The sequence below is a fragment of the Hydrogenophaga pseudoflava genome, from assembly GCF_031020795.1.
Taxonomy (GTDB): domain Bacteria; phylum Pseudomonadota; class Gammaproteobacteria; order Burkholderiales; family Burkholderiaceae_C; genus Hydrogenophaga; species Hydrogenophaga pseudoflava_A.
Genome location: NZ_JAVHJP010000008.1, coordinates 57,672 through 170,627 on the forward strand (window position 1 = coordinate 57,672; position 112,956 = coordinate 170,627).

A 112,956-nucleotide genomic window follows, 5' to 3' on the forward strand; every position below is an offset into this window, starting at 1 on the left:
TGGTGCGCAGCCGCCGGTTCGACGGCCTGTTCCACGAAATCTTCAACGAGGCCGATCCGTCGGCCGTGTACGCCGAACTGCGGGCCTGGCTCGACGCGCGGATCCCCGCCTGAGGTTCAGCGGCGGCCCATCAGGCCGCCAAGCATGCCCATCAGGTCACCTGCGTCCAGACCCCCGGTGCCGCCGCGCTGACCCCCGCCGAGCAGCGCTCCGAGCGCGCCCAGTCCGTTGTCCGCCGGCACCTGTCCCTGCGGCGTGAGCTGGTCGATCAGGCCCGGGAGCAGATCGGCCATGGTGCCCGCGGCTTCCTGCTGGCTGCCGCCGAGCTGGCGGGTGATCAGGTCCATGAGCTCCGGGCCCAGGGCGCTGCCCAGCGCGTCGGGCGAGACCGGCTGGTTGGCGCCGGTGCCCACCCAGGAGGCCGCGGCGTCGCCCAGACCGGCCTGCTGCAGCCGGGCCAGCAGGCCGGAGAGTCCGCCTGCGCTGTCCATCAGGGCGCCGATGAGGCCGATCAACAGCTGCGGGTCCACGCCGCCGGGCGACCGTTGCGTGTTCTGCTGCCCGCCAAAAGCGGCGTCGGTGGCCGCACCCACCAGTGAATCCAACAGTCCCATGCTGCGCTCCTCAACAAGTCGTGTCCGGCACCTGCATGGGCCGGTTCAGGCGGGATTGTGGGCTGGGCGCCGGCGCCAGGCAAGCCAGACCAGGGCCAGCCCGGTGAGCGCCACGGGCAGCAGCGAACCAAGGTTCAGCAAGGCCCAGCCCTGAGTGGTGACGAGGGCGCCGGAGGCGAAGGAAGTGACCGCCATGGTGGCAAAAACGAAGAAGTTGATGGCGGCCTGTGCGCGGTCTTTTTCCTCAGGCCTGTAGGCTTGCAGCGACAGTGTGGTGCTGCCGGTGAACAGGAAATTCCAGCCCACGCCCAGCAGGAACAGCGCCAGCAGGAACTGGTGCAGGTCCACACCGGTGAGCGCGATGGCGATGCAGGCGGCGTTCAGCAGCACGCCCACACCCATGATGGTGAGCACGCCGAAGCGCTTGATCAGGTGGCCGGTGAAGAAGCCGGGCGCGAACATGCCGATCACGTGCCACTCCAGCACCAGGGCCGCGTCCTCGAACTCGAAGCCGCAGACCTGCATGGCCAGCGGCGTGGCCGCCATCAGCAGGTTCATCACGCCATAGCCCAGCGCCGCGCCCGCGGCCGCGACGATGAAGACGGGCTGCTTCATGATCTCCGAGAGGGGCCGGCCGGTGTCGGCGTTGGCCTTCCTGGGCGGCAGCGGCGGGAACTTCATGAAGGCCATGACCGCCATGGACAGCAGCGCCACCACCGCCAGCGCGAGGTAGGCGCCGGCGAACGGCACGTCCAGCAGGTTGCGTGTGCGGCTGGCCAGGTTGGGGCCGAGCACCGCGCCCACCAGACCACCGGCCAGCACGAGCGACACCGCCTTCTCGCGGAACTCGGGCGCCGCCAGCTCGGCCGCCGCAAAGCGGTAGAGCTGACCGTTGGCGCTGTAGTAGCCGGCCACCACGGTGGCGGCCACCAGCAACCAGAAGTTGCGGTCCATCGCCGCCCAGTAGCACAGCAGGGCCGAGCCCAGAGCCACCAGCAGGCCGATCTGGAACGAACCCTGCCGGCCGAAGGCGCTCTGCGTGCGCGCCACCAGCGGCGTGGACAGCGCGCCTCCGACCACATAGCCCATCACCGGCAGCGTGGCCATCCAGCCCAGGGGTGCCAGCGAGAGGCCGACCAGGCCGTTGATCGCGATGAAGACCACGTTGTTGGTCAGGAACAGGCCTTGCGCGGCGGCCAGGAGCCAGAGGTTCTTGTTCATAAGCCGTTGTTTATACAGTGGGCGCGGCCTTCCAGGGGGCCTGTACGATGTGGCCGCCTCCGACCGGAGGCCATTCATCAACAAGGAGGACAAGTGATTTCAGCGTGCACGCGCCGCACCGGCGCCCTGATTCTGTTGGCGTTCATGACCGTCGCCCCGTCGTTTTCCGCGATGGCCGCCGACGCCAAAGCCGAAGAAGCGCCCCGCAAGTACACCCAGGCTTATGTGACCGACATCGTGGTGAAGCTGCTCGACAGCGAGCCGGACGAGAAGCGGATCGAAGACAAGAAGACCATGGAAATGAAGCTGCCCCAGTCCACCCGCAAGAAGCTGCAGGACGAAGGCCTGACGGTCGCCGACACCGATCCAGGCCCGGTGGCCGGCGCGGTGCGGTTGAAGATCGCCATGGACTACGACCCGGGCAACCGGGCCTTGCGCTGGGTCGGTGGCATGTTTGGGGCCGGCAAGGGCACCGTGTCCGTGAAGGTCGAGGCGGTGGACGCGGTCACGGGTGGCTCGGTGGCGACCGAGGAATACAGCGACTCCAAACGCATGGGTGGCGCCGGGGGCGATTTTTATGGCTTTGCGATCGATGCGGTCGACGAGGCGCTGGAGAACCTGGCCGAAAAACTCGCCGCCATTCCCAAGCCCGTCCAGTGACGCGGGGCGCGGCGGTCGCTGCGGGCGACGGCCTCAGGCCAGCGCCTGCACCAGCGCCGCCAGGGCGGCCGTTTCGGCGCGCAGAACCCTCGGACCCAGTGTCACGGGCAGGAAGCCGGCCTGGCGAGCGAGGGCGTCCTCCTGCGCGGACAGGCCGCCTTCCGGGCCGCTGAGGAACAGCACCGGCGCGTCCGCCGGCTGTTGGCGCAGCACCTCCGCCAGCGGGCGAGTGCCTTCGGCCAGGGAGAGCACGCAGCGCAGCGGTGCGATGGCGTCGCTCTGGCGCAGCCAGGTCGCCACGTCGGCCACCGGCCGCACCGCCGGCACGCGGTTGCCGCCGCACTGCTCGCAGGCCGCCACGGCCACCGACTGCCAGTGACCCTGTTTCTTGGCCGCCCGCTCGCCACTGAGGCGCAGCACGCTGTGTGCGGTGTGCAGCGGCTGCAGGCTGGCCACGCCGAGCTCGGCGGCCTTCTCCACCAGCCAGTCCATGCGCTCGTTGGCCGGCATGCCCACCGCCAGGTGCACGCGGCGTCCCGGCTCGCGCTCGGTGTCCTCGAACGCTTCGACCTTCACCGCCACGTCGCTTCGGCCCATGCGCAGGACCGTGGCCGACCACTGGCCGCCCTCGCCGTTGAACAGCGTGATCGCATCGCCGGGCTGGTGGCGCAGCACCTGCACGTGGCGGGCCGCAGCGGGCGGCAGGTCCAGCTCGGCGCCGGCGCTCAGCGGGACGGGGCAGTGAAAGCGTGGCACGTTGGAAAGAAGGCTCAGACCCGGCCGAAGGCGAAGCCGCTGGCGACCTGCAGGCCTTCCACCTCGTCGACCAGGCGCAGCAGCGGCGCCAGTTCGCGGTAGCGGTGCGCGGTGGCGCGGATGTAGCCGATGAAACGCGGCGCATCGGCCAGGTACCTGGGCTTGCCATCGCGCAGCGTCAGGCGCGCAAAGATGCCGGCCACCTTGAGGTGGCGCTGCAGGCCCATCCATTCGACGGCGCGGTAGAAGGCACCGAAGTCGCTGTGCCAGTCCTCGAAGTCCATCAGCCCGGCCTTGCGCGCCTTTTCCCAGTAGCGCACGGTGATGTCGATGACGAAGTCTTCTTCCCAGCTCAGGAAGGCATCGCGCATCAGGCTGGCGATGTCGTAGGTGATGGGGCCGTGCACCGCGTCCTGGAAGTCCAGCACGCCCAGCTGCTGCGCGGGGGTGGCGCCGGGCCGGGCCGGGATCATCAGGTTGCGTGGCATGAAGTCGCGGTGCACGTGCACCGTGGGGGCGGCCAGATTGCGCGCCACGATGGTGTCGAAGGTTTTTTGCAGGGTGGCCGCGACGGCGCCCTCGACCTTCACCTGCCGGTGCTGCGTCAGGTACCAGTCGGGGAACAGCTGCAGCTCGCGCCGCAGCAGAGCCTCGTCGTAAGGGGGCAGCTCACCGGGCTTCGAGGCCAGTTGCCAGGCCAGCAGCGTGTCCACCGCCTGCATATAGCGCGCATGGTTGGCCTGGGGGTTGTCGGCGTCAATCTGCTCCATCATGGTCTGCGTGCCCAGGTCGGGCAGCAGCATGAAGCCCTGGGGCTCGTCCCAGGCCAGGATGTCCGGCACCAGCAGGCCGGCGGCCTTCATCAGGCCGGCCACGTGCACGAAGGGCTGGCAGTTCTCCTTGTCGGGCGGTGCATCCATGACGATGCGGCTGCCACCGCCCTCGGTGTCCACCCGCAGGTAGCGGCGAAAGCTGGCGTCGGCCGAGGCCGGACGCAGCGTCTGTGGCCGCAGGCCCTGGGACGTGGCCAGTCCTTGCAGCCAGTGGTCAAAGGCGGTCTGGCGGGCCGGGTCGGCCCAGGTGACAACGGGGGTGTTAGGGGTCATGCAAGCGGGGGGAGACGGGGGCGCCGGCGCGCTGGCAGGCCGGGCTGGAGGCATAGGATAATGGCCGGAGATTCTACAAATCCCTCTTGCCTGCGGCCACGTCCGCAGGCAGTCCGAAGCCCGGTCGACCGACAGCGACGGGGCATGTGCCACCGAAATCAGAGACGGCCGTTTCGCCACACACCGCCTTGAAACCTGATTCCTCCTCCCTGAACAGCCCCGCCCGCCCGTCGCGCCTGGCGCGACTCCCGGAACCCACCACCCTGGCGCGCGCTGTGCAGGGAGCGCTGGCCGTTCTGGCACTGGGCGGAGTCTGCACACCCTCCTGGGCCCAGAACACCGCGGCCGGGCAGGATGCGGCGGCCATCCGTCTCAAACCGGGCGATACGCTGGTCCAGCAGGTGCCGACGGAGGTCCGCAAGCAACTGCCGGTGTTCATCTGGGGTGAGAGCCTCGAGGGCGAGATGGACGGGGTGACGGTCATGCAGGGTGGCGCCGAGCTGCGGCGCCACGACACCGTGATCCGGGCCGACCGCATCGAGCACGACAAGCGCACCGGCGAGACCAAGGCCCAGGGCAACGTGCTCATCAACCGCAACGGCGACCGCTTCACCGGTCCCGACGCCGAGGTCAATGTCAACAGCCACTGGGGCCATTTCAACCAGCCCGAATACTCGCTGCTGAAGAACGAGGGCAAGGGCGACGCGCGCCGGGTCGACTTCATGGGTGACGACCGCACGCTGGTGCACGATGGCCGCTACTCGACCTGCCCGCGACCGCCCGGTTCGACCTGGATGCCCGACTGGATCGTGCGCGCCTCGTCCATCGAACTGGACCGGGTGGAGGACGTCGGCATCGCCAAGTCGGGCGTGATCGAGTTCATGGGGGTGCCCATCCTGGCGGCGCCCATCCTGAGCTTCCCGCTGTCGGACCAGCGCAAGACCGGGGCCCTGCCGCCCAGCCTGAGCATCAGCACCCAGAGCGGCGTGGAACTGTCCACGCCCTACTACTTCAACATCGCCCCCAACTACGACGCGACGGTCACGCCCACGCTGATGACCAAACGCGGTCTGGACCTTTCGGGCGAGTTCCGCTACCTGCAACCGGGCTACTCCGGCAACCTGCGCACGTCCTACATGCCGTCGGACAAGCTGCGCGACGACGACCGCTGGGCGGTGGCCTACCGGCACAACCAACAGCTGACCCGCCCGATCGGCGGGGGCAGCCCGATCGGGCTGCGGGTGAACCTCAACAAGGTCAGCGACGACAACTACTGGCGCGACTTCCCGCGCACCATCACCTCGCTGACTTCCCGCCTGCTGCACAACGAAGTGTCGATGGGCTGGGGCAAGGGGCCGTGGTCAGCGAGCGCCGGCATGTACCGGTACCAGACCCTGCAGGACGTGAACGCGCCGATCACGCCGCCCTTCGACCGGCTGCCGTCGGTGGGTTTCTCGTACGAGCAGCCGAACCAGACGCTGTTTGGTGCCCCGGGATGGGATTTGTCCTTCGCCACCAACGCCACGCGTTTCCAGCGGGCGGTGCTGAGTGCAGGTGTGCCGACCGGGCGGGAGATCGGTGGTGACCGCTCGGTGGCGGTGGCTCAGATTGCCCGGCGCTGGCAGGCACCGGGCTGGTTCGTCATCCCCAAGGCGCGGGTGCACATGGCGCGCTACAGCAACGACAACACCACCGGCTCCACGGTGTCGGCCACGCGCACCGTGCCCACGGTCAGTATCGACAGTGGGCTGGTGTTCGAGCGGCCGGCCGAGTTCTTCGGCACCAGCTACATCCAGACCCTGGAGCCGCGCGCCTTTGCGACCTGGACGCCCTTCCGCGATCAAAGCGAACTGCCCAACTACGACTCGGCCGCGCGCAGCTTCAACTACTCCAGCATGTTCGCCGAGCACGCCTTCAGTGGCAACGACCGCATCAGCGACACCCGGGCGGTGACGGTGGGCGTGAGTTCGCGTCTGCTGGCCCCCGAGACCGGCGCCGAAGTGGTTCGCCTGGGCGTCGCCCAGCGTGCCCTGCTGGCTGACCAGAACGTCACCCTGCCCCGCGGCACGCCGGTGACGGAACGGCTGAGCGACACCCTGCTGGCGGGCCGCGTGCAGTGGGACCCGCTGTGGTCGGTCGATGCCAACGTGCAATACAACACCAAGGCCAGCGAGTCGCGGCGCACCACGCTCGGCGGGCGCTACACGCCCGGCCCTTACAAGGTGCTCAGCGCGGCCTACCGCATCCAGAAGGGTGTGAGCGAGCAGCTCGATCTGGGCTGGCAGTGGCCGCTGTCCGGCCTCTGGGGTCGCACACCCGAGCCCGTGCCAGGGCGAGCCCTGGGGCCGGGCCAGTGGTACGGCGTCGGCCGCCTGAACTACAGCCTGCCCGACCGCAAGCTCATCGACGTGATCGCCGGTTTCGAGTACGACGCCGGATGCTGGCTGGGGCGCGTCGTCCTCGAGCGCCTGCAAACCAGCGCCACCACGTCGGACCGCCGCATCCTCTTCCAGCTGGAGTTCAACGGCTTCTCGAAAGTCGGTGGCAGCTCCTTGCAGAGCATCCAGGCCAATGTGCCCAAATACCAGTACCTGCGTGAAGAAGTCGTTCAGCCCAACCGTTTCCAGCAATATGACTGACTGTCCGGGAGTTCACCGCAGAGGCTTGCAGATCCTGCTGGCCGGAGGGCTGCTGCTTGGCGCCTGGCCCGCGCAAGGTCAGGCCTTGCGTCCGGTCTCGGAGCTGCAGCGCCCCGCCAGCGGTCCCTCAACCCGCACCGTGGACTACATCGTCGCGCTGGTCAACTCCGAGCCGGTGACCAACTTCGATGTCCGGCAGCGCATGCTGCGTGTCGAGCAGCAGTTGGCGGCCCAGGGCCGAACCCCGCCGCCCCGCGACGAGCTGGCCCGGCAGGTGCTGGAGCAGCTCATCGTCGAACGGGCGCTGTTGCAACAGGGCACCGAACAGGGCGTTCGTGTGGACGAAGCCACGCTGGCACAGGCCGAGCAGTCGCTGGCGGCGCAGAACCAGCTCAGCGTGGAGGCCTTCCGGCGGCGGCTGGCCGCCGAAGGCATGGACCTCAACAAGCTGCGCAGCGAGCTGCGCAACCAGGTGCTGCTGCAGCGCCTGCGCGACCGCGAGGTGGAGGCGCGTGTGCGCGTCACCGAGGCCGACATTGATCGTTTCATTGCCGAGCGGCAGGCGGCCCGGCCCGAAGGACTGGAGCTCAACCTGGGTCATGTGCTGGTGGCGGTGCCCGAAGGGGCTGGTCCCGACCAGCTGCGCGAGCTGACGGCCCGCGCCCAGGGCGTGGCCGACCGACTGCGTGGCGGTGCCGATCTCGCGGCCCAGGCGCGCGAGTATTCGGCAGCGCCCGAGGCAGCCGGCGGCGGTCTTCTGGGGCTCCGACCCCTGTCGCGCCTGCCCGAACTCTTCGTTCAAGCCACGCGCAATCTGCCGGTGGGCGGCGTCGCCGGGCCGGTGCGCAGTGCGGCCGGGCTGCACGTGCTCAAGGTCGTGGAGAAGCGCCAGGCGCCGCTGCCCGAACTGAGTGTCGTGCAGAGTCGGGCGCGCCATATCCTGCTGCGCCCCGGGGCTCAGCTGAGCCAGGACCAAGCCATCGTGCGGCTGGCCAGCTACCGGCAACAGGTTGCCGCGGGGCAGGCCAGCTTCGAGGATCTGGCCCGCCAGCACAGCCAGGATGGTTCTGCGCGCCAGGGCGGGGACCTGGGCTGGGTCTCGCCCGGCCAGTTCGTGCCCGAGTTCGAACAGGTGATGGATGCGTTGCGCCCTGGTGAGATGTCGCAACCGGTGGTGTCCCGGTTCGGCGTGCACCTGATCCGCCTGGAGGAACGCCGCCAGGCCGCGCTCAGCGAGCGAGAACAACGCGACATGGCGCGCGAACTGGTGCGCGAACAGAAGGCCGACGACGCGATCAACGCCTGGACCGAAGAGGTGCGCAGCCGCGCCTTTGTCGAGCTGCGCGAATCGCCGCAGCCTTGAGTCCCTGTCGGAACGCCCGCGCATGAAGCATGTCGCGCGAAAGCGCTTCGGTCAGCATTTCCTGAGCGACAGCGCGATCATCGACGCGATCGTCGAAGCGATCGCGCCTTCGCCCTCGGATGCCATGGTGGAGATCGGTCCGGGCCTGGCCGCGCTGACCCAGCCGCTGGTCGAGCGCCTCGGGCGCCTGACGGTGATCGAGCTGGACCGCGACCTGGCGGCGCGCCTTCGGGAGCACCGCCTGCTCGATGTGGTGGAGTCCGACGTGCTGCGCGTTGACTTCACCGCGCTGGCGGCCCGGTGGCCGGGTCGCCAGATCCGGGTGGTGGGCAACCTGCCTTACAACATCTCCAGCCCCATCCTGTTTCACCTGCTCGACCATGTCGCGGTGGTTCAGGACCAGCATTTCATGCTGCAGAAGGAGGTCATCGACCGCATGGTGGCCGCGCCCGCGACCGCCGATTACGGGCGCCTCTCGGTGATGCTGCAGTGGCGCTATGCCATGGAGAGCGTGCTGTTTGTGCCACCCGAGAGCTTCGATCCGCCGCCCCGGGTCGACAGCGCGGTGGTGCGCATGGTGCCGCTGGCGCAGCCGCCCGCGATGGATTTCAGAACCTACAGCGAACTGGTGCTGACTGCGTTCAGCCAGCGCCGCAAGATTCTGCGCAACACGCTGGGCAAGTGGCTGGAAGCGAGGGGGTTCGCGGGCGACTTCGACCTACAGCGCCGCGCCGAAGAAGTGCCGGTGGCGGAGTACGTCGCGCTTGCGCAGGCCGTTCGGCCATGAAAAAAAGCCGCTGCGGGGCAGCGGCTTTTTTCGAAGCTCCGAGGTCGATCAGGCCGCGGTCAGCCAGTACCCGGCGTTGAACGGGCTGCTCATGCGCAGCGCCATCGGACTGACGTCCAGGATCTTGTCCGTGGGCATGGGTTCTTCGTTTTCCACCTCGATCGGCTCTTCACCTTTTGGGGCGCGCGCAACGGAGAAAGAATAGAAGCAGCGGAACGGAATCTTGCGATCGCTCCAGTAGTCGGCGGCGTCGCGGAAGATGTCCAGCAACTGCTCGCGCGCTTCCTTGTCGAACTTGGCGTGTGCCGGGATGTGCTCGAGCACCACGATGAAGCCGGTCTGCGGGCCCGACTTGTGGACCAGATCGGTCATGCAGTCGTAGAGGGCGTCGAAGTTCTTGCCGAAGTGGGGCGGCAGGGTGTACTGCGCGGCGATCAGTTCGAGCACGTCCTGCTTGCTCTGGGCCTTGGCCAGGTTGGCATACAGGAAGTGGTGACCCAGCTGCTCGGCGGCGAACTGCAGATCCTTCACGCCGAACGCGCGGATCGACTGAACGATGTTGGTACGAACATTACGAAGTGGCGTGTCCATCTCCGCGTCTCTTTCTACAGTCAAAGTTGAAAACTGAAATCCATCCACATCACCGCGGGTCACTGCACGATCAGCCGGAAGCTGCTGTAGTGGTCCTCGGTGTAATAACAGGCGTCGGGTAAACGCGGCTTCTGGCCTCCGCACACGATCCTCCTGGCCCCCCGGTGCCTCAACCCCGGCGTGGGCACGGTGTATTCCCTGTAATACCCCCGCTTCTGGCCGGGCAACAGGCGCTCACGGTTGCCGAACACGCTGCCATCCTTCTCGTACCGGAACGGGCCACCCTGGCGGATCTGCTCCATGACCTCCTGTCCCTGTGGCGGCAGGCCGGTGTAGGCCACCGAAGCCACCGCGGAACCGGGAAGTACGGAGGAGGGAGTCCGGGCCTGCACCAACATGGTGCTCAGCGACGTCGCCAGAGCCGCAGAAAGGGCCAGTCCCGCGACCAGCCCGACACGGCTTTTACTTGCCCGGATCGGTTGCAGACCCATCAAAGTCCCTGTGTTCCTCAAGCCATCCACCTGCCCACGGGCGTCCGCTCAGCGCGGATTTGGGCCCGTTTGGGGGTGGGTTAACCCTGAAATACAAGCGCGTTAGTGTGCCTGATGCGTTGCAAAAAAGCAAGTTGCTGCTGCTTATTTAAGCAGATGGCACCGCATTTTCTCCGGGAATTAGTTAGTGCTTGCTATGGGATTCAAGCTTGCCGCTGCGCGTTGGCCTCGGCCACGGTGAGGGCGGTCATGTTGACGATACGGCGCACGGTGGCGCTGGCAGTAAGGATGTGCACAGGTTTGCCCACGCCCAGCAGCATCGGGCCGATGGCGATGTTGCCGCCCGCCGCGGTTTTGAGCAGGTTGTAGGCGATGTTGGCGGCGTCGATGTTGGGGCAGACCAGCAGGTTGGCGTCGCCCTGGAGGGTCGAGCGCGGCATGATCGATCTGCGTGCATCGGCGTCGAGCGCCACATCGCCGTGCATCTCGCCGTCCACCTCCAGCCATGGTGCATTCGATTGCAGGAGGGCCAGGGTCTGGCGCATCTTGACCGCGCTGGGCTGGTTGGACGAGCCGAAGTTGCTGTGCGAGAGCAGCGCGGCCTTGGGCGTGATGCCAAAACGCATCATCTTGCGCGCCGCCATCTGGGTGATTTCGGCCAGCTGTTCCGCCGTGGGGTCGTAGTTGATGTGCGTGTCCACCAGGAAGACCTGGCGACCGGGCAGCATCAGCGCGTTCATGGCGGCGTAGCAGTTGGCGCCGTCGCGCTTGCCGATCACCTGGTCGATGTAGTCCAGGTGCAGCTGGGTGTTGCCCCAGGTGCCGCAGATCATCCCGTCCACGTCGCCGCGGCGCAGCAGCATCGAGCTGATCAGCGTCAGGCGCCGGCGCATCTCGATCTTGGCCAGCTGTTCGGTGACGCCACGGCGCTCCATGAGCTGGTGGTAGGTGGTCCACAGTTCGCGGTAGCGCGCGTCCTGCTCGACGTTGACCACGTCGTAGTCCAGCCCTTCCTTCAGGCGCAGGCCGAACTTGACGATGCGTTCGGCGATGATGGCCGGACGGCCGAGCAGTGTGGGGCGGGCCAGGTTCTCGTCCACCACGATCTGGCAGGCGCGCAGCACGCGCTCCTCTTCGCCCTCGGCGTAGGCGACGCGCTTCTTGTGCGCCGTCTTGGCGGCGGCGTAGAGCGGCTTCATGATGGTGCCGGAGGCGAACACGAAGCTCTGCAGGCGCTGCTTGTAGGCGTCCATGTCCGTGACCGGGCGCAGCGCCACCCCGCTGTCCGCCGCCGCCTGCGCGACGGCCGGCGCGATCTTCATCATCAGGCGCGGGTCAAAGGGCTTGGGGATCAGGTACTCGGGGCCGAAGGCCAGCTTCTCGCCGGCATAAGCGGCGGCCACCACCTCGCTCTGCTCGGCCTGCGCCAGCTCGGCGATGGCGTGCACCGCGGCGATCTCCATCTCGTCGGTGATGGTCGATGCACCCGCGTCCAGCGCGCCGCGGAAGATGTAGGGGAAACACAGGACGTTGTTGACCTGGTTCGGGTAGTCGGTGCGGCCGGTGGCCATGATGGCGTCGTCGCGCACCGCTTTCACGTCTTCGGGCGCGATCTCGGGATTCGGGTTGGCCAGTGCAAAGATCAGCGGCCTGGCGGCCATCTTGGCGACCATGTCCTTCTTGAGCACGCCACCGGCCGACAGGCCCAGGAACACGTCGGCGCCGGCGATCACGTCGGTCAGGGTGCGCTGCTCGGTCTTCTGGGCAAACACCGCCTTGTCCGGGTCCATGAGTTCGGTGCGGCCTTCGTAGACCACCCCTGCCAGATCGGTCACCCAGATGTTCTCGCGCGGCAGTCCCAGCTTGACCAGCAGCTGGATGCAGGCCAGCGCGGCGGCGCCCGCGCCCGAGGTCACCAGCTTGACCTCCTTGATGTCCTTGCCGACCACCTTCAGGCCGTTGAGCAGGGCCGCGCCGACCACGATGGCCGTGCCGTGCTGGTCGTCGTGGAAGACGGGAATCTTCATGCGCTCGCGCAGCTTTCGCTCGACGTAGAAGCAGTCCGGTGCCTTGATGTCCTCAAGGTTGATGCCGCCGAAGGTGGGTTCGAGCGCCGCAATGATCTCGACCAGTTTGTCGGGGTCCTTCTCGTTGATCTCGATGTCGAACACGTCGATGCCCGAGAACTTCTTGAACAGTACGCCCTTGCCTTCCATCACCGGTTTGGCGGCCAGTGGGCCGATGTCGCCCAGGCCCAGCACCGCGGTGCCGTTCGTGATGACCGCCACCAGGTTGCCGCGGCTGGTGTACTTGAAGGCATTGACCGGGTCGGCCACGATCTCTTCGCAGGGCGCCGCCACGCCGGGCGAGTAGGCCAGCGCCAGGTCGCGCTGGTTGGTCAGCTGCTTGGTGGCGGCGATCGCCACTTTGCCGGGGACGGGTTTCTCGTGGTATTCGAGGGCGGCGAGGCGCAGCTCGGCGCGCTTGTTCTGGGCTTGTTCGGTGCTCATTCGGCTGTCTCCGGCGTGTTGATTCTGCAATGCGAAAAGCTATTGCGCATTCTAAATCTTGGTGATCGGCGTGACCATCGTTTTTTGCGAACGGATGGTTCGGGCGCCTGTGACATTCTGGGCCGGAATCCGGCGGGCGCAAGCTCGGTTTTCCACAGCAAAAAGCCGCCCGAAGGCGGCTTTTTGCTGTGACATCCAGAAGGTCAGGCTGGTGCCGGGGCCTTGGCCTGCAGCTGCAAGTGGGCGGTGGGCTGGGAAGGGCGGCACTGCATCCACACGGCCCGGGCGCTTGATTCGCACTGTCCGCACTGCGTGGCCACGCCCATGTCGATCTGGATGTCATCGAAACTCGCGCCGCAGCGCGCAGCCTGGGCAATGGCTTTGTCGTTCACACGGCGGCAGACACAGACGATCATGGTGGCGCAGGGATTAGAGGAAGAGTAGGCAAATGATAATTGCTCGCATTCAAACCTCAAAGTCCCCTGCGCACCGAGGGGATTGGCCACCCATCAGGTGGCCTTGGCTCAGCTCTCGTCGCCCATCTGGCTCTGCAGGTAGTTCTGGATGCCGACCTTGTCGATGAGTTCGAGCTGGGTTTCGAGGAAGTCGATGTGCTCCTCGGTGTCGTCGAGGATCTTCATCAGCAGGTCGCGGGAGACGAAGTCGCGCACCGACTCGCAGTAGGCCACGCCGTCCTTGATGGTGGCCTGAGCCGCCCGCTCCAACGCCAGGTCGCTGCCCAGCATCTCGGGCACGTTCTCGCCGATGTTGAGCTTGCCCAGATCCTGCAGGTTGGGCAGGCCGTCGAGCATGAAGATGCGGTCCATCAGCCAGTCGGCGTGCTTCATCTCGCCGATCGACTCCGAATATTCCTTCTTGGCCAGCTTGTCCAGGCCCCAGTGCTTGAGCATGCGGTAGTGCACGAAGTACTGGTTGATGGCGGTCAGCTCGTTCTTGAGTTGGGCCTGCAGATGGGCAATGGCTTGTGGGTCGCCTTTCATGGGTCCGTCCTTTCCTGTTTTGTGTGTGACCCAACATTGTGGTCGGTTCATGCGCGCTTCGTACACGCTCCACCGGAAACACTATACTTAATGCGAATCATTCTCATATAATACGGATCTTCAACCCCTGCCAGCCAGGCATGCGCCGTCTTTGCGGCCAGTGTGCAGCCAGCCCGGGAAGATATTTTTCTTCTTCAGGTCTGCCTATGCCTCCTCGTTGCGCGCTTCGATCCGCCGCCTGCCGACCCCCACTCGCTGCAATGGCTCCCGTGGTGCTGGCCGTGCTGGTGCTCTCCCCCTCCGCCGCCTTCGCCCAACTGCCTCCCGCCAGCGAGCCGCCGGCCGCCAGCCTGCCAACCGTGGTGGTCACGGGGTCGCGCAGCGAGCGGGACCCGGCCGAGGTGCCTGCGGTCATCGACGTGCTGGACCGCGAGGCGCTGGACCCCGCGGGCGTGCAGGACATCCGGGACCTGGTGCAGACGCTGCCCAATGTGTCGGTGAAGCGCGCGCCCACCCGCTTCGGCGCGGCGGTCGGCTCCACCGGCCGGGACGGCAACGCCGGCTTCAACATCCGTGGGCTGGAAGGCAACCGTGTGCTGCTGACGGTCGACGGCGTGCGCATGCCGAGGGAACTGACCAGTGGCGTGTTCGGTTCGGCTGCGTTCGGCCGCGATCACTTCGAGTTGGGTCACATTGCGCGCGTGGAAATCCAGCGCGGTGCCGGCTCGGCGCTGTACGGCTCGGACGGCCTGGCCGGTCACGTGGCCATGTTCACCGCCGAGCCACGCGATCTGGTGAAGCCGGGGCAGACCGTGCTGACGCGGCTGAGCCTGCAGGCCGACACCGAGGACGACGGGCGCCGCGTGGGTCTGATGGTCGCCGGGGCGCCCAACGAGCGGCACCAGTACCTGGCGAGCCTGCATGCCGGTGCGGCCGGTGCCCTGGACAACCAGGGCCGTAACACATCGGCCGGCAGCGCCCGCACCGCCCCCAACCCGCAGGACGACCGCTCGCTGGGCGCACTGCTCAAGTGGATCGCGACACCCGGAGGCGGCCAGAAGCACAGCTTCACCGCCGAACACGTCGACAAGCGCAGCGAGGTCGAGGCCTACAGCGGCCGAGGTGCGGCCAACGGCTTCCTGACGACCGACCTCGACGGCACCACCGACATGCGCCGCAGCCGTCTGGGCTGGGATGGCCGCTTCCACATGGACGCCCCGTGGGCCGACGAGCTGCGGGCCACCCTGGCGCTGCAGGACGCCGAATCGCGGGAACTGGCCCTGGAACAGCGCAGCAGCCTGGCCGGTGGCCCGGTGACCGGCCGCAGCCGCGACGTGACCTATGAAGAGCGCCTGCTGCAGACCACGCTGCAGGGGGAAAAGACCCTGTCATCGAAGGCGGGCGGCTGGTCGCAGCGGCTGGTCTATGGCGTGGACCTGGTGCGCAGCGAGCTCGACAACCTGGTCACCGGCACCGTGCCGCCGGTCTACGAGCGCTACCCGCTCAAGCGCTTCCCCAAGACCACGGAGAACACCGTGGGCGCCTTTGTGCAAAACGAGTTCCAGACCGAGCGCTGGACGGTGGTGCCCGCACTGCGCTACGACCATGTGAGCCTGGACGCCGAGGACGACGCGCTGTATCCCAAGCAGCCGGCGGATCTGAGCGCGTCGGCGCTGTCTCCCAAGCTCGGCGCGATCTACCGCGTGAGCGACCGCTGGGCCCTGTTCGGCAACGTCGCGGCCGGCTTTCGGGCACCCTCGGCGCTGCAGCTCAACAACTCCTTCGACAATCCGCTGGGCTATTACCAGAGCATCCCCAATCCGGACCTCAAGCCGGAGAAAAGCCGGACGCTGGAGCTGGGCGCGCGTGGCGGCCACGAGGACTTCCAGTGGGAGGCCAGTGCCTTCAGCGGCCGCTACCGCGACTTCATCGAAGAGCTGGTGCGCGTGGGCGGCACGGGCGTGCCGGGCGACCCGATCCGGTACCAGGCCGTGAACCGCGGCCAGGTGCGCCTCAGTGGGGCCGAGATCAAAGGGCGCTGGCAACTGGCGGCCGCCACCGCCTTGCGCCTGGCCCTGGGCCGCACACAAGGCAAGGACACCAGCACCGGCCGTCCGCTGAACTCGGTCAACCCGGCCGAGTTGCACGCCGCGCTGGAGCAGAAACTCGGCGCCTGGACCGTCGGCCTGGGCCTGACGCACGTGGCGGCCAAGAAGGCGAAGGACGTGGACTTCAGCGCGACCCCGGCCCAGTTCGTGCCCAAAGCAACCACCACGCTGGACCTCAAGACCAGCTGGCAGCTGAGCCCGGCCACCCGCCTCAGCGCCGCCGTGCGCAACCTGACCGACCGGACGTACTGGCAGTGGACCAACGTGCGCGGCGTGGCCGCCACGTCCCCGGTGCTGGACGCCTACACCGCCCCCGGCCGCAGCGTCTCGGTGGCGCTGGTGACCAACTTCTGACCTACCCCAAGGAGGCCCCATGGACGCCCATCACCACCCCCTCGCGCAGGACGACGCCACCGGCGACGAGGAGTACCTGCTGCCTTCCGTCGACGCGCTGATGGCCGGCACCTTTGCTCTGATGACGGGCTACGCCCAGGCCGGCGCCGAATGCCCGAACCGGGGCCTGATCGTCAAGAAGCTGGTGTCCAACCTGTTCTTCCTGGCGAACCACCCCGAGGTGGCGCCGCCCATGCGCTGCATGCTGGGCAACCTGCGCACGCGCTGGCAGATCCTGCTGGAGGAGACCGGCGCCCACGGCTCGCGCGAGCCGGTGCCGACCGCCCTGTGGCACACCGCCCCGGGGGCGCTGCAATGAACGCCGCGCCGATCATCATCCGGGAGCCCGCGATGGACGTCGGCGAGAAGGCGGAAGAGCTCCGTCAGCGATTCGCCCAGGCGCGCGCCCGTGGACTGCGCGCCCGCGAGGCCGCTGACGCGATCGGCCTGAGCGAGGGGGCTGCGGTGGCCGCGCACGTGGGTGCGCACAGCCAGCCGTTGCGTGCTGTGCCCGTGCAGCCCCGGTGGCTGGAGATCCTCCAGGCGCTCGAAACGTGCGGGCCGCTGATGGCGCTGACCCGCAACGACAGCACGGTGCACGAGAAGACCGGCGTCTACCGGAACCTCTCGTCCAGCGGCCCGGTGGGCCTGGCGTTGGGCGAGGACATCGACCTGCGGCTGTTCTTCAATCACTGGCACGCCGGCTTCGTGGTCACCGAGGTGCAGGCCAGCGGCACCGAGCAGGCCAGCCTGCAGTTCTTTGACGCCCATGGCACGGCGGTGCACAAGGTCTATCCGCGGGCCCAGACCGAGCTGAGTGCCTGGGCGCAGTTGCACCAGCGCTGGGCCGATCCGCTGCGCGCGGTGGCCTTCCGGCCCGGGCGTGCGCCGGATCCCACGTCCGACGCCGAGGACGATGCCGCGCACTGTGCGGCCGACTTCGCGCAGGCCTGGGCGCAGATGACCGACACGCACCAGTTCTTCGGCCTGCTGCGCCGGTTCGGGCTGGAGCGCCAGCAGGCCTTCGGTCTGGTCGAAGGGCGTTTCACGCAGCGTGTGGACATCGGCGCGGTGCGTCAGCTGCTGCTGGCCGCGTCCCTGGACGCCACGCCCCTGATGGTTTTCGTCGGCAGCCCGGGCTGCATCCAGATCCACACCGGCCCGGTGCGGCGGGTCGAGCCCATGGCGGTGCACGGCAAGACCTGGCTCAACGTGCTGGACCCGGGTTTCAACCTGCACCTGCGCGAAGACCTGATCGCCGGCGCGTGGATCGTGGAAAAGCCGGGCGATTGCGGCACCGTGACCTCGCTGGAGGTGTTCGATCACGAGGGGGGGCTCATGGCCATGTTCTTCGGCGCGCGCCAACCCGGTCAGCCCGAACGAGAGAACTGGCGCGCCCTGCTCGAGCCCCTGCGCCACACCGGCGAGGTGGCCGCATGAACGCGCCGACCCCCCTCAAAGCCATCGAACTCAAGGCCTTCGTGCCGGCGAAGGACTTCGCGCTGTCCAAGCGCTTCTACGCCGACCTCGGTTTCGAGCAGCGCTCGGAAGGCGGCGGTGTCGCCTACTTCCACGTGGACGGCTGCCCCTTCCTGCTGCAGGACTTTTACGAACCCGCGCTGGCGGACAACCTGGTGATGCACCTGCTGGTGCCCGACGTGCAGGCCTGGTTCGCGCATGTGCAGGCCCAGGACCTGGTCGCCCGCTACGGCGTGCGCGTCACGCCGCTGGTGGACCAGCCCTGGGGCATCACCGAGTTTGTCGTCATCGACCCCGCCGGCGTCTGCTGGCACATCGGGCAGAACACCCCTGGCTTCGCACCCGTAGGCCGCCTGGCCGACTGAACCCCATGCCACCCCGACACCACACCCATGGATTCACCGCTGTCACACCCCTGCCTTCCCGCGTCACCGCCCGCGAACGACTGGTCCGCCAGCGCGCCCAGGCGGCGGGCGCTCGTGTGCCTGGCTGGCTCGGCGCTGCTCGCCGCTGGCAGGCCTTCGTGGAGCCAGACTGCCCCTGTTGCCGGGCCCCGGACGCCGGGCGCTGAGCGCCGGCCGCGCCTGGTCACGGTCGGTGGCGGCATCACCGAGGTGGTCTATGCGCTGGGCGCGCAGGAGCTGCTGGTGGGCACCGACACCACCAGCCTGCACCCTGAGGCCGCCCAGCACACGCCCAAGGTCGGCTACATGCGCCAGCTCTCGGCCGAGGGCCTGCTGGCCCTGCGCCCCGATGCGCTGGTCGCCGGCACCGACGCCGGCCCGCCGGTGGTGCTGGACCAGATCCGCAGCGCGGGCGTGAAGGTCGAACTGGTCGAGTCGGACCACCGCTGGGACGAGGTGCGGCGCAAGGTGGCGGCCGTGGGCCGTGCTTCCGGGCGCGGGGCCGAGGCGCGGGCGCTGCAGGAGCGGCTGGACGCCCGCTGGGCCGCGGTGCAGGCCCGGGTGCGCAGGGGCCGCCAGGCCCGCCCGCCACGCGTGCTGTTCGTGCTCTCGCACACGGGCAGCCCGCTGGTTTCGGGCGAGGCCACGGCGGCCGATGCGGTGATCCGCTTCATGGGGGCCACCAATGCGCTGGGCGGCTTCAAGGGCTACCGGCCGATGACCGCCGAGGCCATGGCCCTGGCGGCGCCGGACCTGATCCTCATGACCACCCAGGGGCTGGAGGCCGTGGGCGGGGCCGAGAAGTTCTGGCAGCGGCCCGAACTGGCGCTCACGCCGGCCTACCGGCAGCGCGGAGGCGGGCGCTCGCTGCTGCACCTGGATGCGCTGGAGCTGCTGGGCTTCGGTCCAAGGCTGCCGGAGGTGGTCGAGAAGCTGCACCAGCAAGTGGTGATGTCATGAGCGCGGTGCTGCGCACCCCCGACCTGGCCCGCGCCCTGGCCGACTACACCGGCCGCCTGGGCTTCGAGTGCCTGCAACACGTGCCGGGCGCGCTCGCCCTGCTGCGCCACGGGCCGCTGCAGCTGCAGCTGTGGGCCTGCGCCGCACCGCCCGGGCGCTTCGAGCGGCTGCGGGCGTCCGACCTGCCGGCGGCGCGCTTCGCGCCCGCACAGCAGAGCGTCGTGGTGCACCGCATCGAGACCCTGTACACCAGCCTGCGGGCGGCGCTGAAGGCCGCCGGCATGGACCCGCTGGCCCGGCTGTCGGTGGGCGGGCCCATGCTGCGGCCCTGGGGCGCGCGCGAGTTCGAACTGCGCGACCTGCACGGCAACCGCATCCACTGCGTCGACTGGGGCGTCTGCGCGCACGACCCGGCGCAGCTGGCCCGCTTCGACCTGCTCGACGGTGACCTGCCGGAGGACGGCGGGTGAGCGGGGCCGCCGCCCTGCGGGCGCCGGTGCGCGACGGCGCCCTGCCGCGCCGCCTCACCGGCCCGGCGCTGCTGGCCGCGCTGGCGCTGCTGTTGCTCTTCACCCTGCTCTGGGCCGCCGGCCGTGGCGCCTACGGGTTGCCGCTGTACGAGTTGCCGGGCGTGATCGCCCGCGCGCTCACCGGCGCCGGGGACGCCATGAGCGACGGCGCCGACCTGGTGTTCTTCAACATCCGCCTGCCGCGCCTGCTGCTGGGCCTGTGCGCGGGCGCCGCGCTGGGCATGGCCGGGGCGCTGATGCAGGGCCTGTTCCGCAACCCGCTGGCCGACCCCGGCCTGATCGGCGTGAGCAGCGGCGCCGCGCTGGCCGCGGGCGTCGCCATCGTGCTGGGCGCCGCCTGGTTCCCCGACCTGCCGCGTGCCCTGGGCAGCTGGACCCTGGTGCTCACCGCCTTTGGCGGCGGGCTGGGCGTGACCGCGCTGGTCTGGCTGCTCTCGCGTGGCGAGGGCGGCGCGCGCGTGGGGCTGATGCTGCTGGCCGGCATCGCGGTCAATGCGCTGGCCGGCGCCGGCCTGGGCCTGCTGAGCTTCCTGGCCAGCGACGAGCAGTTGCGCAGCCTGCAGTTCTGGCTGCTGGGCAGCCTGGGCGGCGCGCGCTGGAGCGCGGTGCAGCTGGTGGCCGCGCTGTCGCTGCTGGCGCTGGCTCTGGGGCTGCCGCTGGCGCGCACGCTCAACGCGCTGGCGCTGGGCGAGGCGCAGGCGGTGTTGCTGGGCGTGCCGGTGGAGCGCGTCCAGCGCCGCGTGATCGTGGTCACCGCGCTGGCGGTCGGCGTGGTCACGGCCACCACCGGCATCATCGGTTTCATCGGCCTGGTGGCGCCGCACATGGTGCGCCTGGCCGCCGGCCCGGACCACCGCTGGGTGCTGCCCGGCTCGGCCCTGCTGGGCGCCAGTCTGGTGCTGGCGGCCGACGCGGTGGCCCGCACCGTGGCCGCTCCGGCCGAACTGCCGTTGGGCGTGCTCACCGCGCTGGTGGGGGTGCCTTTCTTCCTGTTGCTGCTGCGCGGTGCACCCGGGAGGCGCCTGTGAACGCCCTGCCCGGCGCGCACGATCTGGTCGCGCAGGGCCTGAGCGTGCGGGCCGGGGCGCGGTGGCTGCTCTCGGGCGTGGACCTGCGGCTGTGCCCCGGCGAGGTGGCGGCCGTGCTGGGCCCAAACGGGGCCGGCAAGTCCACGCTGCTGTCGGTGCTGGCCGGCCTGCGCCGGCCCGAGCAGGGCCGGGTCGCGCTGGGTGGGCGGGCGCTGTGCGAGGTGCCGGCCGGGCGGCTGGCGCTGGAGCGCGCGGTGCTGCCCCAGGACAGCGGCGTGGCCTTCGACTTCCGTGTGCGGGATGTGGTCGAACTCGGCCGCTACCCGCACCGCGGGGAGCCCTCGCGCGACGAGGCCGGCATCGTGCGCGCGGCCATGGCGCTCACCGATGTGGGCCACCTGGCCGAGCGTGCGCTCAACAGCCTCAGCGGCGGCGAGCGCGCGCGGGCGCAACTGGCGCGCGTGCTGGCCCAGATCTGGCACCCGCTGCCCGACGGCCGCCCGCGCTGGCTGCTGCTGGACGAGCCCACCGCGGCCCTCGATCTGCGCCACCAGCACGGGACCATGGCGACGGTGCGCCGCTGGGCGCGCGAACAGGGGGGGGGCGTGCTGGCGGTGCTGCACGACCCCAATCTGGCGCTGCGTTACGCCGACCGCGTCTGGGTGCTGGACGGCGGCCGGCTGCAGGCCGGCGGCACGCCGGCGCAGACCCTCACGCCCGCGCTGCTGCAGCGGATCTGGCGCGTGCGGGCGCGTCCGGTGGCGGACGACGACGGCCGCGTGCAGCTGCTGCTGGCGCCGGAGGGTGAACCACTCAAGGACAGGGAGGACGTGGCATGAACAACAGGCTGGTGGTGGTGCAGGGGCGCGTGCGCTCGGTGGCGCAGGACCTGGCGCTGGAACATGGGGCGCTGGTGGGGCGGCTGGGCCGGCTGCAGCAGCGCGTCACCGAACAGCTGCAGGCCGGGGCGCGCCGGCAGGCGGCGCTGGAGGCGGAGAACCTGCGCCTGCGCTGCGAGCTGGTGCGCATGCGCACGGCGGTGGCCTGGGATCTGCGGCCGACGGTGCTGCAGGCCCGCCCCGTGCCCGGCCCCCGGGCCAACCCTTCCCGCGCGGACGCCGGGCTGCGCGAGGCGCAGGCCGTGATCTGCCAGACCGGCTGCAGCGGCCATGCCCACCCCTGGCTGGAGCCGGACGGCCAGTGCCGCCGCACCGGGCAGGCCTGCGACCGCCTGGAAGGCGAGGCCGTGGCCGTCACACCGCCCCGCGCGCCCGTGCCCTGAGCCGCGCTTGACCCTGCCCGCAGTGGTCGCATCGGGGGGCGTCGGGGCGGTGCCCGGCGGACGGGCGCACGATGAGACCCCGGCCCTGCGGCCGTCCGAAGGGATCCCCATGAACCCACCCCACCCGCCCGGCCCTGCGCCGCAAGGCGGCGACTGGCGCACCGAACACGATTCCATGGGCGCGGTGCGCGTGCCCGCCCAGGCGCTCTACGGCGCGCAGACCCAGCGCGCCGTGCTCAACTTCCCGGTCAGCGGCCAGCCCATGCCCGCGGGCTTCGTGCGCGCACTGCTGCAGCTCAAAGCCGCGGCCGCGCAGGCGAACGGCGAACTCCAGGCCCTGCCGGCCGGCGAGGCCGGTGCCATCGTGCAGGCCTGCGCCACGCTGCTGGCCCAGGACGACGCGGCGCTGATGCCGCACTTCCCGGTGGATGTCTTCCAGACCGGCTCGGGCACCAGCAGCCACATGAACGCCAACGAGGTGATCGCGACGCTGGCCAGCCGCCAACTCGGCGCGCCGGTGCACCCCAACGACCAGGTGAACGCCAGCCAGAGCAGCAACGACATGGTGCCCAGCGCCATCCACGTGGCGGCGGCGCTGGCCCTGCACCAGCGGCTGCTGCCGGCGCTCGAACACCTGGTGAAGGTCACGCAGGCCAAGGCCGCACAGACCCACGCCCACGTCAAGACCGGGCGCACGCACCTCATGGACGCGACGCCGGTGCGCCTGGGCCAGGCGCTGGGGGGCTGGGCGGCGCAGCTGGAGGCCGCGGCCGGGCCCCTGCGCGCCGCGGGCACGGCGCTGCTGCAGCTGGCGCTGGGTGGCACGGCGGTGGGCACCGGCGTCAACGCCGACCCGCGCTTCGCCCCGCTGTGCTGCGCCGGGCTCGCGCGCGCCACCGGCCTGCCGTTCGCACCGGCCGCCAACCGCTTTGCGCTGATGGGCGCGCAGGACACGGCGGTGGCCACCTCGGGGGCGCTCAAGACGCTGGCGGTCGCGCTGATGAAGATCGCCAACGACCTGCGCTGGATGAACTCTGGGCCGCTGGCCGGGCTGGGCGAGATCGAGCTGGAAAGCCTGCAGCCGGGCTCGTCCATCATGCCCGGCAAGGTCAACCCGGTGATCCCCGAAGCCACGGCGATGGTGGCGGCGCAGGTGATCGGCAACGACGCCACGCTCACCGTCGCGGGGCAGTCGGGCAACTTCGAGCTCAACGTGATGCTGCCGGTGATCGCGCGCAACCTGCTGGAGAGCATCGGGCTGCTCGCGAACGTGATGCCCCTGCTGGCCGACAAGGCCATCGCCGGCTTCAAGGTCAACGAGGCGCGGCTGCAGCAGGCGCTGGCGCGCAACCCCATGCTGGTGACCGCCCTCAACCCGGTGATCGGCTACGCCCAGGCCGCCGAGATCGCCAAGCAGGCCTATCGTGAGGGTCGGCCCATCGTCGATGTGGCGGCTGAGCGCACCGGCCTGCCGCGCGAGGAACTGGAGCGGCTGCTCGACCCGGCGCGGCTGACCGGAGAGGAGGGGTAGCCCCCACGCTCTGCTGTTGCGCCTCAGGCCATCGCGCGTTCGGGCGCCTCGGCGATCCTGGCGGTGTCCTGCGTCTGGGCATGGGCCGCCTGGTGCGCCTGCGCCAAATGCTGCTCGCTGCTGCGCGACTGCGCCTCGCGCACGCTGAACTCGCTCACGGGCGCGCCCTCTTGCACCATCGCTATCCGCTCGGTTTGAGCGGCCCTGGGCTTCAGTTCGGCCGGCAGCTCGGGCGGCGGCAGGCCGCGCTCCTTGTACACCTCGCGGATCGCGCCCAGGTGGCCGATGTCGCGCCACAGCTCGTTGGCCCCCTGCTGCACGCGCCCGGCCTGGCGCTGCTGCGCCAGTGCTTTGGGCCAGCCCTGGTCGACGTTGTTGTGCGAGTCCGTGTTCGATTGCAGCGCCTCCACCGTGCGGCGGCCCTGCGCCACCTCGCCCACGTACTGCCGGTGCTTCTGCGCCAGTTGCTCGTTGCTCAGCGCGCGGTAGTTCTCCAGCGGTTCGTGGGGCAGGGCGCGCGGGTACTTCCCGTGCACCGCGTCGCTGTAGGCACCACGCACCGCATCACGGGGCTGCTTGCCGGCGTCGATGTGGCGGGCCAGGGCCTCGTTCACATCGTCCTTGTCCACCTTGGGAAAGCGCGCGTGCATCTGCTCCCAGCCCTTGTCGATGCACGCCCGACCCTCGAAGTAGCGCCCGTTGCGCTCGGCCTCTTTGCCGAAGGCGGCGCTGGCCGCATCCAGCCGGGTCTGCAGGCGCGCGCGCTCGGCTGGTTCGGTGGAGTGCTGCAGTTCCTCTTTCAGCCCATTGACCTGGCGCAGCAGGCGGCCTTCCTTCGAGACGTGGTCGTAGCCGAGCTGACCCACTTCGCGACCGAGGGTTTTGCTCCACTGCTGCAGACGAGAGTCCTCGTACAGCTTCTCGGCGCCATAGGCCGCAGCGCCCCCGGTGGCCACACCACCGACCACCGGCCCGACCGGCCCGGTGACCGGGCCGGTGAGCGCGCCGGCGGCCGCGCCGGGAATGGCGCCCACCGTGGCGGCACCACCGGTGACCACGGTCTTGACGGCCTGGTTGGCGGTCTCCTCGCCGCCGCGCACCCACTGCTCGCGGTTGGAGCGCGCGGTGGCTATGGCTGCGTCGACCTGGTTCTTGGCGTCATATGCGCCGTAGGCCGTGCCGAGCACGCCGGCGGTTTTGACGGCAGGACGAATGCCATGCCCTTTGACCGGAAGGTGCAGGCGGTTGTCGACGGTCCTGACGAATTCGTGCGGTTCGTAAAGCTGGCGGTTGGGTGTCAGGTACTGGCGCGCGCCGCCGGGTTTGCTGACCTGGCCGTCCAGCTCGCTGGTGGGTGCCACCGTGTTGACGAACACCTCGGTGGGCGCCTTCGGGGTGATGCGGTAGACGTCGTACCGGGGCGATTCGCTGGTGACCGGCAGGGCGAAGTGGTGGGAGAGGTTCCGGCCCTCCTGGATGGCGGCATCGAGGTCGGCTTCCTTGGCCCAGAACGGGGAGAAGGGAGATGGCGTCTGGCCTTTGGGGACGATCTTGACCAGGGGCTCGTCGAGCATCTCCATGCGGGGGAGTTCGCGGCCGGAGGTGATCTGTTCGATGGCGCGCTCGCGGAGCTTGTCTATGGAAGCGTCGGGTGCGGCCTCGTTGAGCCTGGTCAGATACTTGATTCCATCAGGACTCTTCAGGTACCTTTTGGCCTCCTCTTCGCTGACGCCCTGGGGCTTGAAGGTCAGCGCTTCCCTGATGGTCTTTTCGTCGTAGATCCGCTTGAGTTCGTCAGGCGTCAGATCCGGCTCACTCATGACAGAGTGCCTTTCCTGATGTTCTCAATGATGGCGTTGATGTCCTGGTCGTCCTGAGACAGTCCCCCTTCCATTTCTATCGCGAACGCCACATAGGCGCCCTCAACGTCTGGATCTTTGTAGTCTCGGTAAAGGCCCTCGCCGGAGACAGCCCATCTGCCTGGTATGTCGTGCCGATCAGAGATGGGTGCGTGGACCCTGCCTGCCTTGGCGTCCTCTATCAACGAGCGCATGCTCTCCAGCAGGCCCTGCACCCGCTCCTCGTGCGGATACTGCTGGCACACCCATTCAAGCCGCTCGGCGGCGGCCTTGAGCTTGGCGGGATCGATCTTCTGTGTCATGGCGGCTTCCCTGAAAACGGTTGTTGTGAACGACGAGGCCGGATGTTCCCACACGCTGGCGCCCACCGGCTCCACCACTTGCGGTGGGCCGCAACCCTCCTCGGGCAGCTGGGCTCACGCCCCTCAGGCCAGCGGCACCCAGTGGTTGTCGAGCTGCAGCGGCGTGGACGTGGCGCGGGCTTCGCCCTGGTCGCCGAGCACGCCAGTGGCGCCGCCCAGCCACCAGTGGCCGTCGCGGCTGGTCAGCGCGCAGGCCTCGCGGTGCGGCAGGGCGCTGCGCCAGACAGCGCGCGCGTCGAACAGCGCCAGCTGGTGGGTGCGCGGGCAGCTGACCGCGAAGCCGCCGCTGGGCCAGGCGCAGATGTCGCCGCCGTAGCCGGCCACCGGCGGCTGGCCTTCGGCCGCGCGCAGCGTGCGGCCGTCCCACACTGCGAGCACCGGGGCGCCGGCCTTGTCGGTGGCCTGCGGGTGCTCGGCCTGCAGCGCGATGCCCAGCGTGCCCGAGACCGGGTCGAAGGCCAGGTGGCGCAGGCTCAGGAACGGGTCGTCCAGGCGCCACTGGCCCAGCAGCTCGCCGCTGCCGGGGTGCAGCGCCACCAGGGACGCGTCCATGCGGCCGAGCGCGCGCTTGCTGCGCCCGGTTTCGGGCAGCGTGGGGATGCCGCCGTTGGCCACCATCAGCGTGCCGGCGGGCAGTTCGCCCACCGCCTGCGGCAGCGCCAGCAGCTGGTGCGGGTCCATGCCGTGCGTGGCCCACTCGCCGGTCTTCTCCAGCGACGCAGCGTCGCGCACCCCGATGCGGCCCATCGCGGTGTCCAGGTCGGTCTCGGTGGTCCAGAGCGAGGCGCCCCCGGGCGCGGTGACCACATGGCCGTTGAAGCGCCGGTCCCCGCCGATCCAGTGCCACTGCGTGCGGCCGCTGGCCGGGTGCCAGCGCAACAGCCAGTCACCCGGCCGCCGCGCCACCGCCAGCACCGAACCGCCGTCTTCGGCCCACAGGCCATGCGCCCGCGTCGGCACCACCAGCGAGCGCTGCACCGACCACGACGTGTCGCCAACGGACAGCAGACCGATGCGCTGCTCGTCCTGCTGTTGCCAGGCGGCGAGCAGGGTGGCGTTGGAACCCGCCGCGCGGGCAACAGGCATGAGCACCGCACCCACGCCCAGCAGACACAGCGCCCGGCGCGAAATGCCCCCTTCGAGAAACACCGCGGAACCGGCTCCGCCGGGCCGCAGGTGTGGCCCCCCTAGGGGGGTGACGCCGCAGGCGGCGCGGGGGGAGCCCCTTCCCGCGGCGCGGGGGGGATCAATCTCCGTCGGCATCGGAGAACCCGAGCGGCACGTCCAGGGCCGCCGCCACCTCCGTCTGGAACAGCGTGGTCACGCCCTTGAGCGTTTTCGACAGCGCCATCAGCTCCTTCTCGCCCGCCTTCGCGGGCAGCGCGGCGATGGCGGCGTCGGCGCGGTCCAGCGCTTGCGCCCAGCGCTGCGCCAGGGCGATGTGTCCCTTGCCCATCAGCAGCGCCTCGATGGGCACCAGACCCTGGCCCGGTTGTGGTGGCTGCGCGCGCTGCGCAGCGGTCAGGCGCGCCTGAGCCCGCAGCGCCTGCCACTGCGCGCGCCACTCCGCGGCGTTGTCGGCAGAGGCCGTGCGGGCGAACTCGGGCGCATGGCCTTTGCCGGCCGTGCGGGCCTTTTGCACCGGCTGCTCGATGTGGGCCCAGCGCAGCCGCTCCAGGCCACCGAGCCACTGGTTGATCCATTCGGCGAAGGCGCTGCGGGCGGCGTCCTCGTCGCCGGTCCAGTCGCGCGCGGCAAGCTGGTCGAAACCCGCGCGCAGCGCCACCGCTTCCGCGGAGATGCCGTCGGCCAGCAACACCAGGTAGGGACACTGGGTGGGCGAGGACGGGGCGGCCAGCAGCTGTTCCATGGCCGGAAAGCCCTTGGCCGGCGTGCCGACGGATTCCATGTCGGCCAGCGTCTGCGGCGCGCGCTCCAGCGCCTTGGCCAGCAGTGCGGGCCGTGCGGGCCAGAAGTCGATCTGCCGCTGCGAGCGGCGCTCGATCACCGGCCCCAGCGCGGGGCTGGACAGCGTCTGCCACGACAGCAGGGCCCGGCGCCACGCGTCCTTCAGCGCCGCCGTGGCGGCGGGTCCGGCACAGTGCTGGCGCGCGGCGGTGCTCAGGGCCTTGGCCTGCGCTTCAAAGTCGCGCGCCAGCGGCGGCAGGTGCTGTGCGTACAGGCCCTGCAGCGCGTGCTCGCCGCTGTAGTAGGGGAAGGCGAGCGCGCCACCGGTCTGCGCTTGCGCGCCCCCAACCAGCACGCACATGCCAGCCAAGGTGGCGAGCATCCAGCACACACCGCGGAACCGGCTTGGCCGGGCCGCTGGTGTGGTCCCCCTCCCGCCGAAGGCGAGAGAGGGGGAAGCCGCGAAGCGGCGCAGGGGGTGTGTGCTCATAGTGAGTTGACGAACGCGACCAGCGCGTCGCGGTCCTGCTTCGTGAACTTCAGCACCTGTTCTTTCGAGCGCTGCGCCTCGCCGCCATGCCACAGCACGGCTTCGAGCACGCCGTTGGCGCGACCGTCGTGCAGCAGGCGCTGGTGGCCGTTCACGTCCCGGAACAGGCCCACGCCCCACAGCGGCGGCGTCTTCCACTGCCGGCCATTGGCCAGGAAGTCGGGCCGGCCATCGGCCAGGCCTTCGCCCATGTCGTGCAGCAGCAGGTCGGTGTAGGGCCATATGCGCTGGCCGGCCACCTTGGGGCTGGTCAGGCGCGGGAACAGCGGCTCGCCAGTGACGTAGCTCGGGCGGTGGCAGGTGGCGCACTGGGCCTGGGCGAACAGCGCCTGGCCGCGCAGCACCTGCGGGTCGTCGGCCTTGCGGCGCGCGGCGGGGGCCAGGGTGGCGGCGTAGAACACCACGTCGTCCAGGGTCTTGTCGTCGATCTCGGGCACCTGGGCGCTGGCCTGCGACGAGGGCATGAGCCCGTCGTGGCCGGTGCGCTTGCCACCGCCGTGCGGAGCGGCCAGACAGTCCTTCTGCGCGGGTGTGCAGGCTTCGCGCCAGTTGACGCTGCTGGTGATGCCCATGTCGCCCAGGAAGGCGCCCGCGCTCTGGTGCGCCAGGCTGCCGGTGTTGGCCTTCCAGCCGAAGCGGCCGATGACCTCTTTCTGCGCAAAGGCGTCCCAGACGCGGTTGGGCTGGCCCTTGACGGGGCCTGGCGCTGCGGCCTGCGTGCGGGCGTTGGCGAGGATCTCGGTTTCGGGAATGGCTTCGAGCAGGCCCAGGCCTGCCATGTGCGGCGCGATGCGTGGGCTGACCATCACCTCTTTCGCCATCGGGCCGTAGCCGAGCCCGGTGAAGCGGTAGACGGGTTGGTGCAGCGTGTAGCGCGTGCCGTCGGCAAAACGGCCGTGCACCGGCGTGCTGTGGATGCGCACCGTGCCCTCGGCCTTCACGCCCTGGATGCCGGCGTTGTTGAACTGGTCGCCGTAGGTGGGCTCGGGCACCACGCCGTCGTGCGGCGCGGGCGTGCCAGGTACCGAGAGGCGGAACAGCAGCGCGACCGTGTTGTCGGGCTCGGGGCCGAGCGTCTTTTTCCAGTCGGGCGGCGCGCCGCGGCCGTCCATCACATGGCAACCGGCGCAGGAGCGCGCGATGAAGTGCGGACCCAGGCCGTCGCGCGCGGTGGTGGAGGCGGGGGCTTCGACCCAGTTGCGCTTGAAGAAGGAGTTGCCGATGGCAAAGCGCGTGCGCTCGGCATCGTCCAGGGTGGCCAGGGGGAACGAAAACGAATTCTTGCCCGTCGTGTGCACGGTGGCGGCACCGCCGGTGAATTCGCCCAGCGGGTCCGGGTCGGCGTCGGCGGCGGCGGGCCCGACGAGGACCCAGGCCGCCGCACCGATGGCGGCGGCCCCCATGGCTGGCGCGAAGCGCTTGGCTGTGGGAAGGAGGTTCATGAAGGATCAGGGCTCCACGAGTGTCAGCTTGGCGATGCCGACGGCCGACGCAGACTCCACCAGCAGCTTGGACTGCGACACCAGGCTGGCGATGGTCTTCTCGATGGCCGGGCGGCCGGCCGAGCCCTTGACGATGGCGCGGTCGAACGGTGCGGGAATCGCTTCGGCGCCCTTCACCGAGTCGGCGATCTGCGCCGTGGTCTTCTCGGCCAGGGCCGGGTTCTTCACGGCCACCAGGTCGCGCACGCCGGGGCCCTTGAGCACGCTGCCGTCACGGCGCTTGAACTCGCCGGTCCACACGTTCTGGATGCCCTTGGCGTTGGTGACCACATCGCGGTGCGTGTTGTCGGAGAAGCAGGAGTGTTCGTCTTCCTGGTCCTGCGAGTTCAGGGCCACCTCCATGCGTTCGCCCGAGAGTTCACCGCGCGAGAGCGAGCCCAGGCCGACGATGATCTTGCGCACAGACTCCTTGCCGCCCTTCTCGAACTTGGCGCGGTAGTTTTTGGCGTTCGGCTCCCAGGCCTGGGTCACGGCCGTCAGGTCGTCCACCAGCAGCTCGGTGGCCACGGTCAGGTACTGCGCGCGGCGCTCGGCATTGGCGCCCTTGCCCGCCACGTAGTCCTCGAAGGAGCGGTTGCCCGGGCCGGTTTCGCTCTGGTCCTGGCCCCAGAGCAGGAACTCGATGGCGTGCCAGCCGGCGCTGATGTTCTCCTCGCCGCCGCGCTCGTTGGCCTTGGCCAGCGCGGCCTTGGTGATCTTGAACTTGGCGTTGTTGACCATGCCGGCCTTCGGCTTGCCGGTCACGTAGTCCACATAGGCCTCGTCCAGCGGCCAGGCGTTGATCTGGCCCTCGGGGCCCTTGTCGTCGTCGATCGGGCCGCCGTAGAAGCGGAAGGCCTCGGTCTGGCCGTAGAACTCGCGGGCGTCCAGCCAGGCCTTGCGGGCCTTGTTCAGACCCTCGGCCGAGGGGGCCTTGGTGAACTCGGCGATGGCGGCCTGCAGATCCTTGGCAGCAGCCAGGGTGTCGGCGTAGCTGGCGTGCACCAGGGTGGCGTAGTGCGCGGCCACGGCCTTGTGGTCGACAGCAGCGGCCGCCGCGGCCGCAGGAGCGGTGGTCTGGGAGTGGGCGGGCAGCGAGGCGGCGGTCAGGGACGCCAGGGCCAGCACGGCGGCGGCGACGGTGTGCAGTTTCATCGGTGGTTGCTCCTGTTGATGGCAAATGAGAACGATTCTATTTTAGATGTGTTCGCCGGCGATCCTGACTGTCGAGCGGATTTGATCCAGATCAAGCTTTCAGAACCGGGCCTGCAGGCTCAGCGACACGTTGCGTGCCTCACCCACGTTGCCGGCCGACCAGCCGCCACCGGCCCAGTACTTTTTGTTGAACAGGTTGTAGACGTTGCCCAGCAGGGTGAGCGCCTGTCCGCGGACCGCGAAGTCGTAGCTGAACCCGGCGTTGACCACCGTGCGGGACGGGATCTGCAGGGTGTTGGCGTCGGTGGTGAACGAGGCGCCCGCGTAACGGACGGTGCCATGCAGCTTCAGGCCTCGCACGCCCGGCACCAGGTGCTGGACATTGGCCGCCACCTGCCAACGGGGCGCGAACGAGGGGGCGTTGCCCTGGAGGGCGGCGTTGTCGATCGAGACCTTGTCGATGGTCGCGTCCAGATAAACCGCCGAGAGCCCGACGCTCAGGGTCTTGCCCAGCGGGTAGGCGCCGCTGAGTTCCATGCCTTGGTAGACCAGCCGGCCGTCCTGTGTCAGGTGGCGTTCGCCGCCCCGCAGCGCGTCGATCTGGTTGGCGCGCTCGACGCGGAACAGCGCCACGGCGTAGTCGACGCCACCGTGCTCATGTTTGGCGCCGATCTCGTATTGCTTGGACACCGTGGCCTTGAGCAGCTCGCCGGCGTTGGCGTAGGGCGGGCTGACACGGGTGCCGGGCTCCAGCCCTTCCACATAGCTGCCATAGAGGCTGGTGTGGGCGTCGGGTTTGTGGATCAGGGCCAGGGTGGGGCTGGCGTTGCTGATCCGGTAGGCAGAGTCAACGGTCGGGTCGCCGTCGAGGTCCTTGATGCGGTAGCGCGTGAACCGCAGCCCGGCAATGGCCTGCCAGCGCTCGTTGAAATGCAGCGTGTCGCTCGCAAAGGCGTAGGTTTGGCGGGTGTCTGAACTCACCGGCAGCAGCGCGAAGTCGGGTGTGCGGGTGGACCGGAAGGTCTGCTCGCGGTAGAGGTTGCCGTCGAAGTCGTTCGACCAGTAGAACTCGCTGGCCCAGCGGTCGCGGCTGGCTTGCAGGCCGGCCCCGGCCACCAGCTCGTGCTTCATGCCTGCCGCCTGCACCGTGCCCTGCAGCACCGCCTGTGAAAACACATTGTTCAGCTGGCCGGCGAAGTTGTACATCGAGCCGGTGTAGTCGCCCGCGCGGTTGAGCAGGTTGGCAAAGGCCTTGTTGGACCGGTGGTTCTTTCGCGAGAAGCCCAGCTGGGTCTTCAGCGTCCACTGGTCGTCGATCCTCCAGTCGATGCCGGTGGACGCCAGCAGTGTCTTGGTCTGGTAGTACGCGTTGTCGACGTTGAGCTGGTCGTAGTCGTAGGTGACCGTGGGCAGCTGCCCGTCGCTGCCCACGTGGTCATAGGCTTCGAGGTACAGCTGGATGGGCTCGGCCTGGTTGCGGCTGTCTTCGTAGGCCACGGTGTTGCGCCACTGGACCGAGCCGCTCAGGGCCTGGTCGAGCGCGAGGGACGCGACCGTGCGGTCGATCCTGGCAGCGTTGTAGGCGGTGCCGTGTTCGGTGGCGGCGTTGGCCCTCAGCCCGGTGTCTTCGGAGAGCCGCCGGCTGGTGTCCAGGTGCACCGAGGCGAGGCTGGGGTTGCGGTAGCCCAGCTGCACCAGGGTTTCGTTGTCGGCCTTGGGGCGCTTGAGCAGGTAGCTCAGAGCGCCGCCCGGCTCACCGAAGCCGTACGTGAAGCCGGTCAGGCCCTTGAGGGCGGTGACGCTCTCGGTGATTTCGGTCGGGAAGTCGCCACCCCAGTACAGCAGCATCGGGATGCCGTCGATGTAGGTGTTGCGCACCGGCAGGCCTCGGATCTGTGTGCCCCACCAGTCGGTCGCGAAGGAGTTGGTCGGAGTGGAGACGGCGGCGTCCTTCGCGAAGATCTGGCCGATCGACTTGGCGCCGCGTTCGGCGATGTCGTCGCTGTCCACCGTGGCGACGGAAAACGGGGTGTCCAGCAGCTTCTTGTCGCCCAGCGCGCCGGTGCTGCTGTGCTGCGACAGGTAGCCCAGCGGGGAGGCCGGACCGAGCGCCTTGGCGGTGACCCTCACCTCGGGCAAGGCCGCGTCGGAGGTCGGGGCCTTGGGCGCAGCAGGCTGGATGCTGACCGCCGTGCCCTCCACCGTGGCGGTCAGGCCGCTGTCGGCGAGCAGGCGGTCCAGTGCCTGGCGGGCAGTGAGCGGGCCGGCGACAGCGGGTGCCGTCTTGCCCGCCACCAGCGATTGCTGCACGGCCAGCTGCGCGCCGGTCTGGCGCGCCCAGGCGTTGAGCGCCTCTCCCAGCGGCTGGGCGGGCAGGTGGATGGCGATGGGCGCGGCATCGGGCGCCAGACTGGCGCTGCCCTGCGCCCACAGGGCGCCGGAGGCGAAGACCAGGGAAAGGGCGAGGGCCAGCGGGGCGGGCCGGGGGGTGAAGCGGTGCATGGGAACTCCAACGACGGATTGAGACAGGCGGTCGTTCCGGTAGACGCACCAGCCCCGGTGTTGCCGGAGTGGACTTCCTACTTTTTTTGCGGGGCCGGTGCCGGCGGTCGTTGCGCCGGCTCCAGGTGCACGCCGGTGGGCCCGGGAACCAGCCGCAGCGGCAGCGCCGCCGTCAGCAGGCGGCGGGTGCTCGTGGCGTCGTGCGGGTCGAAGGTGCCGCTCAACCGCAGGCCGGCCACCGCGGGGTCGATCGACGCGATGCCCTGGGGTGCATGGCGCTCCAACTCGGCCAGCGCCTGCGCCAGCGGCCGGTTGTCCACGCTCAGCAGGCGTTCGCGCCAGGGCGCCGCGCCCCCGGGCGGCAGCCGCTTCACCGACCGCAGCCGGCCGGCAGTGTCAAAGACCGCCCGCTGCTCGGCCTCCAGCAGCAGCGGCTGCCACGCTGCCGCCACGCCATCACCAGCAGCCACGCGCACACGTCCGTGTTCGACCGCCACCTCCACCCCGGCGCGCCCGGGCACCTCGGGCGTGAGCCGCACCGAGAATCGCGTGCCCACCACGGTCACCTGCACCGCATCGGCGCGCACATGGAAAGGCCGTGCGCTGTCGGGCGCAACCTCGAAGAAGGCCTGGCCCTGCAGCAGCCTGACGTTGCGGTGACCGCGGTGGAAGGCCACCTCGATCTGCGTGGCGGTGTCCAGCCGCAGATGGCTGCCGTCCGGCAGGGTCAGCCGCTGCTGCTGGCCGCGCCGGGTGCTGAACGCCTGCTGGTACAGGGGCTGCGCCCGCCAGTGGGCCCAGCCGGCCCAGCCGCCGAGACAGGCCAGGCTGCCCACGGCCAGCATGGACGTGATGGCATGCCGGCGCGACGAGGCGCGGCCCGGCAGAGCCTGCGCGCAGGCGCGCATGGCGACCTCCAGGTGCGACTCCACCGTCCTCACGCTCACCCCCATGGCCTGCGCCACCTCGACGCGACTCAGGCCATCGATCTTGGCGAGGACAAAGGCTTCGCGCGCCCGCGGCGGCAGGGCGGCCAGGGTCTGTTCGAGCCGCTGCAGGCGCTGGCGGCCGTCGAGGATGACCTCGGGCTGGTGGGTGTCGGGGCCGGCGTGCTCATCGCATTCGGGGTCCACTGGGCCAAACGCCGCCGTACCACGCACGGTGCTTCGTCGGTGGTGGTCGGTCAGCAGGTTGCGCGCCGTGGTGTAGAGCAGCGCGCGTGGCTCCATCACCGGGCGGGCGCCGGCGACCGAATAGACGCGCGCAAAGCTCTCCTGCGTCAGGTCGGCCGCGAGGTCGCGGTTGCCCACCCTCCGGGTGAGGAAGTTCAGCAGTTCGCCGTGAAAGCGTTCGATCACGTCAGTGACCGGTCCCGTCCGGGGCCGCGAGCGGGCCTCGTTCGATCCTCACCACCAGCAAGTCGAGCTCCCCGAGAACCTCGCCCTGGTCCGCCAGCCAGCGGGCCAGGCGCAGCGCGACCAGGGGATCGTCCAGCGGGGTTCTGTGGCCGTGGTGCTCCAGGACCACCGGCAGGCTGGGGTCGGCCGTGGCCCGCGCCGGCAGTCGGTAGTAGAGGCGGCGCTCTTCCTTCGACGTGAAGCGCTCGATGAAGCCCGCCCGCTCCAGATCGGCCAGTGCGTGCGCGATGCTGCTGACGTTCAGGGCGTGCCCGGCCTGCATCGCGCTGCGGTACAGGTCCTCGCAGCACTGTGGCACGCCGCCCGCCTGCGCCATCAGGTTCAGCACCGTGGTGCGCCCGAGGGTGGGGCGTAAGCCCGCCTCGCGCAGGGTCTGTGGGGTGTCGGCGAAATTCATGCGGGCCGGATGGCGCGCCCGCCGAGTGCCCAGGGTGCCAGCCACCGGGGCCGGCGGCTGAGCACCATGGCCACGCCCAGCGCGCTGCCGGCCAGCAGCATGGTCCACACCAGCACCGCCATCGACGGCCGGTCGGCCGCCCCGCAGGCCAGCAATGAGAACAGCAAGGCGGCCGCGCCCAAGGCGCGCAGCCGCCGGCGCGGGCCCTGGGCATCGTCGGCATGCCGGTGCATCACCTGGCCCCAGTGCACCTCCATCGCCAGCGCGAGCCAAGCCATGCCGCTGAACGCCAGCACCGCGGCCAGCAGCAGCCAGAACGTCTCAGACATGGGCCACCTCCGCCACCGCATCGTTGCTGGCGGCGTGGCCCGGCCGCGCAAGGGGTACCGCCTGCTCGCGCCGGGCGAGTTGGCGCGCAGCCCAGCCGGCGAGGGCCGCGCTGGCCAGCAGGCTCAGGTCCACCCCGGCCACGGCCCAGTAGGTGTCGGTGAACACGGTCTTGACGAGGTGGTCGCCGGTGGTGATGGCGTTGAGCGCCACGGCGGCCACACTGAGCGCCACGATGGCCCAGCACTGCTCGCGCCAGGCCGGGTTCATGCGCGCCTGCGCCACCGGGGCGCTGCGCACCAGCGCGTGCGCCAGGGCCAGTGCCCACAGGCCGAAGAAGGCGGTCTTTTCCCAGTCGCCCTTGCCGGCCAGGTCGGGCGGCAGCAGGCGGTTGGCCACCAGCATGCCGGTGGCGGCGATCACCATGCCGGTGACCGTGGCCACGGCCAGCGCGTCGACGATGCGGCTGCCCTGCCCGCCTGTTTTGGCGTGTTGCTGCTTGCGCTTCTCGACAAAGAAGACAAAGCCGGTGGCGATGCAGACGCAGCCCAGCAGGCCGCCCAGCACATACAGCCAGCGCAGGAACCAGTGTTCGAAGTGCTGCAGGTGCAGGCCGGTGAGGAACTCGTTGATGTCGGACACGGCGCTGCGCGGCGGGTCTTCGCGGAGCAGCTCGCCGGTGCTGCCCTTGAAGTGGATGCCCTCGCCCACCAGGGCCACGCGGTCGCTGCCGGCACGGTAGACGCTGACGTAGCTGTTGGCGTCGCCCACATGGTGCACCGTGAGAAAGCCCACCTCGCCCGCCATGTCGCGCGCGGCCCAGCGGCGCTTGGCCTCGGCCACCATCGCGTCCACCGAGGCCAGCGGGGCGGGCACGCCGGCGGCGTGGTGTGGCAACCCGGTTTCCTGCGCCTCCATCACCTCGTGGCGGTCGTGCAGGCCCTTGAGCTGGAACTGCGAGACCGGCAGGAAGTAGAAGGCCGCAAAGATCACCAGGCCGGTGAAAGCGAAGAAGAAGTGGAAGGGCAGCGCGACCACGCCGCTCATGTTGTGCAGGTCCAGCGCGCTGCGCTGGGTGTGCTTCTTCGGCCGGAAGGTGAAGAACTCGCGGAAGATCTTGCGGTGGATCACCACGCCCGAGACCAGGGCAGCCAGCATCACCAGCGCCGCCAGGCCGACGAGAAAGATGCCCAGGTTCTTCCACTGCCAGTTCAGGCTGTAGTGCATGGGATAGAACCAGTCGCTGCCGATCTTGAGCTGGTCGGCGCGCACCACGGCGCCACTGCGCGGGTCGATGGTGGTCTCGCCGTGGATGTGGTTGTGGCCGTCCGGGTCCTTGGCCAGCGGCACCTTGAAGCCGATGCCCATGCGCAGCACCGGGTCGCGGTGCGTGGTGTAAGCCCAGTACTCGTCGGCCGGCAGTTCGGTGCGCGGCGTCATTGGGCCTCGCGCCGGGTCGTGCAGCGTGGCCATGTTGGCCGCGTAGTCGGCTTCGTCGGGCTCGATCTTCCCGAACGCCGGCAGCAGCACCTGGTCGAACGAGGGCATGGGCTGCGGGTCGAAGCGCGTCTGGGGAATCGCCCAGCGGTCGATCTCGCGGTCGAACACCGATAGCGAGCCGAAGAAGAACACCACGATCAGCACGAAGCCGATCACCAGGCCGAACCAGGTGTGCAGCCAGGTCATGGACTGCCGGAAGTTCTGGAACATGGGGTTTCCTTTCAGGACAGGATCGCGCGCTGGATGGCCCAGGCGGCGGTGAACAGCAGGGCCGCGCCGCCGGCCAGCACGGCCCAGACGCGGGCAATGCGGGCGGCCGCGAAGCTCCAGAGGAACAGGCCCAGGAACACCAGGAAGGCGAGCATGAGCACGCCCATCTCGGCGTCGTGGTAGTCCACGCCCAGGCCCACCAGCGCGGCCACGCCGGCCGCCGCGAAGCCCCAGGTGAAGGCGTAGGCGCCGAAGACGCCGGCGGTCACGCGGGCGGTGACCTCCGGCCAGCGCAGCGACCGGGTCCGGGCGTTCACAGCTTGTATTCCAGCGTGAGGGCCGCGGTGCGCGGGGCCCCGTAGATGGCGCCGTAGGTCACCGAGCGGATGTACTTCTTGTCCGCCAGGTTCTTGACGTTCAGGCGCAGCGTGGCCTTGTCGGTCAGCTCGTAGGCGACGAAGGCGTCGACCAGGGTGTAGGCGTCCTGCTGGGCACCGGCGACCTTGGTGATGTCCGACTGCCAGCGCAGGCCCGCGCCGACGCGCAGTTGGGGCAGCGCGGCCACGCGCGTGTCGGCGAGCAGCTTGAGCGTGCGGCGGGGCACCCACTCGTAGATGTCGTTGCCGTCCGGACCTGTCAGCTTCATCGAGGTGAAGCCGGCTGTGAGCCGGGTGTCGGTGCCGACGCGGCCGCTGGCCTCGATCTCGAAGCCGCGGGTCTTCACGTTCCTGGGCTCGTAGTAGGACCGCTGGGCCACCGGGTCGAAGCCGGCTTCGGTGGCCAGCCCGCGCTGTTCGGCGCTGAACAGCGCGAACGTGGTCAGCAGCTTGCGGCCGAGCCATTCGGCCTTGACACCGACTTCGGTGTTGACGCCCTTCATGGGCTGGAGGAAAGCGCCGTTGACGTCGCGCTGGTCCTGGGCCTGGAAGATGTCGGAATACGAGGCGTAGGCCAGCGCGTCCGGCGTCAGGTCGTAGGTCAGGCCGACGTAGGGGCTGGTCTTTTTGGTGGTTTCGTTGTCGAGGTTGGTGCCGCCGCCGTAGATGGCGGTGCCGTCGCGCTTGAGCGTGATCGCGTTGACGCCGACGATGCCCTTGAGCTGGTCGGTCAGCTGCAGCCGGCTGGCGGCGTACAGGCGGGTGATGGCCTGGTCGCCGTCGGCCGTCACGGACTTGGCGCCCCAGGCCGGTTCGGCATAGACGTCGCCCGCATACGGGAAGGCCGGCAGGACCGGGAAGGTGGCGCCCGCGTAGGCCTCGGTGAGGCTCTTCTGCTTCGAATGGCTCAGGCCGAACAGGGCGTCGTGCTGGCGGCCGAAGGCGTGGAAGCGGCCGCTGAGGCTGGCGTCCACGATGTTGCTGCTGGAGCGGCCTTCGCTGCGGTAGGGCCAGCCGTAAAGGCCGGTGTTGTCGTCGTTGAGGTAACCGGTGAAGGTGTAGGCGTAGAACAGCTTCGCGCTGTCGTCGCCTTCCGCGTGGTTGAGGGTGAGCTTGGCTTCCCAGTCGGCCGACAGCGCATGCGTGTATTCCACGAAGGCGCTCTGCGTGCGGTTGTTCCAGCGGGTCCAGTCCTGCGCTGTCGAGGCCGACACGTCGAACTCGGCCAGGGAGCCGTCGGCGTAGGGCAGGGTGAGCGAGCCCCACATGGGCGAGCGCTGTTTCGAGTCCTGGTAGGTCAGACCCAGGGCCAGGATGCCGTTGTCGCCGACCTGGCCCTCGACGATGCCCGAGACGGCGGTGCGCTGGTTGTGCAGCGCGCGCAGGTGCGAGTCCTTGTCCTCCTGCGCCACCACCAGCCGGCCGGCCCACTGGCCGTCCTTGGACAGCACCTTGTTGTAGTCCAGGGCCACACGCTTCTGGCCGTAGGAGCCCAGGGTGAACTGCGCCTCGCCGCCGTCCTTGCCGGTGGGCCGCTTGCGCACGTAATTGATGGTGCCCGAGGCGTTGCCGACGCCCGTCAGCAGGCCGTTGGCGCCGCGGATCAGTTCGATCTTCTCGAACAGGTAGGTGTCCAGCTGGCTTTCGGCGATGCCCCACGCGTTGGTCATGCCCAGGCCGTCGATCTGCGTGAGCATGATGTCAAAGCCACGCGAGCTGTAGGAGGTGCGGTTGGTCTCCCATTCGTCCACGGTGAGGCCGGTGCCGAAGCGCAGGGCGTCGTTGCTGTCGGTGGCGCCGAAGTCGCGCAGCGTCTCCTTGTCCAGGGTGCTGATCGATTGCGGGGTGTCCTTGACCTCCATGGGCAGGTTGGTCGCGCCCTTGGAGACCCGGTTTTCGCGCTTGGCCTTGATCACCACCGTGGAAAGTTCGGGCGCCTGCGCGCCGGGGGCGCTGGTGCCGGTCTCGGCGGTCTGGGCATGTGCGGGCAGGCCGGCGATGAGGCCGCTGGCGAGCAGCGCCGATGCGATGGCCAGGGGGTGGTGCTTGGGATGGGACTTCATAAGGTCGTGGGTGGGGATGGGTGAAAAGATGCAAGGGGCGGTGCGCGCCCGGACTCAGTACGTCCAGTTCAACGAGACCGAGAGGCTGCGCGGGTCGCCGTAGTAGTTCTGGTCCCACAGCAGGCTGTTGAGATGCTTCTCGTCGGTGGCGTTGCGCAGGTTGGCGGTCAGGCTCCAGTGCTTGCTGAAGCGGTAGCGCGCCATCAGGTCCAGCAGGGCGTAGGCGTCCTGCGTGGAGGTGATGCCGCCACCCTGGTCGCGCGAGATCGCGCTCTGCCACTTCAGGCTGGCGCCGAGCTCCAGGCCGGGCACGGCGTCGATGGCCACCGTGGTCGACAGGCGCAGGGTCTGGCGCGGCACGAAGGTGCGCACGTTCTGCCCGTCCTCGCCCTTGATGCGGTTCTGGGCATAGCCGGCGCTCAGCTGCCAGCCCGGGGCCACGGTGCCGGCGATCTCGGCCTCGAAGCCACGGGCGGTGGCGTCGACCCCGCGGTAGTAGGAGATGCCGTTGGCAAAACCGGCGTATTCGGCGGTGTTGTCCTGTTTCGTTCTGAAGACGGCGAGGCTGGCGTTCAGTCGCTTGTCGGTCGACTCGAACTTCAGGCCCAGTTCGCCGGTGCGGCCCTCGACCGGGTCGAGCACGGCGCCGCGGGCGTCCAGTTCGATCTGCGGATTGAAGATGCTGGCGGCGCTGCCGTAGACCGAGACGTTTGGATGGACGTCGTAGACCAGGCCGGCAAAGGGCAGGGCCTTGCTGGCGCGGTAGTTGTGGTCGACGCCGTACTGCACGCCCGCGCTGCTGGCGCGGGTGGCGTTCAGGCCGGCGATCAGCTTGAGGCTGTCTGAGAGGCTGAACTTGCCGGCGCTGTAGACCGCGCGGCGCTTGTCGATGCGATGGCCGAAGGCCGAGACGCCCTGGTCGAAGTCGGGCATCGCGAAGCTACCGTCCAGCACCTGCTGGAGGGTGAGCGCCTGGCCCAGGTCGTCGTAGCTGGAAGCCATGTCGACCTTGTTGCGGCCGGCCGAGGCGCCGAACACGGCCTCGTGCCGGCGGCCGCCGAGTTCGAACGGACCCCGGACCTGCACGTCCGCGAGGGTCTGGCGTTCCTGGTGGTCGTAGGTCGAGGGCCAGCTGAACAGCCCGGAGCCGGTCGCCCGGTCGGGCGTGCCGTAGATGTAGAGCATGGCCGTGTCCGACTGGATGCGGCGCTGGCTGAGCGTGACCTTGGCGCTCCAGCCGCTGCCCAGGTCGTGCAGCAGCTCGGCGAAGCTGCGGCCGTCGTCGGTGTCCCAGCGGGCCCAGGCGGGCGCCGAACTGGCCGAGCTGTCGTAGTCGATGGCCGAGCCGTCGCTGTAGTACAGCGGCAGCGCACCCCACATCAGGCCCTGGGGCCGGTTGTTCTGTTGCGCGTGGCCCAGGGTCAGCACGGTCGACGGGCCCAGGTCGGCCTCGATCACACCCGAGGCCACCTGCTTGCGCGCGTGGTAGCGGTCGAGGTAGGAGTCCTTGTCCTCGTCGGCCACGATCAGGCGGCCGCGCAGGCTGCCGCTGGCGTTCAGCGGGCCGGCCACATCGGCGTCGACGCGCCGCAGGTTCCACGAGCCCAGGGTCAGGCCGGCGCTGGCCTGCAGCTGCGCGGTCGGGCGCTTGCGCACGAAGTTGACCGTGGCCGAGGGGTTGCCGGTGGACGAGAGCAGGCCGTTGGCGCCGCGCAGCACTTCCACACGGTCGTAGATGGCGGTGTCCATGTCGCCGTTGAGCAGGCCGGAGGCGAAGGGCAGGCCGATGCCGTCTTCCTGGAAGTTGGTGATGTCAAAGCCCCGGGCGGAGAAGTAGGTGCGGTCGGTCTCGACCTTCTCGACCTGCACGCCGGTGACGCCGGACAGCAGGGTGCGCACTTCGTTGAGGCCGAAGGCCTGCATCTGGGCCTGCGAGGTGACGCTGATGGACTGCGGCGTCTCGCGCAGGCGCAGGTCCAGGCCGGTGGCCGAGGTGGACACCGACGCACCGAAGGCGGGCGACTGTTCGGTGGGGGCGGCGATGGCGCTCGCGCGCACCACCACCGTGTCGAGGGCGGGGGCCGTGTCGGTGGCCGCGGTCTGGGCCAGTACGGAGGGTGCCGGTCCGAACAGGACCGAACCGGCGAGCGCAATGCGGGCGGCCAGGGCGAGCGGGCGGAGCGCCGCCGGTGCAGAAGAGTGGAGAGTCATGGATCAAGAGACAGCGGATCCGTCGGAGCGACGGGGGTGTTGGCTGGCTCTTGAGCGCGCGCGCAAACAGGCGCACCAATGGCTGGCTGGTGCTAAATGATAACCATTATCAGTAACTGTTTCAAGATGAACGATCTGCCGGTGGTTCGCCCGGGGCCTGCCGCCGCCTCAGACCACGGGGCGGACCTGGACCTTGGCGAACAGCCGGCGCACGTCCTCGGGCCGCGCCAGCCCTGTGCCGGCGGTCAGCAGCGCGGCCGAGCCGGCGGCCACGCCCCAGGCGAAGGCCTGGTCCATCGGCATGCCGTGCTGCCAAGCCCAGACCAGGCCGGCCACGAAGCTGTCGCCCGCGCCCACCGCGCTGGCCACCGGCATGTCCAGCGGCGGCGCGGACCACATCGCCTCGCGCGTGACCAGCAATGCGCCCAGGTGCCCCAGAGTCAGTGCCACGATCTCGGTCTTGCCGTCCTGCACCAGCTGGCGCGCCGCGGCCTGCCACTGCTCCGGTGTCTCCAGCGTCTGCCCGCTGAGTTCGGCCAGTTCCTTGAGGTTGGGCTTGAACAGGAACACGCCCTCGGCCAAGGCCGCCGCCAGCGCCGGGCCGGACGCGTCGAGCACCAGCTTCGCTCCGCGCTGACGGCACAGACGGGCGACGCGGGCGTAGAAATCGACCGGCACGCCCGGCGGCAGGCTGCCGCTGGCCACCACCATGTCGGGGAACTCGGCCTGGCCTTCGAGGTGCTGCAGGCAAGCGGTCCACTCGGCCTCGCTCAGGTGCGGGCCGGGCATGACGAAGCGGAACTCGGCGCCCGTGCTGTGTTCGTGCACAGTGAAGCTCACGCGGGTTTCGTCGGCGATCGGCAGGAACACGCTGTCCAGCCCCTCGTCGCGCATGCGTTTCTCCAGCCACTGGCCCGGCGAGCCGCCGGTCGGGCACAGCGAGGTGCAGCGCCCGCCCAGGCGCGTGAGCACGCGCGCCACGTTGACGCCGCCGCCGCCCGCGTCGTGCAGCGTGTCGCCGCAGCGCAGCTTGTGCGTGGGCACGACGTGTTCGGTCTCGGTCGCGAGGTCGACCGAGGGGTTCATGGTCAGGCAGAGGATGCGGGGCGGGGTGTTCATGCGGCGGTTGTACCGCATGCGCCGCCCGGCGGCTTTGTCCGGCCTCAACGCATGTGCTTGGCCCGTTTGGCGAGAAAGGCCTGCGCCACGGTCATGCCGCGCCGGCCGGGCTTCACCACGATGTCCTGTCCGGCCTGCACCGAACCTGGGCGCACCACCGCCAGGTACCAGCCGCAACAGCAGGCGTCCACCATCAGGCGCCCGGCGTCGCGCAGACCGGTGACGGCGTTGAACTTTGCGCAGGGTTCGCGCGGCGCCGTCACCCGCAGCACCAGGTCACCGACCGCCCATTCGTCGCCGATCCACACCCCGTGTTCGTGCAGGCCTTCGACGCTCAGGTTCTCGCCCACGAAGCCGAACGGCAGGCGCTCGTCGAACATCGAGACGCCACGCTCGCGCCGCCAGGCCTGCCAGCGGGGCAGGTGCTCGACCGGGTAGGCGTAGACCGCCTTGTCCAGGCCGCCGTGCACCGAAAGGTCGGCCTGCTCGTCGCCGTCCAGACCCAGCGGTCCGACCGCCACCGGGCCGCCGACCGGGGTCTTGCCGATCGCCGAGAGCACGCGCCGCCCGCCCACCAACAGCGGTCGTGCGGCGCCGGTCTGGACACTGACGACGCGCACGTTCAGCCGCGCATCAGCGCTTCGATCTCGTCGGCCTTCACCGGCACGTCGCGGGTGATGAGTTCGCAGCCGGCCTCGGTGACGATGGCGTCGTCCTCGATGCGGATGCCGATGTTCCAGAACGCCTCGGGCACACCCTCGCCCGGGCGCACGTACAGGCCGGGCTCGATGGTCAGCGCCATGCCCGGGCGCAGGATGCGGCTGGGCCGGTCCTTGATCACCTCCCCCGAGAGCGGGTCCTTGCGCTCGTTCACCGTGCCCACCTCGCTCGGCTCCACATAGCTGCCGCAGTCGTGCACGTCCATGCCCAGCCAGTGGCCGGTGCGGTGCATGTAGAACGGGAAGTAGGCGCGGCTGGCGATCACGTCCTGCGCGCCGCCGACCTTGTTCCTGTCGAGCAGGCCGACGTCCAGCAGCCCCTGCGCCAGCACGGCCACGGTGGCCTCGTGCGGATCGGTGAAGCGGTTGCCGGGTTTCGTGGCGGCCACCGCCGCGTCTTGCGAGGCCAGCACCAGGTCGTAGAGCGTGCGCTGCGGGCCGGTGAAGGTGCCGTTGGCCGGGAAGGTGCGGGAGATGTCGCTGGCGTAGCCGTCGAGCTCGCAGCCGGCGTCGATCAGCACCAGCTCGCCGCTGCAAATGGGCGCGGCGTCGGCGCGGTAGTGCAGCACGCAGGCGTTGGCGCCGGCGGCGACGATGCTGCCGTAGGCCGGGTACTGCGAGCCGTGCTGGCGGAATTCGTGCAGCAGCTCGGCGTCCAGGTGGTACTCGCGCACATCCTGCCCGGCGCGCAGCATGGCGGCGCTGCGCTGCATGGCGCGGATGTGGGCGCGCGCGCTGATCTGCGCCGCGCGGCGCATCACGGCCGCCTCGTGCGCATCTTTGAACAGGCGCATCTCGTCCAGCGGGCCACACAGGTCGCGCTGCTGCTCGGGGCACAACGCACCGTAGCGCACGCGGGCCCGCACCGGCTCCAGCCAGCCGTTGATGCGGCTGTCCAGCCCCTTGTGGGTGGCGAACGGGTACCAGACCACGCTGCGGTTCTCCAGCAGTTTCGGCAGGCGCTGGTCCAGTTCGGTCGTCGGGAAGGCCGCCTGCACGCCGAGCGCGTCGGGCGCGGCGGCCGGGCCCAGGCGGATGCCGTCCCAGATCTCGCGCTCGGGGTCCTTGGGGTTGCAGAACAGCGTGGACTCGCCCTCGGCGGTCAGCACCAGCCAGGCGTTGGGCTCGGTGAAGCCGGTCAGGTAGTAGAAGTAGCTGTCGTGCCGGAACAGGAAATCGCTGTCGCGGTTGCGCTGCTGTTCGGGCGCGGTGGGCACGATGGCGATGCCACCGGGGGTCAGCTGCGCGGCCAGGCGGGCGCGGCGCTGTGCGTAGAGGGTGAAAGAGGTCTGGGCGTCCATCGCCGCATTGTGCGGCTTTTGCATGCTCGCGCGCGGCGCAGGGTCAGCGGTTCAGCTCGTCAAGGCGCTCGGGCGTGCCCACGTCGGTCCACGGGCCGGTGTACAGCTCGGCGCCGACCCGCCCGGCGTCCATCGCCTTGCGCAGCAGCGGCGCCAGCGGCTCGGCCGTGCCCTGCGGGTTGCCGGGAATGGTTTCGCTCCACGGCGCCTCGAATAGGGCGCGCCGGTACAGGCCGATGGTGCTGTAGGTGAAGCGCTCGCCGTCGGCGCTGTTGAGCGCACGGCCGACGGACGAGAGCCCGAAGTCGCCCCGGGGGTTGTGGGGCGGGTTGGGCACCAGCCAAAGGTGGGCCAGGTCGTCGCTGGCCAGGAAGCGGTCCACGCTGTCCTGGCCAAACACGAAGTCCGGCGCGTAGACGTCCCCGGCCAGCACCCAGAACACCTCGCCGAGCAGCGGCAGCGCGCGCGAGATGCCGCCGGCGGTCTCCAGCGCGTAGCCGAAATCCTGCCCTTCGTGCGAGAACCGCAGCTCGGCCCCGGGGTGCTGCTGGGGCCAGTCGGCGTAGCGCTCGGCGATCTGCTCGCCCAGCCAGGCGGTGTTGATCACCAGCCGGTCAAAGCCGCCCCGCGACAGCGCTTCCATGGCCCACTGCATCAGCGGCTTGCCGCGCAGCGGCAGCAGGGGCTTGGGGGTGGTGTCGGTGAGCGGCCGCATGCGCATGCCCCGACCGGCGGCCAGGATCATGGCGGGAATGGGCGTGTGCAGGGGAGTGGCCATGGAGGGTGTGCGTTCGGCGAACCGCCGCGCGCATTATGGTCCGCGGACCGGGGCCGATAAAATCCCCGGTTTCGGCCCGCGCCGACCTCTTCTCTCCCCCTCCCCCGCACCATGTCCGACGCCACCCCCAGCACCGCCGCCCCCGCCCCCGTCTCCACCGTGAGCGCCCAGACCCAGGCCAACGCCATCCGCGCGCTCGCCATGGACGCGGTGCAGGCCGCCAACTCCGGCCACCCCGGCGCGCCCATGGGCATGGCCGACATGGCCGTCGCGTTGTGGGGCCGCCACCTGCGCCACAACCCGACCAATCCCGCCTGGGCCAACCGCGACCGCTTCGTGCTGTCCAACGGCCACGGCTCCATGCTGATCTACGCGCTGCTGCACCTCACGGGCTACAAGCTGCCGATCGGCGAACTCAAGAACTTCCGCCAGCTGCACAGCAAGACGGCCGGCCACCCCGAAGTGGGCGTGACCCCCGGCGTGGAAACCACCACCGGCCCGCTGGGCCAGGGCATCACCAACGCGGTGGGCATGGCGCTGGCCGAGAAGCTGCTGGCGTCCGAGTTCAACCGCGAAGGCCACGCCATCGTCGACCACCACACCTACGTGTTCCTGGGCGACGGCTGCCTGATGGAAGGCATCAGCCACGAGGCCGTGGCCCTGGCCGGCGCCTGGAAGCTCAACAAGCTGGTGGCGCTGTACGACGACAACGGCATCTCCATCGACGGCCAGGTCGCGCCCTGGTTCATCGACAACACGCCCCAGCGTTTTGAAGCGTGTGGCTGGAACGTGATCCGCGCCGTCGATGGCCACGACGCCGACGCCGTGAGCGCCGCCATCGCCGCCGCCAAGAACAGCGCCGACAAGCCGACCCTGATCTGCTGCAAGACCAGCATCGGCAAGGGCAGCCCGAACCGCGCCAACACCGCCAAGGCCCACGGCGAGCCGCTGGGCGCTGAAGAGATCAAGCTGACCCGCGAAGCCCTGGGCTGGAGCCACGAGCCCTTCAAGATCCCCAAGGACGTGTACGCCGCCTGGGACGCCAAGGAGGCCGGCAAGGCCGCCGAGGCCGCCTGGAACGAGCAGTTCGCCGCCTACAAGGCCGCCTTCCCCGAGCTGGCCAAGGAATTCGTGCGCCGCATGAAGGGCGAGCTGCCCAAGTCCTTCAACCAGGTGGCCGTCAACGCCGCCGTCGAAGCCCACACCAAGGCCGAGACCGTGGCCAGCCGCAAGGCCAGCCAGATCGCGCTGGAGCATTTCACGGCGGCCCTGCCCGAGCTGCTGGGCGGCTCGGCCGACCTGACCGGCTCCAACCTGACCAACACCAAGTCCACGCCCAACCTGCGCTTTGACCTGGCAGGCAACGTTGTGAAGAACGAGGCTGGCCAGGGTGGCCGCCACATCAACTACGGCGTGCGCGAGTTCGGCATGGCCGCGATCATGAACGGCGTCGCCCTGCACGGCGGTTTCATCCCCTACGGCGGCACCTTCCTGACCTTCAGCGACTACAGCCGCAACGCCATCCGCATGGCCGCGCTGATGAAGCAGCGCGTGATCCACGTGTTCACGCACGACTCCATCGGCCTCGGTGAAGACGGCCCGACCCACCAGTCGATCGAGCACGTCGCCAGCCTGCGCCTGATCCCGGGCCTGGACGTCTGGCGCCCGGCCGACACGGCCGAAACCGCCGTGGCCTGGGCCGTGGCCCTGCAGACCGCGAATCGCCCGAGCGCCCTGTGCCTGTCGCGCCAGAACCTGCCCTACGCGCCCAAGGCCGACCTGGCCGACATCAGCAAGGGCGGCTACGTGCTGTCCGAGCCGGCCGACGTGGGCCTGAAGAAGAAGGCCCAGGCGGTCATCATCGCCACCGGCTCCGAAGTGCAGCTGGCGCTCAAGGCCCAGGAAGCCCTGGCCCGGGAACACAAGATCGCCGTGCGTGTGGTGTCCATGCCCAGCACCAGCGTGTTCGACCGCCAGAGCGCCGATTACAAGGCCGCCGTGTGCCCGAAGGGCCTGCCGCGCGTGGCCGTCGAGATGGGGTCCACCGACGGCTGGTGGAAGTACGGCGTGTCGGCCGTGGTCGGCATCGACACCTACGGCGAATCGGCCCCGGCGCCGGTGCTGTTCAAGCATTTCGGCTTCACCCCCGAGAACGTGGCCGACACGGTGCGTACCGTGCTGGCGAAGTAATCAGGTTTCGGTTTTTTTCATCCATCCACAGGAGCAGAAGACATGGCTATCAAAGTCGGTATCAACGGTTTTGGCCGCATCGGCCGCAACGTGCTGCGCAGCGCGATCCAGAACTTCCCGGACATCGAGATCGTGGCCATCAACGATCTGCTCGAGCCCGACTACCTGGCCTACATGCTGCAGTACGACAGCGTGCACGGCCGCTTCAAGGGCACCGTGTCCGTCGAGGGCAATACCCTGGTCGTCAACGGCAAGAAGATCCGCCTGACGGCCGAGAAGGACCCGGCCGCCCTGAAGTGGAACGAAGTCGGCGCCGACGTGGTGATCGAATCCACCGGCATCTTCCTGGACAAGGCCGGCGGCGAGAAGCACCTGGCCGCGGGCGCCAAGAAGGTCATCTTCTCCGCCCCGTCCAAGGACGACACCCCGATGTTCGTCTTCGGCGTGAACGACAAGACCTACGCCGGCCAGACCATCATCTCCAACGCCTCCTGCACCACCAACTGCCTGGCCCCCGTGGCCAAGGTGCTGCACGACAAGTGGGGCATCAAGCGCGGCCTGATGACGACGGTCCACGCCGCCACCGCCACGCAGAAGACCGTGGATGGCCCGTCCAACAAGGACTGGCGCGGCGGCCGCGGTATCCTGGAAAACATCATCCCGTCCTCCACCGGTGCCGCCAAGGCCGTGGGCGTGGTGATCCCCGAGCTGAACAAGAAGCTGACCGGCATGTCCTTCCGCGTGCCGACCTCCGACGTGTCGGTGGTGGACCTGACGGTGGAACTCAACAGCGAAGCCAGCTACGAAGAGATCAAGGCCGAGATGAAGGCCCAGAGCCAGGGCGCGCTCAAGGGCGTGCTGGGCTACACGGAAGACAAGGTGGTGGCCACCGACTTCCGCGGCGAGACCTGCACCTCGGTGTTCGACGCCGACGCCGGCATCGCGCTGGACAAGACCTTCGTGAAGGTCGTGAGCTGGTACGACAACGAGTGGGGTTACTCGAACAAGTGCCTGGAGATGGTCCGCGTCGTGAGCAAATAAGCTCCCCCCTGCGCCGCTCCGCGGCTTTCCCCCGGAGGGGGGCGCACCCTGTGGCCCGGCGAAGCCGGTTCCACGGGTGCCCTGGAGCTAAAAGCCGCTGTAAAAACAGCGGCTTTTTTTATTCGCAGGGCTGGAGTTTTTTGCCGGCCAGGGGCTCGCCCAGGCTGTCGACGGCCGTGCGTTGCTCGTCGGTGATCGCGGGCAGGCGCAGGGTCCAGGACACGCTCTCGGGCCGCTCGACGGCGGCGCGTGCGGTGCGCACGCCTTTGCGGGCGACGTCCTTGAGTGCCTGCTGCACCGACTCTTCGCTGGAGAACGTGCCCAGGGCCAGTCCCGGACCTGTGGAGGGCAGGTTGACTTCGCGGAACTCGATCTTGAGTTCGCGCAGCTCGCCCTTTTTCTTCTCCATCTGCTCGTCGTTGTAGCGGCCCATGTAGACGATCCAGCGGCCGGAGGACTTCGCCTCGCTGAACTGCCAGAGCCCTTCGCTCAGGCCGGTGCTGGCGAGTGCGGCGCGCAGCGCCTCGGCCTGTGGCGCCGTGAGACCGGCGGCCAGCCAGCAGGCCGTGGCGGGCGTGGCCGCGGAGGGGGCGGCCTGCGCCACGTCCTCCGGCTCGGCGCGGGGGCCATTGAGCAGCCGCAGCGTGCTCGGTTCGATCTGCGTGTGCAGCCGTTCGGGCTCGCTCTGCTGCGCGGGGGCCAAGCCGAGGCCCGCCAGGTAGCCCTGGGTCCAGGCAAAGTAGACCGCGTTGGCCAGCAGCAGCGCGATGGCGACGAGTCTCAGCATGGACGCACGCTCACTTCGGCGCTGTGCACCGTGCGAAGGCCCTCTGCGGTCCGCACGCGCAGTGCACCCTGCGCATCGACGCCATCGGCCATGCCTTCGGTGCCATCGGTCAGCCGCACCGCGCGACCGTGCAGGGCATCGCGCTCGGCGAAGCGGCTGGCAAAGGGGGCGAACCCGTCCGCGCCGAAGCGCAGCACGTCGCGCACCAGCGCGGGCGCGACCAGGGCCAAGGTTTCGCCGGCGGTCACTCCCATGCGCAGCTCGGCCAGGCCCGCGGGCGGCATGGCCGCCAGCGCGCCTGGTGCGGCGAGCGACAGAACGACCGCAGCCTCCGGGCGCGCGATGTTGATGCCGACCCCGATCACCACGGTGCGGGGCGCCGAGGCGCCGTCACCGGTACCCGCCGTCTCGACCAGGATGCCGCCGAGCTTGCGCTCCTGCAGCCAGAGGTCGTTGGGCCACTTCAGCCGCACCTCCGGGTGCAGGCTTTCGGCCAGGCTCACGCCCACCGCCAGGGAGAGCCCGGACCAGTCGGCCGGCGCCAGCGGCAGCGCCAGCGAGAAGGTGAGCGACTGGCCGGTCTTGCTGTGCCAGCCTTTGCCCATGCGCCCCCGGCCTGCGGTCTGCTCTTCCGCGGTCAGCAGCACCGGCTCCAGCAACCCGTCCCGAGCGCGGCGCATCAGCTCGCTGCTGGTCGAGTCGATGCGGGGCAGCACCTCGACGGTGAAGGTCGGCAGCTCGGTGACGACCGACTGCCAGACCGATTCGGCGTGGGCGAGCAGGTCGGTCATCCGAGTTTGGTCGCGCGGCCGCCGCGTTTGGGAGCCAGCAGGGTGCCGCGGCAGTTCTTGGCGCCGCACCAGCAGGGGTACTGCTTCTTGAGGGCCGGCGTGTAAGGCTCGTCGATCACCAGACCGTAGTCGTAGAACAGCTCTTCGCCGGCCTTGATGTTGCGCCGTGCGCGGATGAAGACCCGGCCGTCGTCGGTCTCGGCCTCGCAGTTGGGGGCGCAGCTGTGGTTGATCCAGCGCGAGGAGTTGCCGCCGTACTTGGCGTCGATGACGTGGTCCTCGTCGATGTGGAAATAGAAGGTGTGGTTGGGGTCCTTCGGGTCGTGCGGGTGGCGGCGCAGCGCCTCGTCCCAGGTGATCACCTCGCCCACATACTCGATCACGGTCTCGCCTTCGGCCAGATCGACCACGGCGTACACGCCCTTGCCATGAACGCCCGAGCGGCGGGTCTGGATGCGGCGTGCGGGGGCGGTTTTCTTCACCATCGGGAATTTTGGTAAGGTTGTTTCATGCAGGTGCGCGCGTGTGTGCGTGTGCGCCCCCGTGCGCGTGTACACGCGCGTGAAGCCCAAATTGTAGAGATGAACAAAACACTGGTCATTGCAGAGAAGCCGTCCGTGGCCCAGGACATCGTGCGCGCGCTCACCCCGGTCGCGGGCAAGTTCGACAAGCACGACGACCATTTCGAGAACGAGCAGTACGTCGTGACCTCGGCCGTCGGCCACCTGGTGGAGATCGCCGCGCCCGAGCAGTTCGACGTCAAGCGCGGCAAGTGGAGCTTTGCCCACCTGCCGGTGCTGCCGCCGTTTTTCGAGCTCAAGCCCATCGACAAGACCAAGTCGCGCCTGTCGGCGGTGGTCAAGCTGGCCAGGCGCAAGGACGTGGGCCGCCTGATCAACGCCTGCGACGCGGGCCGCGAGGGGGAGCTGATCTTCCGCCTGATCGAGCAGTACGCCGGGGGCCTCAAGGGCGGGCAGTACCAGGGCCTGGGCAAGCCGGTGCAGCGCCTGTGGTTGCAGTCCATGACGCCGGCCGCCATCCGCGACGGCTTTGAGCGCCTGCGCAGCGACGAGCAGATGCGCGGTCTGGCCGACGCGGCGCGCAGCCGTTCGGAGGCCGACTGGCTGGTCGGCATCAACGGCACGCGCGCCATGACGGCCTTCAACTCGCGCGATGGCGGGTTCTTTCTCACCACCGTCGGCCGGGTGCAGACGCCCACGCTGTCCATCGTGGTCGAACGCGAAGAACAGATCCGCGCCCACAGGAGCCGCGATTACTGGGAAATCCACGCGTCCTTCCTGGCCGAGGCCGGTGAGTACCCGGGCAAGTGGTTCGACCCGGCCTTCAAGAAGCCCACGGGCGACGACGCCGACCCCGACCTGCGCGCCGACCGCCTGTGGGACCACCGCGAGGCGCTGGCCATCGTCGAGGCGGTGCGCGGCAAGGCCGCCAGCGTCACCGAAGAGAGCAAGCCCACCACGCAGGCCAGCGGCCTGCTCTACGACCTGACCAGCCTGCAGCGCGAGGCCAACGGCCGCTTCGGCTTCTCGGCCAAGACCACCCTGCAACTGGCGCAGAGCCTGTATGAGCGCCACAAGGCCCTGACCTACCCCCGTACCGACTCGCGCCACCTGCCCGAGGACTACCTGGGCACCGTCAGGCAGACCTTCGAGATGCTCGCCGACAGCGGTATGAAGCACCTGGCGCCGCACGCACTCACCGCGCTCAACGGCAACTACATCAAGCCCAGCAAACGCATCTTCGACAACAGCAAGGTCTCGGACCACTTTGCCATCATTCCCACGCTGCAGGCGCCCAGCGGCCTGTCAGAAGCGGAGCAAAAGCTCTACGACCTGGTGGTGCGCCGCTTCCTGGCGGTGTTCTTCCCCAGCGCGGAGTTCATGGTCACCACTCGCATCAGCAAGGTGCTTAACCACCACTTCAAGACCGAAGGCAAGGTGTTGGTCAGGCCGGGCTGGATGGCCGTCTACGGCAAGGAAGCCGCTGAAGACGTCGAAGGCGCGAAGGAAGGCGACAAGGGCCAGAACCTGGTGCCGGTGCGCGAGGGCGAAACCGTGCGCACCGAGACCGTCGAGGCCAAGGGCCTGAAGACCAAGCCGCCGGCGCGCTACTCCGAAGCGACGCTGCTGGGCGCGATGGAAGGCGCCGGCAAGTTCATAGAAGACGACGAACTGCGCGAGGCGATGCAGGAAAAGGGCCTGGGCACGCCGGCCACCCGCGCGGCCATCATTGAAGGCCTGCTGAACGAAAAATACATGCTGCGCGAAGGCCGGGAAATGATTCCCACCGCCAAGGCCTTCCAGCTCATGACCCTGCTGCGCGGCCTGGCGGTGGAAGAACTCTCCAAGCCCGAGCTGACCGGCGAGTGGGAATACAAGCTGGCGCAGATGGAGCACGGCAAACTCTCGCGCGCCGCCTTCATGGCCGAGATCGCCGCCATGACCGAGCGCATGGTGAAGAAGGCCAAGGAGTACGACCGCGACACCGTGCCCGGCAACTACGCCACGCTGGATGCGCCCTGCCCCAACTGCGGCGGCGTGGTGAAGGAAAACTACCGCCGCTACGCCTGCACCGGCGCCGACGGCCACAGCGAGGGTTGCGGCTTCTCGTTCACCAAGTCGCCCGCGGGCCGCACCTTCGAAGTCGTGGAGGCCGAGGCTTTCGTGCGCGACCGGCACATCGGTCCGCTCGAAGGCTTCCGCTCCAAGGCGGGCTGGCCCTTCGTGGCCGAGATGACGCTCAAGTACAGCGAGGACGACAGGAACTGGAAGCTGGAGTTCGACTTCGGCGACGACAAGAACGCCGAAGAGACCGGCGAGCTGGTGGACTTCGCGGGTCAGGACAGCCTGGGCGCCTGCCCGGTCTGTGGTTCACCGGTGTTCGAGCACGGGGCCAACTACGTCTGCAGCAAGGCGGTGCCCACCGCCGCCCAGCCCACGCCCAGCTGCACGTTCAAGAGCGGCAAGATCATCCTGCAGCAGCCGGTGGCGCGCGATCAGATGAGCAAGCTGCTGGCCACCGGCAAGACCGACCTGCTGGACAAGTTCGTGTCCATGCGCACGCGGCGCAGCTTCAAGGCCTTCCTGGCCTGGGACAAAGAGGCCGGCAAGGTGAACTTCGAGTTCGAGCCGCGCGAGAGCAAGTACCCGCCGCGCAAGACTGCGGGCGCGGCCGCCAAGGCTGCAGCCCCCGCGAAGAAGGCTGCTGCGGCCAAGAAGGCACCGGCCGCGAAGAAAGCCGCCGCGCCCAAGGCCCCGCGCAAGACCACCGCCGCCACCGGCAAGCAGCCCAGCGCCGCGCTGGCCGCGGTGATCGGCAGCGAACCGGTCTCGCGCCCCGAGGTGGTCAAGAAGCTGTGGGACTACATCAAGGCCCATGGCCTGCAGGACGCGGCCGACAAGCGCAAGGTCAACGCCGACGCCAAGCTGCGCCCGGTGTTCGGCAAGGACCAGGTGACCATGTTCGAGATCGCCGGCATCGTCGGCCAGCACCTGGCCGACTGATTGCTCCCCTCACCACAACAACAGGAGACACACCGCATGAGCCTCAAACTCTTCTTCGCCCCCGGCGCCTGTTCTTTCGTGCCACACGCCATGCTGGAACTGGCCGGCGTGCCGTTCGAGCCGGTCATGGTCAAGCTGCACAAGGGCGAGCAGCGCAGCGCCGAGTACCTCGCGATGAACCCGCGCGGCCAGGTGCCGGTGCTGGTGGATGATGGCGAGGTCATCACGCAGATCGTGGCCATCCTGCTGCACCTGGACGCGAAGTTCCCCCAGGCCGGCATCCTGCCCGCCTCGGGTCTCGCGCGCACGCGTGCGCTGTCCACGCTGGCCTGGATGAACAACACCGTGCACCCGACGTTCACGCACGTGTTCATGCCGCAGAGGTTCACCGACGACGAGGGCGCGCAGAAGATCATCCGTGCCTTTGCGGCGAACAGCTACAAGGGGCTGCTCGGGGAAATCGAGGCCATGGCCGCGCAGGGCGCACCGTGGCTGTGTGGCGAGGTGCCTTGTGCGCTGGACGCCTATGCGCTGACCCTGCTGCGCTGGGGCGGCTACGCCGGCATCGATCCGACCACGCTGCCCGCCACCTGGGCCCTGGCCCAGCGCTTTGCAGCACTGCCGGCGGTGGCCCGCGTGATTGAGCGCGAACGCCTGCAACTCAACGTGTACCAGCCCGCCCACTGAGCGCCACCCGGCAGCGGCGGAGCGTAGGGGCTGCGGCTCATTCGTCCGGCGAACGGCGCGCGGCAAAGCGGATCGAGACCCTAAGCCCGCGCCGCGGGCTTTCGGGATGCGCATCCTCCATCATCACCACGGCGCCATGCTGCTGGGCGATCTCGTGCACGATGGCCAGACCCAGGCCTGAACCGTCGACGTTGGTGCCCAGGGCCCGGTAGAAGGGCTGCAGCACCAGTTCGCGTTCGTTCTCAGGGATGCCCGGTCCGTTGTCTTCCACCTGCAGGATCTGCACGCCGCTGAAGCGGTCGAACAGCACGCGCGCGGTCACCACCCCCCCGCGGCCGCTGTAGTTGATCGCGTTGTCGACCAGATTGCGCGTCATCTCCTGCAGCAGCGTCGGGTTGCCGTCCATGAGACAGATTTCGGGCATCTCGTCCGGTCCCTCGTAGCCCAGGTCGATGCCGTGCTCCAGCGCCCGCGGCACCGAGTCGCGCACCACGCCGGTCACCAGCTGCGCCAGGTCGATCTGTGCTGTCGGCAGGGTGCGGCCCGTGGTCTCCGCGCGGGCCAGTGCCAGCAGCTGGTTGACGGTGTGGGTGGCGCGGGTGCTGGAGTGCGCGATCTGCTGCAGCGAGCTGTGGATCTCCTGCGGGTTGGACTCCCGCTGCGCCAGTTCGGCCTGCATGCGCAGGCCGGCCAGAGGCGTTTTGAGCTGGTGGGCGGCGTCGGCCAGGAATCGCTTCTGCGTGGTGAGCGAGGCGGTCAGCCGGGCCAGCAGGTCGTTGATGGACGACACCAGCGGGGCCACCTCCTGCGGGATGAAGGACTCCTCGATCGGGCTGAGGTCGTCCGGCTTGCGGGCGCGGATCTTCTGCTCCAGATCGGACAGCGGCCGGATGCCGCGCACCAGCGCCAGCCAGACCAGCAGCACCGCCAGTGGCAGGATCACGAACTGGGGCACCATCACACCCTTGATGATTTCGGTGGCCAGCGTCGATCGCTTGCCCTTGGTTTCGGCCACCTGCATCAGCACCAGCTGGCTGGGATCGTGATGTCGTTCCAGCCAGGTGTAGGCCACTCGGACGGCATCGCCACGCACCTCGTCGTCGCGCAGCAGCACCCGGCCGGCGGCCGGTACGTCGGTGTCCGGCGGGGGCGGGAAGTCCGCCTCTCCGCTGATCACACCCAGCTGGGCATCCCGCAGCTGGTAGTACACCAGATCGCTGTCGTCGGCCTTGAGCAGGTCGCGCGCCTGCGGGGTGAGGTTGAAGCTGACCTTGTCGTCCTTGGTGATCACGAACTGCGTCAGCGCCTGCAGGTTGAACTCGAGCGCGCGGTCAAAGGGTTTGGACGCGATGCCCTGGGCCACGAACCAAGTCAGTGCCAGCGACAGCGGCCACAGCAACAGCAGCGGCGTGAGCATCCAGTCGAGGATCTCGCCGAAGAGGCTGCGCTGCTCGCGCTGGAACAGGCCGAAAGAGGTCCGGTTGCTGCCCTGCTTGTGATCGGCCATGTTGGCGTTGGCAAGCGCCCGGGCGCTCAGATTTTTTCGAGGCAGTAGCCGAGCCCCCGCACGGTCGCGATGCGGATCGGGCCTTTTTCGATCTTCTTGCGCAGCCGGTGGATGTAGACCTCGATGGCGTTGTTGCTCACCTCCTCGCCCCACTCGCACAGCCGCTCGACCAGCTGGTCCTTGCTGACCAGGCGGCCGGCGCGCTGCAGCAGCACCTCCAGCAGGCCGAGCTCGCGCGCCGAGAGTTCAACCATCTTGCCGTCGATGGTGGCCACACGGCCGGCCTGGTCGTAGACCAGCGGGCCGTGCTTGATGGTGGAGCTGGCGCCGCCCATGCCGCGGCGCGTGAGCGCGCGCACGCGCGCTTCGAGTTCCTGCAGCGAGAACGGCTTGGCCATGTAGTCGTCGGCGCCGTAGTCCAGACCCTTGACCCGTTCATCCACGCTGTCGGCCGCGGTCAGGATCAGCACCGGCAGTGCCGAGCCGCGGGAGCGCAGGCGCTTGAGCACTTCCAGGCCGTGCAGTTTGGGCAGGCCCAGGTCGAGGATCAGCAGGTCGAACTCGTTGTTGGTCATCAGGGCCGCGTCCGCCTCGCTGCCATTGGCCACATGGTCGACGGCCGCACCCGCGGCCCGCAGACTGCGCAACAGACCGTCGGCCAGGACCTGGTCGTCTTCTGCAATCAGGATGCGCATCGGTGTCTCCTTACGGGTTCTGGGGTCATTGTAGGTGGCGCGCCTCAGCGCGAAGCATACGCCTCGAGACCCAGCGCGACCACGGTTGCCACCTCGGTGCCGATCTGCGCACGGAACTCGGTTTCGGCGCGCGCCACGGCGAGCCTGAAGGCTTCCAGCCAGAGCAGACCGGTGTCGGTGAAGACGATGCGCCGCGCGCGCGCGTCCAGCGGGTCGGGCTCCCGACGCACCAGTCCCCAGGCCTCGCACTGCGTCACCAGATCGCCCATGGCCTGTTTGCTCATGCCTGCGGCGGCGGCCAGTTCGGTCAGCCGCGAACCCTTGAGGGAGAGGTGGCGCGTGATGTGGATGTGCGCGGCACCGATCTGCGCGCGCGCGGCCAGGTTGGACAGGGCCAGTGGTACATGGGCGTCGTGCGCCATCAGGAACAGCACGCGTTCGTCGAAGCGGCGCAACGCCTGACCCATGACGCGGCCCAGGTGGGTGGCCCGCCAGCGGTCGTCGGCGGCGACGGAAACGGATGGGACAGGCATGCTAAATGGTAAGGCAAACTGACCATATATTGGCTTGTGCGAGTTTTATGAGGCGATAAACTCCTGTTCAAGCATCCAGCCTGTACATAAATCCACAGACTGAAAGCCAGTACCTACTCACACCTCCAGGAGCGCCACACATGGACAACGCCGTCAACACCGAAAAAGCCAAGGCCCTGCAGGCCGCACTCGCCCAGATCGAAAAGCAGTTCGGCAAGGGCACCATCATGCGCCTGGGCGAAGGCGAGGCCATCGAGGACATCCAAGTCGTCTCCACCGGCTCGCTGGGACTGGACATCGCCCTGGGCGTCGGCGGCCTGCCGCGCGGTCGCGTGATTGAAATCTACGGCCCGGAATCGTCGGGCAAAACCACGCTCACCCTGCAGGTGATTGCCGAGATGCAGAAGCTGGGCGGCACCTGCGCCTTCGTCGACGCCGAACACGCGCTGGACATCCAGTACGCCCAGAAGCTGGGTGTGCACGTACCCGACCTGCTGATCAGCCAGCCCGACACCGGCGAACAAGCGCTCGAAATCGTCGACTCTCTGGTGCGTTCCGGCGCGGTGGATCTGGTCATCGTCGACTCGGTGGCCGCGCTCACGCCCAAGGCCGAGATCGAAGGCGAGATGGGCGATTCCCTGCCCGGCCTGCAGGCCCGCCTGATGAGCCAGGCGCTGCGCAAGCTCACCGCCACCATCAAGAAGACCAACTGCACGGTCATCTTCATCAACCAGATCCGCATGAAGATCGGCGTGATGTTCGGCAGCCCCGAAACCACCACCGGCGGCAACGCGCTCAAGTTCTATGCCTCTGTGCGCCTGGATATCCGCCGCACCGGCACCATCAAGAAGGGCGAGGACGCGATCGGCAACGAGACCAAGGTCAAGGTGGTGAAGAACAAGGTGTCGCCTCCGTTCAAGACGGCCGAGTTCGACATCCTGTTCGGCGAAGGCATCAGCCGCGAAGGTGAAATTCTCGATCTGGGCGTCTTGCACCGTGTGGTCGAGAAGTCCGGCGCCTGGTACGCCTACAACGGCGAGAAGATCGGTCAGGGCCGCGACAACGCGCGCGAGTTCCTCAAGGAGAACCCCGAGCTGCGCGTGGAAATCGAGAACAAGGTCCGCGGTGAGCTGGGTGTGCCCCTGCTGCCGGTCGATGCCGGTGCCGAAGAAGCGACCCCGGTCGCCGCCAAGGGCAAGAAGGCCAAGGCCGCCGAAGCCGAGGCCGCCGAATAAGCCTTGCGGTGGGGTTCGACAAGATCTCGCTCAAGGGCCGTGCGCTGCGGTTGCTGGCCAGTCGGGAACATTCGCGCGCGGAGTTGCAGAAGAAGCTGGCGGCCCACGAGCAGGAGCCCGGTGAACTGCAGCGTGCCCTGGACGATCTGCAGGCCAAGGGCTTCATCAGCGAGCAGCGGGTGGTCGAGTCGGTCATCCACCGGCGCGCCGCCCGGCTGGGCGCCGGGCGCGTGAAGCAGGAGCTCCAGGCCAAGGGGGTCAGCGCCGAGGCGATCGCCGAGGCGGTGGATCGGCTGAGGGGCAGCGAGACAGAGCGGGCGCGCGAAGTCTGGCGCAAGAAGTTCGGAGAGCCTGCGGCGGATCCGGCGGGTCGTGCCAGGCAGATGCGCTTTCTCGCGGCGCGCGGCTTTGGTGCCGAGGCGATCCGCCGCGTGGTGCGCGGTGCAGACGACGACTGAAACGGCTGGTGTTACAGCCCCAGCATGAGCTGCAGGTTCTGCACGGCCGCGCCGCTGGCGCCTTTGCCCAGGTTGTCTAGCCGCGCGATCACCACCGCATGGCGGTGCACCTCATTGGAGAACACGCGCAACTCGAGCTGGTTGGTGTCGTTCAGCGCGGTGGCGTCCAGCTTGCCATCGGTGGTGGCGGGCAACACGCTGACCCAGCCGCCTTGCGCTGCGCTGGACGCGTAATGGGCCACCAGCGCGTCGTGCAGATCGCTGGCCTTGGGGCGGCCGGGCAGCTCATCCAGGTGCAGCGGCAGCTGCACCAGCATGCCCTGGCGGAAGTTGCCCACGGCGGGAATGAAGATCGGGCGGCGGCTCAGACCGGTGTAGCGCTGGATCTCGGGGATGTGCTTGTGCGAAAGACCCAGCGCGTAGGCCTCGTGCAGCGGCGCGGTGCCGGCCTCGTAGGCCTCGATCATGGCGCGGCCACCGCCCGAGTAGCCGCTGACCGAGGGCAGCGACACCGGGAAGTCCCTGGGCAGCAGACCAGCGTCCACCAGAGGCCGCAGGATCGCGATGGCACCGGTGGCGTAACACCCGGGGTTGGCCACACGACCGGCCTGTTGCACGGCGGCGCGCTGTCCTGCGCTCAGTTCAGGGAAACCGTAGACCCAGCCATCGTTGCAACGGTGCGCGGTGGAGGCGTCGATGATGCGGGGCTTGCGGCCCGGCAGGCCGTCGACCATCGCGACCGATTCGATGGCTGCGTCGTCGTGCAGGCACAGGATCACCAGGTCGGCTTCCGCCATCAGGGCCCTCTTTGCTTCGGGGTCTTTGCGCCGCTCGGGAGCAATGCTCAGCAGCTCGATGGTGGGCATCTGCTGCAGCCGCTCGCGGATCTGCAGTCCGGTGGTCCCCGCTTCGCCGTCGATGAAGATTTTTGCCATGGCGTGTCCTGCTTTTGTCAGTTCGGATTCAGCGAGCCGATCCTATAATTATGCATTATGTGAGTGGCTGCTCACCGCTTTGGTGCGTCGCAACATGATACAGTCGCCGGTTGCCGTGTTCACAAGCCCGCGCACCGGCTGTGCCTTTTTTTGGCCGGATCGAACAACCCCAGTCCGAGAGAAACCTCATGAAGATTCACGAGTACCAAGGCAAGGAAATCTTGCGTCAGTTTGGTGTGCCGGTCCCCCGCGGCATCCCCGCGTTCACGGTGCAGGAAGCCGTTGAAGCCGCGCAGAAACTCGGTGGCCCGGTCTGGGTGGTCAAGGCCCAGATCCACGCCGGTGGCCGTGGCAAGGGTGGCGGCGTGAAGGTCGCCAAGAGCATCGACGACGTGAAGGCCCGTGCCAGCGAAATCCTGGGCATGCAGCTGGTCACGCACCAGACCGGCCCTGAAGGCCAGAAAGTCCGCCGCCTCTACATCGAAGACGGCGCCGACATCAAGAACGAGCTGTATGTGTCGCTCGTCACCGACCGCGCCACGCAGAAGGTCGCCCTGATCGCTTCCAGCGAAGGCGGCATGGACATCGAGGAGGTGGCGCATTCCACGCCCGAGAAGATCATCACCGAGATGATCGATCCGCTGACCGGCATCACCGAAGCGCAGTCCCGCAAGGTCGCGGCCGCCATCGGCCTGACCGGCGCTTCCGTGGACCAGGCCGTGGATCTGTTCGCCAAGATCTACAAGTGCTACATGGACACCGACGCATCGCTGGTGGAAATCAACCCGCTGAACTGCGACTCCAAGGGCAACCTGATGGCCTTGGACGCGAAGTTCAACTTCGACGCCAACGCCCTGTTCCGCCACCCCGAGATCGTGGCCTTCCGTGATCTGGACGAAGAGGATCCGGCCGAAATCGAAGCCTCCAAGTTCGACCTGGCCTACATCAGCCTGGATGGCAACATCGGTTGTCTGGTGAACGGCGCCGGCCTGGCCATGGCCACCATGGACACCATCAAGTTGTTCGGCGGTGAGCCAGCCAACTTCCTGGACGTGGGTGGCGGCGCCACCCCCGAGAAGGTCACCGAAGCCTTCAAGATCATGCTCAAGAACCCCAAGGTCGAAGGCATCCTGGTCAACATCTTCGGCGGCATCATGAAGTGCGACACCATCGCCACCGGGGTGATCACCGCCTGCAAGGCCGTGAACCTGAACGTGCCGCTGGTGGTGCGCATGAAGGGCACCAACGAAGAGCTGGGCAAGAAGATGCTGGCCGAATCGGGCCTGCCCATCATCGCTGCCGACACCATGGCCGAAGCCGCGACCAAGATCGTCGCCGCCGTCAAATAAGCCCCGGAGAAGTACATCATGTCGATCTACATCAACAAAGACACCAAGGTCATCACCCAGGGCATCACGGGCAAGACCGGCCAGTTTCACACCGAGAAGTGCCAGGAGTACGCGAACGGCAAGAACTGCTTCGTCGCTGGCGTGAACCCCAAGAAGGCGGGTGAGTCGATTTTCAACATCCCGATCTACTCGACCGTCAAGGAAGCCGCCCAGCAGACCGGCGCCACCGTGTCGGTGATCTATGTGCCGCCCGCCGGCGCGGCCGCCGCCATCTGGGAAGCCGTCGAAGCCGACCTGGACCTGGCGATCTGCATCACCGAAGGCATCCCTGTCAAGGACATGCTGGAAGTGCGCAACAAGATGAAAGCCAAGGAAGCCGCCGGTGGCAAGAAGACCCTGCTGCTGGGCCCCAACTGCCCTGGCCTGATCACGCCCGACGAAATCAAGATCGGCATCATGCCCGGCCATATCCACCGCAAGGGCCGCATCGGCGTCGTGTCCCGTTCGGGCACGCTGACCTATGAAGCCGTGGCCATGCTGACCGAAGTGGGTCTGGGCCAGTCCAGCGCCGTCGGCATCGGCGGCGACCCGATCAACGGCCTCAAGCACATCGACGTCATGAAGGCCTTCAACGACGATCCCGACACCGACGCGGTGATCATGATCGGCGAGATCGGTGGTCCCGACGAAGCCGAAGCTGCCCAGTGGTGCAAGGCCAACATGAAGAAGCCGGTCGTGGGTTTCATCGCTGGCGTCACAGCCCCTCCCGGCAAGCGCATGGGCCACGCCGGCGCGCTGATCTCCGGTGGCGCCGACACGGCCGACGCCAAGCTGGCCATCATGGAAGAGTGCGGCTTCGTGATCACGCGCAACCCGTCCGAGCTGGGCAAGCTGCTCAAGGCGCAGCTGTAACCCGCTTCAACGAGGAGAGAAAAGGCCACGCATTCGTGGCCTTTTTTGTTCCAGCGGCAGCCGATGGTTCAAAGTCAGGCGCCCGGGTTCGAAGCTGTGAAAAGACGGGTGACTGTCCTGAAAGTGTGACAAATGTCTCAGCGGGCAACGGGCGCGGAATCTGATTCAAGCTATAAAACCGATCTACATGATCTTCGAGTACTACAGCCAGACAGATCCCGGCCTGATTCGTGAAAACAACGAAGACTCGGTCGCGCTCGATCCCGCCAACCAGGTGGTCGTTCTGGCCGATGGGATGGGAGGCTACAACGCTGGCGAAGTGGCCAGCGCCATGGCCACCGGATTCATTCACGACGAGCTGGGCCGCTGGATGACCGAAGGCGGCCATGAGGCGCACGTCCGCGAACTCAAGCGGGCCATGGAGATCTGCGTCGACAACGCCAACCGGTCGATCTTCAATGCGGCCAATTCCAATCCGCTGTACGCAGGGATGGGCACGACCCTGGTCATGGGGGTGTTCCAGGGGGGCCGGGCCATGATCGGCCACGTCGGCGATTCGCGTTGCTACCGCCTGCGCGGCGGGGTGCTGCAACAGATCACGCGCGACCACTCGTTGCTCCAGGAGCAGATCGACGCAGGACTGATCTCGGTGGAGCAGGCGCAGTTCGCCACCCACAAGAACCTCGTGACGCGGGCGCTGGGTGTGGAAGACACGGTTCTGCTGGAGGTCAACGAATTCCGGGTCGAGGACGGCGACATCTACCTGTTCTGCTCCGACGGCCTGAGCGACATGGTGCCGGACGAGCGCATCGCAGCGATCCTGCTGGAGGACGCCGGGCTTGAGGCCACCGGCCGCCACCTGGTCGACTGTGCCAATGGCAACGGGGGCCGCGATAATATTTCAGTGATACTGGCCCAGGCCCGCGCCAAACCGGTCAAGAGGGGCCTGTTGTCGCGTATGCTGGGCCAGCCGTAAACAATTGGCTTAGTTATTAGGTTCCAGAGGAGTCGGCCATGCCGAAAATGATCGTTTCCATCGACGGCGTCGTCATCAAGGAAGTGCAGCTCACCAAGGATCGCACGACGCTGGGCCGTCGCCCGTACAACGACATCGTGATCGACAACCTCGCGGTCAGCGGCGAGCACGCCGTCATGCAGATGTCCGGGGCGGAAGTGTTCCTGGAAGATCTCAACAGCACCAACGGGACCTACGTCAACGGCAAGGCGATCAAGAAGCAGCAATTGCAGAACGGGGACACCGTCGAGATCGGCAAGTACAAGATCAAGTTTTTCCATGACGGCGCCTCTGATCACCAGGAAAAGACCACGGTGATCAATTCCGGCGCGGTGGTGGCGTCCGAGCCTTCGACGGTGGGAGAGGCGGCCATCCGGGTCATGTCCGGGGCGGCCGCTGGCCGCGAAGTGCCGCTGGTCAAAGTGGTGACGACGATCGGCAAGCCCGGTGTCGCCGTGGCGGCCATCACCCGGCGTCCGAACGGCTTTGTGGTGGCGCTGGTGGAAGGGGCGGTCAAGCCCACGGTGAACGGCAGGCCGCTCACCACCGAGGCCGTGAACCTCCAGAACGGCGACCTGATCGAACTCGCCGGCACCCAGATGCAGTTCGTCCAGGCCTGACGGGCCGTCTGCGGGGGACGCCGCGCGTGGCCTCCCGCTTCCCTCGCAACGTTCCATGCACGCCTTGAGCAAACACGGCCGTCGCGTGGCCGTGTCCCTGCTGCCGCTTCTGCTGGGCGTGCTGCACGTGCTGGGCCTGTTGCCCATGGGCGCCCTGCAGCGGCTCGATGACCAGCTCTACGACGCGCGGCTGCGCTGGACCATGCCAGCGTCGCTGGACGAGCGCGTGGTCGTCGTGGACATCGACGAGCGAAGCCTGGCGGAGGTGGGGCGTTGGCCCTGGCCCCGGGACCGGGTGGCCGAGCTGGTGGATGCGCTGTTCGAGCGCCACAGGATCGCCCTGCTCGGAATGGACACGGTGTTCGCTGAACCGGACGAGAGCTCCGGTCTGCCCCAGCTGGAACGGCTGGCGCGCGACGAACTGAAGCATCTGCCGGCGTTTTCCGGGGCGCTTGAACGCCTGCGCCCGGGGCTCGACCGCGACCGGCGCCTGGCCAATGCCCTGCGCGGGCGGCCCGTGGTGATGGGCTTCTACTTCAGCAATGACTCGGGGGCACGCACCGCCGGGGTCTTGCCTGCCCCCGTGCTCCGGCGCAGCGACCTGGCCGGGCGGGACCTTCCCGCCACGCAGTGGACCGGTTACGGATCCAACCTGCCCGTCCTGGCGTCTGCCGCGCCCTCGGCAGGCTTCTTCAACGCCGTGCCCGGTGAGGACGGCGTGGTGCGCTCCGTACCGCTGCTCGCCGAGCATGGCGGCGCCTACTACGAGTCCTTGTCCCTGGCCATGTTCCGGGCGGTCAATGGAATGCCGAGTGTGGAGCCGCGCTACCCGCCACAGCCGGCGTGGGGCGACCGGTACGACCTGCCCCGCAGCATCGCACTGCGCAAGGAAAGCCGCTCGCTGGAAATTCCTGTGGACGAACGACTGGCGGTGCTGGTGCCCTTCCGGGGACCGGGTGGCCCGCAGGGCGGTTCGTTCCGCTATGTCTCGGCATCCGATGTGCTGTCGGGCCGCGTGCCGCCTGGCCTGCTGCCAGGGCGCATCGTGCTGCTGGGCACCACCACCCCGGGTCTGCTGGACCTGCGCGCGACACCGGTGGGTGAGGCCTATCCCGGCGTGGAAACCCACGCGAACGTGCTGACGGCGCTGCTGGACGGACGCATGATCGCCCGCCCCGATTACGCCGCCGGCTACGAACTGGTCGTGCTGCTGCTGGCCGGACTGGTGCTCGCGTTCGGTCTGCCCCTGCTGGGGGCCGCGGCCGCCGTGGGGCTGAGCCTGGCCGTGTTCGCTGCCGTGGTGGGGCTCAACACCTGGCTGTACCTGGGCCATGGCCTGGCGTTGCCCATGGCCGGCACCCTGGTGATGGCGGCGCTCACCTTCGTGATCAACATGAGCTACGGTTATCTCGTGGAAAGCCGGGCGAAGCGCGAGCTGGCGCAGCTGTTCGGCACCTACGTGCCGCCGGAGCTGGTGGACGAGATGGTCAGGGACCCGGACAGCTACAGCATGGAGGCCAGCACGCGGGAGCTGACCGTGCTGTTCTGCGACATGCGGGGATTCACCGCAATTGCGGAAACCATGCCACCCACCGGCCTGCAGGCCCTGCTCAACACGGTGTTCAGCCGCCTCACGCGGCTCATCCGGCAGCACCGCGGCACCATCGACAAGTACATGGGTGACTGCGTGATGGCCTTCTGGGGAGCGCCCGTCGAGAGTCACAACCATGCGGCGCTGGCCGTGCAGACCGCGCTGGAGATGGCGGACGAGATCGCCGCCATCAACCGCGAACGCCAGGCGGCCCACCTTCCGGACATCGGTGTGGGCATCGGGCTGAACACCGGCGACATGTGCGTGGGCGACATGGGCTCCGACGTACGACGCAGCTACACCGTGGTCGGCGACGCCGTGAACCTCGGGGCGAGGCTGGAAGGGCTCACCCGCGTGTACGGCGTCGATGTGGTGGCCAGCGACGCCACGCGCCGGCAGGCGCCGGCCTTCGTCTGGCAGGAGTTGGACAGGGTGCGGGTCAAGGGCAAGGCGCAGGCCGTGGCGATCCACACGCCGCTGTGCGCCAAGGACCGGCTGACGCCGGAACTCTCAGACGAATTGAAAGAATGGGAGCAGGCCCTGCAAGCCTGGCGCCGTCAGGACTGGGACCGCTGTCTTGCCCATTTGGCGCAACTGCAGCGGAAGAATGCCAAAAAAGTCCTTTACCGGCTCTATGCCGAACGGGTAGTCTCCATGCGCGTCGAGCCTCCGTCTGCCGACTGGGACGGCTCCACCACTTTCGACACCAAGTAAACCGCCCGAACGGGCTTCCCATTCCTGGAACATTGATGAGGGTACGCGTACTGGGCTGCTCGGGCGCCATTTCGCAAGGCTGCCGGACGACCTCTTTCCTGCTCGACGACGATGTGCTGATCGACGCTGGGACGGGGGTGGGCGACCTCAGCCTCGACGAAATGGCGCAGGTCGACCACGTGCTGCTGACCCACTCCCACCTTGACCATGTGGCCAGCCTGCCCCTGATGCTCGATGCGGTTGCCGCACGGCGGCTGGCGGCCGGTGCTGCGCCGCTGGTGGTACACGCCCTGCCGGGCACCATCTCCGCGCTGAAGGTGCACATCTTCAACAACCTGATCTGGCCCGACTTCTCGACCATCCCCAGTGCCGAGACCCCGCTGATGCGCTTCGTGCCGATCACCGTGGGCGAGCTGCTGCGGGTGGGGGGCAAGCACATCGAGGTGCTTCCGGCGGTGCACACCGTGCCGGCCGTGGGCTATGCGGTGGACAGCCGCAGCGGCCACTGGGTGTTCAGCGGCGACACCGAGCGCAACCCGGCGTTCTGGCAGCGCGTCAACCGCATCGATGTGGCCATGCTGATCATCGAGACCGCCTTCAGCGACCGCGAACGCGAACTGGCCCAGCGCAGCCTGCACCTCGCTCCCAGTTCGCTCGCCGACGAACTCGACCAGATCGACCGCAGCCGCCGCTACCCGATCTACATCACCCACACCAAGCCGGCGGAGACCGGGCTGATCATGGAAGAGATCCGCCGCTTCGACGACGCACCCAACCGCCCGGACGACGTGCGCCACGACATCCGCTGGCTCAGCGCCGGGCAGACCTTCGAACTCTGACAATTTTTGTCCCGCGAGCGGTGGGTGACAAAAATTGTCAGTGACTGCCGGCGACAGACGACACAAATCGTCACTGGCGGCGGGCAAGGCATGAAAAAGCACGCGAAAAGCAGGGCAAATCGGGTTGGCACGCTCTCTGCTGAAGAACTCCCGTCCTCTACCCCAAACCCCTCCAAGGAGTTTTCAATGAAGCGTTCCCTGCAAAAAGGTTTCACCCTGATCGAACTGATGATCGTGGTGGCCATCATCGGTATCCTGGCTGCGATCGCCCTGCCGGCTTATCAGGATTACACGGTCCGTACCCGCATCTCTGAAGGCTTCACGCTGGCCCAGCCGGCCCGTTCGGGGTTGGCGACGGACGGTGCTGCTTCCGCAACGGACCTTGGCGCCTACACGACGACCTGGAATGATCAATCGGACGGTACCGGTGCCAATTCCAAGTTTGTGGACTCGATCCTGTTCAACCAAGAGGGTGCAGCTGCCGCGGGCGACGACGATTTCCACATCGAAATCACGTACAACGCTGACAACGTCGGTGGTATCGCCGCAACCGCGAACCTCCTGCGCTTGTACCCGCGTGTGCGCACCGGAAACGAAACCGCCGACGCGGTCAGCCTTGCAGACGCCTGGGCTGCAGGCCAGACCGGCGCGATTGACTGGGCTTGTGTCAGCGCAACCAACGCCATTGCCTCTTCCCCGGACCGTCGCATGGGCGGGGCAATCGCTGCTATCGGTGCTACAGGCGTGGCTTCCAAGTTCGCTCCCGCCGAGTGCCGCTGATCTCCAAGTCAGTTCCAAAAGAGCGCTTCGGCGCTCTTTTTTTTTGGCTACTGAAGCCGCTACCATCGGCCCGTCTGACCAATGGACCTTGATGAACATGGTGAAAACCCGTCTGCGTCGTGCGTTGGGTGCCGCTGGCTGGCATCTGCTGGCCAGTGCACTGGTGGCTGCGGTGGCCGCTGGCCTGGTATTCGGCGTCTGGTTTCCTTATCCGTATCGTGAACTGGTGGGCGGGCGGGAGCTGTTCCTGATCGTGGTGGCAGTGGACGTCGTGTGTGGGCCGCTGCTCACGCTGGTGCTGTTCAACCACCTCAAATCCCGTCGGGAACTTGCGCTGGACCTGTCGCTGGTCGCCATGATCCAGTTGGCTGCCCTGGTCTACGGTTTGCACACGGTGGTGGAGGCGCGGCCCGTGTACCTGGCCTTCGAGGTGGACCGATTCCGGGCGGTCACGATGGCCGATGTCCAACGCGACCAGCTGCGCCCCGAACGGGGTGGCCTGCATGTGATCGGTTGGTCGGGACCGCAGGTGATCGGAGTGCGCCAGCCCAAGGACAACGAGGAGATGATGCGCAGCCTGGACCTCTCGCTGGGGGGCATTGAACAGGCGGTGCGCCCCGACTGGTGGATCCCATATGAAGAGATTCGGCCTCGGTTATTGGCAAAGGCGCGCCCCGTCTCTGAGCTGCGCGAGAAGCGTCCAGACCAGAAAGCACAGATCGACATCTCCATCTCTGAGAGTGGTCTGCGGGAGGCGCAGCTGCGTTGGCTGCCGATCACGAGCTTTCAGTCCACAGGATGGGTGGCTTTCGTCGACGCCACATCCGCGGAGATCAAGTCGTTTGCGCCTGTGGACGGCTTTTAGCTCGCCACAAAACTCCCACTCTTCCCGCCATGTTTCTCCATCAGCCGCACCCCGCTGATGGTCATGCCGCGGTCCACTGCCTTGCACATGTCGTAGATCGTCAGCAGCGCCGCGCTGGCGGCGGTCAGGGCTTCCATTTCCACGCCGGTCTGACCGGTGCATTCGGCGGTTGCGCGGCACAGCACGCTGCTTGAAGCCTCGTCCACCTCGAACTCCACCGCCACCCTCGTGAGGGCGATCGGGTGGCACAGCGGGATCAGGTCGCTGGTTTTCTTGGCGCCCTGGATGCCCGCTATACGGGCAATGCCGAGCACGTCGCCTTTCTTGGCGCTGCCGCTGCGGATCAGCGCCAGCGTCTCGGGCAGCATGGTGATGCGCCCCTCCGCGATGGCCACCCGGTGGGTACTGGCCTTGGCGGACACGTCGACCATGTGGGCCTGGCCCTGGGCATCGAAATGGGTGAGCGGGCTGGCGGGCTGGGCGGGTGTGTCGGGCATGGTGGCGGTTCTTTGCGCGGTCTTTACAGAAACCTCGGGGGCTTGGCGGCATCATACGGGGATGCTTCCACCCGTTCGCTCTCCGATGTTGCCGCCATTTCGCCGCTGGTCCGTCGCCGTGCTGGTCGCGGCACTGCTACTCCCGCCCTCCGCGGTCACGCTGGCCCAGTCGGGCGTCAACCTGCCGTCGCTGGGCGATGGCGCGGGCATGTCCATCGCGGCCGAGCGGCGGCTGGGTGACAGCATCGCGCGCGACCTCTACCGCGACCCGGACTACCTGGACGATCCGGTGCTGGTCGACTATCTGCAGACGCTCTGGCAGCCCCTGCTGGGCGCCGCGCGGGCGCGGGGCGATGTGCCGCCCGAACTGTCGGACCGGCTGGCCTGGCAACTGCTGATCTCGCGTGACAAACGGGTCAATGCGTTCGCGCTGCCCGGCGGCTATCTGGGTGTGCATCTCGGGCTGGTGGCAGCGACCGAGACGTCGCCGGAGCTGGCCAGCGTGCTCGCCCACGAACTCAGCCATGTGTCGCAGCGCCACATTGCGCGCATGCTCTCCAAGCAGGACCAGGCGGCGCCCTGGCTCATGGGCGCCCTCATCCTGGGGGTGTTGGCGGCGCGGGCCAATGTGGATGTGGCCAATGCGGCCATTGCCGGCAGCCAGGCGGTGGCGATCCAGAACCAGCTCAACTTCTCGCGCGACATGGAGCGCGAGGCCGACCGGGTCGGCTTCGGCGTGCTGACCGGTGCCGGATTCGAGCCGCTGGGCTTTGTGACCATGTTCGAGAAACTCCAGCAGGCGGCCCGGCTGAATGACGACGGGTCGTTCCCCTATCTGCGCAGCCACCCGCTGACCAGCGAGCGCATGGCCGACATGCGGGCCCGGGTGCCGCTGGCCGAAGCGCCGCCGAGCGGTCCGCGCGTCGGTGCGCCGGTGGCGGGCCCGGCGGCCACGCCGCCCAAGGCCCTGCATTCATTGATGGCGGCCCGCGCCCGGGTGCTGTCGGAGAACGGCCCCGACCGCCAGCGCGCCTGGCTGCAGGCAGGTCAGGCGCCCAACGCGGCGCCCGCCGCCCAGTACGCGGCCGCCCTGTCGGCCCACCGACTGGGGCAGTCGGCGCAGGCGCTGTCCATCGCGCGCCAGGCCCGTGTGGCCGCAGCGCCCGGCACCCAGGGCACCTGGGATCTGCTGCAACTGGAAATCCTGGCCGGGCCGCATGCCCGCTCGCTCAACGACGCTTCGCTGGTGACGCTGAGGGACCAGGCGCTCGCCGGGAGCACCCGGGCCGATCTGCTGCTCGGAGCGCAGGCGGCGCTGGCGAGTCCGGGGGCGCTGGCCGGGGCGGCGGCCCGCCTGCAGGCCTGGGTGGTGGCACAGCCGAAGGATGCGCAGGCCTGGCAGACGCTCTCACGGGTGCAGGCCGCGCTGGGGCAGCGCCTGCGATCGGTGCGTTCGGAGGCCGAAGCGCGGGCGGCGCAGATGGACTATGCCGGGGCGGCCGACCGCCTGCGCGCCGCGCAGATGCTGCCGCCGGCGGAGCGCAACGCCGATCCGATGGAACTGGCCATTGTCGACGTGCGCCGGCGCGAAGTGGAGGAACTGCTGCGCGAATCAGCGCGACAGGAGTGACTTCACCGCGGCATCCACCACCAGCATGATCGCCGAGTAGATCAGCGATCCCAGCAGCGCGGCGCCGAAACCGTTGACGTGGAAACCGTCCAGCACGCTGGCCGCAGCCCAGAACAGCAAGGCGTTGATCACGAACAGGAACAGGCCCAGCGTGATCACCGTGACCGGCAGGGTCAGCAGCACAAGGATCGGCCGCAACACCATGTTGAACAGCCCGATCACGAACGCGGCGATCAGCGCCGAAGTGAAGTTCTGAACCTGCACCCCGGGGTACAGATAGGCCACCAGAAGCAAGGCGCAGGCGGCGAGCAGCCAGGTCACGATTGTTTTCATGCGGCCAGCATAGCACCGGCCATGAGAAAGGGCGGCCCCTTTCGGAAGGCCGCCCCAGGGCGCAGAGAGCTTGGCCGATCAGGCGCCGGCTTCTTCCGCCGGCTTCTGGCGCGAGGCCACGAACTTGCCGATGGCCAGCACCAGCAGGGCGCCGGCAATGTGGGCGGTCCAGTACAGGGTGTCGGAAATGACGGCCAGACCCTTTTCGTCCACGGAGCCCAGCTTGGGCATCCAGGTCCACTTGTCGGGGTTGACGAAGGCCGGGTCGGTCACCAGCATGCCGCCCGCGATCCAGCCCAGCAGCATGCCGCCGGCCACGATGATCACCGGGAAGCGGGCCATCAGCTTGATGACCAGGGTGCTGCCCCAGACGATGATGGGGATGGAGATCAACAGGCCCAACACCACCAGCAGCAGCGAGTGCTCGCCCGCGTTCTGGGCGGCGCCGGCGATGGCAATCACGTTGTCCACGCTCATCACCAGGTCGGCCACGATGATGGTCTTGATGGCGGCGAACAGCTTGTCGCTGCCCTGGATGTCGCCGTGTCCGTCTTCATCGGGTGCGATCAGCTTGATGCCGATCCAGACCAGCAGGATCGCGCCCACCAGCTTGAGGAAGGGCACGTTCAGCAGCGTCATGGCGAAAGCGATCAGGACCACGCGCAGGATGATGGCGCCCGCCGTGCCCCAGATGATGCCCTTGGTGCGCTGTGCGGGGGGCAGTTTGCGGCAGGCCAGCGCGATCACGACCGCGTTGTCGCCTCCGAGCAGGATGTCGATGATGATGATTTGTCCCAGGGCGACCCAGAACTCGGGTGAAGTCAGGAAATCCATTGGCTGCCTCGTTGTGTGGTGATGGGCCCATACAGGCCGCTTCCGGCGCAGACCGACCCTGGGCGCCAGATGGTGGACATCGGCGCGAAGGGGCAATGAGGCCTTGATCGGTCCGCAGGGACGGTCCAAAGGTCTTGCTCAGGCCGGTGGCGGGCACCGGGCTCGGATCGCCGGAAGCATGTGCTTCGTCCTGACGACGACCCGAACGGGCAGAAACGGTGCGCGGGGCGCGGTTCCCTCCCGGAGAGCTACTCCCCTTCGAGTCCGGCGATTGTAGCGGCGCGGCCTCCCGTCCGACGCTGGTCGCAGGTAAGCACTTTCCACACCGTATCATCGCCGTCCCATGGCCGGCATCCACATCACCGACATCGAGGCCGCCATCAACTACTGGCGTGAGCGCTCACCCTCGCCCGACGCAGGTGCGCCTCTGGCGCCGCCACTGCGCGCCCTGGCCGAGGTCTATGCCCTGATGGCCTACCACCGGCAGACCGAGGCGGACGAAGCGTGGCTGTCGCAGGCTGCGCGCCAGGCCTGGCTGGCCTGGTTCGACACCACGCCGGACACGCCCTGCATCGCCATCTGCTCCACCAGCCAGGGCGACGAGGTGTGCAAGGGCTGCGGCCGCAGTTTTGACGAGGTGCAGCACTGGACGGCCATGAGCCCGGCCGAAAAAAGGGGGGTCTGGCGGCGCATCACCCTGCAGGGCGACGCCTGGCGCTTCAACCGCTACGCCGAGCGGGCGATTGAAGAGAAAAAGGGTCAGGCAGGGACCGTGTAGTTCGCCTGTGTCACGTTGTCGATGCCACAGGTCAGGTCGCCGATCCAGCCGATGAACTCCTTGACCGCGTCGCCGGCCAGCGGGGCGCCGTGTTGCGGCACGATCATCTTGATCGGCAGGTCCCGCACCATGTTCGCCCACAGCCGCAGGATCTTCTGCGAGACCATGTAGCGGCGGTGGAACCCCTCCATGCGGGCCAAGTGGGGCGCCAGGCTGGTGATGGGCGTGGAGGCGTCCTTCGACGTGCCCAGCGACACGCCCAGGTCTCCGGAGAACAGGATCCGGCTGACCGGGTCCCAGAACTGGAAGTTGCCCTCCGCGTGCATGAAGTGCGCCGGCAGGGCGATGATTTCGCTGCGCCCGAGCTTGATGCGCATGCCGGGATCGGGGATGCCGACGATGCGGCCGGCGGTCTTGCCCGGCTTGCAGAAATGGGGGGCGAAGCGCTCCCACAGCTTGGAGATGTAGAGCGTGGCCTGGGTGCTGGTCATCCAGCGGTCCAGCGAGGCGATGATGTCCGGGTCGGCGTGGGAGGCCAGGATCTCGGTGAGCTTGTTCGGCGGGAAATAGCGGCCGATGGTCAGCAGCAACTCGTTGTAGGCCATGTTGCCGCCCGGATCGATGATCGCGCCCTGGTCGCCGTCGATCACCAGGAACTGGTTGGCCTGGACGGCCTCGCCGCCCTCGTCGCTGAGGTGGGCGAACATCAGGCAGACGTGCCCGTTCTGGTTGAACAGTTCAATGGCCATGGCCGGGGCTCCTCGGGCGCGCGTCCACCCTCCGTTGGGCGGCAGTTGTTAAAAAATGCAAGCGGAGGACTGTAGGGCCGTGACCCGCCAGTGCCGCTTGCGATATGTCAAACCACAACCACACTGTGCATGAAAAACCGCACAACGATGCGGCTTGCTCCGCCCGAGAAGCAAAAGGGCCGGACGACTGGCGCCCGGCCCCGGTCAGATTTATTCAAAAGAATTACGTGCGGCGTGCCAGTTCGGCGGCCTTGCCGACGTAGCTGCCCGGCGTCATGGCCAGCAGGCGGTCCTTCTCGGACTGAGGGATCTCCAGACTGCGGATCAGCGCATGCAGGGCCTCGGCCGTCACGGTCTTGCCGCGCGTGACTTCCTTGAGCTTCTCGTAGGCGCCCTGCACCCCGAAGCGGCGCATCACGGTCTGGATCGGCTCGGCCAGCACTTCCCAGGACGCGTCGAGGTCGGCGGCCAGCGCCTCTTCATTGAGTTCCAGCTTGTTCAGGCCGGTCATGAGCGAGCTGTAGGCCAGCACCGCGTAGCCCAGACCGACACCCATGTTGCGCAGCACGGTGGAGTCCGTCAGGTCGCGCTGCCAGCGGCTGACCGGCAGCTTTTCGCTCAGGTGCTTGAGCACCGCGTTGGCCAGGCCCAGGTTGCCTTCGGCGTTCTCGAAGTCGATCGGGTTCACCTTGTGCGGCATGGTGGACGAGCCGATCTCGCCGGCTTTGAGCTTCTGCTTGAAGTAGCCCAGGCTCACATACCCCCAGATGTCGCGCGCGAGGTCGATCAGGATGGTGTTGGTGCGGGCGATGGCGTCGAACAGCTCGGCCATGTAGTCGTGCGGCTCGATCTGGATCGAATATGGCTGGAAGGTCAGGCCCAGGCCCAGAGGTTCGGGCGTTTCGATGACCTTCTTGCTGAAGGCTTCCCAGTCGAAGTCGGGCCAGGCGCTCAGGTGGGCGTTGTAGTTGCCCACGGCGCCGTTCATCTTGCCCATCAGCTTGACGGCGGCAATGCGCTCGCGTGCGCCAGCCAGACGGACGACGACGTTGGCCAGTTCCTTGCCGACGGTGGTCGGGCTGGCGGTCTGGCCGTGGGTGCGGCTGAGCATGGGCACGTCGGCGAACTGGTGCGCCATCTCGCGCAGGCGTGCGATCACCTGGTCCAGTGCGGGCAGCAGCACCGCGTCGCGGCCGCCCTTGAGCTGCAGGGCATGGCTGGTGTTGTTGATGTCTTCGCTGGTGCAGGCGAAGTGCACGAACTCGGCGGCCTTCTCCAGCTCGGGGCGCGCGTCGAACTTGGACTTGATCCAGTACTCGACGGCCTTGACGTCGTGGTTGGTGGTCTTCTCGATCTCCTTGATGGCCACGGCATCGGCCTCGGAGAAGTTCTTTACCAGGCCCATCAGGTAGGTGCGGGCACCGGGCGAGAGCGGTTGGAACTCGTCGAAACCGGCGTCGGACAGGGCGATGAACCAGGCGATCTCGACCTGCACGCGGCGGTGCATGTAGCCTTGCTCGCTCATGAACGGGCGCAGCGGCGCCAGCTTGCCGGCGTAGCGGCCGTCCAGCGGCGAGAGGGCGGAAACGGGGGTGAGGGTGCCGTTGGCGGCGGAGGGGGCAGAGGTCGGGCGCATCCCCGGATTGTAGAAGGCGGGTCCGGCGCCCGGCCGATCTCCCGCCCCGGGCACGGGCCAGGGCTGCGCTCGCTAAAATGGCTTGCCCAGGGACCCCCACAACTCCATTCCTCATGAAACTCATCGGCGCCGTCACCAGCCCGTACGTCCGCAAAGTGCGCGTCGTCATGGCCGAGAAAAAGCTCGACTACCAGTTCATCCAGGAAGACGTGTGGTCGGCCGACACTTCCATCGCCACCTCCAACCCGCTGGGCAAGGTGCCCTGCCTGATCATGGAAGGCGGCGAGGCGGTGTTCGATTCGCGCGTGATCGTGGAGTACCTGGACACGCTCTCGCCGGTGGGCAAGCTGATTCCGCCGTCCGGCCGCGAGCGCGCCGAGGTCAAGACCTGGGAGGCGCTGGCCGACGGGGTGATGGACGCCGCCATCCTGGCACGGCTGGAGGCCACCTGGCCCGGCCGCAGCGAGGAGCAGCGTTGCCAGGCCTGGATCGACCGCCAGATGGCCAAGGTCGACGCCGCGCTGGTGGCCATGGCGCGTGGCCTGGGCGACAAGCCCTTCTGCTCGGGCATCCACCTGAGCCTCTCCGATCTGGCCGTGGGCTGCGCGCTGGGTTATCTCAGCTTCCGCTTCCCGCAGCTGGAGTGGCGCACCACGCACCCCAACCTGGCGCGTCTGGCCGACAAGCTGGCGCTGCGCCAGAGCTTCGCCGACACCCGCCCCAGCTGAACCAGCCCCCGGTGGTCAGCGGCTGGCCTGGCGCCTGAGCCAGCGCATCAGCGAGCCCAGCACGGGCAGCTTCTCGTACAGCTCTTCGGCCGCGTCCCAGTAGTCGCGGTGGTCGCTCACGCGGCCGTCTGCTGCCAGCCGCAGGTGCGAGCCGCCGCGCACCACCTGTTCGGTGTGGGTGTCGAAGCGGCGCATGCGGAAGCGGAATTCCCAGACCAGGAAGGCCTGGTCGCCGTCGACCAGCTGGCCGGTCACGACGAAGCGCGGCTCATGCAGCGAGGCGAACATGTGCTCGAAGATGCGGCGGATCGCGGGCAGTCCGCGCACGTCGTTGAACGGGTCCTTGAAGCGCGCGTCGGGCGTGTAGAAGCTGCCCAGCCGGTCCAGGTCCTGCGGCTGCAGGCGCGCATAAAAGTCGGCCAGCCGCTGGACGGCTTCGCGCAGGTTGGTGGTGGAGGTCATGCCGCTTTATAGACCGGTGGCGCGGTGCACCAGCGGGAAATAGGCGCGGTACGGCAGCAGGCGCAGCAGCTTCATCCAGAACGTGAAACGGCGCGGAAAGTGGACCTCGAACCGGCCGGCCGCGATGCCTTGGAGCATGGCCCGGGCCGCCTCGTCGGGCGAGATCAGCGCCGGCATCGAGAAGTCGTTCTGCGCCGTCAGCGGCGTTTTCACGAAACCGGGATGCACCACGCTCACGCCGATTCCGCGCGGCGCCAGGTCGAGGTGGAGGGTCTCGGCCAGGTGGGTCAGCGCGGCCTTGGTCGGGCCGTAGGCCAGGCCCTTGGGCAGGCCGCGGAACCCGGCGACGCTGCTGACCAGGCTGATGTGGCCCTGGCCACGGGCGGTCATGGCCGGCAGCAGGGCGTCCAGCAGGTTCAGCGCCCCGCCGTAGTTGATCGCCATGTGGCGCTGCATCTCGGCCAGGTCGAAGGCCTCGGCCCGCAGGGCGCGGTAGTGGCCGGCGCAGAACAGCAGCACATCGACCGGCCCTTCGGCCAGCACGGCACGGGCGGTCCGCGCCACGGCCCGCTCGTCGGTCACGTCCAGGGGCCAGGCCTGCACCGGGGCGGGCTGGCCCAACCGGGTGTGACGGTCCACCAGCGCCTGAAGGCCGGTCTCGCTGCGCGCGGAGGCCAGCACGGTGGCACCGAGGCCGATCAGCTGCTCCGTGGCCGCCAGGCCGATGCCGCTGGAGGCGCCGACCACCCACACCCGCAGGCCTTGCCAGACACCGATGCGCGGGTTGAACGGGCCCCACAGACTGGGGCCGCCGCGCGGCCGGGCCGCGCCGGCGGCGGATTCGACAAAGCTGCGGTGGGTGCTCATGAGGTCCGCCGAACGAAACTGAGCGTGACCTCGCCCAGGCGGATGCCGAACTTGCTCATCACCGCCTTGTTGAGCATCACGCGCTCGTCCAGCAGGTACATCCAGTCGTCGAACTGCACGTTCCAGACCCGGCCATCCACCGGCAGCGCCAGCGTGTAGCCCCAGCGGAAGGCGTTGCCCGCGGTCTGGCCCTCGGCCACGCCCACCACGTCGTCGGCGCGGCCGGTGTAGCGGCCGTTGCCCTCGTGCTTCAGGCGCCAGACGCGCTTCTGGGTGGTGCCGTCCGAGTAGGTGAAGTCCTCGTCGAGCACGCCCTCGTCGCCGTTCCAGCTGCAGCGCATCACCACGGTGAAGCGCCGCACCACCTGGCCGCTGCGGTCGGTGAACACGCCGTAGGCGTCCAGCGTGCCGTTGAAGTACCGGCGCAGGTCCAGCGCGGGTTTTTCGGTGGCGTAGTCGCCCACCTGCGGACCGGCACAGCCGGTGAGGGCGAGGGTGGCCGTTGCGGCGCCGGCGGTGAGCAGCAGTCGTCTTTTCATGGGTGGGCTTTCAGGGTGTCGGGCAGCGGCGTGCGCGGCGAGGCGGGGCGGATGACCAGGACCTGCAGCAGGCCGGCGGCCAGCAGCTTCAGGCCGCAGGGCAGCAGGCAATAGGCGACGGTGAGCGTCCACAGGGCCTGTGGATCGCGCGCGCCGGGCTGGTAGCCGAAGGCCCCCAGCAGTGGCAGGGCCAGGCCGGCGGCCAGGGCCAGGTTCAGCTTGGCGGCGAAGTTCCACCAGCCGAGGTAGGCGCCCTCGCGCTGTCCGCGTTCACCCAGCTCGTCCATCAGGCCCGTCAGCAGCGCCGAGGGCAGGGCCAGGTCGGTGCCCAGGGCCACGCCGGAGAGCGCGCAGACGATCAGGAAGGCGGGCACATCGCCCGTGCCCAGCGTGGCGGCCCAGACAAAGACCCCCACCGACAGCGCCATGCCCGCCAGCCAGCTGCGCGCCAGGCCCAGGCGCGGCACCAGCCGCACCCACAGCGGCAGCGAGAGCGCGGCGCACAGGAAGTAGGTGGCCAGGAAGGCCGGCTCGACGGAAGCCGGCGCCTCCAGCCGGTCCTGCACGAAAAAAAGAACGAGCGTGGCGGGTACGGCGCTGGCCGTGCCGTTGACCACGAACACCACCAGCAGGCGCACGAAGCGGGGCTGGCGCAGGGGGTGGGCCAGCGTGTTCTGGTGCGCCAGCCCCCCCAGCGTCAGGCCGCGTGCCGTGGGCACCACGGCGGCGCTCCAGGCCCACCAGCCCAGCGCCAGCAGCACCGCAAACGCGGCCACGGTGGCGCCCAGGCCCAGGGTGCCCGGCAGCACGGCGGCGGTGAGCACGCCCACCAGGGCCAGGCCTTCGCGCCAGGCGCTGACGCGGCTGCGTTGCGCCTCGGTGCCGCCCAGGCGCGTGCCCCAGGTCTGGTGCGCCACGCTGGCCACGCTGTAGGCGGTGTAGGTGAGGGCCATCAGCGCGCCCGCCCAGGCCAGCAGCGGCGCCACGTCGCCGCGCAGGGCCGGCGGCGGAAACAGCAGGCCCCACAGACCCAGGGCCAGCACCACCGCCGCCGCCGCGCCCGCGCCCAACACAAGGCGGTGGCTGCGGGCGAACAGCCGGTCGATCCAGCGGCCGATCCAGGGGTCCAGCAGCGCGTCGAACAGGCGCGCCGCCAGCAGCACCGCGCCCAGGGCCGCCAGCGGCACACCGAACGAACGCGCGTAGTGGTTGGGCAGCACCACGTACAGCGGCAAGGCGACGAAGGCCAGGGGCAGGCCCAGCAGCCCATAGCGCAAGCCGGCGCGCCAGGCGCCGGGCGCGGTGAAGCGCTCGGCGGGGGCGAGGGTGGTGCTGGTGTCCATGGGTGGTTCAGCGTGCGGCCCCGGCGATCAGGGCTTCGCGCAGACGCGGTTGCGAGGTGCGCGGCGAGAGCCAGATGCCGAAGAAGCGCTCGGCGAACACCGGGTCGTCGACCACGCCGCGCAGGCGGCCGTTGTAGTAGAAGTGCGCGCCCCGGCCGGGCAGGTGCACACCCATCAGCCGGTCGCCGGGCGCGACGTCCGGGAACACGCGCTCCATGGCGGCTTTCCACTCGGCGGCCTGGGTGGGCGCCAGCGGCGCGATGTCCTGCATCTCGTCGATCGAACGCTGGGCGATGTCGGCGCCCTTGAAGGCGCGCCGGTACTGCAGTTCCAGCGCCAGGCGCTGCTGCTCGAAGTCTTCGGCCCGAAACGCGGGCGTGGTGTAGAGCGTGGCGACGTAGACCTCGAAGCCCCAGTAGCGAAATAGCGATTGCCCGCGCGGCGCCTTGCCCGAGAGCGCGGCCTCGGCGGCCTCGGCCGGCGTGTTGGCCTGCACCGGGGCGGCCAGGGGAAGCCACAACGCCGCGGTGATGGCCACCATGGTGAAGGCTCGCTGTGGCAGGGGGTGTCGCACGGCCGGTCCTCCTGCGGTCAGGCGGGCTTGCGCAGGGTGAACTGCACGACGTCGGTATTGCCCTCGTCGAAGGCCGCCTCGCAGTAGGCAAGGTAGAACTCCCAGGTGCGCAGGAAGCGCTGGTCGAAGCCCTGCTGCAGCACCCGGTCCTGCTGCAGCAGGAACTGCTGGCGCCAGACCCGCAGCGTCTGCGCGTAGTCGGGGCCGAAGTGGAACTGGTCCACCACCTGGAGGCCGGCGCGTTCGGCGGCGGCGCGGAACTGCGAAGGGCTGGGCAGGCAGCCACCCGGGAAGATGTACTGCTGGATGAAGTCGGTGCCGGCGACGTAGCGCTCGAACAGGTCGTCGCGGATGGTGATGCTCTGGATGCAGGCGCGGCCACCGGGCTTGAGCAGGCGCGAGACGGCATTGAAATAGGTGTCCCAGTACTCGCGACCCACGGCCTCGACCATCTCGATCGAGCAGATCGCATCGAACGGCGCATCGCCGATGTCGCGGTAGTCCTGCAACCGCAGGTCGGCGCCCGGGTTGCGCTTCTGCGCGAACGCCAGCTGTTCGGTCGAGAGCGTCACGCCGGTCACCGCGGCGCCGAATTCGGTGAGGGCCTTTTCCGCCAGCGCGCCCCAGCCGCAACCGATCTCCAGCACGCGGTCGCCCGGCTGCACGCTGGCCATGCGCAGCGCGCGCCGCACCTTGGCGTGCTGCGCGGCCACCATGTCCATCCCGGGCTGCTCGTACAGCGCCGACGAGTAGTTCCAGGTCTCGTCCAGCCAGAGCCCGTAGAAGGCGTTGCCCAGGTCGTAGTGGGCGTGGATGTTCCTGCGGCTGTTGGTCTTGCTGTTGCGGTTGAGCAGGTGGCGCAGGCGGTAGGCCAGCCGGCCGATCCAGGAGCCGTAGACCACATCCTCCAGCGCCTCGCGGTTGGCGATCAGCAGGCGCAGCAGGTCGGACAGCTGCGGCGTGCTCCAGTCGCCGGCAATGTAGCTTTCGGCGAAACCGATGTCGCCCGACCTGAGTGCGGCACCGAACACGTTCCAGTTGGCCAGTCGCATCGAGGCCAGTGGCCCGGCGCCTCCCCCGAAGCGGTGCACCGTCCCGTCGGGCAGCTGCAGCGTGAGCGAGCCATGGCGCAGGCGCTGCAACAGCTGCAGGGTGGTGCGGGCGGCGGCCGGGGCGTGGCGGGGCAGGGACAGGCCGGCGCTTTGCGGGGCGGTGGTGCTGTTCATGTCGTCTCAGATGGCAAGGGTCAGCGGGAGGCCGGGTGGCCGGGGGTCACGAAGTCCGTCGGCGCGGCGGGCTGGCGGAAGAAGGGCGCCTGCTTGAGCCACAGGCGCAGGGCCTGCCAGTGGATGCGGGCGATCACGCCCAGCGTCATCAGCGGGTGGCCCCAGAGCGCGCGGCGGGTGCTGGCGGCGTCCAACGGCTGCAGCGTGCCGCTGACGCTGGTGCGGATCAGGGCTTCGGCGCCGGGCTCGTCGTGGAAGTCGATGCGCACCACGGTGCGGTCCTCGCCGCCGTGCTGCGTGCGCATGAAGACGAAGCGGTATTCGCCGCGCACCGGCGCAAAGGGAGAGACGTGGAAGACCTTGTCCGCCGTGACCGCCACGCCGTGGCGCGGGGCATCGAGCAGGTAGCAGTGGCGCTCGCCGAAGGTGTTGTTGACCTCGGCGAGCACGGCGCGCAGCGTGCCGTCGGCGCGGTGGCAGTACCAGAAGCTCACCGGCTTGAACACGTAGCCCAGCACGCGCGGGTAGGTGTGCAGCCAGACCTCGCCGTCCGCGTCGCCGATGCCGTGCAGGGCCAGCAGGCCGTCGAGCCAGGCCAGGCAGTCGGCCCCGCCGTCGCCGTGGTCGCGGTCGTGGAAGGCCAGCGCGGCGGCGCGGTTGCGCGTCAGCGCGCCGTTGCCGTGCGTGCGCAGGCTGCGCAGCGGCAGCATCAGGAAGAAGGTCGGGTAGGCGAAGGCGTGGGCTTTCGGACGCGAGCGCGCGTGGCGCACCTGGCCGAAACCGACCAGGGCCTGCGTGGCGCGAGCTGCGTCCGTGTTCATGCGAACACCCCGGGCAGGGCGGTGTCGCGCTGCTCGGCGGCCGAGCGCCGCGGCAGCAGGTCGTGCGCCATGATGAGTTCGCGCGCCGCGCGCAGGCCGGCCTTGAGACCGTCCTCGTGGAAGCCGTAACCCATCCACGCCCCGGCGTAGAAGGTGTCGTGCCGGCCCTGCAGTTCGACCATGGCCTTCTGGGCGCGGATCGCGGCCAGGTCGAACACCGGGTGTGCGTAGTCGTATTCACCGATCACGGTCGCCGGATCGATGGCGCGCTGCGGGTTGAGCGAGACGATCACCGGCGTCTCCACCGGCAGCGGCTGCAACTTGTTGAGCAGGTAGTGCAGGCAGACTCGCGGCTCGTCGCTGGCGCCGCCCGCCTCGTAGTTCCAGGCCGCCCAGGCCTTCTGGCGCTGCGGCAGCACCGAGGCGTCGGTGTGCAGCACCGCGCGGTTGGGCTGGTAGCGCACCGCGCCCAGCGCCTCGCGCTCCTCGGGCGTCGCGGCCTCGCCCAGGATGGCCAGCGCCTGGTCGCTGTGGCAGGCCATGACGATGGCGTCGAAGCGTTCGACCCGGCCTTCGGTCACCACGCGCACGCCTTGGTCGTCGCGCAGCACACTTTGCACGGGGCTGTTCAGGCGCCGGTCCGGGATGCGGGCGACGATCTTCTCCACATACTGCCGCGCCCCGCCGGCCACCGTGTACCACTGAGGCCGGTGGGTCACCTGGATCAGGCCGTGGTTGTGGCAGAAGCGCACCATGGTCGCGACCGGGAAGCGCAGCATCTGGTCGGTGGGGCAGCTCCAGATGCAGCCCATCATGGGCAGGAAGTACCAGTCGCGGAAAGCGGCCGAGAAGCGGTGGCGCTCGAGAAAGTCGCCCAGCGGCTCCAGCAGCGGGCTGTCGGCGCCCAGGTCGTCGCCGCGCCGCGCCAGCTTCGTGGTCAGGCGGTTGAAGCGCAGGATGTCGGCCAGCATGCGCCAGAAGCGCGGGTTGCGCAGGTTTTCGCGCTGCGCGAACACGGTGGAGAGGTCGCTGCCGCTCCACTCCAGTGCCGATCCGCGCGGCCCGGCGCCCGGCGCCTGCACGGAAAACGACATGTCGGACGGCGCGATCGGCACGTCCAGCTGGTCGAACAGTGCCAGCAGGTTGGGGTAGGTGCGTTCATTGAGAACGAGGAACCCGGTGTCGACGCCGAAGGTGGTGGGGCGGCCCTGGGTGTCCGGCAGGGTCACGTCGACCGTGTGGGTGTGGCCGCCGAAGTAGTCCCCGGCCTCGAACAGGGTGAGTTCGGCCAGGCCGGTCAGCGTATGCGCGGCGGCCAGACCGGCAATGCCGGAGCCGACGATGGCCACGCGAGGGCGGCGGATGGGTGCGCCGCCGATCGAGGCGGGTTGGTGGGCCGAGTACATGGCTCAGCCCTGGAAGGCCACCGCCCCGTGGGAGCGGCGGAGAGGGGAAGAAGAAAAGCCTGCGAAGCGCCCCGACGCGAAGGAGGGAGGGAGGGAGGAGGAGGAGAAGCGCCTCGGGATTTCATCCGCCACGACGGGCGAAAGGCTTCGCAGTGCATAAATCTGAACATCCGACGGCACCACCTTTGGTGCCATCGTGAAAGCATTGAGCGGATTCGCGGCGGAAAAGTTCCGCGGTGTGATGACCATATGCCCTCCGGTGGCTGATGTGCCGAATTGAACTGTTCGGTTTTATTGTGACTGATCAGTCACAAAACGACCGAAACATTCTTTCCGACACCCATGTCGGGCGGAGGGTTATTGCCGGAACGGACCCGCGCGGCGGCGGAGCGGGGGGGCTGCGGGCAGCCGCCGGGCCGCCCCAAGGCTGGCCCAGCCCCATAGGGGGGGGCAGCGACCCGCGCCAGCGGTGGAGCGTGGGGGCTATACCGCCTTGCCCAGCGCGTGGCGCCAGAGCGCCTGCACCGCAGCCGCCATGCCGGCGGCGGCCCCGGCCGGGATCTGCGTCGGGGCCTCGTCCAGCCGGGCACGGTGCTGGATCGCGCGCAGCTCGCGGTAGGCGTCGGCGGCTTCCTGGCCCACGCCCATGGGCAGCAGACCCACGGCTTCGGCGCGTTGCAGCAGGGCGATGTTGCCCAGGTTGCCGCGCAGTTCCGGGTGTTCACCCGAGTGCGCCAGCACCAGGTACTGCACCACGAACTCCACGTCGACCATGCCGCCGGGGCTGTGCTTGACGTCGAACTGCTCGCCGCGCACCGGGTGGGCGCCGCGCACCTTCTCGCGCATGGCGACGATCTCCTGCGCCAGCGCCGCGCGGTCGCGCCCGGCGGTGATGACGGCCTCGCGCACGGCGTCGAAACGCGGCAGCAGGTCCGGCATGCCCATCACGAATCGGGCGCGGGTCATGGCCTGATGCTCCCAGGTCCATGCCGTGTTGCTGCCGCGGCCGCGCTGGTAGTTCTCATAGGCCGTGAAGCTGGTCACCAGCAGGCCCGAGTTGCCGTTGGGGCGCAGCGCGGTGTCGATTTCGAACAGGTCGCCCTCGCCGGTTTTGACTTGCAGCCAGTTGATCAGCTTGCGCACGAAGGCGGCGTAGACCTCGCTGGCGTTCTCGTGGTCGTCCTCGTAGACGAACACGATGTCCAGGTCGCTGCCGTAGCCCAGTTCCTTGCCGCCGAGCTTGCCGTAGCCGATGATGGCCAGCGCCGGCTCCTCGCGGTGGCGGTTCTTCAGCCGCGCCCAGCACCAGCGTGCGGTCACGCGCAGCACCGCATCGGCCAGCGCGCTCAGGTCGTCGGCCACCTGCTCCACCGTCAGCACGCCCTCGATGTCGCGCGCCAGGGTGCGGAACACCTCGGCGTGGTGGGCGCGGCGCAGCAGGTTCAGCAGCTCTTCCTCGTCGTCCTCGCCGGTGCGGCGCAGCGCGTGGCGGCGGTCTTCGAGATCGGCCTCGAACTGGGCGGCGTCGAACCGCTCTTCCATGAGCTGGCGACTGGCCAGCTCGTCGATCACGCCCGGGTGCTTGAGCAGGTAGCGCGCCGGCCACTTGGCCGCGCCCAGGATGCGCAGCAGCCGTTCGTGCACCGAAGGCCGCTCCTGCAGCAGCGCCAGGTAGCTCTCGCGCCGCAGCAGCGGCTCGATCCAGTCGGCCAGGCGCAGTGCGGCCTGTTCGTTGACGCGCCCTTCGTCGAGCCAGGCGCCGGTGCGCTGCACCAGGCGCACCAGACGAAGGCGCGCGTCCTCGCGCAGCGCCAGCACCCGCGGGTGCTGGCACCACTGCGCCACCTTCGCAGCAAAGGCCTCGGGCAGGCCGGCCATCACACCCTGCAGGTCTTCCACCGCGCCGCGCGAGCCGTTCTTGTGGCAGCCCTTGCCGTTGCAGCCGCCACCCGGCGCGCCGCCGAGCAGGATGTCGAACTCGTGGGCCACGGTCTCGCGGTGGGTGTCCAGGGCGCACAGGAAGGCGCACATGTCGGGGAAGCCCAGGGTCGCGGCGATCCAGGCGAGGTCGTCGTCGCGGGTGGGGATCAGGTGGGTCTGCTGGTCGTCCAGGTACTGGATGCGGTGCTCGACCTTGCGCAGGAACTCATAGGCCGCGGCCAGCGCATCGGCCGTGGTGCGCGGCATGAGGTTGGCCTTGGCCACGCGCTGCAGCGCGTCCAGCGTGGGCCTGGTGCGCAGTTCGGGGAACTGGCCGCCGCGCACCACCTGCAGCAGCTGCACGGTGAACTCAATCTCCCGGATGCCCCCGCGCGAGAGCTTGACGTCGTTGGCGCGGCCCGGGTTGCCGGCGGCGCGCTTGGCCGCGTGGTCGCGGATCTGGCGGTGCAGGGTGCGCAGCGAGTCGAAGACGTTGTAGTCCAGGTACTTGCGGAACACGAAGGGCAGCACGGCCCCGCGCAGCGCGCTGGCGCTCTTGTCGGCGATGCAGGCGGCCGGCGCGATCACGCGGCTCTTGAGCCAGGCGAAACGCTCCCACTCGCGGCCCTGCACCAGGAAGTACTCTTCCAGCGCGCCCAGTGACACCGCGGCGGGGCCGGAGTTGCCATTGGGCCGCAGCGCCAGGTCGACCCGGAACACGCAGCCGTGCTCGGTGGTCTCGCCCACCGTGTTGTAGATGTGCTTGACCGCCTTGCCGAAGTACTCGTGGTTGCTGATGCGGTGGCGCCCTGCCGCGTTGCCGGCGGTCTCGCCGTCGGCGTCGTAGACATAGATCAGGTCGATGTCGCTGGAGACGTTGAGCTCGCGCGCACCGAGCTTGCCCATGCCGATCACCCAGAGCTGGGCGCGCTGGCCGTTTTCGGCCTGCGGTGCACCGTGCAACTCGTCCAGATCGGCGAAAGCCAGCCGGCAGGCCTGGTCCAGGGCCAGCTCGGCCAGTTCGGTCACGGCGCGGGTGATGTCTGCCAGCGACCCGCCCTGTTCGCAGTCCAGCACCACCAGGCGCTCCATCACCAGCTGGCGCAGCACGCGCAGGGCGGCGGGCATGGGCAGGCCGCGCTCGGTCAGTGTGGCCAGACAGGCGTTCATCGCCGCCTTCACCGGTGGGCCCGGCGGCAGGCAGCCGAGTTCGTTTTCGTAGCGGCGCCGCACCCGCTGCACGAAGCGGGAGTGTTCGGCCAGACGGAGGTGCAACGGGGTGTCGGCGGGGTTCACATTTGGCGACAAAGCAGAAACCGACGCTGCGGAACCGTCGAGGGGGCTGACCGTCATAATTTGCGTTGGATATGAATCAAAGCCCGGCCCCAGCCGTCCCTGCCTCAAGAACCCAGAAGACCTGGTCGGCGATCACTCGGCTGTTGCTGTGGATGGTGCTGACGGTCTGGATCCTGTTCGCACTCACCTGGGGCACCTTGCATTTTTGGATTGTGCCGCGAATCGGCGAATGGCGTCCCGACCTGGAACGCTGGGCCAGTGCGGCGGTGGGGGTACCCGTCCAGGTGGGGGCGATCCGCGCCGAATCGCAGGGCGAGGCCAGTGCCCGCGCCGGCTACCTCCTCCGTCTGGTGCCCGCGCTCGAACTCAGCGACGTGCGCCTGCTCGACCCCCAGGGCCGGGAGGCCCTGCGGCTGCCGACGGTGCGGGCGGCGGTGTCGGTCACCTCGCTCTGGCGCCTGGGCTTCGAGCAGCTGCTGATTGAGGCACCGGTGCTCGACATTCGCCGCACGCCGCAGGGGCGCCTTGAAATCGCCGGCCTGGATTTTTCGGGTCCGCAGACGGGCGACCACCGCGCCGCGGACTGGTTCTTCTCGCAGGCCGAGTTCGTGATCCGGGGCGGCACCGTGCGCTGGACCGACGAACTCAAGGGTCAGCCCACGCTGGCGCTGAGCGATCTGAGTTTCGTGGCCCGCAACCGGGTGCGCAGCCACCTGCTGCGGCTGGACGCCACGCCGCCGCCCGAATGGGGCCAGGCCTTCAGCCTGATGGCCCAGATGCGTGAGCCCCTGCTGGACCTCGGGCCGCAGCCGCCCGGTCAGGCGCCCTGGCACAACTGGAGCGGCGAGGTCTATGCCGATTTCCCGGCGGTCGACGTCTCGCGCCTGAAGGCCTATGTGGACCTGTCGGAATGGGGCGTGGAAGTGCGTGCCGGCAACGGCCGTCTGCGCGCCTGGGCCGATGTCGAGCGCGGCCAGGTGGCCGGTGCCACCGTGGACATGGGGCTGCGCGAGGTGGCGGCGCGCCTGGGTGCCCGGCTGCCCGAGCTGGCGCTGGAACGGGTCGATGGCCGGGTGGTGGCCCAGTGGGGCGCGCAGGGTTTTCAGGTCACCAGCGACGACCTGGGCTTCCGCACCCGGGACGGCCTCGACTGGCCCGCCAGCAGGCTGCGGCTGGTGCACGACAACGGCCTGTCCCGCGGGGCGAACGCCAGCGCCTCGACCGCGGTCGAGGCCGACCGCCTGGATCTGGCGGCGCTGGCGGCGCTGGCCACGCGCGTGCCCCTGCCCCAGGCCAGCCGCGACCTGCTCACCAGCCTGCGTCCGGCCGGTCGGGTCGAGGGGCTGTCGGCGCGCTGGCAGCAGGCGGTGGCGCCCGCGGCGGTCGCGGGCCAGGCGCCACCGGCCTCGACCATCACCGCCTACCAGGCCAAGGGGCGTGTCAGTGGCCTGGCACTGGCCGGCCAGCCCAGCGGCCGCATGTCGGCCTACGGGCCCTACCCCGAGCTGGGCCGACCCGGAGTGGTGGGTGCCAGCGCCGAATTCGACCTTCACCAGGACGGCGGCAAGGCGCGCGTCTCGATCACCGATGGCGCGCTCGAGCTGCCGGGCATGTTCGAGCAGCCGCAGATTCCCATGAGCAGCCTCCAGGCCGACGCCCGCTGGAGCGTCTCGGGCGAACGCATCGAGGTCTGGCTGGACAACCTGCGCCTGGCCAACGCCGACGCCGCCGGCACCGGCCGCCTGCACTGGACCACGGCCGACCCGGCGCGCAGCAGCGCCAAGTCCCGCTTCCCCGGCGTGCTCGACCTCAGCACCACCCTCACCCGCGCGGCCGCCACCCAGGTGCACCGCTACATGCCGCTGTCGGTCGGTGCCGACGCGCGCCGCTACGTGCGCGAGGCGATCCGCGGCGGCGCCTCCGACCGGGTCGACTTCCGGGTGCGTGGCGATCTCTGGGACCTGCCCTTCCACCAGGTCGGGGCCGACGGCGAGTTCCGCATCACCGCGGCGCTCAGGGGCGTGGACTTCGCCTACCTGCCACCCTACCTGCAGGAGGCCGGCGCACCGGCCTGGCCGGCCCTCAAGGGCGTGGACGGCCAGCTGGTGCTTGAGCGCGCCTCGCTGAAACTCGGTGGGCTCAGCGCCGGGGTCGAAGGCTTGCCGAAGCTGCGCCTGGGCGAGGGCGAGGTGCTGATTCCAGACCTCATGCAGGCACCGCGGGTCGAGGTCGGCGCGCGCACCCAGGGGCCGGCCGCCGAGGTGCTGCAGTTCGTGCAGGGCTCGCCGCTGGACGGCCTGCTGTCCGGCGCACTGTCCAAGGCCACCGGCACCGGCAGCACGGCGGTGGCATTCAAGCTGCAGCTGCCGCTGGAAAAGCCCGAGCAGTTCACGCTGCAGGGCAGCGTGCAGCTGGCGGGCAACGACCTGCGCATCACGCCCGATGCGCCCCTGCTGGAGCGCAGCAGCGGCAGCGTGGCCTTCACCGAGCGCGGCTTCCGGCTGGCCGATGCCCGCGCCCGCCTGTACGGCGGCGACGTGGTGCTCGAAGGCGGCCTCCAGCCCGACGCCCGCGGCGTGTCGCGCGTCGAGTTCCGCGGCCAGGGCAGCGCCACCGCCGAGGGCCTGCGCGACGGCGGGCTGGGTTTCGTCTCGCGGCTGTTCGCCAGCGCCAGCGGCAGCGCCGCCTACACCGCGCGCCTGGGCTTCCGGGGCGGGGCGCCAGAGATCAGCGTCACCAGCTCGCTGCAGGGCCTGGAGGTGAACCTGCCGGCGCCCCTGTCCAAAAAAACCGAGGACGTGCTGCCGCTGCGCTACGACAACACCGTGGTGGGGCTGGCGTCCGAGGGCGGCGACGAGGTGGCGCGTGCCGACCGGCTGGCGGTCGAGATCGGCCCAGGGGTGCAGCCCCTGCTGTCGCTGCAGTACGAGCGCGACATCACCGGCGCCGAGGCGCGGGTGCTGCGTGGCAGCCTGGGCGTGGGCCTGCAGGCCGGCGAGACCGCGCTGTTGCCGCCGCAGGGCGTGGCCGCCAACCTGCGGCTGGCGCGCATCGACGTCGACGCCTGGGAGCGGGTGTTCAGCGCCGCCAGCGGTGTCGACGTGCGCGGCACGGCCACAGGGCCCGGCGCCGCGCCGGCCCAGGCGGCCAGCCTGAGCTACCTGCCGACCGTGCTGGCGGTGCGCGCCGGCCAGGTCGATCTGGACGGCCGCCGCTTCAACAACGTGGTGCTGGGCGGCTCGCGGGAGGGCACGCAGTGGCGCGCCAACGTCGACGCCGACGAACTCAACGGCTATGTCGAGTACCGCCAGGGGGCCGGCGGCAATGCCGGCAGCGTCTACGCCCGGCTGGCGCGGCTGGACCTGGCGCCCAGCGCCGCGGCCGACGTCGAGCAGCTGCTGCAACAGCCCAGCAGCGTGCCGGCGCTGGACATCACGGTGGAGAACCTGGTGCTCTCGGGGCGCCAGCTCGGACTGGTGGACATCCAGGCCGTCAACCGCGGCACCGGGCGCCAGCGGGAATGGCGACTGAACAGGCTCAATGTGCGCGTGCCCGAGGCGCGGCTGATCGCCAGCGGCAACTGGGCCGCCACCGGGGACGAGGGCGCCGCGCGCCGCACCCGGCTGGACTTCCGGCTGGACGTGGACGACGCGGGCCGGCTGCTGACCCGCTTCGGCCGTGCGGGCGTGGTGCGTGGCGGCAGCGGCCACATCGAGGGCGAGATCGGCTGGCTCGGGTCGCCCTTCACACTGGACTACCCCAGCCTCTCGGGCGAGATGGCGGCCAGCTTCGAGAGCGGCCAGTTCCTCAAGGTTGAGCCGGGGGCGGCCAAGCTGCTGGGCGTGCTGAGCCTGCAGGCGCTGCCGCGGCGCCTGAGCCTGGACTTCCGCGACGTGTTCTCTGAGGGCTTCGCCTTCGACTTCGTGCGCGGCGACGCCAAGATCGCCCAGGGCGTGGCGACCACCAACAACCTGCAGATGAAGGGCGTCAACGCCGCCGTGCTGATGGAGGGCAGCGCCGACATCGTGCGCGAGCAGCAGGACCTCAAGGTGGTGGTGGTGCCCGACCTCAACGCCGGCACCGCCTCGCTGATCGCCACCGCCATCAACCCGGCCATCGGCCTGGGCACCTTCCTGGCGCAGTTCCTGCTGCGCGAACCGCTGCAGGCGGCCACCACCCAGCAGTTCCACATCAGCGGCGGCTGGGCCGACCCCAAGGTCGAAAAGATCGAAAAGAAGTAAAAACGCACACCGACACCAAGGAGCATCCATGAAAGTCGCCGCCATCCAGATGGTCTCGGGCATCAGCCTGGACGCCAACCTCAGCGCCGCGCGCGCCCTGCTCGACCAGGCCGCCCGCGCCGGGGCCGAGCTCGCGGTGCTGCCCGAGTACTTCTGCTTCATGGGCCAGCAGGACGCCGACAAGCTGTTGCTGGCCGAACAGACCGGCCTGGGCACGGTGCAGGATTTCCTCTCCGACGCCGCGCGCGATCTCAAGCTGTGGATCGTCGGCGGTACCCTGCCCATGGCCACCGACGACCCCGCCCACGCGGCCAACGCCTCGCTGGTCTACGACCACAAGGGCCACTGCGTCACCCGCTACGACAAGATCCACCTGTTCCGCTACGACAACGGCCGCGAGGCCTACGACGAGGCCGCGGTGCTGCGGGCCGGCGACACGCCGGTGACATTCGAGATGCAGACCCGCCACGGCGAGCACTGGCGCGTGGGCATGAGCGTCTGTTACGACCTGCGCTTCGGCGAGCTCTACCGCATGCTCGCGGCCGACCTGCTGCTGGTACCCGCCGCCTTCACCCACACCACCGGCCAGGCCCACTGGGAAGTGCTGCTGCGCGCCCGCGCGATCGAGAACCAGGCCTACGTGATCGCCAGCGCCCAGGGCGGCGTGCACGAGAACGGGCGCCGCACCTGGGGCCACAGCATGGTGATCGACCCCTGGGGCCAGGTGATGGCGATGCAGGCCGAAGGCCCGGGCGTGGTGCTGGCCGACATCGACCTCGAACGGCTGCACGCGGTGCGCGAACAGCTGCCCTCGCTGCAGCACCGCCGCCTCTGAAGCGATGAAACGACCGCCGCGGCGCTGGCTGCTGTGGGGCGCGCTGCTGCTGCTGGTGGTGGTGCTGCTGGTGGTGCTGGTGTTCCTGGCGGCGAAGTACGAAGAATCGCGCGACCAGGAGGCGCTGGAGCGCGACGCCGCCGCGCTGGCTGGCGACATCCGCAGCGGCCTGGTGCGCAACGTGCAGACCCTGCAGGCGCTGCACAGCGTGGCACCCACCGCGGCGTCCTGGCAGGACCCGGCCGCCGAGCTGCTGGACCAGCACCGCGAGCTGGTGAGGCTGGAGTGGCGCGACGCCGGCCTGCGCCTGGTGGCCGAGCGCGATTCGTCCTACGTGGCCGGCCTGTACGGCCAGATGGCGCGTGCCCAGGCGCTGCCCGACGTGCGCCAGGCCTGCGAGAGCGCTCAGCGCGTGTCCGGGCCCTCGTTCTCGCCGAGCTACTTCTGGCCGATGAGCAGCGGCCTGGGCATGGAGCTGATGGAGATGTGCCTGCCGGTGGTGCGCACCGGCGCGGCCGAGGGCTACCTGGTGGCCACCTACGCCCTGCCCGGCCTGCTGTCCGAGCTGACCAACAAGGCGCTGCTGCGCCACCGCGGTCTGGCCTTCACCGAGGTCGATGGCACGCGTCTGGCGCTGCACAGCACGGTCTCGGGCAGCCGCAGCGTGCAGGTGGCCAACGCCCTGCTCGACCTGCCGGGCCACACGCTGATGCTGCGGCTGGAGAGCCCGCGCCGGGTCGCGGGCCTGTTCCCCAACGTGCTGACCGCGGTGGTGGGCGCGCTCTCGCTGGCCCTGCTGGCGGTGCTGGTGCTGCTGGGGCGCGACATGCGGCGGCGCCAGCGCGCCGAGACCGAGGTGGCCGAGGCGCTGGCCTTCCGCAAGGCGATGGAGAACTCGCTGGTGACCGGGCTGCGCGCGCGCGACATGAACGGGCGCGTGACCTATGTGAACCCCGCGTTCTGCCAGATGGTGGGCTTCTCCGCCAGCGAGCTGATCGGGTCCGGCCTGCCCGCGCCCTGGTGGCCGCCCGAGCTGGTGGACGAGTACCAGCAGCGCCAGGCGGTGCGGCTGGCCGGCCAGGTGTTCCCGCGCGAGGGTTACGAGTCGGTGTTCCAGCGCAAGGACGGCACGCGCTTTCCGGTGCTGATCATCGAGGCGCCGCTGATCGACGCACAGGGCACGCAGACCGGTTTCATGAGCGCCATCCTCGACCTGAGCGAGCAGCGCCGCGTCGAGGAACTCAACCGTGCCTCGCAGGAGCGGCTGCAGGCCACCGCGCGCCTGGCGACCGTCGGCGAGATGGCCTCGCTGCTGAGCCACGAACTCAACCAGCCGCTGGCCGCCATCGCCAGCTATGCCAGCGGCTCGCTCAATCTGCTGGACGACGCCAGCGCCCCGCCCGATCTGCTGCGCCAGGCCATGCAGCGCGTGAGCGAACAGGCCGAGCGCGCGGGCCGCGTGATCAAGAGCGTGGCCGACTTCGTGCGGCGGCGCGAGCAGGTGCGCGAGGCGGTGTCACCGAGCGATCTGCTGGACGCCATCACGCCGCTGCTGGGCCTGCAGGCCAAGAAGCTGGACATCCGGGTCGAGACCCGCATCGCGCCGGGCTGCCCGGCGGTGCTGTGCGACCGCACCATGGTCGAGCAGGTGCTGCTGAACCTGGCGCGCAACGGCATGCAGGCCATGCCCGAGGGCGACCCGCCGCTGGCCTCGGGCCTGCGCAGCATCCAGATCCACATCGCGCCGCGCCGCACGCAGACCGCCGACGGCGAGCCGCTGCGCAAGACCTGGGTCGAGTTCGCTGTCACCGACCACGGCCGGGGCCTGAGCGACGAGGTGCGCGAGAAGCTGTTCACGCCCTTCTTCACCACCAAGGCCGAGGGCATGGGCCTGGGCCTGTCTCTGTGCCGCACCGTGATCGAGCAGCACGGCGGCGCGCTGACCCATGAGCCGGCGCAGCCACGCGGCACGGTCTTCCGCTTCACGCTCCCCGGGGTGTAGCCCCACCCTCCGCCGCCGCGCGGGTCGCTATCATCCCGCCCATGACCCAGCATCCCGACGCCAAGGTGTTCATCGTGGACGACGATGCGGGCGTGCGCGATGCGCTGGCCTGGCTGCTGCGCACGCGCCGCCTGCTCAGCGAGTGCTACGAGAGCGCCGACGCTTTCCTGGCCGAGATCGGCCACTGGTCCTCCGAACCCGCCATGCCCTGCTGCCTGCTGCTGGACGTGCGCATGCCCGGCACCAGCGGCCTGGCGCTGTTCGAGCAGTTGCTGGCGCTGCCCTGGCAGTCGGCCATGCCGGTGATCTTCCTCTCCGGCCACGCCGACGTGCCGACCGCCGTCGACGCGGTCAAGCGCGGCGCCTTCGATTTCTGCGAGAAGCCCTTTTCCGACAACGCCCTGGTCGACCGCGTCGAGCAGGCGCTGGCGCGGTCGGCGCAGGTGCAGGAAGGGCGGCGCGCCCAGCGCAGCGTGCAGCAGCGCCTGGACAGCCTGACCGAGCGCGAGCGCGACGTCATGGACCTGGTGATCGCCGGCCTGCCCAACAAGCTGGTGGCCGACCGGCTCAACATCAGCGTGCGCACGGTGGAGGTCCACCGCTCGCGCGTGTTCGACAAGATGGGCGTCAAGTCGGCCGTCGAACTGGCCAACGCGCTGCGCCAGCTGGGGGCGCGCTGAGGCTCAGTCGTCCCGCGGATCGGGCCGGTCGGCCTTGCGCTCCTCGGGCAGTTCCCCGTTTTTCCGACCCGAGAACATGGTCCACCACACGATGAAGATCAGCAGTACCAGCGCGGCGAGCGCTTCGAGCAGCAACAGGGTCATGGACAGGGGCCGTAGCGCGCTGGTTCGGTGGACGACGGCGCTGATTGTAGGCAGCCTGGCCGCCTGCACCACCGTCGAGCTGCCGCCCTCGGGGCCGACGCCGGGCGCCCGGCCCGCCGATGGCGGCCTGCCGCCCGCCATCCAGCAGCCGGGCAGCCGCTGGGTGCCGGTGCGCTGGAGCGACCTGCCCGGCTGGGGCCTGGACAGCCTGCACGAGGTCTGGGGCGCCTGGGTGCGCGGCTGCGAGAAGCCCTCGCCGGTGCAGGCACCGCTGTGCGCCGAGCTGCGGCCGCTGATCATGGCTGGCACCGCCGAGCAGCAGGCCTGGATCGAAAGCCGCTTCCAGCCCTACCGTGTGATGGAGCCCGACGGCAGCACGCCGCAGGGCCTGCTCACCGGCTACTACGAACCGGTGCTGGAGGCCTCGCGCACCACCACCTTCAGCCACCGCGTGCCGGTGTACGCGCCGCCGGTCGGTGTGCGCCTGGGCAGCAACGAGGCGCCCTGGTACACCCGGCAGGAGATCGACACCCTGCCCGCGGCGCAGGCCGCGCTCAGGGGCCGGGTCATCGCCTGGCTGTCCGACCCGATCGACGCCCTGGTGCTGCAGATCCAGGGCTCGGGCCGGCTGAACATCAAGGAAGCCGACGGCACGGTCAGGCAGGCGCGGGTGGAATTTGCGGCGCACAACGGCCACCCCTACCAGAGCGTGGGCAAGTGGCTGCTGGACAGGCGCGAGATCCGCGAGGGCAACTGGGAGGGCATCCGCGCCTGGGCCGCGCAGAACCCGGGCCGGCTCAACGAGATGCTCTGGAGCAACCCGCGCACGGTGTTCTTCCGAGAGGTGCGGCTGACCGATCTCAACGCCCGCTTCGGCCCCCCCGGTGCGCAGGGGGTGCCGCTGACGCCGGGCCGCTCGATCGCCGTCGATCCGCAGAGCATCCCCTACGGCACGCCGGTCTGGCTGGCGTCCAAGGGCGTGGTCTTCAACCAGCAGCGCCTGGTGATGGCCCAGGACACGGGCGGCGCCATCACCGGCGCCGTGCGCGCCGACCTGTTCACCGGCTGGGGCAACTGGGGCGACGCGCCCTACCAGCTGGCCTCGCGGCTCAAGCAGCCGCTGCAGATGTGGGTGCTCTGGCCGCGCTGAACAGTCGTCACGGCCACTGCGCCGTCACCTGCGTGATCACCTCGACCAGCTTGCGCACCGCCGCGTCCCAGGTGAAGCGCGTCACGAAGATGCGCCCCTCGTCCGACAGACCCTGCCACAGCGCGGGGTCGCTCTGCAGGCGCACCAGGGCCGCCTCCCAGGCCGCCGGGTCGTGCGGATCGGCGGTCAGCGCCCCCGGCCCGCAGACCTCGGGCAGGGCGCCGCAGGGTGCGATCACGGCGGGCGTGCCCAGCCGCAGGCCCTCGACCGGCGGCAGGCCGAAGCCCTCGGTCAGCGAGGGCGTGCAGACGGCCAGCGCGTGGGCCTGCAGGCTGCTCATCTCGCCCTCGCTCACGTAGCCGGCGAACACCGCGTTGGGTGGCAGGGGGTGGCCGGCGGCGGCGAAGTCGCTGGCCCGGGCGCGGCCGGTGAGCACCAGTGTCAGCCCTGCCAGTCCGGGGCGGGCAAAGGCCCGCAGCAGCAGGCCGATGTTCTTGTGCGGCTGCAGGTTGGCCAGCGACAGCGCATAGCGCCGGGGGGTCAGGCCCAGTCGGGCCAGCACGCTGTCGTCGCGCGGGAAGCGCAGCACGTGGTCGACGCCGTTGTGGACGACGTGGATGCGTTCGGCCGGTGCGATGCCCAGGGACACGAGCTCGCGCTTGGCGAACTCGGACACCGTGAGCAGGCCGCGCTGGGCGGCGCCGGCACGCCGGATGTGCAGCCGCGCCCAGGCGCTGCGCACCCGTCCATAGGAGCGCGGTGTGGTGAACACCTGGGCGTCGTGCACCATGGTCAGGCCCGCGCGCACCGTCAGCGGCGTCATGTTGCAGAAATTGACCAGCAGCCGGCCCTGCGCGGCGCCAGGCAGGCACAGCTGCTCCCAGGCGATGCCATGCAGATGGCCCGTCGCGCGGACCGGCAGGCCCGGCGCCGGCCATGTCAGCGCCGCGTCCCGCGGCACCGCGATCGAGACGTCCGGGCGCTGCGGCAATTCGCCCAGCGCGCGCGAGAGCTCGAAGGCCACGCGGTGCACGGCGGTGGGGGCGGCCGACATGAACTTGCCGTTGATGACGACCCCGGTCGGGGTTCCGGTGGTCACAGTTCGAGAATCCTGCGGGGGTCGACCTGTCCCCGCAGGATGTCCAGAATGGCCAGCCAGTTGCCGGCCGCGCGGCCCTGGCGGTCGATCCAGGGTTCGGGCCGGAGCAGCCGGGCGTGGTTGGCGATCAGGTTGCGCAGGATCATGCGCACGGCGACCCGCCGCGGCAGCGTCGCCTTGCGCAGCAGGTACACCGGGTTGCAGACCTGGCTGTAGCCCAGCCGCCGCCCGCTCTGCTCGCGGCCGCGTTTTTCGCCGCAATGCACGCCGCGGAAGGCGTCGGTGTGCACCAGCGGGCCCGGCACCCGGCCGCCGAAGTCCAGGTCTTCCAGCCAGGCGTAGAGCGGCAGGTTCTCGTCGAACCGGACCCCCGCGATGGCCGACACCCGGTAGGCCATGTTGCAGCCGTAGAGCCCATGGGTGTGCGCCAGGATGGACACCGTCTGCGGTTCCCCCGCCGCGTCGGCGGCGTCCACCAGGCGCTGCGCTTCGTCCGCGGAGATTCCGGGCCCGCCGATGCCGTCGGCCAGCACCAGGCCGTGCGCGCCGGCCACCCCGGGGTGCTGCGCCAACAGCCGTGCAACGCCGGCGATGGCGAAGCGCGAGGGCACGAAGTCGTCGTCGTAGAAAACCACGGCGTCGATGTCCGGGCGCAGCCGGTCCAGGCCGCGGTTGCGCTGCGCGCAGGAACCGCGCGGCCCGAAAAGATGCTCCACCTCGAACGGATGGTTCTGGGCGGGCGGTGCATCGGCCCGGCTTTCCAGCGAGAGGATGACCTGCGCGGGAAGCTGCGTCTGCGCGGCGAGCCGGTCCAGCAGCGCCGCCAGGCTGTCGGGGCGACCCAGGGAGGCGACGATGACGGCGACCTTCATGGCCGGCGCTCCCGGGCCAGGTGGTCGGCCAGCCGGTAGGCGAAGGCCACGATCATGAGCGTCGGGTTGGCGTGGCCGCAGGTCGGAAAGACCGAGGCCCCCGCGATGTAGAGGCCATGCACGCCGTGCACCTTGCAGTGGGCGTCCACCACGCCCCGGGCCGGATCGGCGGCCATGCGCGTGGTGCCGGCCGAGTGGCCCATGTCGATGATGTCGGCGCCGCGGGCGTCCCGCTCGGCGATCCAGTCGGCCAGCACCGGCGGCGGCAGTCCCGCCCTGGCGAACTCCCGCTGGACGATCTCGCCCAGCCGGGTCAGGGTGCGCAGCTCCAGCTCGCCGATGCGCCAGCGCGCCAGCGGCAGCGGCATGCCGAAGCGGTCCTGGCGCTGCGAGAGCGTGATGCGGTTGTCCCGGTCGGGCACCTGCTCGCAGAGGGCGTGGATGGACAGCCCGACCAGTTTGTGCGGGATGCCCCGGGTCAGGTACTCCTCGACGGCCAGCCCGGGCCGCCAGCGCAGCACCTGCTGAACCGCGAAGCGCGACCAGGCGCTGGGAAACCGCTTGCTCTGGAACGCCAGGCGGGCCATGCCCTTGGCCATGAGACCGGGCGAACGCAGCACGGCGCAGGTGTCGGCCGCGTAGTCCTTGCTCTGTCGCCGGACGATACGCCGCACCGCGCTCCAGGGGTCGTCCGGCGCACGTTCGCCCGTGGTGTAGGCGGCGCAGTTGAGCAGGCCTTCCTCTTCCTGCACACGCGCGGTGGGTGCCAGGCCGTGCATGTACATGCTCACACCCTGGTGCCCCTTGAGCCCGTAGAAGCCGAAGAGCCGGGACATGGACGCAATGGCCTGCGGGCCGAAGCTGGCGAGCCGGGCGTTCGGATGGTCCAGCAGGCAGCGCCCGACCAGGTCGTGGTCGTTGCCAAGGCCGTTCGGGTGCCGGGAGCGGGAGTTCAGCAGCAGCCGGGCGTTTTCGATCGCGCTGGCCGCCAGCACGATGGTCTGCGCCTCGATCGTCCGCCGGGCGCCGGTGGCATCGGCCACCAGCACCGCGCAGGCGCGCGTCCCCGACGCATCGCACAGCACCTCCAGCACGGTGGCACCGGTGAGCACGCGGCAGCCCGGCGGCGCGGCCTGGATGAATTCGGCGCCGGCACGCAGCACATCGGTCGGGTCCAGCGTCGAACGGGCGAACTGCCAGAAGAAGGAGTCCAGCACCGCGGGGTCGGGACGCGGCTCGGGCGGCGGGCGGCGCAGGTGCGTCCACAGCCGCCCGTCGTAGCAGTTGAGGCCCAGATTGAGGGCTTCGGCCGCCTTGTCCACATAGGGCGCCAGTTCGGCGGCGGTCACGGGCCAGCCGCTGCCGGGCACCCAGGGGCGCGCCGCGTAGTCCTGCTCGCTGAACGCGGCCGACTTGCCGGCCCAGGCCACCGTCGAGCCGCCCAGGGCGCGGCAGCGCACGCCGAAGCCTTGCCGCTCGTGGTGCCACAGCCGGGTCAGGTGGGTGTGGAAGCCCTGGCGCTTGAGCGCCTGGCGCGGCGTCCAGAGGTCGGCGTCGCCCAGGGTCTCGTTGAGTGCCTCGGTGCTTTCCTGCTCGACCAGCCCGCCGCTCTCCAGCACCAGCGAGCGCCGGCCGGCCTGCGCGAGCCCGCGGGCCACGCTCAGCCCCGCCGGGCCACCGCCGACGATCAGCACGTCGCAGGGCCCGATGGGCGCGTCGCCCAGGGCCGCGAGTTCCTCCACGTGCAAGGGGCCGGGTCGCTCAGTCATGGCGCTCCGGTCCGGGTTGGGCAAGGGCGGCCCGCAGGGTCTGTTTGTGCAGCAGCATCACCGGCGAAGGGTACTGTGCGCCCAGAGACACCCGGCAGGTGCGGGCGAGGATGTCCAGGGTGGCGCGGTAGGCGTCGATGTCGTAGGAGATGTCCCGGTGGGCCCAGCGGTGCGGGTTCATGCGCTCGTGGAACGAGCGCTTGCACAGCACCGCCTCCCAGTTCGAGAACACGTGCCGGCCGGTGTCGATCAGCCGCCCGACGCCGCGTGTGCGGGCGAAGCGGCGCGCCTCCTCGGGGTCGTCGAAGAGCACGCTCAGCGCCACCGCATGCTCCGGGCTGTGGTGCGGCGAGGGCCGGCAATGGGGCTGGCCGGCAAACAGGGCCGCGACGCCCGGGTAGCGGGCCTGCAAGGTCCTGAGCATCGGTTCCAGCCGGCCCAGCTGCGCGTCCAGCACGGCGCCGGTGAGTTCGGACACGCGGCAGTTCAGGCCGGAGAACAGGGGCTCGCTGGTCGGCTCGTGGCCGCGGATGAAGGCGCCGGGGTCGTGGAACATGCGGGCGCGCTCGAAATACCGGTCGTTGTTGGTCAGCACCGCGCCGCCCTCGCCCGCCGTGATGTTCTTGTGCTGGTTGAAGCTGAACGCCCCCAGGTCGCCGATGCCGCCCACCCGGCGGCCCTTGTACTGCACGCCCACGGCCTGGCAGGCGTCTTCGATCACCAGCAGCCGGTGCCGCCGGGCGATCGCCATGATGGCGTCCATGTCGCACACCACGTTCTGCATGTGCACCGGGACAATGGCCCTGGTGAAGGGGGTGATGTGGCGTTCGATGTCCCGCGGGTCGATGGTCAGCGACTCGTCGATGTTGACCAGCACCGGCACCGCGCCGACGGCCAGCGGCGCCAGGGCCGTGGCCACCCAGGTGTAGGCCGGCACCAGCACCTCGTCGCCGGGGCCGATGCCCGCGGCCGCCATGGCGGCGATCAGCGCGTTCGAGCCGCTGTTGACCGTGAGCACATGCCGCACGCCGATCAGCCGGGCCAGACGGTCCTCGAACCGGGCGGTGAACCCCTGCCCGCTGCGCCCGTAGCGCAGCAGCTCGCCCCGGGCCACGACCCGGCCAAGGTTCACCAGTTCCCGGATTCCGACGGCAGACATCCCGATGGTCCTTGTGGTGTGGGCGCGCAGCGGCTGGCGGCGGTCAGGCGGGCTGGCAGGAGTGGCTCCGGCACTCCCAGCGCCAGGCGTGTTCCACCAGCGTGTCCAGGGCCGCGTAGCGCGGCCGCCAGTCCAGGCGCCGCTGGGCCTGCGTGGAGTCTGCCACGAGGCGGGCCGGGTCGCCCGGGCGGCGCGGCGCGTACCGCACCTCGATGTCGCGCCCGGTCACGCGCCGCGCGGCCTCGATGACCTGGTTCACCGAGAAGCCATGGCCGTTGCCCAGGTTGTAGGCCTGGCTGCCTTCGCCGTGCAGCAGGCTCTGCAGCGCGAGCCAGTGCGCTTCGCACAGGTCGGTGATGTGCACGTAGTCGCGGATGCAGGTGCCGTCCGGCGTGTCGTAGTCCTGCCCGAACACCGAGATGTGGGGCCGCCGGCCCGAGGCCGCCTGCAGCACCAGCGGAATCAGGTGCGTCTCGGGCTCGTGCCGCTCGCCCAGCTGCCCTTCGGGGTCGGCCCCCGCGGCGTTGAAGTAGCGCAGGCACACCGAGCGCAGACCGTAGGCGCGGTCGTAGTCCTCCAGCGCCTGCTCCACCATCAGCTTGCTGCGGCCGTAGGGGTTGATCGGCTGCTTGGGGTGGTCTTCGGCGATGCGTTCGGTCTGGGGCTCGCCGAAGATGGCCGCGGTCGACGAGAAGATGAAGCGCATCACCCCCGCGTGCCGCATCGCCTCCAGCAGGTTCAGGGTGTTCACCACGTTGTTGCCGTAGTACTTGGCGGGGTCCTGCACCGACTCGCCGACCTGGATGTGCGAGGCGAAGTGCATCACCGCATCGAAACGTCCGGCCTGCAGCAGCCGGTCCAGCAGCGCGCGGTCGGCGATGTCGCCTTCGACGAAGGCGCCGTGCAGCACCGCGTCGCGGAAGCCCCCGACCAGGTTGTCGAGCGTGGTGACCTGGCAGCCCGTGAGCGCCAGCTGCTTGACCATGTGCGAGCCGATGTAGCCGGCGCCGCCGACGACGAGGATGTTCATGTGTTCTCCCTTGGATAAGACGGTTGGGGGGAGGGCCGGGCCGGCCCGATGCGCTGGAGCAAGGCCCTCAGCCGCTGCTGGCCCCAGGGTTCGGGGCCATGGGCGACCAGCAGGGCCAGCGTGGCGACGATCAGCAGGCTGGCCGCCAGCAGCGCCGCGCGGTCGTCGATGACCTGGGCCAAGGGCGGCACCAGGTACATGCCCACCACGAAGTGCCCCAGGTACAGCGGGTACGAGAGCCGGCCCAGCTGCACCAGCAGCGCACGCAGGCCGGCCCGTGTCACCGGCGGCCGGCAGGTGACGGACAGCATCAGCCAGGCCAGCATGAACAGCCACAGGCCCGCGGCCGTTGCGACGTCGCTGTCGCCGTCCGTGAGCGCCTTGAGCCGGATTTCGAGCAGGCACAACAGCACCAGCCCCACAATGAAGGCCTGCCGCGGGAGCGAGGGCGGGCTGCGGGTCGCGGCGAACAGGGCCATGCCCAGTGCGAAGAACACGCCGTGGCGCAGCAGCAGGAGCTTGTAGCCGAACCAGTCCAGCGCCGCGGCGGAGCCGGCCGCGGTGGCCACCGCGACGGTGCAGAACACCAGGAACAGGCCGCTGGCCGATCCCAGCACCACCGCCAGACGGTCCAGCGAGGCCGTGTAGCCGCCACCCTGGCGGGGGCCGCGCGCCATGGTCAGCCCCACCAGCGCGTAAAAGATGGCCTCGATCACCAGGGTCCAGACCACGCCGTCGATGTAGGGGCCCTTGGGCGAGAGCACCACGCTGCGCGACCAGTCCAGCAGCCGCTCCAGCACCGGCTCCCCGGACGCGATGCGGACCAGCAGCGCGATGGAGGCGCAGATCCAGAGCGCCGGAAAGATGCGCACCGCGCGCTTGATCAGAAAGCCCTGCCAGGAGGCGCCCAGGGTCGAGCGGGCGATGACATAGCCCGACAGCACAAAGAAGACCTGCACGCCGACCCAGCCGCTGGCGGCCCAGTCGGGCAGGAAGGCAAAGGCCGCGTCCGGGCCGGTGGCCTGGTACCCCGGCGCATACAGGCCGAACGATTTGAAGTGGAACAGCAGCACCGCGGTGGCCGCCAGGAAGCGCAGCAGGTCGATGCCGTGGACATGGCCCGCGACCTCGGGCGGCCACAGCGCCGCGGCGTGGGCCGCGGCGGGTGCGGCCGGACTTGGGCGGTGTGTCGTCATGGCCGGACCACCCGCTGCATCGGCGTGGCCAGCACCGCCCGTTTGACCCTCAGCGAGGCCCCCGGGTGGTCCGGGCGGGTGAACAGCCACACCAGACCCGTCAGCAGCAGGACCGCCACGGCCACCAGCGCCCGGCGCCAGGTCAGCAGCCGGGCCAGGGGGCCCTTCGCGGGCCGTGGCCGGGGGGTATCCCGGGCCGGCGCCTGGGCCGGGGACGGCGCGCGCGCCCGCGAGGCGTCGTAGCGCTGGCGCCGCTCCGGCGAGGACAGCACGTCGTTGGCCAGGTTGATGCGGGTGGCCGCGTCGGCCGGCCAGGCCTCGTCTGCGCGGGAGAAGTCCGGGTGGACCAGCCGCATCATCATCCGGTAGTGGTGGCGCCGGGTCTCCGGCGGGGAGGTGCCGGTCAGCCCCAGAACGGTGTAGTGGTCGGCGCCGGGGCGCAGCATCACGCTGCGCACGAAGAACCGCGCCGCCCTGCGCACGTGCAGCGCCGAAGCCGCCTCGGCCCCGAGCCCGTCCGCCGGGCGGTCCGAGGCCAGCCGCAGCACCGTGTCCAGGTGGTCGAACAGCACGGCGGGCTCGCGCCGGGCCACCGCGTAGCGGCCCGGCGCCTGCTCGTACTCGAGCAGGGCCACCAGAACGCCGGTGCGTGGCCGGGTGGCAGGAGGGGCCAGGGTGTCCGCCATGGGGTCTTTCGGTGGCTCGGGCGGTGGTGCTCAGGGCGCGGTGCGCGCCGCGGGCACCGCGCCCAGCGGGGCGGGCGCGGTGCGGCCGGTGGCCTGGCCGTAGCCGTAGTACGACTCGAAGCTCTCGTTGTTGGTGTGTTCGGTGCGGGCGTGGGTCAGCACCACTCCCATCGGGGCCAGACCGGCGTTGCGCAGGCGGCGCAGCGCGTCCTTGATGCGCTTCTTCTTGGTGCTGGCGGCCTTCACGGTGAACACGATGTGCTGGACCTGGTTGCCCAGCACGACGGCGTCGGCGATGCCCAGCAGCGGGGGGCCGTCGATGATCACCTGGCTGAAGCCCAGCGCCTGCGCTTCGTCCAGCAGCTTGCGCAGCCCTGGCCCCATCAGCAGCTCCACCGGGTCCGTGGGCGTGGGCCCGGCCAGCAGCACGCCCAGGTTCGGCACCACGGTCTTGAGGATCAGGTCCTTGGCCGCGGCCTCGCCCGCCAGCAGGGTGGACAGGCCGCGGTCGTTGGGCAGCCCCAGCGCCTTGTGGACCGACGCCAGGCGCATGTCGGCGTCGATCAGCAGCACCTGTTCTCCCAGCTGCGCGAAGTTGACGGCCAGTGCCAGGGCCGTGGTGGTCTTGCCCTCGTCCTTGCCGCAGCTGGTGATCAGCAGGTGCCGCGGCGCGCCGTCGGCGGTGGAGAACTGCAGCGTGGTGCGCATGGAGCGGTAGGCCTCCGAGAAGCTGCTGCGGGGCTCCAGATGCGCCAGCAGACCCATGGATTCGACGGACACGCCGCGCGGCCGGCGCGTCACCGGAATCCAGCCCAGCATCGGCAGGGCGAACAGCCGTTCCACCTCGTCCTCGTGCTTGACGGAGTCGTCCATCTGCTCGCGCAGGATAGCGGCCAGCACGCCCACCAGCAGGCCCAGCATCAGGCCCACGGACAGGTTGATCACCGGACGCGGCCGCACCGGCAGCAGCGAGGGCTCGGCCGGGTCCACCACCGAGATGTTGTTGGTGTTCAGGCCGCCCGTGACGCTGACTTCCCTCAGGCGCTGCAGCAGGCTGTCGTAGACCTGCCGGTTGGTGTCGAGCTCGCGCTTGAGCAGGTTCAGGTCCACGCTGCGGTCCTGCACGGTCTGCACCGCTTCGCGCGAGGCGCCCACGCGCGCGCGCAGCAGGGCCTCCTGCTTCTTGGCGGATTCGTACTGGCCCTTGATGGAGGCCAGGATGGTTTCCACTTCGGCGTCGATGCGCCGCTGCAGCTCGTCGATCTGCGACTTGGCCTGCTGCATGGCCGGAAAGTTCGGCTTGAACACCGTGAGGTTGCGGGCGTATTCGGCCTCCAGCTTGGCGCGCTGTTCCTTGTAGGCCTGGATGGCCAGGTTGTCGAGCACGCGCGGTGCGCTCTCGGGGCGCGAGCGCACCTCCTCGTACTGCGCCTCGGCCTTGATCCGGTCCTGCTCGGCCTTGGCCAGCGCGGTGGAAAAGTCGACGTAGTTCTGCGTGGTGGCGCTGGTCTGGTCGCCCAGGTCGAGGATCTCGTTGCGTTTGGCGTACTGGTTGATGACCCGTTCGCTTTCTTCGAGCTTGGCCTTGGTCTGCTGGATCTGCTCCTCCAGGAACTTGCGCGCGTAGGCCGAGGACTCCAGCTTGCGCTCCAGGTTCATCGCAATGAAGGTCTGCGCGATCTGGTTGGCGATGCGCGCGGCCAGCTCGCTGTCCTTGTTCGTGACCTGCACCTCCACCAGGCGCGAGCTGCGCAGGGGTTCGATGTTCACCGAGTCGCTGAAGGCGTTGACGGTGCCGTTGCGGCCCACGCGTTCGCTGTCCTGCACGGCGGGTTCGAACAGCTGGCCGAAGTTGCGGCCGAGGGTGGCGAGGAACTCGGGCACGACCGATGCCGCCTCGGGCTCGGCCGGTGCCGGCGGAGGCGCTGGCGTCTCGGCCTCGCCCGCCTGGTACAGGCCCATCTCCTCGATCACGCGCAGCGCCAGCGACCGGCTCTTGAGCAGCTCGATCTGGGTGCGCAGCTGCAGCTGGTCGGAGGCCGTGCCCTGGTCGAGTTCGATCTCGGTGTTGAAGCCCACCACCTTCTGGGCGCTGCGGTCGATCTGCAGCAGCGTGGTGGAGCGGTACAGCGGCGTGCTGCGCAGCGTGTAGACCGCCGCCGCGCCCAGACACAGCAGGGTGATGCCGGCGATCATCCATTTGTGTTTGGCGATGGCCCGGAAGATTTCCTTGAGGTCGATGTCGTCGTTGGCCGCGGCATCCGGCTCTTCGCGCGCCTGCTGGGCGGCTTGCAGCATGCGGGCCTGCTGCAGGGCCAGGGCCATGGAGGGCGGCGGACCTTGGGGGGGAAGGGTGTTGGGCAACATGGCAGTGGGGCTCTAAAAGCGGTGGCGGTGGGGATCGGTCGGCAGGGTGCGGTGCGGCGGGTGCATGGGGCTCACTCCTTGCTCACCGACACGCTGCGGATGCTGTAGTTGCTGTGACGGGTGGAGTCCGAGTCGAACCAGAAGTGGTAGCCGAACTTGCCCACGAACTGGGGGTCGTTGATGGACCAGCTCAGCGTGGCCCACTCGCCGTTCGCGGGCACGGTGTTCCAGCCCACGCTGCGGGTGCCGCTGCGGCTTTCGTACTTGAGGTTGAAGCCGGCGGCGTCGGGCGAGTTGCGCCGGACCACGGCGGTGATGCGCAGCGGCACGGACGTGTACGACAGGAAGTTGGGGTCCACCGTGAACGAGGTGATGGCCCGCGGCGCCGCGTCCAGCACCCGCTCGTCGCCCACGTTGCGCCACACCGGTGTCTGGACCAGGTGCAGGCCGCGTGCGTCGGCCGGATCGTCGGACGCGCTGAATGCCACGCGGGGAGCGCCGCTGTGGTCGCCGTTCCAGGGGAAGGGCTGTCCCTGGTTGGCGCTCGCCTGCTGGACCCAGTCGGTCGCCTCCCTGGGCAGCAGCACCAGGGCGGGCAGGTTGGTCAGGGCCAGCGCGGTGGTGGCCTGCACCACGCCCGACAAGGGGTAGACCACGCGGCTGCCTTCGGGGAGCGCCACCGCCTCGGTCGTGCCGGGCCGGCTCCAGGCCACCATCACCGGTCCTTGCGGGCCCTCGAAGAGGAAGCCGTGGTGCCGGTCGGCCAGCAGCAGCCAGCCGAGCACGCGCGGCTGCGGGCCGAGGTGGTCGATGAGCGTGCGCAAGGCCGTGTGGGCGGGGCGCGGCTGGCCCAGGCGGTCGAACAGGCCGAAGGGGCCGGAGTCGCCGTCCAGGGGCTCGAACCAGTGCACGCGGGCCGCCCCCTGCGCCAGGCCCATGGTGTAGACCTTGACCAGCAGGCTGGCCTGGGACGCCGCGTCGTTGCGCGCGTCCACCGGCTGCCCCACTTCGGTGAAGTAGACCGGCACCTGGGCGCGTTCGGGGTTGCGCGCCAGCAGCATCTTGCGGATGGTCGGCACGATGGCCATGAACTGGGCCTCGAAGCCCTTGTGGATCAGGCTGGCCGTCTCGTAGGGGTGCACGGTGACGAAGTCGAACTTGTCCTTGGCACCCGAGAGCAGCGCGCGGTCCATGTAGTTGAGGTTGACGCTCTGGGCCGCCAGGCCCAGCTTCACCGACGGGTCCACCTCCCGGGCCGCGTCGTGGGCCAGGGCCACCATGCGGCCATAGACCTCGGGCGGTGTGTTCCCGGTGAAGTTGGGCGGCTCGTTCCAGACCTCCCAGTCCGTGGTCAGGGGCCTGAAGCGCTGCACGCGCTCGCGCACGTACGCCTGCCAGGCCGCCGGGTCGTTCGGGTCGCGGAACTCCAGGATGCCGCTGAAGCGGATGGACCTGGGCAGGCGCTGGACCGCCAGGGCGGGGTCCAGCGTGGGATTGAAACCGCGCACCCAGCCCACGCCCATGTCGGCCACCGGGCCGATCCAGCGCTCGGGGCTGCGGGACGACGAGGCCGAGGCGGCGACGCCGAAGGGATTGGCGGTGGCGGGCATCTCCGACGTGGCGAAGGCGGTCTTCTGCCGCAGCGAGCCCGCGCCCGTGCCGCGGGACGGTCCGTCGGCGTGCAGGGCCACCACCGACCCCAGGGCCAGTGTGCCCACCGCCAGCGCCGCCACCAGGGGTTTCATGCCGGTCCTTTCTGCGCCGGGAAAGCGAGCGTGAGCGCCCACCCGGCCGAGATGCCTGCCAGGTCGGCCAGGAAGTCGGCCCAGGACGGATTGAAGGACGGCTGCCCCATCTGGTGCACCTCGATGAAGGCGCCCAGCGTGGCGGCCAGCAGGCCCGCGACGCCCCGGCCCATGCCCAGTACCCGGTGGAACAGCCACCACAGGGTCAGGAAACACAGGAAGTGGGCAGCCTTGTCCCACTGCGCGTACAGGGGCCGCAGCAGGTCCACCTGGGCGAGGTAGAACACCGCGGCCGACAGGGTGAGGGCCTGGACCGGCACGCCGGTCCAGGTTTTAGCGGGCGGCTTCTTGGAGACCATGGGCTTCTCGGGGTAGGGCGATCAGGGCGGCCAGCCGGTGCACCGACCGCAAGGACCGCTGGGCGCACGCCTGGGACGACAGGGGCGCGGGCGCCGCCGGCGGTGTCAGAAGCCGGTGGGCGATCGAGGAGGCCGACGTGCGGGACACGTCGGCCAGCGCGCCGGGGCGCTGCACCTCGTCCAGGAACGCGCCCACCTTCTTGTCCCAGGCCAGGGCCACGAAGGGCTTGTCGTAGGCCAGCGCGGCGATGATGGCGTGCAGGCGGAAGGCCACGATGGCGGTGCAGCCGGCGATGACGCGGCAGAGGTCGGCCGGGGTGTGGATCTGCTCCGACACATCGGCCAGTCCGGGGCAGGGCCGCCCGCCTTCCCTGAACGCGCGGCCCAGCCGCTGGGCGAACGCGCGGTCGTCGGGGCTGCCGTTGGTGAAGACCCGGACCTGCGCCCCCTGCGCCCCCAGATGGGTCAGGAGGTCCGTGTAGAAGCGCACCAGCGCATGGTCGCCCAGCGACGACAGGCCGTGGTACTGGAGCTCGGACGGGCTCATCACGCCCACGCCGATGCGGGCCACGCCGGCCGGCGGCGGGGGCTCCTGGGCGACCGGCGGCAGGGCGAGTGCGGCGAACACGCCGGGGTCGAGCACGGTGACGATGTCCCGTTTCGCCGGGCCGAGCGCCTGTGCCAGCAGCGCGGCGGAGCGCGCGTCCCGCACCGCGATGAAGCGCAGGTCGCAGGCGCCGAGCGCTTCGAGGAACAGCCGCCGGCCGGTGGGCGACCAGTCGTCAGACACCCCCACGCCGTAGAGGTAGACCGGCAGGCGCCGCCGCGCGGCTTCCATGAGGGCGCCGTGGATCTTCTTGGGGAAGTTCAGGTCGTGGTCGGCCAGCAGGTTGCCGCCGCCCAGCACGATGGCGTCCAGCCCGGCCATCTTGCGGCGGTAGAACGGCCGCAGGCGAAAGCGCACCAGCAGCTCCAGGTAGAGCCGAGAGGCCGCGCCCAGGGCGAAGCCGGGCAGCATGGACCGCAGCACGTTGAGCCGCTTCTTGGACCGCAGGCCCTGCGAGAAACTCTCCCGTCCCGCCAGGTCGATGAAGTGCGGTTCGATGCGGCTGGGAGACGAGGCCAGGCCGTGCCGGATGCACTCCGCGATCAGGCCGTCGCCCAGGTTGGGGCTGTAGGCCACGTTGAGGATGCCGACTTTCAGTGCGCTCATTCAGTGCACCTTCAGCAGCCGGGGCTCGGCCGTCATCGAACCGTACATGGTCAGCAGGGCGTCGGCCCAGCTGTCGGTGGTGTTGGCCACCTGCCGCCAGTGGGCGTGGCCGTTGGTGCTCATGGCGTGGACGAGCTCGTCGGAGCTGTCCAGGCGGGTCATCAGGCGGCTCAGGGCCTCGGTGTTGTCCGGCGTCACCGTCAGGCCGGCGTTCATGCGCAGCAGGTCGGGTGCCACCGCCGAGCTGGTGGAGACCACCACCGGAATGCCGCTGGCAATGGACTCGATGGCGACCAGGCCGAAGGTTTCCCGCAGCTTCGACGGCATGATGACCGCGCGCGCGTTGCGCAGGTGGGTGCCGATGTGGCGCCGGTCCTGCCAGCCGGTGAATTCGGCCTCGGGGTACTGCGCCTTCAGCGGCGCCAGCAGCGGGCCCGCGCCGATGACCTTGGCCTTCACCCCGGCGCGCCGGGCGGCGGCCAGAAAGGTGTCGACGCCCTTTTCGGGCACCAGCCGGCCGATGAACAGGAACTCGCGGTTGGATTCGGCCGCGATCCGGGTGTCGGTGAACGGCACCACCGGGTTGGGGATGGTGAACACCGCATCGTCCAGGCAGCCGCTGCGCGTGAAGTAGGGGCGCATCGCCTCGTGGGGCAGCACGATGCGGAAGCTCGAGTCCTTCAGGTTGAACCACTGGTTCTTGATCTCGTGCCGCGCCACGCGCCACAGCTTCTGGGGGTAGCTGCGCTGGTCGCAGTTGGAGAACAGGCAGCCCACCTGGCTGGGCAGCAGATCGCACTCCTTCATCTGCCGGTAGTTGATGAAGGCGCCGTTGGGGCACGCAGGGAAGTAGTCGTGCGCGTGCACCAGGGTGCGGTGGCGCACCGGGGCGAGGGCCTTGAAGATGGAGGGAGAAAAGATCTTGCTCCACCCGTGCAGGTGGTAGACGGTCTCGGGCGTGTCGTGGGTGTCGATCCAGTTGGCCAGGAAGCGCTGGGCGGCGGGGTTGTACAGGCCGTTGATCACGTTGTTCAGGGGCCGGGCCGGGTCGATCGCCGCGCCGTTCAGGCCCCGGCGCAGGACCTGGGCGTCCAGGGCGTCGTCGGCCGGCTGCTGCTCGCCGCAGAGAAAGGTGGTGTGGACGCCCATCGACGCCATGAGGTTGGCGTTGGCGATGGCCAGGGACGAGGCCCCGCCGTTGGCGGAGGAGAAGTCGTTGAGCACGACCAGGCGAAGGGGCGGCTGCGTGGTGATCATGGTCATCGTGTGGTGTGGTCGGTGCGTCGGCTCACTGGATGCCCGTGACCCGGGTGGGGTGGCAGTGACCCCGGACCAGGTCCCGCAGCGCCATGAGGTTGCCCCTGAGCCGCCCGGTGTAGTCGCGCGAGCGGTTGCCCAGCAGCGTGTTCATGCCGTTGGAGAGCATGTTGCGCACCAGGGTCCAGCCGCCCTTCTGCACGGGCAGTGTGCGCTTGCGGATGAGGTACAGGGGGTTGGCAATCTGGGAGTAGCCGAAGCGCACACCGCTGGTGCGGCCCGAGGACGCCCCCATGTGCACCCCGCGGCATTCGGGGACGTAGCGCAGCGGACCCTGGCGGCTGGCCTTGACCGAATAGTCGACGTCTTCGAGCCAGCCGTAGAAGGGCAGGGCCGGGTCGAAGCGGTCGGTGCCCGCCACGGTGCCCCGGTAGGCCATGTTGCAGCCGTAGAGATCGGGCACGTCCCGGCGGGCGCCGGACCAGGTGTGCTTCATCGGTGGCCGGCGGGCCTCGATGAAGTCCCGCGCCTGCGCTTCGGTGATCGGTTCGCCGGTGATGCCGTCGGCCAGCACGGTGCCGCCCACGCCGACCAGTTGCGGGTCGTCGAGAAACGCCGCCCGGCAGTGGGCCACCCAGTCGGTCGCGAGCCGGAAGTCGTCGTCGAAGAACACCACGAACCAGTGCCGCGGGTCTTGGTCGCGGGTCAGGGCCGCCAGCCGCTCCAGGCCGGCGTTGCGCTGTTTGGTGAGGCCGGCCTCGGAGAGCAGCACCGACACCGTGGCCGGGCTGTAGGCCGGGTGGCTGTCCAGCCCGGCCACGTCGGCGGGCTCGCTGCCGACAAACAGGATGTGCGCGACCGGGTGGCTCTGGGTCCGCAGCGAGCCGAGGATCTCCTTCGCGATGGCGGCCCTTCCTTTGGTGGCGACGATGACGTAGGCGTTCATGGCGGTTCCGGCGTGGCGGGGTGTCGGGTGAAGACGGTGGGGTGCGTTCATCGGGGGACGACGGAGAAGAGCTTCTGCAGGATGCCGTTCCTCCAGGCGAACAGCAGCAGCAGCGCCAGGGTGACCGAGTCGCCGAGGACCCGGGCGTAGGCGGCTCCGGTGGCCTGGTGGGTCTCGCCCATCAGCACCAGGGAGCCGATGCCGACGACCGAACCGATGATGACCACCACCGCCAGCGTGCGTTCCTGGTGCTGGGGAATGAACAGGTAGGCGCCCAGCACGATGATGGCGGCGTTGACCGGGAACACCACCGCCAGCAGCTTCAGCAGCTCGGCGGTGTGCTCGAACCCGGGGCCGAAGATCAGCGCGACGATGGGGGCGGCGAACCAGTGGCTCACGGCCGCACCCAGTGTGGCGATCAGCAGCAGCAGGGCGCCGACCTTGCGGGACAGCTGGTAGGCCGCTCGGTGGTCGCTCTTGAACAGGGCGGTGATCTTCGGGATGAAGATGTGGCCCATCGGCGTCATGATGCTGATGCCCGCCGCCACCAGGCGGTCGGCCGCCCCGTAGGCGCCCACCAGGTCCGCGCTGGCGTACAGGCCCAGCAGGTAGGTCAGCGCCGCGCCCACGAACATCGCGTTGCTGATGTACAGGAACAGGTAGCCCGAGGAGCGGATCAGCTGCAGGCCCGCGCGCCACTGGATGAGGCGGCCCAGGCTGAACTCGCCGCGGCACGACCAGTACGCGACCACCGAGACGATCAGCGCCGACAGCAGCATCATGAAGATCGCCAGATCGGCATCGTCCGGCGAGCGCACCAGCGCCAGGATGAGCGACAGGTTGAGCGCGAACCCGATCACTTCGAGGCGCACGGTGGTTCGGGGCCGGTGCGTGCCGGTGTAGTACCAGCCCAGGTTGAAGGCGGACACCACGCCCATGGCCATGGCCGCGTAGGCCGCCCAGCGGTTGGCCGCCAGGATCGGCGAGAGGTGGATGGCGACCAGGGTGCCGGGAATCACCAGCAGCGCGAGCCACAGCCGGGCGGTGAACTGGGCACCGAAGATCTCGTCCGGGTTGGATGCCGTCGCCACGGCGCGTGTGCCGGAGGGCGCCAGCCCCCAGCTGTTGAACAGCCACGCAAGGTTCATCAGCGACAGCGCCGACAGCACCACGGCATACCCTTCGGTGCCCAGGATCCGCCCGTAGAAGGGAATCAGCACCAGCAGGTAGAGGTAGCGCAGGGAGTAGGCCGCGTAGACGAACGCGAAGTCCAGCGACGAGCGGGTGGCGACCGGGTTCGCGCTCATCGGGCCCCCTGTGCAAGCGGTTCCATCCGCAGTTCGGCCGCGCGCGCCGGGTACTTGGCGACCAGGCCGAGCTTGAGGCCGAGGATGTAGGCCAGCGCCAGCCCGAAGTCGGCGGAAGTGCCCACCAGCAGCAGGTTGACGAAGGGCGGAATGAAGGCGAAGAACAGGCCGCGCTGGACGGCCTTCAGGCCGGGAGATCGGTAGTAGTTCCAGCGGCCCAGCAGGGCCTTGAGCAGGAAGGTCATGAACAGCAGCCCGCCCAGCACGCCGGTGTTGCTGAACAGTGCGGCGAGGAAGCTGGAGGTGCGGGTGCCGCCCACGCCCACGCCCAGACCGTGGGTGTCCTGCAGCGCCTGCAGGCTGACGGTGGTCCACAGCGTGCGCTCCTCGTACGACTGGGACTCCTTCTTGTAGACCACCATGTGGTTGAAGATGTCGGTCAGTTCGCTGAGCAGCCGGGGCTGGAACGACAGGAACAGCGCCACCAGCGAGAGCGCGCAG

Annotated in this window: 99 protein-coding genes and 2 pseudogenes (2 of these 101 running past the window's edge); 37 read left to right on the plus strand and 64 right to left on the minus strand. The window is 69.4% G+C overall.

What is annotated here, in order from left to right:
- Positions 1-113: the end of an alpha/beta hydrolase gene (locus tag RCO38_RS21430; protein ID WP_308330478.1), read on the plus strand. Its footprint begins 739 nt before the window's first position; the window shows 113 of its 852 coding nt (coding positions 740-852); its start codon lies off the left edge, out of view; its stop codon occupies positions 111-113.
- A gap of 3 nt (positions 114-116) precedes the next feature.
- Here RCO38_RS21430 and RCO38_RS21435 read toward each other — a convergent pair whose 3' ends face one another.
- Together RCO38_RS21435 and RCO38_RS21440 are read right to left on the minus strand one after the other, a co-directional pair.
- Positions 117-614, minus strand: coding sequence for a YidB family protein (locus tag RCO38_RS21435; RefSeq protein ID WP_308330479.1), 498 nt, complete (start codon positions 612-614; stop codon positions 117-119).
- Positions 615-659: 45 nt separating this feature from the next.
- Complete coding sequence (locus RCO38_RS21440; RefSeq protein ID WP_308330480.1) at positions 660-1,835, minus strand: MFS transporter; 1,176 nt, start codon at positions 1,833-1,835, stop codon at positions 660-662.
- A gap of 144 nt (positions 1,836-1,979) precedes the next feature.
- Between RCO38_RS21440 and RCO38_RS21445 the strand changes: the two genes are divergently transcribed.
- Entirely contained in the window at positions 1,980-2,495 is a 516-nt protein-coding gene (locus RCO38_RS21445; protein WP_308330481.1) for a DUF4410 domain-containing protein, read from the plus strand.
- Between the two features lie 33 nt (positions 2,496-2,528).
- On the opposite strand, the gene RCO38_RS21450 is transcribed toward RCO38_RS21445, so the two are convergent.
- Complete coding sequence (locus tag RCO38_RS21450; protein ID WP_308330482.1) at positions 2,529-3,251, minus strand: 16S rRNA (uracil(1498)-N(3))-methyltransferase; 723 nt, start codon at positions 3,249-3,251, stop codon at positions 2,529-2,531.
- A gap of 14 nt (positions 3,252-3,265) precedes the next feature.
- Complete coding sequence (locus RCO38_RS21455; protein WP_308330483.1) at positions 3,266-4,357, minus strand: aminoglycoside phosphotransferase family protein; 1,092 nt, start codon at positions 4,355-4,357, stop codon at positions 3,266-3,268.
- 188 nt (positions 4,358-4,545) lie between these two features.
- Here RCO38_RS21455 and RCO38_RS21460 point away from each other — a divergent pair, with 188 nt between their 5' ends.
- The 3 genes from RCO38_RS21460 to rsmA are packed head-to-tail and all read left to right on the plus strand — an operon-like array spanning position 4,546 to position 9,146.
- Positions 4,546-6,996, plus strand: coding sequence for an LPS-assembly protein LptD (locus RCO38_RS21460; RefSeq protein WP_308330484.1), 2,451 nt, complete (start codon positions 4,546-4,548; stop codon positions 6,994-6,996).
- Between the two features lie 25 nt (positions 6,997-7,021).
- On the plus strand, positions 7,022-8,359 hold the full coding sequence (locus RCO38_RS21465) for a peptidylprolyl isomerase (protein WP_308330485.1): 1,338 nt from the start codon (positions 7,022-7,024) through the stop codon (positions 8,357-8,359).
- Between the two features lie 22 nt (positions 8,360-8,381).
- Positions 8,382-9,146, plus strand: a complete 765-nt coding sequence (gene rsmA, locus RCO38_RS21470) for a 16S rRNA (adenine(1518)-N(6)/adenine(1519)-N(6))-dimethyltransferase RsmA (protein WP_308330486.1) — start codon at positions 8,382-8,384, stop codon at positions 9,144-9,146.
- Between the two features lie 195 nt (positions 9,147-9,341).
- Here the strand turns inward: rsmA and RCO38_RS21475 are convergent.
- The 5 genes and pseudogenes from RCO38_RS21475 to bfr all read right to left on the minus strand — a co-directional run.
- Positions 9,342-9,737 (minus strand): annotated as a pseudogene (locus tag RCO38_RS21475) (barstar family protein); the annotation flags it as partial.
- Between the two features lie 59 nt (positions 9,738-9,796).
- Positions 9,797-10,228, minus strand: coding sequence for a ribonuclease domain-containing protein (locus RCO38_RS21480; protein WP_308330487.1), 432 nt, complete (start codon positions 10,226-10,228; stop codon positions 9,797-9,799).
- A gap of 203 nt (positions 10,229-10,431) precedes the next feature.
- On the minus strand, positions 10,432-12,738 hold the full coding sequence (locus RCO38_RS21485; protein WP_308330488.1) for an NADP-dependent malic enzyme: 2,307 nt from the start codon (positions 12,736-12,738) through the stop codon (positions 10,432-10,434).
- Between the two features lie 203 nt (positions 12,739-12,941).
- The gene (locus tag RCO38_RS21490) at positions 12,942-13,154 is read right to left on the minus strand and encodes a (2Fe-2S)-binding protein (RefSeq protein ID WP_308330489.1); all 213 of its coding nucleotides are present in this window, start codon (positions 13,152-13,154) and stop codon (positions 12,942-12,944) included.
- Between the two features lie 108 nt (positions 13,155-13,262).
- Positions 13,263-13,739 (minus strand): bacterioferritin, encoded by a 477-nt coding sequence (bfr, locus tag RCO38_RS21495; RefSeq protein WP_308330490.1) that lies wholly within the window; start codon positions 13,737-13,739, stop codon positions 13,263-13,265.
- Positions 13,740-13,999: 260 nt separating this feature from the next.
- Here bfr and RCO38_RS21500 point away from each other — a divergent pair, with 260 nt between their 5' ends.
- From RCO38_RS21500 to RCO38_RS21545, 10 genes are all read left to right on the plus strand, one after another.
- Complete coding sequence (locus RCO38_RS21500) at positions 14,000-16,201, plus strand: TonB-dependent hemoglobin/transferrin/lactoferrin family receptor (protein WP_308330491.1); 2,202 nt, start codon at positions 14,000-14,002, stop codon at positions 16,199-16,201.
- Positions 16,202-16,220: 19 nt separating this feature from the next.
- Positions 16,221-16,559: a hypothetical protein gene (locus tag RCO38_RS21505; protein ID WP_308330492.1), complete on the plus strand. Its 339-nt coding sequence runs from the start codon at positions 16,221-16,223 to the stop codon at positions 16,557-16,559.
- On the plus strand, positions 16,556-17,680 hold the full coding sequence (locus RCO38_RS21510; RefSeq protein WP_308330493.1) for a hemin-degrading factor: 1,125 nt from the start codon (positions 16,556-16,558) through the stop codon (positions 17,678-17,680). Before RCO38_RS21505 ends, RCO38_RS21510 begins: the two co-directional genes overlap by 4 nt.
- Entirely contained in the window at positions 17,677-18,084 is a 408-nt protein-coding gene (locus RCO38_RS21515; protein ID WP_308330494.1) for a VOC family protein, read from the plus strand. Before RCO38_RS21510 ends, RCO38_RS21515 begins: the two co-directional genes overlap by 4 nt.
- A 27-nt stretch (positions 18,085-18,111) precedes the next feature.
- Positions 18,112-19,083: a heme/hemin ABC transporter substrate-binding protein gene (locus RCO38_RS21520; protein WP_308330495.1), complete on the plus strand. Its 972-nt coding sequence runs from the start codon at positions 18,112-18,114 to the stop codon at positions 19,081-19,083.
- On the plus strand, positions 19,080-19,553 hold the full coding sequence (locus tag RCO38_RS21525; RefSeq protein ID WP_308330496.1) for a hypothetical protein: 474 nt from the start codon (positions 19,080-19,082) through the stop codon (positions 19,551-19,553). The genes RCO38_RS21520 and RCO38_RS21525 overlap by 4 nt, the downstream gene beginning before the upstream one ends.
- Positions 19,550-20,641 (plus strand): FecCD family ABC transporter permease, encoded by a 1,092-nt coding sequence (locus RCO38_RS21530; protein ID WP_374694573.1) that lies wholly within the window; start codon positions 19,550-19,552, stop codon positions 20,639-20,641. The genes RCO38_RS21525 and RCO38_RS21530 overlap by 4 nt, the downstream gene beginning before the upstream one ends.
- Positions 20,638-21,480: a heme ABC transporter ATP-binding protein gene (locus RCO38_RS21535; protein WP_308330497.1), complete on the plus strand. Its 843-nt coding sequence runs from the start codon at positions 20,638-20,640 to the stop codon at positions 21,478-21,480. The genes RCO38_RS21530 and RCO38_RS21535 overlap by 4 nt, the downstream gene beginning before the upstream one ends.
- Positions 21,477-21,923: a hypothetical protein gene (locus RCO38_RS21540; RefSeq protein ID WP_308330498.1), complete on the plus strand. Its 447-nt coding sequence runs from the start codon at positions 21,477-21,479 to the stop codon at positions 21,921-21,923. Before RCO38_RS21535 ends, RCO38_RS21540 begins: the two co-directional genes overlap by 4 nt.
- Positions 21,924-22,032: 109 nt before the next feature.
- Entirely contained in the window at positions 22,033-23,454 is a 1,422-nt protein-coding gene (locus tag RCO38_RS21545; RefSeq protein ID WP_308330499.1) for a class II fumarate hydratase, read from the plus strand.
- Between the two features lie 23 nt (positions 23,455-23,477).
- Here the strand turns inward: RCO38_RS21545 and RCO38_RS21550 are convergent, their stop codons facing one another.
- From RCO38_RS21550 to RCO38_RS21635, 18 genes are all read right to left on the minus strand, one after another.
- Positions 23,478-25,274 (minus strand): hypothetical protein, encoded by a 1,797-nt coding sequence (locus RCO38_RS21550; protein WP_308330500.1) that lies wholly within the window; start codon positions 25,272-25,274, stop codon positions 23,478-23,480.
- The gene (locus RCO38_RS21555) at positions 25,271-25,615 is read right to left on the minus strand and encodes a hypothetical protein (RefSeq protein WP_308330501.1); all 345 of its coding nucleotides are present in this window, start codon (positions 25,613-25,615) and stop codon (positions 25,271-25,273) included. The genes RCO38_RS21550 and RCO38_RS21555 overlap by 4 nt, the downstream gene beginning before the upstream one ends.
- Before the next feature lie 123 nt (positions 25,616-25,738).
- Complete coding sequence (locus RCO38_RS21560; RefSeq protein ID WP_308330502.1) at positions 25,739-26,824, minus strand: DUF1513 domain-containing protein; 1,086 nt, start codon at positions 26,822-26,824, stop codon at positions 25,739-25,741.
- Between the two features lie 97 nt (positions 26,825-26,921).
- Entirely contained in the window at positions 26,922-27,965 is a 1,044-nt protein-coding gene (locus RCO38_RS21565; protein WP_308330503.1) for an imelysin family protein, read from the minus strand.
- Positions 27,966-28,069: 104 nt separating this feature from the next.
- On the minus strand, positions 28,070-29,575 hold the full coding sequence (locus tag RCO38_RS21570; RefSeq protein ID WP_308330504.1) for a di-heme oxidoreductase family protein: 1,506 nt from the start codon (positions 29,573-29,575) through the stop codon (positions 28,070-28,072).
- Between the two features lie 6 nt (positions 29,576-29,581).
- Complete coding sequence (locus RCO38_RS21575) at positions 29,582-30,769, minus strand: imelysin family protein (protein WP_308330505.1); 1,188 nt, start codon at positions 30,767-30,769, stop codon at positions 29,582-29,584.
- Positions 30,770-30,868: 99 nt separating this feature from the next.
- Entirely contained in the window at positions 30,869-33,271 is a 2,403-nt protein-coding gene (locus RCO38_RS21580; RefSeq protein WP_308330506.1) for a TonB-dependent siderophore receptor, read from the minus strand.
- Between the two features lie 77 nt (positions 33,272-33,348).
- On the minus strand, positions 33,349-34,629 hold the full coding sequence (locus tag RCO38_RS21585; protein ID WP_308330507.1) for a sigma-70 family RNA polymerase sigma factor: 1,281 nt from the start codon (positions 34,627-34,629) through the stop codon (positions 33,349-33,351).
- 1 nt (position 34,630) lies between these two features.
- Positions 34,631-35,086 carry a hypothetical protein gene (locus tag RCO38_RS21590; protein ID WP_308330508.1) on the minus strand — a complete coding sequence of 152 codons (456 nt, stop codon included), beginning with the start codon at positions 35,084-35,086 and terminating at the stop codon, positions 34,631-34,633.
- The gene (locus RCO38_RS21595) at positions 35,083-35,415 is read right to left on the minus strand and encodes a DUF3325 domain-containing protein (RefSeq protein ID WP_308330509.1); all 333 of its coding nucleotides are present in this window, start codon (positions 35,413-35,415) and stop codon (positions 35,083-35,085) included. The genes RCO38_RS21590 and RCO38_RS21595 overlap by 4 nt, the downstream gene beginning before the upstream one ends.
- On the minus strand, positions 35,408-37,123 hold the full coding sequence (locus RCO38_RS21600; RefSeq protein WP_308330510.1) for a PepSY-associated TM helix domain-containing protein: 1,716 nt from the start codon (positions 37,121-37,123) through the stop codon (positions 35,408-35,410). The genes RCO38_RS21595 and RCO38_RS21600 overlap by 8 nt, the downstream gene beginning before the upstream one ends.
- 11 nt (positions 37,124-37,134) lie before the next feature.
- On the minus strand, positions 37,135-37,440 hold the full coding sequence (locus RCO38_RS21605) for an iron uptake protein (RefSeq protein WP_308330511.1): 306 nt from the start codon (positions 37,438-37,440) through the stop codon (positions 37,135-37,137).
- Positions 37,437-39,563: a TonB-dependent siderophore receptor gene (locus tag RCO38_RS21610; protein ID WP_308330512.1), complete on the minus strand. Its 2,127-nt coding sequence runs from the start codon at positions 39,561-39,563 to the stop codon at positions 37,437-37,439. The genes RCO38_RS21605 and RCO38_RS21610 overlap by 4 nt, the downstream gene beginning before the upstream one ends.
- A 54-nt stretch (positions 39,564-39,617) precedes the next feature.
- Positions 39,618-41,774: a TonB-dependent siderophore receptor gene (locus tag RCO38_RS21615; protein WP_308330513.1), complete on the minus strand. Its 2,157-nt coding sequence runs from the start codon at positions 41,772-41,774 to the stop codon at positions 39,618-39,620.
- A 168-nt stretch (positions 41,775-41,942) separates the two neighbouring features.
- The gene (locus tag RCO38_RS21620; RefSeq protein ID WP_308330514.1) at positions 41,943-42,893 is read right to left on the minus strand and encodes a 1-phosphofructokinase family hexose kinase; all 951 of its coding nucleotides are present in this window, start codon (positions 42,891-42,893) and stop codon (positions 41,943-41,945) included.
- Between the two features lie 44 nt (positions 42,894-42,937).
- Positions 42,938-43,513 (minus strand): MOSC domain-containing protein, encoded by a 576-nt coding sequence (locus RCO38_RS21625; protein ID WP_308330515.1) that lies wholly within the window; start codon positions 43,511-43,513, stop codon positions 42,938-42,940.
- Positions 43,514-43,515: 2 nt separating this feature from the next.
- Entirely contained in the window at positions 43,516-44,913 is a 1,398-nt protein-coding gene (locus RCO38_RS21630; protein WP_308330516.1) for an aminopeptidase P N-terminal domain-containing protein, read from the minus strand.
- 43 nt (positions 44,914-44,956) lie between these two features.
- Positions 44,957-45,658 (minus strand): nucleotidyltransferase family protein, encoded by a 702-nt coding sequence (locus RCO38_RS21635; RefSeq protein ID WP_308330627.1) that lies wholly within the window; start codon positions 45,656-45,658, stop codon positions 44,957-44,959.
- Positions 45,659-45,802: 144 nt separating this feature from the next.
- On the opposite strand from RCO38_RS21635, the gene tkt reads away from it, so the two are divergent.
- Together tkt and gap are read left to right on the plus strand one after the other, a co-directional pair.
- Positions 45,803-47,881 carry a transketolase gene (gene tkt / locus RCO38_RS21640; protein WP_308330517.1) on the plus strand — a complete coding sequence of 693 codons (2,079 nt, stop codon included), beginning with the start codon at positions 45,803-45,805 and terminating at the stop codon, positions 47,879-47,881.
- Positions 47,882-47,923: 42 nt separating this feature from the next.
- Positions 47,924-48,922 (plus strand): type I glyceraldehyde-3-phosphate dehydrogenase, encoded by a 999-nt coding sequence (gene gap / locus RCO38_RS21645; RefSeq protein WP_308330518.1) that lies wholly within the window; start codon positions 47,924-47,926, stop codon positions 48,920-48,922.
- Between the two features lie 118 nt (positions 48,923-49,040).
- On the opposite strand, the gene RCO38_RS21650 is transcribed toward gap, so the two are convergent.
- From RCO38_RS21650 to RCO38_RS21660, 3 genes are read right to left on the minus strand one after another with little or no spacing between them, the layout of a single operon-like run.
- Positions 49,041-49,709 (minus strand): SPOR domain-containing protein, encoded by a 669-nt coding sequence (locus tag RCO38_RS21650; RefSeq protein ID WP_308330519.1) that lies wholly within the window; start codon positions 49,707-49,709, stop codon positions 49,041-49,043.
- A complete protein-coding gene (locus RCO38_RS21655) occupies positions 49,703-50,500 on the minus strand; it encodes a biotin--[acetyl-CoA-carboxylase] ligase (protein ID WP_308330520.1) in 798 nt (265 codons plus the stop codon). The genes RCO38_RS21650 and RCO38_RS21655 overlap by 7 nt, the downstream gene beginning before the upstream one ends.
- Complete coding sequence (locus RCO38_RS21660; protein ID WP_308330521.1) at positions 50,497-50,985, minus strand: SET domain-containing protein; 489 nt, start codon at positions 50,983-50,985, stop codon at positions 50,497-50,499. The genes RCO38_RS21655 and RCO38_RS21660 overlap by 4 nt, the downstream gene beginning before the upstream one ends.
- A 96-nt stretch (positions 50,986-51,081) precedes the next feature.
- Between RCO38_RS21660 and RCO38_RS21665 the strand changes: the two genes are divergently transcribed.
- Positions 51,082-54,024, plus strand: a complete 2,943-nt coding sequence (locus RCO38_RS21665) for a DNA topoisomerase III (RefSeq protein WP_308330522.1) — start codon at positions 51,082-51,084, stop codon at positions 54,022-54,024.
- A 36-nt stretch (positions 54,025-54,060) separates the two neighbouring features.
- On the plus strand, positions 54,061-54,711 hold the full coding sequence (locus RCO38_RS21670; protein ID WP_308330523.1) for a glutathione S-transferase family protein: 651 nt from the start codon (positions 54,061-54,063) through the stop codon (positions 54,709-54,711).
- A 37-nt stretch (positions 54,712-54,748) separates the two neighbouring features.
- Here RCO38_RS21670 and RCO38_RS21675 read toward each other — a convergent pair whose 3' ends face one another.
- The 3 genes from RCO38_RS21675 to RCO38_RS21685 are packed head-to-tail and all read right to left on the minus strand — an operon-like array spanning position 54,749 to position 57,446.
- The gene (locus RCO38_RS21675) at positions 54,749-56,218 is read right to left on the minus strand and encodes a sensor histidine kinase (RefSeq protein WP_308330524.1); all 1,470 of its coding nucleotides are present in this window, start codon (positions 56,216-56,218) and stop codon (positions 54,749-54,751) included.
- Positions 56,219-56,244: 26 nt separating this feature from the next.
- The gene (locus RCO38_RS21680; protein ID WP_066159418.1) at positions 56,245-56,913 is read right to left on the minus strand and encodes a response regulator; all 669 of its coding nucleotides are present in this window, start codon (positions 56,911-56,913) and stop codon (positions 56,245-56,247) included.
- A gap of 44 nt (positions 56,914-56,957) precedes the next feature.
- Complete coding sequence (locus RCO38_RS21685) at positions 56,958-57,446, minus strand: MarR family winged helix-turn-helix transcriptional regulator (RefSeq protein ID WP_308330526.1); 489 nt, start codon at positions 57,444-57,446, stop codon at positions 56,958-56,960.
- 140 nt (positions 57,447-57,586) lie between these two features.
- Between RCO38_RS21685 and recA the strand changes: the two genes are divergently transcribed.
- Together recA and recX are read left to right on the plus strand one after the other, a co-directional pair.
- Positions 57,587-58,681, plus strand: a complete 1,095-nt coding sequence (recA, locus tag RCO38_RS21690; RefSeq protein WP_308330527.1) for a recombinase RecA — start codon at positions 57,587-57,589, stop codon at positions 58,679-58,681.
- A gap of 8 nt (positions 58,682-58,689) precedes the next feature.
- Positions 58,690-59,139, plus strand: a complete 450-nt coding sequence (gene recX / locus RCO38_RS21695) for a recombination regulator RecX (protein WP_308330528.1) — start codon at positions 58,690-58,692, stop codon at positions 59,137-59,139.
- 11 nt (positions 59,140-59,150) lie between these two features.
- Here recX and argC read toward each other — a convergent pair whose 3' ends face one another.
- Entirely contained in the window at positions 59,151-60,074 is a 924-nt protein-coding gene (gene argC / locus RCO38_RS21700) for an N-acetyl-gamma-glutamyl-phosphate reductase (RefSeq protein ID WP_308330529.1), read from the minus strand.
- A 188-nt stretch (positions 60,075-60,262) separates the two neighbouring features.
- Here argC and sucC point away from each other — a divergent pair, with 188 nt between their 5' ends.
- The 8 genes and pseudogenes from sucC to tfpZ all read left to right on the plus strand — a co-directional run bounded on the left by sucC (position 60,263) and on the right by tfpZ (position 68,759).
- A complete protein-coding gene (gene sucC, locus RCO38_RS21705; RefSeq protein ID WP_308330530.1) occupies positions 60,263-61,423 on the plus strand; it encodes an ADP-forming succinate--CoA ligase subunit beta in 1,161 nt (386 codons plus the stop codon).
- Between the two features lie 18 nt (positions 61,424-61,441).
- The gene (gene sucD / locus RCO38_RS21710) at positions 61,442-62,335 is read left to right on the plus strand and encodes a succinate--CoA ligase subunit alpha (RefSeq protein WP_308330531.1); all 894 of its coding nucleotides are present in this window, start codon (positions 61,442-61,444) and stop codon (positions 62,333-62,335) included.
- Positions 62,336-62,522: 187 nt separating this feature from the next.
- Positions 62,523-63,311, plus strand: a complete 789-nt coding sequence (locus RCO38_RS21715; RefSeq protein ID WP_308330532.1) for a Stp1/IreP family PP2C-type Ser/Thr phosphatase — start codon at positions 62,523-62,525, stop codon at positions 63,309-63,311.
- Between the two features lie 38 nt (positions 63,312-63,349).
- Entirely contained in the window at positions 63,350-63,970 is a 621-nt protein-coding gene (locus RCO38_RS21720) for an FHA domain-containing protein (protein WP_308330533.1), read from the plus strand.
- A 55-nt stretch (positions 63,971-64,025) separates the two neighbouring features.
- Positions 64,026-66,275, plus strand: coding sequence for a CHASE2 domain-containing protein (locus tag RCO38_RS21725; RefSeq protein WP_308330534.1), 2,250 nt, complete (start codon positions 64,026-64,028; stop codon positions 66,273-66,275).
- A 35-nt stretch (positions 66,276-66,310) separates the two neighbouring features.
- Complete coding sequence (locus RCO38_RS21730; protein WP_308330535.1) at positions 66,311-67,114, plus strand: 3',5'-cyclic-nucleotide phosphodiesterase; 804 nt, start codon at positions 66,311-66,313, stop codon at positions 67,112-67,114.
- A 186-nt stretch (positions 67,115-67,300) separates the two neighbouring features.
- A pseudogene (locus RCO38_RS24335) lies at positions 67,301-67,409 on the plus strand (prepilin-type N-terminal cleavage/methylation domain-containing protein); the annotation flags it as partial.
- A 576-nt stretch (positions 67,410-67,985) separates the two neighbouring features.
- Positions 67,986-68,759 carry a TfpX/TfpZ family type IV pilin accessory protein gene (gene tfpZ, locus RCO38_RS21740; RefSeq protein ID WP_308330537.1) on the plus strand — a complete coding sequence of 258 codons (774 nt, stop codon included), beginning with the start codon at positions 67,986-67,988 and terminating at the stop codon, positions 68,757-68,759.
- Here tfpZ and moaC read toward each other — a convergent pair.
- Positions 68,756-69,256, minus strand: coding sequence for a cyclic pyranopterin monophosphate synthase MoaC (gene moaC / locus RCO38_RS21745; protein WP_308330538.1), 501 nt, complete (start codon positions 69,254-69,256; stop codon positions 68,756-68,758). The genes tfpZ and moaC overlap by 4 nt on opposite strands.
- A gap of 61 nt (positions 69,257-69,317) precedes the next feature.
- Here moaC and RCO38_RS21750 point away from each other — a divergent pair, with 61 nt between their 5' ends.
- Entirely contained in the window at positions 69,318-70,886 is a 1,569-nt protein-coding gene (locus tag RCO38_RS21750) for a M48 family metalloprotease (RefSeq protein ID WP_308330539.1), read from the plus strand.
- On the opposite strand, the gene RCO38_RS21755 is transcribed toward RCO38_RS21750, so the two are convergent.
- Positions 70,869-71,219 carry a phage holin family protein gene (locus tag RCO38_RS21755; RefSeq protein ID WP_308330540.1) on the minus strand — a complete coding sequence of 117 codons (351 nt, stop codon included), beginning with the start codon at positions 71,217-71,219 and terminating at the stop codon, positions 70,869-70,871. The two genes, RCO38_RS21750 and RCO38_RS21755, sit on opposite strands and share 18 nt — an antisense overlap.
- A gap of 78 nt (positions 71,220-71,297) precedes the next feature.
- Positions 71,298-72,053: a TerC family protein gene (locus RCO38_RS21760; RefSeq protein WP_308330542.1), complete on the minus strand. Its 756-nt coding sequence runs from the start codon at positions 72,051-72,053 to the stop codon at positions 71,298-71,300.
- 343 nt (positions 72,054-72,396) lie between these two features.
- On the opposite strand from RCO38_RS21760, the gene RCO38_RS21765 reads away from it, so the two are divergent.
- Positions 72,397-72,831: a DUF3717 domain-containing protein gene (locus RCO38_RS21765; RefSeq protein WP_308330543.1), complete on the plus strand. Its 435-nt coding sequence runs from the start codon at positions 72,397-72,399 to the stop codon at positions 72,829-72,831.
- Here RCO38_RS21765 and RCO38_RS21770 read toward each other — a convergent pair.
- Positions 72,813-73,580: an MBL fold metallo-hydrolase gene (locus tag RCO38_RS21770; RefSeq protein WP_308330544.1), complete on the minus strand. Its 768-nt coding sequence runs from the start codon at positions 73,578-73,580 to the stop codon at positions 72,813-72,815. The two genes, RCO38_RS21765 and RCO38_RS21770, sit on opposite strands and share 19 nt — an antisense overlap.
- Positions 73,581-73,803: 223 nt before the next feature.
- Entirely contained in the window at positions 73,804-75,216 is a 1,413-nt protein-coding gene (purB, locus tag RCO38_RS21775) for an adenylosuccinate lyase (RefSeq protein ID WP_308330545.1), read from the minus strand.
- Between the two features lie 113 nt (positions 75,217-75,329).
- Between purB and RCO38_RS21780 the strand changes: the two genes are divergently transcribed.
- Entirely contained in the window at positions 75,330-75,944 is a 615-nt protein-coding gene (locus tag RCO38_RS21780) for a glutathione S-transferase N-terminal domain-containing protein (RefSeq protein WP_308330546.1), read from the plus strand.
- Positions 75,945-75,959: 15 nt separating this feature from the next.
- On the opposite strand, the gene RCO38_RS21785 is transcribed toward RCO38_RS21780, so the two are convergent.
- The 9 genes from RCO38_RS21785 to glnE form a co-directional block, all read right to left on the minus strand.
- On the minus strand, positions 75,960-76,406 hold the full coding sequence (locus RCO38_RS21785) for a nuclear transport factor 2 family protein (RefSeq protein WP_308330547.1): 447 nt from the start codon (positions 76,404-76,406) through the stop codon (positions 75,960-75,962).
- Between the two features lie 6 nt (positions 76,407-76,412).
- Positions 76,413-77,273, minus strand: coding sequence for an SDR family NAD(P)-dependent oxidoreductase (locus tag RCO38_RS21790; RefSeq protein WP_308330548.1), 861 nt, complete (start codon positions 77,271-77,273; stop codon positions 76,413-76,415).
- Complete coding sequence (locus RCO38_RS21795) at positions 77,270-77,812, minus strand: DUF3833 domain-containing protein (RefSeq protein ID WP_308330550.1); 543 nt, start codon at positions 77,810-77,812, stop codon at positions 77,270-77,272. Before RCO38_RS21795 ends, RCO38_RS21790 begins: the two co-directional genes overlap by 4 nt.
- Complete coding sequence (locus RCO38_RS21800) at positions 77,809-79,155, minus strand: MFS transporter (RefSeq protein WP_308330551.1); 1,347 nt, start codon at positions 79,153-79,155, stop codon at positions 77,809-77,811. The genes RCO38_RS21795 and RCO38_RS21800 overlap by 4 nt, the downstream gene beginning before the upstream one ends.
- A gap of 7 nt (positions 79,156-79,162) precedes the next feature.
- A complete protein-coding gene (locus RCO38_RS21805) occupies positions 79,163-79,729 on the minus strand; it encodes a chalcone isomerase family protein (RefSeq protein ID WP_308330553.1) in 567 nt (188 codons plus the stop codon).
- 17 nt (positions 79,730-79,746) lie between these two features.
- The gene (locus RCO38_RS21810; protein ID WP_308330554.1) at positions 79,747-80,955 is read right to left on the minus strand and encodes a cyclopropane-fatty-acyl-phospholipid synthase family protein; all 1,209 of its coding nucleotides are present in this window, start codon (positions 80,953-80,955) and stop codon (positions 79,747-79,749) included.
- A gap of 20 nt (positions 80,956-80,975) precedes the next feature.
- Positions 80,976-81,776, minus strand: coding sequence for a DUF1365 domain-containing protein (locus RCO38_RS21815; RefSeq protein ID WP_308330555.1), 801 nt, complete (start codon positions 81,774-81,776; stop codon positions 80,976-80,978).
- Positions 81,773-83,182, minus strand: a complete 1,410-nt coding sequence (locus RCO38_RS21820; protein WP_308330556.1) for an NAD(P)/FAD-dependent oxidoreductase — start codon at positions 83,180-83,182, stop codon at positions 81,773-81,775. The genes RCO38_RS21815 and RCO38_RS21820 overlap by 4 nt, the downstream gene beginning before the upstream one ends.
- Before the next feature lie 483 nt (positions 83,183-83,665).
- The gene (gene glnE / locus RCO38_RS21825) at positions 83,666-86,455 is read right to left on the minus strand and encodes a bifunctional [glutamate--ammonia ligase]-adenylyl-L-tyrosine phosphorylase/[glutamate--ammonia-ligase] adenylyltransferase (RefSeq protein ID WP_308330557.1); all 2,790 of its coding nucleotides are present in this window, start codon (positions 86,453-86,455) and stop codon (positions 83,666-83,668) included.
- Positions 86,456-86,469: 14 nt separating this feature from the next.
- On the opposite strand from glnE, the gene RCO38_RS21830 reads away from it, so the two are divergent.
- From RCO38_RS21830 to RCO38_RS21845, 4 genes are read left to right on the plus strand one after another with little or no spacing between them, the layout of a single operon-like run.
- Complete coding sequence (locus RCO38_RS21830) at positions 86,470-90,639, plus strand: YhdP family protein (RefSeq protein ID WP_308330558.1); 4,170 nt, start codon at positions 86,470-86,472, stop codon at positions 90,637-90,639.
- A gap of 28 nt (positions 90,640-90,667) precedes the next feature.
- Positions 90,668-91,474 (plus strand): carbon-nitrogen hydrolase family protein, encoded by an 807-nt coding sequence (locus RCO38_RS21835; protein WP_308330559.1) that lies wholly within the window; start codon positions 90,668-90,670, stop codon positions 91,472-91,474.
- Positions 91,475-91,478: 4 nt separating this feature from the next.
- Positions 91,479-93,476 carry a two-component system sensor histidine kinase NtrB gene (locus RCO38_RS21840; RefSeq protein WP_308330560.1) on the plus strand — a complete coding sequence of 666 codons (1,998 nt, stop codon included), beginning with the start codon at positions 91,479-91,481 and terminating at the stop codon, positions 93,474-93,476.
- Positions 93,477-93,517: 41 nt separating this feature from the next.
- Positions 93,518-94,156, plus strand: a complete 639-nt coding sequence (locus tag RCO38_RS21845) for a response regulator transcription factor (RefSeq protein ID WP_308330561.1) — start codon at positions 93,518-93,520, stop codon at positions 94,154-94,156.
- A gap of 3 nt (positions 94,157-94,159) precedes the next feature.
- Here RCO38_RS21845 and RCO38_RS21850 read toward each other — a convergent pair whose 3' ends face one another.
- Positions 94,160-94,300 carry a hypothetical protein gene (locus RCO38_RS21850; protein ID WP_308330563.1) on the minus strand — a complete coding sequence of 47 codons (141 nt, stop codon included), beginning with the start codon at positions 94,298-94,300 and terminating at the stop codon, positions 94,160-94,162.
- Here RCO38_RS21850 and mltA point away from each other — a divergent pair.
- Complete coding sequence (mltA, locus tag RCO38_RS21855; RefSeq protein WP_308330565.1) at positions 94,233-95,450, plus strand: murein transglycosylase A; 1,218 nt, start codon at positions 94,233-94,235, stop codon at positions 95,448-95,450. The genes RCO38_RS21850 and mltA overlap by 68 nt on opposite strands.
- Before the next feature lie 7 nt (positions 95,451-95,457).
- On the opposite strand, the gene RCO38_RS21860 is transcribed toward mltA, so the two are convergent.
- The 15 genes from RCO38_RS21860 to RCO38_RS21930 form a co-directional block, all read right to left on the minus strand.
- Positions 95,458-96,549 carry a glycosyltransferase family 4 protein gene (locus RCO38_RS21860; protein WP_308330566.1) on the minus strand — a complete coding sequence of 364 codons (1,092 nt, stop codon included), beginning with the start codon at positions 96,547-96,549 and terminating at the stop codon, positions 95,458-95,460.
- Positions 96,546-97,421, minus strand: a complete 876-nt coding sequence (locus tag RCO38_RS21865; protein ID WP_308330568.1) for a glycosyltransferase family 2 protein — start codon at positions 97,419-97,421, stop codon at positions 96,546-96,548. The genes RCO38_RS21860 and RCO38_RS21865 overlap by 4 nt, the downstream gene beginning before the upstream one ends.
- Positions 97,418-99,190 carry a GMC family oxidoreductase gene (locus tag RCO38_RS21870; protein ID WP_308330570.1) on the minus strand — a complete coding sequence of 591 codons (1,773 nt, stop codon included), beginning with the start codon at positions 99,188-99,190 and terminating at the stop codon, positions 97,418-97,420. Before RCO38_RS21870 ends, RCO38_RS21865 begins: the two co-directional genes overlap by 4 nt.
- A complete protein-coding gene (locus RCO38_RS21875; RefSeq protein WP_308330571.1) occupies positions 99,183-100,349 on the minus strand; it encodes an aminotransferase class V-fold PLP-dependent enzyme in 1,167 nt (388 codons plus the stop codon). The genes RCO38_RS21870 and RCO38_RS21875 overlap by 8 nt, the downstream gene beginning before the upstream one ends.
- Positions 100,350-100,392: 43 nt before the next feature.
- Positions 100,393-101,379 carry a UDP-glucose 4-epimerase GalE gene (gene galE, locus RCO38_RS21880; protein ID WP_308330572.1) on the minus strand — a complete coding sequence of 329 codons (987 nt, stop codon included), beginning with the start codon at positions 101,377-101,379 and terminating at the stop codon, positions 100,393-100,395.
- Entirely contained in the window at positions 101,376-102,575 is a 1,200-nt protein-coding gene (locus RCO38_RS21885) for an acyltransferase family protein (RefSeq protein WP_308330574.1), read from the minus strand. Before RCO38_RS21885 ends, galE begins: the two co-directional genes overlap by 4 nt.
- Entirely contained in the window at positions 102,572-103,261 is a 690-nt protein-coding gene (locus RCO38_RS21890) for a J domain-containing protein (RefSeq protein ID WP_308330575.1), read from the minus strand. The genes RCO38_RS21885 and RCO38_RS21890 overlap by 4 nt, the downstream gene beginning before the upstream one ends.
- Positions 103,262-103,291: 30 nt before the next feature.
- Positions 103,292-105,586, minus strand: a complete 2,295-nt coding sequence (locus RCO38_RS21895; RefSeq protein WP_308330576.1) for a GumC family protein — start codon at positions 105,584-105,586, stop codon at positions 103,292-103,294.
- A 113-nt stretch (positions 105,587-105,699) separates the two neighbouring features.
- A complete protein-coding gene (locus RCO38_RS21900) occupies positions 105,700-107,373 on the minus strand; it encodes a hypothetical protein (RefSeq protein WP_308330577.1) in 1,674 nt (557 codons plus the stop codon).
- Positions 107,370-107,732: a VanZ family protein gene (locus RCO38_RS21905; RefSeq protein WP_308330578.1), complete on the minus strand. Its 363-nt coding sequence runs from the start codon at positions 107,730-107,732 to the stop codon at positions 107,370-107,372. The genes RCO38_RS21900 and RCO38_RS21905 overlap by 4 nt, the downstream gene beginning before the upstream one ends.
- The gene (locus tag RCO38_RS21910; RefSeq protein ID WP_308330579.1) at positions 107,707-108,945 is read right to left on the minus strand and encodes a polysaccharide pyruvyl transferase family protein; all 1,239 of its coding nucleotides are present in this window, start codon (positions 108,943-108,945) and stop codon (positions 107,707-107,709) included. Before RCO38_RS21910 ends, RCO38_RS21905 begins: the two co-directional genes overlap by 26 nt.
- Positions 108,946-110,202: a glycosyltransferase family 4 protein gene (locus RCO38_RS21915; RefSeq protein WP_308330580.1), complete on the minus strand. Its 1,257-nt coding sequence runs from the start codon at positions 110,200-110,202 to the stop codon at positions 108,946-108,948.
- 31 nt (positions 110,203-110,233) lie between these two features.
- Positions 110,234-111,148: a glycosyltransferase family 2 protein gene (locus RCO38_RS21920; RefSeq protein WP_308330581.1), complete on the minus strand. Its 915-nt coding sequence runs from the start codon at positions 111,146-111,148 to the stop codon at positions 110,234-110,236.
- A gap of 47 nt (positions 111,149-111,195) precedes the next feature.
- The gene (locus RCO38_RS21925) at positions 111,196-112,455 is read right to left on the minus strand and encodes an oligosaccharide flippase family protein (RefSeq protein WP_308330583.1); all 1,260 of its coding nucleotides are present in this window, start codon (positions 112,453-112,455) and stop codon (positions 111,196-111,198) included.
- Positions 112,452-112,956: the end of a hypothetical protein gene (locus RCO38_RS21930; protein WP_308330584.1), read on the minus strand. It continues 914 nt past the right edge of the window; only the last 505 of its 1,419 coding nucleotides appear in the window; its start codon lies off the right edge, out of view; the stop codon is at positions 112,452-112,454. Before RCO38_RS21930 ends, RCO38_RS21925 begins: the two co-directional genes overlap by 4 nt.

Coding starts and splice junctions, on each gene's coding strand:
- RCO38_RS21435 (WP_308330479.1), bottom strand. CDS start 614: ATGGGACTGTTGGATTCACTGGTGGGTGCGGCCACCGACGCCGCTTTT.
- RCO38_RS21440 (WP_308330480.1), bottom strand. CDS start 1,835: ATGAACAAGAACCTCTGGCTCCTGGCCGCCGCGCAAGGCCTGTTCCTG.
- RCO38_RS21445 (WP_308330481.1), top strand. CDS start 1,980: ATGACCGTCGCCCCGTCGTTTTCCGCGATGGCCGCCGACGCCAAAGCC.
- RCO38_RS21455 (WP_308330483.1), bottom strand. CDS start 4,357: ATGACCCCTAACACCCCCGTTGTCACCTGGGCCGACCCGGCCCGCCAG.
- rsmA (WP_308330486.1), top strand. CDS start 8,382: ATGAAGCATGTCGCGCGAAAGCGCTTCGGTCAGCATTTCCTGAGCGAC.
- RCO38_RS21480 (WP_308330487.1), bottom strand. CDS start 10,228: ATGGGTCTGCAACCGATCCGGGCAAGTAAAAGCCGTGTCGGGCTGGTC.
- RCO38_RS21485 (WP_308330488.1), bottom strand. CDS start 12,738: ATGAGCACCGAACAAGCCCAGAACAAGCGCGCCGAGCTGCGCCTCGCC.
- RCO38_RS21490 (WP_308330489.1), bottom strand. CDS start 13,154: ATGATCGTCTGTGTCTGCCGCCGTGTGAACGACAAAGCCATTGCCCAG.
- bfr (WP_308330490.1), bottom strand. CDS start 13,739: ATGAAAGGCGACCCACAAGCCATTGCCCATCTGCAGGCCCAACTCAAG.
- RCO38_RS21500 (WP_308330491.1), top strand. CDS start 14,000: ATGGCTCCCGTGGTGCTGGCCGTGCTGGTGCTCTCCCCCTCCGCCGCC.
- RCO38_RS21505 (WP_308330492.1), top strand. CDS start 16,221: ATGGACGCCCATCACCACCCCCTCGCGCAGGACGACGCCACCGGCGAC.
- RCO38_RS21510 (WP_308330493.1), top strand. CDS start 16,556: ATGAACGCCGCGCCGATCATCATCCGGGAGCCCGCGATGGACGTCGGC.
- RCO38_RS21515 (WP_308330494.1), top strand. CDS start 17,677: ATGAACGCGCCGACCCCCCTCAAAGCCATCGAACTCAAGGCCTTCGTG.
- RCO38_RS21520 (WP_308330495.1), top strand. CDS start 18,112: ATGGATTCACCGCTGTCACACCCCTGCCTTCCCGCGTCACCGCCCGCG.
- RCO38_RS21525 (WP_308330496.1), top strand. CDS start 19,080: ATGAGCGCGGTGCTGCGCACCCCCGACCTGGCCCGCGCCCTGGCCGAC.
- RCO38_RS21540 (WP_308330498.1), top strand. CDS start 21,477: ATGAACAACAGGCTGGTGGTGGTGCAGGGGCGCGTGCGCTCGGTGGCG.
- RCO38_RS21545 (WP_308330499.1), top strand. CDS start 22,033: ATGAACCCACCCCACCCGCCCGGCCCTGCGCCGCAAGGCGGCGACTGG.
- RCO38_RS21550 (WP_308330500.1), bottom strand. CDS start 25,274: ATGAGTGAGCCGGATCTGACGCCTGACGAACTCAAGCGGATCTACGAC.
- RCO38_RS21555 (WP_308330501.1), bottom strand. CDS start 25,615: ATGACACAGAAGATCGATCCCGCCAAGCTCAAGGCCGCCGCCGAGCGG.
- RCO38_RS21565 (WP_308330503.1), bottom strand. CDS start 27,965: ATGCTCGCCACCTTGGCTGGCATGTGCGTGCTGGTTGGGGGCGCGCAA.
- RCO38_RS21570 (WP_308330504.1), bottom strand. CDS start 29,575: ATGAACCTCCTTCCCACAGCCAAGCGCTTCGCGCCAGCCATGGGGGCC.
- RCO38_RS21575 (WP_308330505.1), bottom strand. CDS start 30,769: ATGAAACTGCACACCGTCGCCGCCGCCGTGCTGGCCCTGGCGTCCCTG.
- RCO38_RS21580 (WP_308330506.1), bottom strand. CDS start 33,271: ATGCACCGCTTCACCCCCCGGCCCGCCCCGCTGGCCCTCGCCCTTTCC.
- RCO38_RS21590 (WP_308330508.1), bottom strand. CDS start 35,086: ATGAATTTCGCCGACACCCCACAGACCCTGCGCGAGGCGGGCTTACGC.
- RCO38_RS21595 (WP_308330509.1), bottom strand. CDS start 35,415: ATGTCTGAGACGTTCTGGCTGCTGCTGGCCGCGGTGCTGGCGTTCAGC.
- RCO38_RS21600 (WP_308330510.1), bottom strand. CDS start 37,123: ATGTTCCAGAACTTCCGGCAGTCCATGACCTGGCTGCACACCTGGTTC.
- RCO38_RS21610 (WP_308330512.1), bottom strand. CDS start 39,563: ATGAAGTCCCATCCCAAGCACCACCCCCTGGCCATCGCATCGGCGCTG.
- RCO38_RS21615 (WP_308330513.1), bottom strand. CDS start 41,774: ATGACTCTCCACTCTTCTGCACCGGCGGCGCTCCGCCCGCTCGCCCTG.
- RCO38_RS21620 (WP_308330514.1), bottom strand. CDS start 42,893: ATGAACACCCCGCCCCGCATCCTCTGCCTGACCATGAACCCCTCGGTC.
- RCO38_RS21630 (WP_308330516.1), bottom strand. CDS start 44,913: ATGGACGCCCAGACCTCTTTCACCCTCTACGCACAGCGCCGCGCCCGC.
- RCO38_RS21635 (WP_308330627.1), bottom strand. CDS start 45,658: ATGATCCTGGCCGCCGGTCGGGGCATGCGCATGCGGCCGCTCACCGAC.
- tkt (WP_308330517.1), top strand. CDS start 45,803: ATGTCCGACGCCACCCCCAGCACCGCCGCCCCCGCCCCCGTCTCCACC.
- gap (WP_308330518.1), top strand. CDS start 47,924: ATGGCTATCAAAGTCGGTATCAACGGTTTTGGCCGCATCGGCCGCAAC.
- RCO38_RS21650 (WP_308330519.1), bottom strand. CDS start 49,709: ATGCTGAGACTCGTCGCCATCGCGCTGCTGCTGGCCAACGCGGTCTAC.
- RCO38_RS21655 (WP_308330520.1), bottom strand. CDS start 50,500: ATGACCGACCTGCTCGCCCACGCCGAATCGGTCTGGCAGTCGGTCGTC.
- RCO38_RS21660 (WP_308330521.1), bottom strand. CDS start 50,985: ATGGTGAAGAAAACCGCCCCCGCACGCCGCATCCAGACCCGCCGCTCG.
- RCO38_RS21665 (WP_308330522.1), top strand. CDS start 51,082: ATGAACAAAACACTGGTCATTGCAGAGAAGCCGTCCGTGGCCCAGGAC.
- RCO38_RS21670 (WP_308330523.1), top strand. CDS start 54,061: ATGAGCCTCAAACTCTTCTTCGCCCCCGGCGCCTGTTCTTTCGTGCCA.
- RCO38_RS21675 (WP_308330524.1), bottom strand. CDS start 56,218: ATGGCCGATCACAAGCAGGGCAGCAACCGGACCTCTTTCGGCCTGTTC.
- RCO38_RS21680 (WP_066159418.1), bottom strand. CDS start 56,913: ATGCGCATCCTGATTGCAGAAGACGACCAGGTCCTGGCCGACGGTCTG.
- RCO38_RS21685 (WP_308330526.1), bottom strand. CDS start 57,446: ATGCCTGTCCCATCCGTTTCCGTCGCCGCCGACGACCGCTGGCGGGCC.
- recA (WP_308330527.1), top strand. CDS start 57,587: ATGGACAACGCCGTCAACACCGAAAAAGCCAAGGCCCTGCAGGCCGCA.
- argC (WP_308330529.1), bottom strand. CDS start 60,074: ATGGCAAAAATCTTCATCGACGGCGAAGCGGGGACCACCGGACTGCAG.
- sucC (WP_308330530.1), top strand. CDS start 60,263: ATGAAGATTCACGAGTACCAAGGCAAGGAAATCTTGCGTCAGTTTGGT.
- sucD (WP_308330531.1), top strand. CDS start 61,442: ATGTCGATCTACATCAACAAAGACACCAAGGTCATCACCCAGGGCATC.
- RCO38_RS21715 (WP_308330532.1), top strand. CDS start 62,523: ATGATCTTCGAGTACTACAGCCAGACAGATCCCGGCCTGATTCGTGAA.
- RCO38_RS21720 (WP_308330533.1), top strand. CDS start 63,350: ATGCCGAAAATGATCGTTTCCATCGACGGCGTCGTCATCAAGGAAGTG.
- RCO38_RS21725 (WP_308330534.1), top strand. CDS start 64,026: ATGCACGCCTTGAGCAAACACGGCCGTCGCGTGGCCGTGTCCCTGCTG.
- RCO38_RS21730 (WP_308330535.1), top strand. CDS start 66,311: ATGAGGGTACGCGTACTGGGCTGCTCGGGCGCCATTTCGCAAGGCTGC.
- tfpZ (WP_308330537.1), top strand. CDS start 67,986: ATGAACATGGTGAAAACCCGTCTGCGTCGTGCGTTGGGTGCCGCTGGC.
- moaC (WP_308330538.1), bottom strand. CDS start 69,256: ATGCCCGACACACCCGCCCAGCCCGCCAGCCCGCTCACCCATTTCGAT.
- RCO38_RS21750 (WP_308330539.1), top strand. CDS start 69,318: ATGCTTCCACCCGTTCGCTCTCCGATGTTGCCGCCATTTCGCCGCTGG.
- RCO38_RS21755 (WP_308330540.1), bottom strand. CDS start 71,219: ATGAAAACAATCGTGACCTGGCTGCTCGCCGCCTGCGCCTTGCTTCTG.
- RCO38_RS21760 (WP_308330542.1), bottom strand. CDS start 72,053: ATGGATTTCCTGACTTCACCCGAGTTCTGGGTCGCCCTGGGACAAATC.
- RCO38_RS21765 (WP_308330543.1), top strand. CDS start 72,397: ATGGCCGGCATCCACATCACCGACATCGAGGCCGCCATCAACTACTGG.
- RCO38_RS21770 (WP_308330544.1), bottom strand. CDS start 73,580: ATGGCCATTGAACTGTTCAACCAGAACGGGCACGTCTGCCTGATGTTC.
- purB (WP_308330545.1), bottom strand. CDS start 75,216: ATGCGCCCGACCTCTGCCCCCTCCGCCGCCAACGGCACCCTCACCCCC.
- RCO38_RS21780 (WP_308330546.1), top strand. CDS start 75,330: ATGAAACTCATCGGCGCCGTCACCAGCCCGTACGTCCGCAAAGTGCGC.
- RCO38_RS21785 (WP_308330547.1), bottom strand. CDS start 76,406: ATGACCTCCACCACCAACCTGCGCGAAGCCGTCCAGCGGCTGGCCGAC.
- RCO38_RS21790 (WP_308330548.1), bottom strand. CDS start 77,273: ATGAGCACCCACCGCAGCTTTGTCGAATCCGCCGCCGGCGCGGCCCGG.
- RCO38_RS21795 (WP_308330550.1), bottom strand. CDS start 77,812: ATGAAAAGACGACTGCTGCTCACCGCCGGCGCCGCAACGGCCACCCTC.
- RCO38_RS21800 (WP_308330551.1), bottom strand. CDS start 79,155: ATGGACACCAGCACCACCCTCGCCCCCGCCGAGCGCTTCACCGCGCCC.
- RCO38_RS21810 (WP_308330554.1), bottom strand. CDS start 80,955: ATGAACAGCACCACCGCCCCGCAAAGCGCCGGCCTGTCCCTGCCCCGC.
- RCO38_RS21815 (WP_308330555.1), bottom strand. CDS start 81,776: ATGAACACGGACGCAGCTCGCGCCACGCAGGCCCTGGTCGGTTTCGGC.
- RCO38_RS21820 (WP_308330556.1), bottom strand. CDS start 83,182: ATGTACTCGGCCCACCAACCCGCCTCGATCGGCGGCGCACCCATCCGC.
- glnE (WP_308330557.1), bottom strand. CDS start 86,455: ATGACGGTCAGCCCCCTCGACGGTTCCGCAGCGTCGGTTTCTGCTTTG.
- RCO38_RS21830 (WP_308330558.1), top strand. CDS start 86,470: ATGAATCAAAGCCCGGCCCCAGCCGTCCCTGCCTCAAGAACCCAGAAG.
- RCO38_RS21835 (WP_308330559.1), top strand. CDS start 90,668: ATGAAAGTCGCCGCCATCCAGATGGTCTCGGGCATCAGCCTGGACGCC.
- RCO38_RS21840 (WP_308330560.1), top strand. CDS start 91,479: ATGAAACGACCGCCGCGGCGCTGGCTGCTGTGGGGCGCGCTGCTGCTG.
- RCO38_RS21845 (WP_308330561.1), top strand. CDS start 93,518: ATGACCCAGCATCCCGACGCCAAGGTGTTCATCGTGGACGACGATGCG.
- mltA (WP_308330565.1), top strand. CDS start 94,233: ATGGTCCACCACACGATGAAGATCAGCAGTACCAGCGCGGCGAGCGCT.
- RCO38_RS21850 (WP_308330563.1), bottom strand. CDS start 94,300: ATGACCCTGTTGCTGCTCGAAGCGCTCGCCGCGCTGGTACTGCTGATC.
- RCO38_RS21865 (WP_308330568.1), bottom strand. CDS start 97,421: ATGAAGGTCGCCGTCATCGTCGCCTCCCTGGGTCGCCCCGACAGCCTG.
- RCO38_RS21870 (WP_308330570.1), bottom strand. CDS start 99,190: ATGACTGAGCGACCCGGCCCCTTGCACGTGGAGGAACTCGCGGCCCTG.
- RCO38_RS21875 (WP_308330571.1), bottom strand. CDS start 100,349: ATGTCTGCCGTCGGAATCCGGGAACTGGTGAACCTTGGCCGGGTCGTG.
- galE (WP_308330572.1), bottom strand. CDS start 101,379: ATGAACATCCTCGTCGTCGGCGGCGCCGGCTACATCGGCTCGCACATG.
- RCO38_RS21885 (WP_308330574.1), bottom strand. CDS start 102,575: ATGACGACACACCGCCCAAGTCCGGCCGCACCCGCCGCGGCCCACGCC.
- RCO38_RS21890 (WP_308330575.1), bottom strand. CDS start 103,261: ATGGCGGACACCCTGGCCCCTCCTGCCACCCGGCCACGCACCGGCGTT.
- RCO38_RS21895 (WP_308330576.1), bottom strand. CDS start 105,586: ATGGCCCTGGCCCTGCAGCAGGCCCGCATGCTGCAAGCCGCCCAGCAG.
- RCO38_RS21900 (WP_308330577.1), bottom strand. CDS start 107,373: ATGAAACCCCTGGTGGCGGCGCTGGCGGTGGGCACACTGGCCCTGGGG.
- RCO38_RS21905 (WP_308330578.1), bottom strand. CDS start 107,732: ATGGTCTCCAAGAAGCCGCCCGCTAAAACCTGGACCGGCGTGCCGGTC.
- RCO38_RS21910 (WP_308330579.1), bottom strand. CDS start 108,945: ATGAGCGCACTGAAAGTCGGCATCCTCAACGTGGCCTACAGCCCCAAC.
- RCO38_RS21915 (WP_308330580.1), bottom strand. CDS start 110,202: ATGATCACCACGCAGCCGCCCCTTCGCCTGGTCGTGCTCAACGACTTC.
- RCO38_RS21920 (WP_308330581.1), bottom strand. CDS start 111,148: ATGAACGCCTACGTCATCGTCGCCACCAAAGGAAGGGCCGCCATCGCG.
- RCO38_RS21925 (WP_308330583.1), bottom strand. CDS start 112,455: ATGAGCGCGAACCCGGTCGCCACCCGCTCGTCGCTGGACTTCGCGTTC.